We start from the raw sequence: 115,343 nt of genomic DNA on the forward strand, positions 1-115,343 counted from the left end.
GCTGCAACAATCGAACCACTATCGACAATATTAATAAAAGCCTGTAATTCTTCGAGTGTAGATTTCATTGCTGCTAGCGCTCTGTTTATTGTTGATTTTTAGTCAACAACATTTTGCATATTCCTGTATTTTTCCGCAACAATTAAAGTAGCAAAATACACTCAATCTCAGAAAATAAAGTGAAATCCAGTATGACAAACATCGTTCCTCAATTTGGTGTAGGTACTTTCCGTTTAACAGGGCAAACTGTGATTGATTCGGTGAAAACAGCATTAGACGTTGGTTATCGTGCTGTAGATACTGCTCAAATCTATGGCAACGAAGCAGAAGTCGGTCAGGCCATTGCAGAAAGCCATATCCATCGTGATGATTTGTTTATCACAACAAAGATATGGACAGATCATTATCAAGCCGACAAACTTATTCCAAGCCTTAAAGAGAGCTTACAGAAGCTGGGTACTGATGCTGTCAACTTAACCTTAATTCACTGGCCTGCACCAAATCTAGGAATTTCTGTTACAGAAATGATGCACAACCTGTTAGAAGCGAAAAAGCTGGGCTTAACTGAACATATTGGAATTTCAAACTTCAATATCGACTTATCGCAACAAGCCATTACTGCTGTAGGACTTGAAAATATTGCCACCAACCAAATTGAACTTAGCCCTTATTTACAAAATGATAATTTGGTGAGCTTTTTACAATCACAAAATATTGATGTGACCTCTTATATGACTTTGGCGTATGGCAAAGTTTTAAATGACCCAACGTTAACTGAAATTGCCAAACAACATCAGGCTTCTAGCGCTCAAATTGCATTGGCATGGGCGTTGCAGAAAGGGTTTGCTGTCATTCCGTCGTCAACTAAACGTGAAAACTTAATTTCCAACTTAAAAGCGCAAGAGATTCAATTATCTGCTGAAGAAATGCAATTAATCGCGCAATTGGAACGTAATGGCCGTGAGGTTGATCCTGAAAACTTAGCACCTCAGTGGGATGTTTAATTCGCCAATGGAGTAAAAGTGATTTAAAGCAGAACAAATCTTGGCTCAGGCTTTGATTAGCAAAGTTTGATTGCTAGGCTTCGAAATACACTTTACCCCTTTTGCTCATGGCTTAGCTTGCTTCGCAAGATTGTTTCTTGCGAAGCTTTATTTTGTCACTTCATCAAAATAGCGGCTGAAAAGTAAAGATCGTCATTAACTTGATTGCTTGAACGCTGTTACACGCCATCATTTTCAATATGTTGTATATTTGAGATTTCTCATGAAATTAAATTTTCCCTTACTCGCCTTGGCCATTGGCGCTTTTGCAATAGGAACAACAGAATTTTCCCCTATGGGCTTTCTTCCCCAAATTGCAGAAAATTTGAATATTTCAATCCCAACCGCAGGTATGCTGATTACCGCTTATGCACTCGGTGTCATGATTGGTGCACCGTTTATGACCTTATGGTTTGGACGGTTTCCACGACGTAAAGCGCTTATTTTAGCCATGATTATTTTTACCATTGGCAATATTCTCGCTGCAATTGCTCCCAATTATTGGGGCTTAATGGCCGCTCGAATTCTGACCAGCCTCAATCATGGGGTGTTTTTCGGGATTGGTTCTATTGTTGCAACAAGCGTCGTACCTAAAGACAAACAAGCCAGTGCAGTTGCCACCATGTTTATGGGCCTCACCATTGCCAACATTGGTGGTGTGCCTTTAGCCACATGGGTTGGGCAGAATATTGGCTGGCGTATGTCATTTGCAGCAATCGCTTTACTCGGCGTGATTACCATGTTGTCGCTATGGAAAGCCTTGCCTGAAGATAAAGCAAGCCAACGTCCAGATGTCAAAGCGGAATTAAAAGTGCTGACTCGGTTGCCTGTAGTTCTTGCATTGCTCACCACGGTGATGAGTGCAGGTGCAATGTTTACCCTATATACCTATATTGCGCCTAGCCTACAAAACATCACCCATGCAAGTCCGATGTTTATTACCTTGATGCTGGTACTGATTGGGATTGGCTTTTCAATTGGTAATCACTTAGGTGGAAAATTTGCAGACTTGTCACTGACCAAAACATTGACCAGTTTCTTACTGTTACTAATGGTGAGCATGTTGCTGTTTCCAATCCTGGCTCAAACTCAAGTTGGTGCAGCATTGGCACTGATTGTCTGGGGAGCTGCAGCCTTTGCAGTGGTCCCACCTTTACAAATGCGTGTCATGTCTGTTGCTCATGAAGCACCTGGATTGGCATCCTCTGTGAATATTGGTGCATTTAATTTAGGTAATGCTTTAGGTGCAACAGCTGGTGGAGCAGTATTGAGTATGGGGATGAGTTATGCTGCAGTGTCTATTGCAGGTGCGGTACTCACAGCTTTAGGGTTAGTGCTAGTTTTTATTCAAATGAAAATGAATAAAGCATCTGTACGGCAGTATAGTCATTCAGCGTAGTGATTAACAATCGTCACAAAGACTACAAGTAACCTTTCTTTCTATATCAACACATTGAGAAAGGTTACTTTCAATATTTAAATGAGCGGAAAGATCTGCCAAGCATTATTTTTTCAAATATAGCGTTGTTTCGTCAGTAAGGTCTGCTTCTGGATTATTGATCTAATAACGCCTATTTTAAAATATCAGGCAAAGCTGTAAAGGGTTTATTCTTTGCCAATTCTGTTTTCATTTTCTGCAACATCTGATAAGGCTGCTGTTCAACCAAAATATTGGTTAAGCTTGCAGGAATAGAGCCTTCTGGATTGGCGTGTCCAGAGGTAATGACTTTGACTTTATTGGCACCCAGTTTTTGAAAGGTCCAATCACCTGAATAATCTTTTAAACGCACATAGTCAGGATTTACTGCTTTGCCTTGCTGAATCGCAGAGTTTTTAATAAAAATACTGCCATTTGCATCTTTAGACATGGTTCCTTTAACCACCATATCTCGATCTTTTAACGGAAAGGGGAAATCTAAAACCATATAAATGCTGAATTCGCCTTTTTTATCATCGCGAGATAACACTTCAGCTTTGGCAACATTGGGGACCCATTTCGGTGAGTTTTTGACGTCCAATACCAAAGCAACAGCACGATCAATCGGCACGTCTAATATTGTTTCAGCTTTATAAGACAACACAGAATTACTGGCATCCTTGTATGTCCATACCTGAACGTTATTCTTATTCAAACTTAATTTAGCATTGCTTGGTAAAGCAGCTTGTGTAGTCAGGCCAAAAGCACTGATTACACAAGCAAATAACATCACTGTTTTTTTCATTTTTGAATGTTCAAAATTTGACTAATTGTTTTAATTCTATCGCATCAGATTTTAAGCTTAAATATCATTTAAGCCTAAAACGTCTTTCATATCGTATTTTTTTGCATCTTTGCCGACAACCCAAGCAGCTGCACGTACAGCACCTGCAGCAAAATTCATACGATTCGTGGCTTTGTGTGTCACTTCCACACGCTCACCTTCGCCAATAAACATCACTGTATGTTCGCCTACAATATCACCACCACGAATCGTTTCAAAACCAATGGTTTCACGTTCACGTGGACCTGTATGCCCCTCACGACCATAGACAGCAACTTTCTTTAAATCACGCCCCAGTGTGTCAGCAACAGCTTCACCCATCATCAGTGCAGTACCTGATGGTGCATCTACTTTATGACGATGATGTGCTTCAATAATTTCAATATCCACAGTATCGCCAAATACTTTAGCTGCCAGCTCAAGTAATTTAATCGAAACATTCACACCCACTGAGTAATTTGCAGCATAGACAATCGGTGTCTGAGTCGCAGATTGATTTAACAGCTCTTTTTGTTGATCCGAAAAACCAGTTGTGCCAATCACCATCGCAACACCAGCAGCACTGCATAATTTTAAATTATGTTCAGTTGCAACAGGTGCAGTAAAATCAATTACCACATCCACATCGTTGAGGATCTCTTCTAAGTTGCCAACCACTTTAATCCCCACAGCACCAATTCCTGCAAGCTCTCCTGCATCTGCGCCAATTAATGTGCTTTCTGGACGCTCTACTGCAGCAGCAAGTTGAAAACCAGCTTGTTGTACAGCTTGAATCAATGTACGGCCCATACGGCCACCTGCACCTACAATACCAATGCGTGGAGCTGCTGACATACGTTATTCCTAAATCTGAATTTGAAAATTTGGCTCTACTATAACAAAACTCGGTTCTAAGACGACGTTTCAATATAAAAAAATACTGCAATCTTTTTGCTTGCTTTGGGATCTTGTGCGCTCATTGATCCAAAATAGCCTGAACGAATAAATAGATTAATTTTATAAAACATATTGATAAAACCTTGAAAAATTTAAAACTTTTCAAATCTATTTCATCAAAATGCAAGAATCCCACAGCAGACTACATGCCACGAATGAAAATAATATGGCTTATAAGGAGATCAATATGCATTCGAATAAAATGGCTTTCGCTCTGGTACTCGGCATGATCATGACAAATGTTTGGGCTGAATCAGCGCCTGCAACAACATCAGCAACAACTGAAGAAAAAACGCTTGCTCAACCCAATAGCAACACAGCATCTGAACCTCAAACAGAAGTCCGTGTTGAAGATATTGATGCACCAATCATCGAGTAATAAGCACCTATTTTTCAGTGGTTGAGGGTATGTCCAATATCTTCGACCTGTCTTTTTAAATAGCTCAATTCAATTGTAATCATCATCATAAAAATCAGACGCTACAGCTAAACATCAACACTTATTTTGTTTGTAAATCATCTAAAAAATTCTTGAAATGTGTATTAAATTACAGCTAAAAATAACTAAAAAGCAAAATTTAAATTTTCAGATCTATTAAACTAAAGACGCTTGGATGCAATCATAAAAAGCAAATATCAGAGGAAATATCATGCAACTCAAAAAAATCATTTTAGGATTGATGATGACTACAACTGTTTCACTCGTTTGGGCCGAAGACACCCCCCCGCCTACCGCTCCATCGTCAGAATCATCGATATCAGCAACAAATCCCGCGGTAATCCTCCCCCAAGATGATAATTCAATAGATGCTGCCCCGGATGACAACGAATTTGATTTATCACCATCGGATCAAGCATCAAAATAAAAAAACGGAGCAACAAGATCTGTTGCTCCGTTTTTACCTATTCAATGTTTAGCTTGCTAAATGAAAAGGTCTAAACTCAATTAGTCAAATAAACGATCGAAGAAAGATTTTTTCTTCGGTGACGATTTATTATCATCACTTTCCATCGTGGCTTGAAGTTCTTTCAATAGCTCACGTTGGCGGCTGGTCAAGTGTACAGGTGTTTCTACCACAATACGGCAAAGTAAGTCACCTTGCATACTGCTACGTACAGGTTTTACCCCTTTACCACGTAGTCGGAACATTTTACCTGTTTGTGTACCTTCAGGTACCTTCAAACTTACACGACCATCCAACGTTGGAATTTCAAGTTCTTTACCTAAAGCAGCATCTGCGATACTGACTGGCACATCCATATATAAGTCTGCACCATCACGTTGGAAAATATCGTGCTCACGCACTACGACTTCAACGTATAAATCACCAGATTGACCATCACGGATTGCTTCACCTTTACCGGTTAAGCGAACGCGATCACCATTATCAACACCTGCAGGAATAGTAACTTCAAGTGTCTGCTGACGATCTGATACACCTGAACCATGGCATTTGCTGCATGGATTTTTAATAATTTTACCTTGTCCACGACATGTACTACATGTCTGCTGAACAGAGAAGAAGCCCTGTTGCATACGCACTTGACCTGCACCATGGCAAGTCTTACAGGTTTCTACATCATTTGGATTTTTTGAACCTTTACCATCACACACATCACAAGGTGCTGGTGCAGTAAAGGTAATGGTTTTCTTAACGCCTCTCACCGCTTCTTCAAGCGTTAATTCCATAACATAGCGCAGGTCGGAACCACGACGCGCACGTTGCTGACCACGGCCACCACCGCCAAAAGCGCCACCAAAGATGTCACCAAACTGACTGAAAATGTCTTCGGCGCTGAAACCACCACCAAAGCCACCGCCGCCCATACCACCTTCAAAGGCGTTATGACCCATACGGTCGTACATGCTACGTTTTTCACCGTCAGAAAGAATTTCATATGCTTCCGCACATTCTTTAAACTTTTCTTCAGCTTCTGAATTGTCAGGATTACGATCTGGATGATACTTCATCGCCAACTTACGGTAGGCTTTTTTAATTTCATCATCACTAGCGGTTTTAGCAACACCTAAAACCTCATAATAATCACGTTTAGCCATGATTGGCGATGCTCCACAAAATTTGATAATACTTCTATGCAGAGTAAATTGGGGGCGATGTTATTTTTTACAAGCGTGAAATGTGGTTTTTTTTAAAAAACAGCTTTTTTCTGCAAATATTTAGTAAAACCTTTGAGCCATGTATTGAGTAAATATAACCACGCAATGGCGCTAAATACCACACCTGCCACAGTGCACGCTTTTACCCAAATGAAACTGTCCCAATAGAAAAAGATTAACGGAATAAACCATAGCGCAGCAAAGGCTGCCAAAATCAAAAAAATAAGAGCATTGCGCATAATCCACAACGCTTGCGCATGTATCCATACCTCTGCATTATCTGCCACTGCTACTTTACGTGCTAACCAATACGCCAACACGGCTGTAATCACCGTAAACAATGCGAGAAACATAAACAAATAAGAGCTCGTAATAAATTTACGATGCTGTTCTGGATTTGTTTGCCCCATGGGTGTTTTTGACCTCAAATTTATTGCATACCGATTTACTTATTATGCAATAAAATTTCCTATGTTATTTTCTGTTAAAGATTAAGTGCTACTATATTGAAGTTTTCAATTTTTCGCACCTAATATTCTCAACAATTTATGTATTTTCTGTAGTTTTTTTAATCTTAAACCAAGTCGCATACAGCGCTGGTAAGAAAAATAACGTTAAAAGTGTCGCAATAATTAAGCCGCCCATAATCGCCACTGCCATTGGTCCAAAGAAAATACTTCGAGAAAGCGGAATCATGGCCAATACAGCTGCCAAGGCGGTGAGAATAATTGGACGGAATCGACGAACTGTTGCATCCAAAATCGCATCCCATTGATTCTGCCCAGCTCGAATATCTTGTTCGATCTGATCAATCAAAATCAGTGAGTTACGCATAATCATTCCAGATAATGCAATAGTACCTAGCATTGCCACAAAACCAAAAGGCTTATTGAATAAGAGCAGGAATAAAACCACCCCAATTAAACCTAAGGGCGCTGTCAAAAATACAATGAATGAGCGAGAGATACTCTTTAACTGAAGCATCAGCAAAGTAAAAACCACCGCAAGGAATAATGGCATACCTGCATTCACAGAGGTTTGCCCTTTTGCGGACTCCTCTACCGCGCCACCAACTTCTAGCAAATAACCACTTGGTAATGTTGTACGAAGCTGATCCATTTTTTCAGCCAGTTCATTGACTACGGTTGCAGGCTGTAACTTTGTTCGAATATCTGCACGTACGGTAATGGTCGGTAAACGATTGCGGTGCCAAATCAAACCATCTTCAAATTTATATTGAAGTGTAGCGATTTGCGCCAAAGGTACGGTGGCGCCTTTACTTGTTGGAACAGCAAGACTGGATAATGCTTCAACATTGACACGTTCGGCTTGATCTCCTCGGATACGAACATCAATCAGCTCACGTTTTTCACGATATTGATTGATAATTGCACCCGATATTGAACTGTTTAAAAAATTCGCCAAATCTTCTGAGGTCACACCCATTTGACGGGCACGGTCTTGATCAATCACTAACGAAATAATTTTACTTTGCTCACCCCAGTCCAAATGAACATTTGCGGTATTTGGATTTTCACTAACCAGTTGAGCAACTTTTTGTGCTTCCTCACGAACAACTGCAATATCTTCACCCGATACACGAAATTGCAATGGATAGCCGACTGGAGGACCATTTTCTAATAAAGAGACACGGATACGCACCTGTGGCAATAATTGGCGGATTTGCGTATCTAAGGATTTACGAATTTCATCACGATCATCCAGTGAAGATGCTAAAACCACAAATTGTGCAAAACTGGCTTGCGGCATTTGTTGATCTAAAGGCAGATAGAAGCGTGGTGTACCTGTCCCAACATACGCAACATAATTATCAATGCCCTTTTGCTTGGATAAAAATGCCTCAACTTTCTTCACTGCATCTTCAGTTGCAGTCAGTGATGCACCTTCTTCTAGTTTTAAATCGACCAAAACTTCGGCACGGTTTGAAGACGGGAAAAATTGTTGTGGTACAAACTTAAACATCACCACAGACAGGACAAATACCCCAACCGTAATTGAAATGACGGTTTTTCTATAAGTCACACACCAGTTCACCAACTTTCGAAAGCTTTGATAAAATTTAGATTGATACGGGTCAAAATGTTCACCGTTATGATGAATCACAGGCTGAGGTTCTGGTTGCTTGCGTAATCTTGCCAAAAGACGCTGATACCACGGAGCTTTTTGCGGTGTTTTGTTAAAATCTGGAAGTAATTTATCTCCTAGATATGGAACGAAAACCACAGCAGCAATCCATGAGACAACTAAGGCAATCGTGACCACTTGGAAAATAGACCGGGTATATTCACCTGTACTTGAGGCGGCTGTAGCAATAGGTAAAAAACCAGCTGCAGTAATTAATGTTCCTGTCAGCATTGGAAATGCGGTACTGGTCCATGCAAAACCAGCGGCCTTCATCCGGCTATAGCCTTGCTCCATTTTGATGGTCATCATTTCGACGGCAATGATGGCATCATCGACCAACAACCCTAAGGCCAGAATCAAAGCTCCTAGAGAAATCTTATGTAAGCCAACATCAAATAAATTCATTCCCGCAAAAGTCATCGCAAGCACCAGTGGAATCGAAAATGCCACCACCAAACCTGTACGAAAACCAAGCGAAAAAAAGCTCACCAATAAAACGATAATGACCGCTTCTGCAAGAACTTTGACGAATTCATGAATACTACGTTGTACAGCCACCGGCTGATCTGAAACTTTTTTCAGCTCCATACCTAAAGGCAGTGATTTTTGTAAGGTTTTAAATTCAGTTTCTAAGTTTTTACCCAGTGCGATGATGTCACCACCTTTACGCATAGAAACTGCTAGACCAATCCCATTCTCGCCCATAAAACGCATGCGAGGTTGTGCAGGCTCACTAAATCCACGATAAATTTCAGCAACATCGCCCAGTTGAATAGTTCTGTTTCCCACCAACAATGGCATTTTTTTCAAATCATCTACACTTTTTAAAGCACCACTGACTCTTACTTGAATACGGTCAGTGCCTGTTTCAAAAAAGCCCGCACTGGTTACACTGTTTTGCTTTGCCAAGGCTTCTTGGATTGCAGTAACTGGTACACCCATTTGCACGGCTTTGGTGTTGGAAAGTTCAATCCAGATTTTTTGATCTTGTAGGCCCACCAGATTGACTTTACTAACATCTTTTACCCGTTGTAAGCGAAGCTGCAAACGGTCTGCATATTCTTTTAAAGTAGCATAATCAAAATCTTTACCAGTTAAGACATAGATATTACCGAAAGTGTCCCCAAACTCATCATTAAAGAAGGGCCCCTGAACACCGGAAGGTAACTGTGTTTTGATATCACCTACTTTTTTACGTACTTGGTACCAAACATCTGGAATTTGGTTAGATTTTAATGAGTCTTTTGCCATAAACATGACCATTGACTCACCAGGACGCGAGTAAGCCATAATCTTGTCATACAGCCCTGTACTCATCAGTTCTTTTTCTATTTTATCAGTAACTTGTAAAGAAACCTCTTGAGCTGTTGCACCTGGCCAATAAGTTTGGATGACCATGACTTTAAAGGTAAATGGAGGATCTTCACTCTGAGAGAGTTTTGAGTAGGAAAATAAACCCACAATACCCAGCAAAATCATAAAATAAAGTACTAATCCTTTATTTTTGAGTGCCCATTCTGACAAATTAAAGGAGTTAAATGGACTCATGATCATGCTCCTTTTTGAACAGTTACAGCACGATTTTCACGGTCTACTGGGTTTATTTTTTGCTTTTCACGAAGTAAATGTACCCCTCCTACAACCACCCATTGTCCAGGATTTAACCCTTTCACGACAGTAACATTGTCACGACCATAGCTGCCTAAAGTCACGGAAACCTTATGAATGGTTTGGTCTGGATTCAGTACCCAAATATAGGCTTGATTGTTATTTGCCGAGACGCTAGATAAAGGTACACTCAATACATTTTGAATATTTTGATTAAAGAATACCCGCGCACTTTGCCCAAGTTGAATCGCGGACTGCCCTTCTTTTAAAGCCACTTTGACCATAAATGTACGTGACTGATCGGCTGCTGGAGAAATCTCTCGAACATAGGCAGCAAATCGATCTTGAGGTTTAGACCATAAAGTTACCCATGCATTTTGACCGACTTTAATCTCTGCAATAGCTTGTTCAGGGACACCTATCACCACTTCACGATCCCCATCAATCGCCAGCTGGTATGCCGCTTGTCCTGCTGAAATCACTTGTCCAGTTTCAATATTACGTTGGGTAATCACCCCATTTTTATTGGCTATCAATTGGTTATAGCCGGTTTGATTGGCGCTCACATCATAATTGGATTGGGCTTGTTTTAAACTTGCCTGAGCAGAATCATATTGATTTTTGACTGAATCATATTGTGAGCGACTCACAGCATTGATCGGTAAGAGTTGCTGAAAGCGTTTAAATTCATCTGCTGCGGCCTTGGCCGCAGATTGCGCACTTTCAAGTTGTGCTTTGGCTGAGTTCAATTGTAGCTGGGCATCTTTCACATCAAGCTTTGCTAAGACTTGACCAACTTTGACACGAGCACCAACATCGACATAGCGTTCTGTAATTTGTCCCCCGACACGGAATGCCAATGCTGTTTGCTGTCGAGCTTGGACATCCCCCGCATAACTTTTTTGATCTTCATGTGATGTTGCAGGTTGGGTTACCATCACCAAGGGAATTTGTTCCGCTTCAGGTGCTGGTTTGCTACACCCCACTATTGTTACACTACACAATACCAATAGGCTCGTGATCATTAAATTTAAACTACGCATAGGCAAGGCTCTTAATCAAATGCATTTTTTCGGGCAAAATAGAATGAGTATATTTATTTGCTCATTTTTTAATTAATATACTGCATGGTACAGTAATTGTGAATTGTGTATAGAGTAATTAACCTATTTTTTTTTGGAAATTATTGTGCAAACAACCGCTGGACGTCCAAAGGACTTAGAAAAACGGAAACACATTTTGGAAGCCGCCAAAAAGCTATTTCTAAAATTGGGTTATCATGGTTCAAGCATGAACCAAATTGCCAAAGAAGCTGGCGTCACAAAGCTGACGGTATATAACCATTTTCAAGATAAAGAAACTTTATTTTGCTGTGCCATTGAAGCAACCTGTGAAGCATCTATTGATGCTCGACCATTACGACTTAATGTTCAAAGTGATTTTTATGCGCATTTTTTTCAGGCATGCGAATTGGCACTTACTGTTATTAGCTTACCTGAAGCCATTAAACTCGAGCATTTGTTGTTAGAACTTGCCGCAGAGAAAAATCCTTTGGCTTTACAGTTTTATAATTCTTCCCATCAAAGAATGTGTGCAGTCTGGCAAGATTTTTTCCAACAAGCAGGCACACTTAAATTTATTCAAGCAGATGACATTGAAAAACAAATTAATCTAATTCTGTCATTATTATTGGGTGTTCGACACCACGAGGTCTTATTGGGGATTCGCCAAATTCCTACGGAAGATGAAAAACAGCAAATCATCGCCGAAAGTATTGATTTATTTATGCTGAAATATAAACCCAACTAAAATTATTTAAAAACAAAATAATGTCCAATTCTTGTTTAAGGCATACTCAATGCATATCGCATAGGCTTGTTGATATAAAAAGGGCAAAAAATAAAGCTAAATATCCAAATTAAAATTAAGTCAAAGTCGACTTCTTGCACAGTCATTTACATACTTTTGTAGGGAGTCACTTGGATTGTGGTGGAATCACGTTATATTCGAGATAACAAGAACTGGAGAGTAACAAATGGTTCAACAAATTGATGCTCCGCTGCGTGAAGATGTACGCTTACTCGGAAACCTTTTAGGCGAAACGCTAAAAGAACATGCAGGACAAGATTTGTTTAATCAAATTGAACAAATTCGGGCTTTAGGTAAAGGCGCTCGAGATGGTCAAATTGAAGCAGAAAAACAACTTGAACAATTATTTTTAAATTTAAAAGATGATGAAATTCTGCCACTCACCCGCGCCTTTTCACACTTTCTAAATTTTGCCAATATTGCTGAACAATATCACGTTGTACGCAGTCGTCGTCAAAGTGAGTGCGATGAAAATTCACCATCACCCAATGTGCTGGATCATTTATTTAGCAAGTTTAAAGATCAGCAAATTTCAACAGAAACGCTCTATAAACAAATTTGTGAATTAAAAATTGAGTTGGTCCTCACGGCGCATCCAACTGAAGTTAGTCGTCGTACTTTAATCCAAAAATATGATGGCATTAATCATTGCCTGTCTACTTTTGATCAGCAAAAACTGACACCTAAGCAACGTGCAGATGTGTTGACTGATTTAAAACAATTGATCTGTTCCGCATGGCAAACTGACGAAATCCGTCAACACCGCCCGACTCCGATAGATGAAGCAAAATGGGGCTTTACCACGATTGAACAGACCTTATGGAATGCAGTTCCAAAATTCATACGTGAATTGGATGACCTCGTTCAGGACAATTGTGCACAGGCCTTGCCTTTAGATATTTCTCCAATTCGTTTTGCATCTTGGATGGGGGGTGACCGTGATGGTAACCCAAATGTTACGCATAACATTACTCAAGAAGTTTTGTGGTTGTCGCGCTGGAAAGCGGCTGACCTTTATGTGCGTGATATTGAAGATCTTCGTTGGGAACTCTCGATTGAAGCCTATTCCAATGAGCTACTTCAAGCTTTGGGTTATAGCCATCCTGAACCTTACCGCGAATATTTGCGTGCGACCCGTGAACGCCTCAAAGCAACTCGTCAATGGTTAGCAGATAAATTACGTGGTCAACATTCTGATGTAGATCGCAGTTTAATCATTCGCCATAAAGATGAATTATTACAACCATTACTGCTCTGCTATCGCTCACTGATGGCATGTAATTTACCTGAGATTGCCAATGGTAAATTGCTCGACTTTATTTATCGGGTAAATTGTTTTGGCATTGAATTACTTAAACTGGATATTCGTCAAGAGTCAGGTCGTCATCGCCAAGCCATCTCAGCAATTACTGAATATCTTGGTTTAGGCAATTTTGAGACATGGACAGAACAAGCTCGCCAAAATTTCTTATTACAAGAATTACAAAGCAAACGCCCGTTATTGCCTAAACATTTAAATGAACCATCAGGTAGTCTGATTGAAAATCTTGATGTTCAAGAAGTCTTTGCAACCATGCGTACTTTGGCTGAACAACCCAAAGAAAGCTTGGGCGCTTATATCATTTCAATGGCTGAATATCCGAGTGATGTTTTGGCGGTACTATTACTCCAAAAAGAAGCAGGAATTGAACACCCACTACGCGTTGTTCCTTTATTTGAAACCTTGAAAGACTTAGATGGTGCTGCAAGTACCATGAGTACCCTGTTCAATATGCACTGGTATAAACAACATATTCAAGGCAAACATGAAGTCATGATTGGTTATTCGGACTCTGCCAAAGATGCTGGCTTTATGTCAGCAAACTGGGCCCAGTATCGTGCGCAAGAAGAGTTGACCGCAATTGCCAAACAGCATGGCGTTCAATTGACCTTGTTCCACGGCCGTGGCGGTTCAATCAGTCGTGGTGGTGCACCAACTCAACAAGCATTATTTTCTCAACCACCGGGCTCAATTTCAGGTGCAATTCGTGTGACTGAACAAGGTGAAATGATTCGCTTTAAGTTTGGTCTAGAAGAAATTGCCTTACAAAATTTGGAAATTTATGCTGCTGCAACCTTAGAAGCAACATTATTACCACCACCTATTCCCAAACAAGCTTGGCGAGATTTAATGCACAGTATGACAGATTTATCTGTTCAGGTTTATCGTCAGACTGTGCGTGAAAACCCTCATTTTGTAAAATATTTACGTACTGTCACCCCTGAACTTGAGTTGCAAATGTTACCCCTCGGTTCACGCCCTGCAAAGCGTAAAGTCAGTGGTGGAATCGAATCTTTACGTGCTATTCCTTGGGTTTTTGCGTGGACACAAATCCGGTTAATGCTTCCTGCTTGGCTGGGTACTGGCGCAGCGATCAACCAAGTGATTGATCAAGGCCAAAAAGCAGTATTAGATGAAATGTTAACAGAATGGCCTTATTTCCAAACTTTAATTGATATGTTGGAAATGGTGCTATCTAAAGCCGACTCAAATATTGCACTGTATTATGAATCTCACCTTACCGATGATGAAGATTTAAAAGTACTTGGTGCAGAATTACGTAAACGCTTACATGATGCCGTACAAACGCTCTTGGCAATGAAAGGTGAGTCGGAACTTTTAAGTTCCAATGATGTGCTTGATCAAGCCATGAAAGTACGTAAGCCGTATTTACTGCCCTTACATTTATTACAAGCCGAATTAATGAAACGTCGACGTGCATATTTGGCTGACTGTCATGCAGAACATACCCCGGTAGATCATGCACTGATGGTCAGTATTGCTGGGATTGCGGCAGGTTTACGTAATACGGGTTAAGCCACCCTATAAAAATTATCTTAATTCTAAAGCGAGGAGAATGTGATCTGTCATTCTCCTCTCCTTTTAAAAAACGCGAAACTTTTCACATATTATAAAGCAGCAATAACTTTTTTTGACCAATCGCAAAATCGGATTTTTTTTAAATTTTTACACACAATTTTTTTTAATACTTTGATTTTACGCACTAACATTATTTAATTATTTGACCAAATGGTACAAAACACCAATTTTCCCTAATAAATGCAAATGCTTAGTTTGACTAAAATGATTAAAACTCTCGAAAAGAAAGCGTATGATGTGTCCAATTTGTTTTTTGAGTGCTCAATTTATGTCCAACTGGTTTCCCAAATGGCGTCCTTATTCTGGCAGCATTGATGCAAGACCTGTCGGTACCAATGAGTATTTACCGCCTGCGCAAAGTGTCGTTTTAGGGATTCAACATGCATTTGCTATGTTTGGTGCAACGGTACTCGCCCCCTTTTTAATGGGCTTTGACCCAAACCTTGCCATTTTAATGTCAGGAATTTGTACCATCTTATTCTTTATTGTTACGGGTGGTCGTGTTCCAAGTTACCTAGGTTCAAGCTTTGCCTTTATTGGAGTAGTAATTGCTGCAACTGGCTATGCTGCATCAGGTACAGGTACGCCAAACGCAAATTTAGCTATTGCAGCTGGTGGGATCATGGCATGTGGTGTGTTGTATGCAATGTTTGGCTTGCTCGTGATGGCAACGGGGACCAAATGGATTGAAAAACTCATGCCACCAGTAGTGACTGGTGCAGTGGTAATGATCATTGGTCTAAACCTCGCACCTGTTACGGTGAAAGGTGTCGCTGGTAATGACTTTAATATGTGGATGGCATTGGTCACTGTACTCTGTATGGGTTCAATTGCTGTATTCACAAAAGGTCTATTACAACGCTTATTGCTTTTGGTCGGGTTGTTATTGGCTTATTTGATCTATTTCATTGTTGCAAACGTAATGGGAAATGGAACGCCGATTAATTTCACGCCTATTCAACAAGCTGCATGGTTTGGTACGCCCACTTTCCATTCACCTGTTTTTGATATCAATGCAATGTTAATTATTGCTCCGATTGCTTTAATTCTGGTGGCAGAAAACTTGGGCCATATCAAAGCAGTCAGTGCAATGACTGGCGAAAACCTAGATCCACAAATTGGTAAAGCTTTTGTTGCAGATGGTATTGCAACCACGCTTTCTGGTGGTGTCGGTGCACCTGGTATGACCACCTATGGTGAGAATATTGGTGTAATGGCCGTTACTCGTGTTTATTCTACGATTGTTTTTGTCATTGCTGGTATTTTTGCAATTTTCTTAGGGTTTTCACCTAAATTTGGCGCAGTGATTCATACCATTCCAACAGCGATTTTAACAGGTGCTTCAATCGTGGTCTTTGGTTTAATTACCATTGCGGGTGCGAAGATTTGGATTGAAAATAAAGTCGATTTTTCTCAAAATAAAAACTTGATGGTTGCCGCAGTAACAATCATTTTAGGAACAGGTGACTTTGCCCTTCAATTTGGTGATTTCAACTTGGGTGGTATTGGTACTGCAACGTTTGCAGCATTGATACTCAACTGGTTCTTTAGTTTAAAAGATAAATCATAATTATAAATTTAACCTATTTTAAGCAGCCAAAAGGCTGCTTTTTTTATTTTTATATAATGTGAGCATCTATCCACAAATAAACGCTTTTTATTTCTTGGATAGAGGTCTCACTTGGTACATTTGGATGATCAAGTTCGTTTAACAAGTATTGAAACACTGCTTTTTGTTCAGGATATACATCTATCGTTTGTGCCACAGTATCATTTAAATGGCATGGCCATCCTTTTATATTGTCCAATGTCAAAGGAAGCAGTCGTATTATCCGTTTAATTAAAGATTTCTTAAGGCTGATTAATTCTTTTGCTGTTTTATCAGATGCCTCTAATATGCGTAAATAACCTTGTATATCTGTATCATAACCACTATTTATCGCCTTAATTACCTCGCGATTAATCTGAACATCGTTAAAAAGCGCAGATAAATCTTCTCCATAAATATGCTGACAAAAGAATTTGATCCATGCTCCCCAACTTTGTAGGGAATGCTTATTTAAAACCTCATCTAGAAAACCAATATCGATATCAACTTTAGGTAGAAATGGGTGTAAAACCTTAAGATTTACGCTTATTTCAGCAATCTTTTCATTTAAATTTTTTGGTTTATTTTTAAAAACAACACATAGGTCTAAATCTGACTGACCGATAATTGCAATGCCTTGAGCAACACTGCCATAAACATAGATGCTATGTAAATCTTCTACAAAGCTGCGACTAAAATGGTTAATCACATTTTCTAGCACAGGTTCAAATGCTTTTTGAATCCTCATTGATTGTAATATTCATCCACTTTTAAATTTTCTCAAACCAACATCATACTGCTTATATAGCATTTATTTTGTATTTCAATATTAAAAAAGCCCAACTGTAATCAATAGACAATTGGGTTTGGACGCTTTTTCCATCGGTTCTTAATGATTATTTTTATAGACTGATCAACAACATTTTCTGTTTATTCACGTTCTAAAAAAGTCTTTAAACAAGGAGAGAAAAACAGATTCCCTTGATACATTCCCTGCAAAGTTTTGCTCATCACCATCACCCACAACATCATCAAAATTGCAGCAAATGCTAAGCCTGTATCTACAATAAAACTGAGATGTAATTGTTGACCTAAACTCAATATTGCCAAAGTAAATACACCCAGTGGGAAAGTTAGCCCCCACCAACCGAGATTAAATGGTAGCTCAGTTGCCGCATGTTTGAGTGTGGTTAGAACTGCGATTGCGACCCACCACACACCAAAGCCCAGCAAAATAAAACTTGCCACGATCCCAACATTTTGAAAGAACACACCTAAATTTTCTAACTGAATCAATGCCAAAACCTCAGGAGCCTGAGCACCTAGAATCAAGAGTGCCAACGCACCTGTACCAATTGGCCCTAAAGCTAACCAGCTGGTAATTGCCAACTCTTTGCTCGGCAATTGATGTACAGCCAAACGTAACATTAGAATGGTGAGAATCCCAAAAGCAGGCAATACAGACATCCCCCACAGCATGTAACTGGTGAATAAAATACCCACCGCCTGTTGACTAACATGCGTATGCGCTAAAAGTAAACCGCCTGAAGTTGCTGCAACTTCACAGGCCACAATCGGCAATAACCACATTGCAGTCATTGTATGCAATTGATGATCTTGTTTGTGGAACATACAAAACGGTACCAGCACCCCGATACTCACCGCTAAAACCACATCGACATACCACAACAACTGCGCAATTTGGAACGCAACATCACCATAAATGGGTATGCCATATTTTAAAAAGCCATTTAATACCGTTGCCAACCCCATTGGAATTGCACCTAAAAAGAGTGCCATTGCGGGATGGGAAAAAATCTGCTTCGCTTCTTGAGGATAGATGAGCCAGCGTAGAACATACAGTATGATAAATACAGTAAACAGTAGCGTGTTAAACTGCCACAAAATAGTTGCCAGCTGCCATAAAAAATCAGATGCAAACGGAAATTCAGGCAAGATCAGTGCAACAACCCCTGTTCCCATGGTCATGGTGAACCAGTTTGGCGTAAACTGTCGAATCACATCACCTGTTTGTTCAAGTTGGTAAAATGGCTTTTTCATCGCTTCATCCTCATTTCAGCAGATAAATTGATTATAAAAGCATCTTTTAATAAATAAAATTGATTTAATTTCATAAAATGAATCAATTTTACTGATATCAAAGTATTCTCAGTCATTTTTTTCTGGATAAAAACACAACAACAAAGACGAAACTGTGAGATTATGGCAATATATAGTCCTTTCAAATTTTAAGCTTATTTTGAAACCATGCAGCTGTTACGTCTAAATGCCTTAGCACCAAATTTTCAATTGCCCCAAACCGCTGTGACGATTGGCAATTTTGATGGTGTCCATTTGGGACATCAGGCGATGGTTTCTCAACTCAAAGAAGTGGCTAAAGCCCAAAATTTAAAAACCTTGGTGATGATTTTTGAGCCGCAACCTTTAGAGTTTTTCAAAGGTTATGAAGCACCACCACGGATTTCATCACTCAGAGAAAAAGTAGAATATTTATCTGAATTGGGTGTCGATTATATTGCTATCGCTAAATTTGATAATCAATTCCGTAGCTTAAGTGCAGAAAACTTTGCAAGCCTGTTAAAAAGCAAACTCAATGCGCAAAGTTTGATCTTAGGTGATGATTTTCACTTCGGCAAAGACCGTCAAGGCAATAGTGAATTTTTAAAACAATATGGTTTTGATGTCACCAATCTCAATACCATTGAATTTAATGGCGAACGTGTCAGTTCAACCCGTATTCGCCAAGTTCTCCAAGCGGGTGACTTATCACTTGCAGCAAAATTATTGGGTCGTCCATACAGCATGATTGGTCGTGTGCAATATGGTGATCAAATTGGTCGTACTTTGAATTTTCCAACCATCAATGTTCGACTTGGCCGTCATAAACCTTGTTTAAGTGGTATTTATGCCGTCGATGTTATTTGCGAAAGCACCTCATTGACACAGAAAGTCAAAGCTGAGAACCCCGATAAAATCGGTATTGCTGGTTATCAAACAGATGCGTTATTTGGTGCGGGCCATGTGGGAACACGCCCTGCAATCAAACAAGAACATCCAGAATGGCGATTAGAAGTACATTTTCCAAATGTTTCTGCTAATCTGTATGGTCTGTTAATGCGGGTCACTTTCCTCGACTATTTACATGGTGAATTAAATTACCCATCACTTGAAGCGCTTCAGGCGGGAATTGATGATGATGTCGAGCGTTTGCTTGAGTTTCGCAAAAACACCCCCAAATTTCCTTTTTAACTTAAACTTTTATTGTAAAACGCGTCAGCAATGGTGCTGATAATATTGGATGACAACTTGCATGAGCGATAAGCAAACTTCTGAAAATGCAGTGGATTATAAAGCCACGCTAAACCTACCAGGTACTGAATTTGCAATGAAAGCAAATCTCGCAGTACGTGAAGCAAAATGGTTAGAAGAGTGGTATGCCGACAACATTTATCAGCAGATTCGTGCTTCGCGTATTGGCAAGAAAAAATATATTCTGCATGACGGTCCTCCATATGCAAATGGTTCATTGCATTTAGGTCATGTCGTCAATAAAGTTTTAAAAGACATTATTGTTAAAAGTCGCACTTTAGATGATTTTGACGCACCTTATGTTCCAGGTTGGGACTGTCATGGTCTACCAATCGAGCTCAAAGTCGAAGAAAAAATCGGTAAAGTTGGCGTAAAAGTTGACGCATCGACTTTCCGTAAAGCCTGCCGTGAATATGCATATACCCAAGTCGAATTACAGAAAAAAGACTTTGTTCGTATGGGCGTGTTTGGAGATTGGGATAATCCATATCTCACCATGAACTTCAAACAAGAAGCAGATATTGTTCGCGCGCTCGGTGAAATTGCCAAAGCAGGCCATATCGAACCTGGTCTAAAACCAGTGAACTGGTGTATGGATTGTGGATCATCACTTGCTGAAGCAGAAGTGGAATATGAAGATAAAAAATCTGATGCAATTGATGTGGGTTTCGGTGTTGTAGATCTTGCTGATTTGTCTGCAAAAGTGGGTGTCAGCGTTAGTAATCCAACAGATATCGTGATTTGGACAACGACACCGTGGACATTACCCGCGAACCAAGCAGTTGCCTTACATGCAGATATTGCCTATCAATTGGTGGAAGTTCAGTCTGAGCGTGGCACACAAAACTTAATCTTAGCCAAAGATTTAGTTGAATCTGCATGTGAACGTTACAAACTTGAACAACCAAAAGTATTGGCTGACTTTGTTGGTGCGACGCTCGAAAACTTACAATTACAACATCCATTGATTGTAGATCGTCAAGTACCTGTAATTTTAGGTGAACATGTCATCGCAACCAGTGGTACAGGTGCTGTGCATACTGCACCTGGACATGGTGTGGACGATTATAAAGTTGGCTTAATCTATAACTTAAAAGTAGAAAACCCTGTAAGTGGTAATGGTGTATATTTACCGACTGCGCCTCTTTTTGCAGGCGAGCACATTTATAAAGCCAATCCAAAAATTATTGAAGCATTAACAGATGCTGGCAAACTCTGGGCGCATCTGCCAATTAAGCACAGTTACCCACATTGCTGGCGTCATAAAACACCAATCATCTTCCGTGCAACCCCACAGTGGTTTATCAGCATGGATGCGAATGGGTTACGCCAAGATGCTTTAAATGCGATTGAAAATGACATCGACTTTGTCCCTGATTGGGGTAAAAACCGTATCAAGTCAATGATTGAAGGCCGCCCAGACTGGTGTATCTCTCGTCAACGGACTTGGGGTGTGCCGATTCCATTCTTTGTACATAAAGACACCAATGAATTGCATCCTCGTACCGCAGAGCTCATTGAAGATGTGGCGAAGCTCATCGAAAAAGAAGGCATTGATGGTTGGTATAACCGTGAAGCCAAAGCATTTATCGGTGATGATGCTGAACAGTACAATGCTGTTCGTGACACGCTCGATGTATGGTTTGACTCAGGTACAACGCACTATGCAGTATTGCGTGAACGTGCAGAACTGCAAGATCCTGCTGATTTATATCTTGAAGGTTCTGACCAACATCGTGGTTGGTTCCAGTCTTCATTGCTCACGTCGATTGCGATCCATAAACGCGCACCTTATAAAGCCCTGCTTACGCATGGTTTTACCGTGGATGAAAAAGGTCGTAAATTATCGAAATCATTGGGTAACTTTATCCCACTTGAAGACATCATTAAGCAGTTAGGTGCTGATGGTTTACGTTTATATGTTGCATCAAGCGATTATCGTTATGAAATTGCCGCAAGTAACGAAATTTTTAGCCGTGTAAGTGACAGCTATCGTCGTATTCGTAATACTTTACGTTTCTTATTGGCAAACTTGAATGGCTTTAAACCATCAACAGATGCGTTACCTGTAGATCAATTGATTGCATTGGATCAATACATCTTACAACGTGCAGCAGACGTACAGAAAACCATTCAACAAGCTTATGAAGATATGAACTTCCATGTCGTCACCAATGCTTTGACCAGTTTCTGTATCAATGATTTGGGTGGTTTCTACTTAGACATCATCAAAGACCGCCAATACACGACTAAAGCAGACTCCACAGCACGTCATTCTGCTCAAACTGCGTTGTATCATTTGGTTCAAGCCTTTGTTCGTTGGATGAGCCCTATCTTGAGCTTTACAGCACAAGAAGCGTGGCCATTGATTCCAGAACAAACTGAAAAATATGTATTTACAGCGCATTGGTATGATATTCCAGTGGCATCAAGCACCAACTTGATCTCTGAAGCGGATTGGCAAACCTTAATTGAAGTCAAATCTGCGGTTAATAAACAGATTGAGACAGCGCGTAATGCTAAATTGGTTGGTAGTAACCTGTCTGCTAAAGTTGAACTTTGGGCAAATACAGACCTACAAAACGTCTTGAAGCAATTGGGCGATGAGCTTCGTTTTGTCTTGATCACCTCTCAAGCGATTGTTTATGACTATGCTGAGCAAGGTGAAGCAACAGAACTTGAAGGCCTACGTGTTAAAGTTTCTGCTGCTGAAGGCGAAAAATGTGCACGTTGCTGGCATGTTCTTCCAGATGTGAATACACATCATGCACATCCAGGGCTTTGTTCTCGTTGTATTATTAACCTTCCTACAGGTCAAGGCGAAGAGAGAAAATATGCCTAATCCGCAAAATAAAAAGGGCTTATTACAGTTTTATCCACATAATTTGATGTGGCTTGGACTTTCTGTCCTTGCCATTATCATTGACCAATGGACAAAAAACATTGCAAGTGCAGAGCTGACTTATGCTCAGCCTATACCTGTATTGCCCTTCTTAAATTGGACATTACTGCATAATTACGGCGCAGCATTTAGCTTCTTGTCTGATGCGGGCGGTTGGCAGCATTATTTATTCACAGGTCTTGCAGGCGTTGTATCGATCATCTTTATTTTTTGGCTTATGCGTATGCCAAAAACCACGCTGATCTTACCTGCTGCAATCGCATTGATTCTTGGCGGTGCATTGGGGAATTTAATTGATCGGGTGACATTAGGTTATGTGGTCGATTTTATTCATTTGCATTACCAAGGCAGTAGTTTCCCTGCATTCAACATTGCCGATAGTGCGATCACTCTCGGTACGATTTTATTGTTAATTGATACCTTCTTTTTAGAAAAGCATCGTATTCAACGTGCGGAAGCGCAAAATGACTGAACAAATGATTAACCCCAATGACGAAACGCGTGTTGCGGATGGCTCAAAAGTAGAACTGCATTTTTCTGTTGCCATCGAAAGTGGTGTTGAAATTGATAACACACGTAGCCGTGAAGAGCCTGTAAGCTTAGTGATCGGGGATGGCAGTTTATTGCCAGGTTTTGAAAAAGCCTTATTTGGTCTTCGTGCAGGTGACCGTCGTACTGTTAGCCTTCCACCAGAAGATGCTTTCGGTCCGTGGAATTCTGAAAATGTGCAAAAATTCGATACAGTAAAATTCGAACAACGTCCTGTTGAAGGCCACATGATTGAGTTTGAAGACAAAGCCAAACAAAGTCTATTTGGCGTGGTTAAAACTGTCGGTGAAGATATCACTGAAGTGGATTTCAACCATCCACTCGCAGGTAAAAATATCACGTTTGAAGTAGAAATCTTCAAAGTTACCCCTGCGGGTCAACAAGGTGTGAAAATTATGTAAGCCTTTGCTTATATAGTATTTAAAGCTCCTTCGGGAGCTTTTTTATTGATACAAATACCCACTTCAAAAAGGTCAAGACAAAGCAAAATCCACAGCAGCTTGCACATGGATCGACGTTGTATCAAACAACGGAACAGAAAACTGAGTATCTCCAATGAGCATACAAATTTCTGTACATCCTAGAATAATACCTTCAGCACCCTCTAATATTAGCTGCTCAACAATATGGATGTATTTCTGACGAGATTCTTCCTTGATCACACCTAAACACAATTCATCATAAATAATATTGTGAACCATCTGTCGATGGTCTTGGTTAGGCGTTAGTACATTGATGCCTTGTTCTTCTAGCCGATGCTTATAGAAGTCTTGTTCCATGGTAAATTGAGTACCTAACAAACCGACTTTGCCAATGTTCTGATTTAAAACTTGTTTTGCTGTTGCATCAGCGATATGAATAAATGGAACTGAGATCGAACTTTCAATAGTAGAAGCAACTTTATGCATGGTATTGGTACACAGTAAGATCCCTTCTGCCCCTGCTTTCTCCAACTGAATTGCCTTCTCTGTTAAATACAGTGCTGCATCGTCCCATAAGCCTTGACGCTGTAATATTTCTATCTCAGCGAAATCAACACTGATTAAAACAATTTTTGCAGAGTGTAATTTTCCTAATTTTTGTTGAACGCTTTTATTCAGCTTTTGATAGTACAAGTCTGTAGATTCCCAACTCATTCCACCTAATAAACCAATCGTTTTCACTTTTTTTGCTCGCTTAGAATTTTCATCTTTTCTAGAATATTTTCATATTTCATAAATAGTTTGCGTTTTAGACTCAAATTGAGCAAGTTAGGCATATGATCAATATCGATTAAGTTACTTTTGTTTCAAGCCTATATATTTTCCAATACAAGCACTTTAAATATCCAGTGACTATCGTACGATATTATCGTGATCAAGCCTTCATTCATTATTTCAATTTAAATCTCGTCCTACTCATCTCTGAAACAATCTACACGATATCGCATATTTGTATGATTATTCAGCTATACTTTGATCTCATTTCAGCTCTTAATGATTCGCATGCGCCTAGACTTCTTCGATTTGCAACTATTTATCAATATCGTGGACACAGGGAGCCTCACCAAAGGCGCAGAACGCTCGTCGATTTCACTACAGGCAGCCAGTGAACGTATTAAAAAACTCGAACAACAATATGCCGCAAGTCTTTTTACCCGCCATGCCTCTGGGGTCAAACTCACAATTGCAGGTCAAACTTTTGCAGAACAGGCTTTACGTCTAATACAACAAAGTAAACAGCTTGAACAAGCGATGTCACCCTTCGCAAAAGGTCTAAGTACACAGATGACTTTGTGGTGTAATTCATCTGCACAAAGTGAATATCTGCCCTTATTACTTCCTCAGTATTTGGTTGAAAACCCACATATTCAGATTGATCTACAAGAAGCTGAAAGTAATGAAATTATTCAGACCATTGAAAAAGGCGATGCAAAACTCGGCTTAATTTCGAGTTTTTTTAATGCACATCAATTACAGACTTTAGCCTTTTCAGATGATCCGTTAGTGCTGATTTGTCCATCAAATCATGAATTAAGCGAGCGATCAGAACTCAGACTGGTCGATACACTGAACTATGCTTTTGTGGGTTTAATGCAATATCACTCTTTACAGCAATCGATTGAAAACCAAGCCAAATTGTTCAATTGTGCAATTCAGTATCGCTTAAGATTGCCAAATTTTGCTGCGATCGCTCAAGTGGTTGCAAGTGGTGTCGGCATTGCCATTATGCCCAAACGGGCAGCAATGCGACTCAATCAACTCTATGCATTTGATCAAATTGAGCTGGTCGGTGAATGGGCAAAACGCCAACTACAATTGGCTGCTCAAAACTTTGATGAGCTTCCAACAGCATATCAACACTTTGCCCAATTTTTAATTTCACAAAAATCGAAACTGATTTTAGTTTAAATAATCTGAATTCGATATAAAATTCTTGATGAAATATGATACTCGGAAACGTCATCCGTAACTGTCTGAGGCAGGATCTCATACAGAAAGTATTGTTTCTGCGATTCATTGAATACATTGCTGGTGGTTGACGAATTTTGCGGTGAGCAGCGATGTGGCTAAGCAAGATGGTACCCTTGTGGAGCTTAGCTCCACATGTCGAAAAAAAATTAGGGCGAGCCGCAGGCTGATCCTGAAATTGAATGACAGTTCAGTAAGACTTCATCAAGATCATTGTTTTTCAATATATTAAAGATATCTTTAAGTCAAACTCACGTTAAAGACTTAAGCACCACGCTGATATTCATTTTTAAAATTAACGGAATCATTATCATCTACTTTAATTTTTTCAGTGTACCCAATATGGTCATAGCTTCACCTTTGCAGACAGAGCCATTAAACGACCATTTAAGTCCACGAATTAGATCACGCCAAATTGATGCAATACTGAATATAAGCCAAAAATCACCAAGCCACAGAAGAAAACTTTACGAAATTTTTGCTCTGGAATACGGTAACGGATTTTTGTTCCCACCCACATTCCCATTAATGCGGGTACCAAGGCAATAAGAGATAACTGATAATCAATTGGCGTATCTTCAACAGGATTCTGATGTAAGAAAACAGCAAGGCACAGGGTTGAAACGGTAAAAGCTAGACCTAAAGACTGAACCAAATCATCACGCTTTAACTGCAAAGATTGTAAATAAGGGACCACAGGAATCACCACCACTCCCGTGGCAACAGTTAAAGCACCGCCTAAATATCCAATGATTGGGGAAAGCCATTTTTCATGTGGTGCAAGATTTGGCATACGTTTGGAAAATAAACCATAGAGTCCATACAATGCTAGCATTCCCCCCAGTAATGCTTCACTATGAAAACCGCTACTAGAGTGGCCTAAAGTTGGGAAAATACTCCAAATTGAACCGATAATAATCCCCAATAATAAGGGATAAAAACGGCGAACCAACCGCCATACATGGCCTTCAGCAAACAATTGCCAAAAATTGGTCACCATAGATGGAATGATCAATAAAGTTGCGGCTTGAAATGGACTAATTACAAGGCTTAAAAGCCCCATTGAAACGGCAGGTAAGCCGAGACCAATTGTGCCTTTAATCATGCCTGCAATTGCAAATACACCAATTACAAATCCCATCATGTCGTTTTACCTCAATATTCTGAGGCAATGCTACGCCAAAGCTTTGCTTTGAAATATCACTGTTTTTAGGATATAGCCTCAAGCAATGATTGAGGCTTGATGTTGAGTATTTTGGCTAAGCGTCTAAGAAAAGAATTTACGATCATTTTACGTTACTCGAGTAAGCAAGCTTTCTATAATTTTTTTACCCTATTTGGATCTATTCACAATGAATATGTCACTTGCCAATTCTACAAAAATATTCCCCACAGCACTGATCTTAGAAAATCAGGGCATGTATGATTTTGACAAAGAAATCCAACAATATTTAGAACATTATCCAGAGACCCAGTTTATTGATATCTGCTTGCATGACCTCAATGGTCATCTACGTGGTAAGCGTATTGAAGTAAATGCCCTCCATCAATTGCAGAAAGGCTGTTACTTTCCGTTGTCTATTTATGCGATGAGTTTGGATGGTCAAGTGGTTGAAGAAAGTGGGCTTGGGAAATATATTGGTGAACCCGATCGATTATGTATGCCCGTCTTGGGCAGTCTAAAGCCTTGCGCAGATCAACCCAATCAGCACGCCCAGCTGCTATTAACCATGAAATCCGATGATGGTTCAGATTGTGTGATCGAGCCTCGCAATATATTAAAAAGAATTTTATCGACACTGCATCAAATGCACTATTTTCCAATGATGGCAGGTGAAATCGAATTTTATTTGTCTGAAAATGTCCAAGATGCCCCATTTTCTCCCCAATCGGATCCGCTTTCTACCCAATGTTTCGATGTCGATACCCCGCATAATTTTCAAACTGTCATTCAACAAATTGAATTAGAAGCAAAACGACAAGATATTGATTTAACAGGTGTTGTAGCTGAAAGTGCTTCTGGACAATTTGAATTGAATATTCAGCACAGTGACAACATTTTAAAACTGTGTGATGACATCATGAGTATTAAAAGAATGATTCGTCAAATTGCGATGCAACATGGTTTAAAAGCCAGTTTTATGGCGAAACCAAATATGGCAAAAGCAGGCAGTGGCATGCACTTTCATATGAGCATGCGTAACCAATGGCAAGACAATCTTTTTAAAATAGACCAGTTGAAAAACCCAAACCCGTTCATGCACAAAGTGATCGCGGGTTTACTCGACTTAATGCCCGCATCCATGGCTATTTTAGCACCCAATATTAACGCATTCCGCAGATTCCAGCTTGGCAATCATGTTCCACTCGAAGCCAATTGGGGCTTCAATAATCGTAACGTTGCCATTCGCATCCCCTGTTCAGATCAGGACAATCAACGCTTGGAATATCGTGTTGCGGGTGCAGACGTCAACCCTTATTTGTGTGTTGCAACTATTCTGACGGGTGTACTGCATGGGTTACATGCAGCAATGGATTTACCTCAATCAATCCAACCAGTAAAAGTGATCAACTCACAGCATTTCTTACCTTCTCATCAGCTTGAAGCACTACAATTATTTGAAAAAAATAAGGTTTTTAAGCAATATTTTGGTTCAGATTTTATGCAATTATGGTGTGCATGTAAAAAATTTGAATATCAATCTGTCATCAATAAAATCACAAATACAGAATTGGAATGGGGCATATAAAAGACTAATTCAAAAATGATAATGCCCAAATCAAAATATAGTCAACTTGTCAAAAAACGCATACACAAGAATATAATTTCTCTCAATAAATATCTTTAATTAAATCAACCAAATGGAGAAATAAATTGTTTGATTATAAAAGATTGTTCATTGCCACATTTTGCTTGGAAAGTTTGTGTAGGTGATGCCTAACTTTTTGTAGTGGATACCAAACCTTGTACTACAAACAAAGCCGTGCTTTATTTTTACTCATGTTGGATGAGAGGTACGTCCTGTACCTCCATCCAATGGCGACATCTATGTCGCCCCACGATCGGGTAATCATTTATGATTCAAAAGTACAAAAAACAAATTGCTAACCAATAGTTTCTAAGAGTTGATACAAGAACATAAGCTCATTTATGATCAATGACTTGATGCAAATGATTTATATGAATAATTAGGTGGTTTGGCTATAGTATGATGACCATAAATTAACAATGATCAATAAAAAATCCCTTTTATATAAAAGGGATTTTAAGTAGCTTAGACTGAAGTGCGTTAAAGCTAATTGTACTTTAGATATTGAAATACATAAGAATTTAGAAGTTATTTACACACGGCTTTAAAAAATGCCAGATTAATTTCATCATCATCGATATCACTTGGATCTGAGACTTGCGGATCGCTATTTATCAATTGACCATTTTTTTTATAATCTTCAACCAGTGTAATATTTGTCGTACGATCAGCACATTGGTCTAAATTATGAGAAAGTGTATAGTCACCTTTTTTCATATCAAGTTCTTCACTGTCTGCATCAGCAACAAACTTAGCCCAATAATTTACCGTATTGTCTTTTTTTACAATGCGATCGGTATCTAAATAAAAGCTACCATCGGCATCTTTGACAATAAATTTCCAATTTTCTGCAAGTGCATACTGACTCAACATTGTTGTGATGCAGATTAGAATAATTTTTTTCATACTGTTCTCTAAAATAAATATTTTTATGGGCAAAATTGAAATCACATCACCGTTATGGACGAATTTCTTTTAATTCTCTTTGGATAAAATGCTGGATCATTTCCCGATAGAGCATTTCCACCAAATCAGGGTTAGTTCCAACATCTATGGCTTTCTGACGTACTTTATTAATCACTTGTTGTACACGCTCTGGAGACTGTACGTCATCTACATTACGTTTAAATCGGACAGCTTGATCAACATAAAATTGACGGGTTGCAATCAGTTCAATCAGCTCCTGATCCAACTGATCGATTCGATCACGTACTTGTTCTAATGATTCACATTTCTCTTTTTTAATCATCTGTTTTTTCTGCATCCTGTGCTTCTATATTATGTTGAGCGCGTTCAAACTCATTCTCGGCTTTATACTTCTGTTCTAACACATTACTAAAAATACTTTCAATCATCCAAACCCGATATAGGCTATTAAAAACGTAACGCTTTCCTTCAATACGCAATTCTAAAACAGGAAAATCAGGCTGATGTTTCTCTGCACATTGCTGATCATTGGCTGTTAATAAAGCTTCCACGTCAGTATCTGTTAGGTTTTCAATTCCTAAATCATGTTGCATTTGCTGTAAATGCGGCTTGAATGATAAATCACGACCTTTGGTCCAAACCGCTTGTAAAATGTCATACATCACATCTACACGTTGTTCTTCTGGTACGCTGTAATAAATCTTTGCCATATTTAAGGTGCTGTCTGCGGTCGGACGACAGAACGGGGTAAATTTTACTTCTGAACGCTTGGAAAGACGGGTCGCCAAACTCCAATCAAAAAAGTCCCGACCGTGATAACTCAGCGGAAATAAATTCAGTTGAATATTATAATAATTTGCGAGTTCTTCTTTGATATATGCCAATAATAACCAACTGATCGGATCTTCTAAGGCAATATATAAATCAAGTTCAGGATGCATGGCCTGAATTTCAGCAAGCTCTTCCGCATCACTCATCAAATGCTCACGCCATTCAATGTGATTGATGAGAAAAATAGGATTATCAATCAATAATTTTTGTTGTTTTAAACGACGAGTTAACCGTAATAAATCATCTACTGCATGATATTTACGCCCACCAAACTCAAAATAGCTTTCTAAAATTGGGCTTTGACCAAAAATACGTTCTGGAAAATTCTGAGGTTTTTGATGCTGACTCGCCATCACAAATAAAGTGCGTAATTTGCCATACTGCTGCTGCCACAGCATATGAAATACATCTTCGAGTAAATAAAGGAAATTTTGACCAGTCAACGGTGTATTTCTAAGAATTGTTTCCGCTTGTTGTAATGCTTCTTGAGTCGGTTGTTCTGGTTTTTCATCATCATAACTAAAGCGATGTTGATTGGCTAAGATTTTGGCATCTTCTAAACTATAATTGCGCCATTCTTCTATGGTCATGCCATTGGGGGGTTCTGCTGCGGTATTGGAAATAATGACTTTAAGTGGCTTCAAATCATCACTTAAAAGATCTTCCAATTGGGGGAGTTGCTGTACAGCAAGATAGCTATAAACATCATCTAAACGCAGATAAATACTCAGTCCCTGTTCCGTAGATAACACCTCTTGACGAATCGGCTTTTGGTAAAACCAACTCGATCGGATTGGATCAAACCAACGGCGTAACAGTGACATGCGTAGAGCCTCGAAATAAGCACTGAAAAATAAAAGAAAATCTGATTGAAACTCACTCAAGCATACCATTCATTCACAGGTGATGCTGATAAAATTAATTCTAACCAGTCATAACAAAACTTATAACAATTTGAATCTGAATGATCAATATCCCAAAACTCGATAAAATTTAAATTGTTAGATCAATTCAATAAAAAGCACCCAATCAATGAGTGCTTTTATTTTGTTTGGAATCTAATTTTAAAGCTTAGATTTCACGCACCGCACCTTTCGATGCACTAGTGGTGTGCATAGCATACGCTTTTAACGCTTTTGAGACCTTACGTGGACGTTCTTCAGCTGGATGCCAACCTTTTTCGTCTTGAGCTTTACGTCGTGCTGCCAAGGTTACTTCATCAACAGCAAGGTTAATCGTTCGATTTGGAATATCAATTTCGATCAAATCACCATCTTCAACCAATCCAATGACACCACCTTCAGCAGCTTCTGGGGATACGTGGCCAATTGAAAGACCTGAAGAACCGCCAGAGAAACGACCATCCGTAAGTAAAGCACATTCTTTACCTAAACCTTTCGATTTTAGATAGCTGGTCGGGTAAAGCATTTCTTGCATGCCCGGACCACCACGTGGACCTTCATAACGAATCACCACGACATCACCAGCTTTGATTTCATGACCAAGGATTGAATCTACAGCAGCATCTTGGCTTTCAAAGACACGAGCCGTACCATTAAATTTCAGGATCGAATCATCTACACCCGCAGTTTTTACAATACAACCATCCACAGCAATGTTTCCGTACAGTACAGCTAAGCCACCGTCTTTAGAGAATGCATGTTCAGCATTACGGATCACGCCTTTTTCACGGTTACCATCTAAAGTTTGATAATAACGGTTTTGTGAAAATGCTGTTTGAGTTGGAACACCACCTGGCGCTGAGCGGAAGAACTCGTAAACCTCAGGATCCTCTGTACGAATAATGTCCCATTTATCTAAGGCATCTTTCAAGGTATTTTCATGTACGGTATGCACCGTTGTATCCAATAAACCTGCTCGATCTAATTCACCTAGAATCGACATGATACCGCCAGCACGATGTACGTCTTCCATATGTACATCTTGTTTTGCCGGTGCAACTTTACACAACACAGGAACTTTACGAGATAAACGATCAATATCGTCCATGGTAAAATCAACACCTGCTTCATGTGCAGCAGCTAATAAATGCAAGACTGTATTAGTTGAACCACCCATTGCAATATCTAAAATCATTGCATTTTCATAAGATGCTTTGGTCGCAATTGAACGTGGTAAAATGGTGTAATCATCTTGTTCATAATGACGTTTTGCCAACTTAACAATCAATTGACCCGCTCTTTCGAATAATTTTTTTCGATTTGCATGGGTTGCTAAAGTTGAACCATTGCCCGGTAATGATAAACCAAGGGCTTCTGTCAAACAGTTCATTGAGTTGGCTGTAAACATGCCTGAACATGAACCACAAGTTGGACAAGCTGAACGCTCATATTCCTTTACTTCTTCATCGGTAAAGCTATCATCAGCGGCAACCACCATTGCGTCGACTAAATCAATTGCATGTTCTGTACCACGGATTTTAACTTTACCCGCTTCCATTGGCCCACCAGACACAAATACCACTGGAATGTTCAGACGCATTGCTGCCATCAGCATTCCTGGTGTAATTTTGTCACAGTTAGAAATACACACCATAGCATCTGCACAATGCGCATTGACCATGTATTCAACAGAATCCGCAATCAAATCACGTGAAGGCAATGAATACAGCATGCCATCATGCCCCATTGCAATACCATCATCGACCGCAATCGTATTGAATTCTTTTGCCACACCACCCGCTGCTTGAATCTGCTCAGCAACCAGTTGACCTAAGTCTTTTAGATGTACATGACCAGGTACAAATTGAGTAAATGAGTTGACTACCGCAATAATCGGTTTACCAAAATCTTCATCTTTCATTCCTGTTGCACGCCATAAGCCACGTGCACCAGCCATATTTCTTCCATGTGTCGATGTTTTTGAACGATAGTCAGGCATTTGTATTTCCAACATTGTTTGAGCTTGAAATGAATATCAATTCACTCTGGCTAAATAAAACTGATATAACAATAAATCAGTCGAAATATGAACACATCATACTATAACTTAGCATATAACCAATGATCTTGAGCATGATCTTTTTTTAAACAAGACGTGTCTATTGATATTCCAACAAGCTTTATAGATAAATAAAACATTAGAATTTAATATAACGCTATCGTGTTGGATAAGACACAAAACTTCTATGAATAATTTTTTATTTTTTAATAAAAAATATTTATCATTTAATAAAAATCACTAAATTTTATTTTATAAAAGGCCTCAAAAGAAGCCTCTTAATTCACTTTTCAACAGATTATTTCTGTTTAATCAAATATAAACCTGTACATTGTTTGCCTTCACGGTCTGTACACAGCTCAGCTGTTTTAGCAGATACCCATTTTAAACTTAATCTAATATCAGCATTGCTATAATCTACAGGCTCGCCACCACAACCGGCTTTTTTGTTGTCTAACTTAACTTTCAAGGCTAAAACATCCAAAGCCTGAGCATTTTCATTTCTTAATATTGCAAAATCACCTGTCATTCGCTTTTGCTTTGTGGTGTAGGTAAATTGGTCAGGCTGAGTAAATTGATAGCTTTCGGTACATTGGGCCTTCGCATTATACACTGTCCAAGTTCCCCAAAAATCCTTGGCCAAATTCACCTGAGTTTTATCAAAAGCTTGTGTTTGTATAGCAAATCCAAACCCAAGCAACGCCAATACTATCTTCTTCATCATTTTTATACTCAATACATTCAAATTAGGTTTTAGAGCTAAGTTAAGTGAATAGGTTAATTGTTTTTTAAAGCATCTCATCAAAAAAAATTGATTAAACACTTTATTTAAAAAGTGTGTTGTTGATGTTCCTTGATTAGTCAACTTGGTAATTGACCACATCGGGTTGTTTATGATTTATTTCAAAACAAATCACCATTGTATAAACCATAACTGTGAATAATTTAAAACGCCCAATGAAATTCATCGGGCGTTTGCATAAAATAAAAACTCAACCGATTTGAAGAATAAACAACTTCTTTCAAACTGAATTCATTTAATTATGCCTTCAGTTTTACCAAGTGATGTTTACTCGGCGATTAGGGGCTAAACATTCGACCAATTGAATTTTTTTGTTCATCCCATTGCATTTCTGATACACGTCAGTTTTATTTTCTGCTGAAAATTGAATTTGATCAGCAGGAATTCCCTGTTTTTTCAACAAATCTACAACGGTATTGGCTCTCGCAGCTGATAAACGTTGGTTATACGGAAATGAACCTAAACGGTCAGTATAACCTGCAACAAAAATCTTACTGTTCCCATCAGTTTGCTTAATTTGATCGGCAATTTTGCTAATCACTTCAGGATTTTTTACTCCGCTTTTATCTGAATGATCAAAATAGAATAAAACACTGGCTGATTGACCTGTAGAGGATAGAGCCGTTTGTTCTGTCGCGGATTGGTTATTGATGCCCCAAGCCATCAGACCTTGGCATTGTTCACCTTTCCAATATAGATTTTCTGAACGGTAGTGCTTATCAAAGTCTATGCGTAACTGGCAACGTTTATATTGATTTGAACTCGGCTCTCGGACATCCAATACATAGTTCCAAGTTTTAACAGCGAAAAGACCTTCAGAAAATTGCGGATTTCCCAAAACATGGCGAATCTGATCTTTGCTTAAACCTTTATCTAAACGTGCCACGTCATCATATTCATAACGATTCACTTGCTTTAGATAACTATCTTTCACTTCAGGAAAATGAATTTCTTGGGTATTTGATGTTTCAATTTCAGCAGCATGACTCAATGACATCACAAGACCACTGAATACACTGAACATAATTTTTTTGTTAAATGCTTTCATTTTTTCTCTCTTAAAAAGTTGTCAAGAAAAAGGAAGACCGTTCGATCTTCCTTGTCTCGTGATTTAATCAATTACACCACTGATACCGATACGAACACTTGGGTCACCTTGAGATGCTGCCGCAACACCACCTGTAATCGACCAACGTCCATTGTCTGCAGTTTTACGTAAGGTCACACCTACCGCATTCTCACCACCGTGATAAGCTGCTCCAGCTGCATAAGTATATTTACCCGCTATATAAGGTGCTGATTCAAGTGCCATTGCTGCTGCAATACCTGCATTGGCTTTTTTCTCAACATCATCAATCCGGTTATTGGTAATACGGAAAGCGTTATCCAACTTGTTGCTGACATTGTCAATTTTGCTATTCAATGCTTGATCCGCTTGGTTCAATGCATCGATTGCACCACCGACATTGTTATACTTAGAGTCACCTACATTGTAAGTTGGAGCAGTGAAGCTACCTGTAATATTGTCATAACCAGCACCACCGCCAAGATAATTCACAACTGCTTGGTTAGTCGTATTCAATTGGCTGCCGTTGACTGCATCTTTTGATGTTGCATTGACTGCGCCATCTTTAACACCTGTCACAACACGGTTGCCATCTGTACCCGCCACGCTCACACTTGTACCACCAGTATCTTTCGCGACTGTAACAGTTGCATCCTTACCTGCTTGTTGAACTAAACCGACAGTACCATTATTAATATCATTTTTGATGTTGCTGATATCCGTTGAGTTTTGATCAACTTGTTGCTGAACATTCCATAATTGACCACCATTTACAGCATCTTTAGAACCTTGAGTCACTGCACCATCTTTTACATTGCTAATGGTTGTGCCATTTGCACCACCACCGAGTGTGATCTTATCTTTTGATGCATCGTCATATTTAACAGCATTATTGGCAAGCTCATTGACATTGTTATTCACAGTGCCAATTGCGCTATCTAACTGCCCTTTATTGACTGCATCTGTAGCGTTAACAGCATTTGCCACATTGGTAATTGTTTTATTACCTGCGTTAATACCTGCCACCGTTACACTTGGCCCACCTGCAATGGTTAATCCTGTGTTGTTTATCACAACCGCATTACTACCAATTGAGATTCCAGCATTATTGAGAACCGTATCACCTGCTTTCACAGAATCAACTGTTAAATCTTTAGCTGTTGATACTTCATAATTGTCTGAACCATCAGCATTTTTGCTCTTATTCACAACAATATTCTGACCATTAGAAACAGTCGTTTTAGAAGTTGTTGCTGCAGAGCCAATGGCTTTATCCAATGCTGTTAAAGCATCTCCAACATTCGACTGATTACCTTGTGCAACATTATAGGTTGGTCCTGTAATGGTGCCGTCAGCATTGACTTTCGCATTACCGCCCAAACCATTTACAAGTGCATTTTGAGTGGTAACAACTTGGTTACCAACAGCTTTTAACTGCGCTACATTTACAGCATCAGCATCTGCGCTACCCGCTGCAACACCAGTAATTTGACGATAAATACCGCTTACCGCATCACCAACTGCTACTGCACCAGTTGTTGATGTTGTATTGCTAATTGCTGTTTTGTCTGCACTTGTTGCAGCTGACAGCGCATAACCCGCAACACCAGCACCAGTCGTCGCCGCTGAGCCATTGCCTAACACAACTGAACCAGCAACTGTTTTGGTCACATTGTTTCCAAGTACAAACGTATCATCTGTAAGCACTTGGTTATTATTACCTACAGAATAACTGTTTGCACCATCAACAATGGTCGGGTCACCAATCGCACCAGAATGGTTGCCTTTCACTTTATTGCCCGTACCAATACTGATTGATTGTGTACCTAATGCCTCAGCACCCTGACCAATTGCAATGGATTGTTTGCCCTCAGCTTTTGTATTGTGACCTAATGCAACAGCACTATCTGCACCTGTTGCCACAATTGCATTTACACCAATCGCTGTAGAGTTTAAACCACCCGCACTTGAGTCATTAGTTGTTCCTAAATCACCTTTCGACATATCGGCATTGGTATGGAAGAACTTAATACCATCGGTATTCATCTTCTGTACTGTTTGACCAATCGTCAAGCGATCTGTGGTTTCTTGACCTTGCTTATCATAAGTTAAGAACAGTGAATCTTGGTTCTTATTGTCAGGTTTTGTATTTACAACTTGGTCAATAATATTCACTTTGTTGCCATTACCATCTACAACTTCAGTGATGTTTTTCGTGACAGCTTGCTTCAATTGCTCTTCAGTCGCTACTCTACCTTTAGTCGCAAAATCACTCGCTGTAAGATCTTTATTACTTAATCCTTCAATTGTGTCACTTGCCTTATTAACAACAACATTACCTACAGTCACTTTATCGAAGTTTACGTCTTTCGCTGTTTCAACTTGATAGTTACTTGAACCATCTGCATTGGTACCAGCAGTCACAACAACGTTGTCTCCAGCGGTAACTGTGGTCTTCGCTTTGGTTGCTGAATCTTTAATGCTGTTGATTGCCCCATCAATTGTGTTTGAACCCGTGCCACCAATGTTACTTGTCGTAATGATACCAGTCGTTGCATCTCTAGTGGTCAAACCGCCAATTGCATTTTTCAGACTATTACCAACATCATACAATTGACTACCGTTGATCGCATCAGTTGATGTTGCGTTAATAGCGCCTGCTTTAACATTGGTGATTGTTGTTCCACCTGTACCTGCAAGGGTTACGCTATCGTAGTTTGCACTACCATCAGCATTCTTGTCGTACTTCACTGCAAACTTATCAGTTTCACCTTGCGATGCATTGAGACTATTGATCGCTTTGTTAATGCTGGTTTCTGTGTTGCCACTACCATCTTTAACGGTTAATGCTGTGTTATCTACACCTGCAATAGTATTGCCTGAACCATCTTTAACTGAGATGCCATCTTTACCGATCACTGTAGAACCATTTGTACCATCGGTTCCATCGTGCACTGTAATACCAGTTAAGTTGTTGAGGTTTTTATTTAACTCAATCGCAACTTGACCATTTGCAACCTTCGTAGTGATGTTGCTATCTGCACCCACTACTTCAACTGCTTCGCCTAACTTTTTGTTAATCGTATTGCCATCTGCTGCTTTTAAGCCAAAGCCAGTATTGGTAAGACCTGTACTTAAGCTATCCAACTGACCTTTGTTCACTGCATCTGTTGCTGTCGTTGCATCTGCTACGTTTTCAACTTTGTTGCCATTGGCATCTAAACCATTCGCAGTCACTTTGCCTGCAAATACTGGTGCATCTGCCAATTGGATATCTAGCGTATTGCCAGTGATCACTGTCTTGATGTTGCTGTTCGAACCCGCGCCTGTTAAGCCACCAGTAATATTCAGCGTTTCACCCAGTTTACGATCAACTGTACCGCTGTTACCCGTAAACGTTACCGGTTTGATCACTTCAGTATTGAGGTTAGTTAATGCATCACCCACATTGTTCGCTGTGGTGGTCGTACCATCTGTTTTTGTAGTCACATAGCTTGGCGCACTGATCGCACCTGTCGTGTTGTCATAAGTTGACCCACCGCCCAAGTTCGTCGCTGTGCTCGTACCCAAAGTATCTGTCTTTGTGCTTGACGCTGTCGTCGCTGCATCTAACTGACCTTTGTTCACTGCATCTGTTGCTGTCGTTGCATCTGCTACGTTTTCAACTTTATTGCCATTGGCATCTAAACCATTCGCAGTCACTTTGCCTGCAAATACTGGTGCATCTGCCAATTGGATATCTAGCGTATTGCCAGTGATCACTGTCTTGATGTTGCTGTTCGAACCCGCGCCTGTTAAGCCACCAGTAATATTCAGCGTTTCACCCAGTTTACGATCAACTGTACCGCTGTTACCCGTAAACGTTACCGGTTTGATCACTTCAGTGTTGAGGTTAGTTAATGCATCACCCACATTGTTCGCTGTGGTGGTCGTACCATCTGTTTTTGTAGTCACATAGCTTGGCGCACTGATCGCACCTGTCGTGTTGTCATAAGTTGACCCACCACCCAAGTTCGCCGCTGTACTCGTACCCAAAGTATCTGTCTTTGTGCTTGATGCTGTCGTCGCTGCATCTAACTGACCTTTGTTCACTGCATCTGTTGCTGTCGTTGCATCTGCTACGTTTTCAACTTTATTGCCATTGGCATCTAAACCATTCGCAGTCACTTTGCCTGCAAATACTGGTGCATCTGCCAATTGGATATCTAGCGTATTGCCAGTGATCACTGTCTTGATGTTGCTGTTCGAACCCGCGCCTGTTAAGCCACCAGTAATATTCAGCGTTTCACCCAGTTTACGATCAACTGTACCGCTGTTACCCGTAAACGTTACCGGTTTGATCACTTCAGTATTGAGGTTAGTTAATGCATCACCCACATTGTTCGCTGTGGTGGTCGTACCATCTGTTTTTGTAGTCACATAGCTTGGCGCACTGATCGCACCTGTCGTGTTGTCATAAGTTGACCCACCGCCCAAGTTCGTCGCTGTGCTCGTACCCAAAGTATCTGTCTTTGTGCTTGATGCTGTCGTCGCTGCATCTAACTGACCTTTGTTCACTGCATCTGTTGCTGTCGTTGCATCTGCTACGTTTTCAACTTTATTGCCATTGGCATCTAAACCATTCGCAGTCACTTTGCCTGCAAATACTGGTGCATCTGCCAATTGGATATCTAGCGTATTGCCAGTGATCACTGTCTTGATGTTGCTGTTCGAACCCGCGCCTGTTAAGCCACCAGTAATGTTCAGCGTTTCACCCAGTTTACGATCAACTGTACCGCTGTTACCCGTAAACGTTACCGGTTTGATCACTTCAGTATTGAGGTTAGTTAATGCATCACCCACATTGTTCGCTGTGGTGGTCGTACCATCTGTTTTTGTAGTCACATAGCTTGGCGCACTGATCGCACCTGTCGTGTTGTCATAAGTTGACCCACCACCCAAGTTCGTCGCTGTACTCGTACCCAAAGTATCTGTCTTTGTGCTTGATGCTGTCGTCGCTGCATCTAACTGACCTTTGTTCACTGCATCTGTTGCTGTCGTTGCATCTGCTACGTTTTCAACTTTATTGCCATTGGCATCTAAACCATTCGCAGTCACTTTGCCTGCAAATACTGGTGCATCTGCCAATTGGATATCTAGCGTATTGCCAGTGATCACTGTCTTGATGTTGCTGTTCGAACCCGCGCCTGTTAAGCCACCAGTAATATTCAGCGTTTCACCCAGTTTACGATCAACTGTACCGCTGTTACCCGTAAACGTTACCGGTTTGATCACTTCAGTATTGAGGTTAGTTAATGCATCACCCACATTGTTCGCTGTGGTGGTCGTACCATCTGTTTTTGTAGTCACATAGCTTGGCGCACTGATCGCACCTGTCGTGTTGTCATAAGTTGACCCACCGCCCAAGTTCGTCGCTGTGCTCGTACCCAAAGTATCTGTCTTTGTGCTTGATGCTGTCGTCGCTGCATCTAACTGACCTTTGTTCACTGCATCTGTTGCTGTCGTTGCATCTGCTACGTTTTCAACTTTATTGCCATTGGCATCTAAACCATTCGCAGTCACTTTGCCTGCAAATACTGGTGCATCTGCCAATTGGATATCTAGCGTATTGCCAGTGATCACTGTCTTGATGTTGCTGTTCGAACCCGCGCCTGTTAAGCCACCAGTAATGTTCAGCGTTTCACCCAGTTTACGATCAACTGTACCGCTGTTACCCGTAAACGTTACCGGTTTGATCACTTCAGTGTTGAGGTTAGTTAATGCATCACCCACATTGTTCGCTGTGGTGGTCGTACCATCTGTTTTTGTAGTCACATAGCTTGGCGCACTGATCGCACCTGTCGTGTTGTCATAAGTTGACCCACCGCCCAAGTTCGTCGCTGTGCTCGTACCCAAAGTATCTGTCTTTGTGCTTGATGCTGTCGTCGCTGCATCTAACTGACCTTTGTTCACTGCATCTGTTGCTGTCGTTGCATCTGCTACGTTTTCAACTTTATTGCCATTGGCATCTAAACCATTCGCAGTCACTTTGCCTGCAAATACTGGTGCATCTGCCAATTGGATATCTAGCGTATTGCCAGTGATCACTGTCTTGATGTTGCTGTTCGAACCCGCGCCTGTTAAGCCACCAGTAATATTCAGCGTTTCACCCAGTTTACGATCAACTGTACCGCTGTTACCCGTAAACGTTACCGGTTTGATCACTTCAGTATTGAGGTTAGTTAATGCATCACCCACATTGTTCGCTGTGGTGGTCGTACCATCTGTTTTTGTAGTCACATAGCTTGGCGCACTGATCGCACCTGTCGTGTTGTCATAAGTTGACCCACCACCCAAGTTCGTCGCTGTGCTCGTACCCAAAGTATCTGTCTTTGTGCTTGACGCTGTCGTCGCTGCATCTAACTGACCTTTGTTCACTGCATCTGTTGCTGTCGTTGCATCTGCTACGTTTTCAACTTTATTGCCATTGGCATCTAAACCATTCGCAGTCACTTTGCCTGCAAATACTGGTGCATCTGCCAATTGGATATCTAGCGTATTGCCAGTGATCACTGTCTTGATGTTGCTGTTCGAACCCGCGCCTGTTAAGCCACCAGTAATGTTCAGCGTTTCACCCAGTTTACGATCAACTGTACCGCTGTTACCCGTAAACGTTACCGGTTTGATCACTTCAGTATTGAGGTTAGTTAATGCATCACCCACATTGTTCGCTGTGGTGGTCGTACCATCTGTTTTTGTAGTCACATAGCTTGGCGCACTGATCGCACCTGTCGTGTTGTCATAAGTTGACCCACCACCCAAGTTCGTCGCTGTGCTCGTACCCAAAGTATCTGTCTTTGTGCTTGATGCTGTCGTCGCTGCATCTAACTGACCTTTGTTCACTGCATCTGTTGCTGTCGTTGCATCTGCTACGTTTTCAACTTTATTGCCATTGGCATCTAAACCATTCGCAGTCACTTTGCCTGCAAATACTGGTGCATCTGCCAATTGGATATCTAGCGTATTGCCAGTGATCACTGTCTTGATGTTGCTGTTCGAACCCGCGCCTGTTAAGCCACCAGTAATGTTCAGCGTTTCACCCAGTTTACGATCAACTGTACCGCTGTTACCCGTAAACGTTACCGGTTTGATCACTTCAGTGTTGAGGTTAGTTAATGCATCACCCACATTGTTCGCTGTGGTGGTCGTACCATCTGTTTTTGTAGTCACATAGCTTGGCGCACTGATCGCACCTGTCGTGTTGTCATAAGTTGACCCTCCACCCAAGTTCGTCGCTGTGCTCGTACCCAAAGTATCTGTCTTTGTGCTTGACGCTGTCGTCGCTGCATCTAACTGACCTTTGTTCACTGCTTGATCATCGGTAGTTGCATCAGCAACATTACTGATATTCGTGTTAGCTGCATTAATACCAGTGCTTGTAACGCTTGGACCACCTGTAATCGTCAATCCACTATTATCTAACTTTGTATTGCCTGTCGTGACACTACCAGCTGCACCTAAGTCTAGGTTTGGATTTAACTTAACCTGTACGCCATCTGTAGTCGCAACTGTACTAATATTGGTGTCGCCAGTGATAGAAACCGTATCACCTAATTTCTTCGTAGCGCTGGTCGCTGCAGTATCACCTTTAAAGGTTAAACCGGTATTATCAACCGCTGTCTTCGCATCTACACCTTTCTGAATATCTGTTTTGGTGCTTGCTGCAAGGTCAACTTTATAGTCAGTAACATTGTTCGCATCTTTAGTTCCAGCAGTTACCGTTACAGCTGATGAACCTGCTGATGCGGTGGTACCATTGGCATTAACAGTATAAACATCTTGACCATTTGCACCAGTAGTTTTTGCTACTCCCGCTATATTGGTTCCACCTGCAACTTCAGTTTTTGATGCCGCAGCTTTAGAATCAACATAGGTTTTATTGGTCGCATCTGTACCAGCTGTTGGTGCATTGTTGACTGTTACTTTATCTGCTGTGACTTGAGCTGCAGTAATTCCTGCATTGTTAATAACAGTTGCACCTGTAGTAACACTGCCTGTTGTACCTAAGTCCAATGCATTCGATAACGCAACTTCAACTTTACCTGCATTTACTTTAGTCGTGATATTGCTGTTTGAACCTACAACTTCAACCGCTTCACCTAACTTCTTGTTAACAGTAGTGCCGTCCTGCGCTTTTAAACCAAAGCCCAAGTTCGTCAATGTTGAACCAGCATCATCTACATACTTTTTATTGGCTGCATCTGTATTATTTGTTGGCGCAGCAACATTTGTAATCGCTAACCCACCTGCATTAATACCTGTTGTTTTATTGATAACAACGCCGCCAACCGTAACTTGGTCAGCTGTTACACCTGTATTATTAATAGTGGTATTACCCGTTTTAACGCTACCTGTTGTACCTAAGTCTAAGTTTGGATTTAACTTAACTTGTACGCCATTCGCTGTCGCGACTGTACTAATATTAGTGTCACCAGTGATGGAAACCGTATCACCTAATTTCTTTGTAGCACTTGTCGCTGCGGTATCACCTTTAAAGGTTAAGCCAGTATTATCAACGGCCGTTTTAGCATCTACACCTTTTTGAATATCGGTTTTGGTGCTTGCTGCAAGATCTACTTTATAGTCAGTAACATTATTTGCATCTTTAGTTCCCGCAGTTACTGTGACTGCCGATGAGCCTGCTGATGCGGTTGTACCATTAGCATTAACGGTATAAACATCTTGGCCATTTGCACCTGTAGTTTTTGCGACACCTGCTATATTGGTTCCACCAGCAACTTCAGTTTTTGATGCCGCAGCTTTAGAGTCAACATAGGTTTTATTGGTCGCATCTGTGCCAACTGTTGGTGCAGCAACATTGGTAATCGCTAACCCACCAGCATTAATACCTGTTGTTTTATTGATAACAACGCCACCAACCGTAACTTGGTCAGCTGTTACACCTGCATTGTTAATAGTGGTATTACCCGTTTTAACGCTACCAGCTGCGCCTAAATCTAAGTTTGGATTTAACTTAACTTGTACGCCATTCGCTGTCGCTACTGTACTAATATTAGTGTCACCAGTGATGGAAACCGTATCACCTAATTTCTTTGTAGTACTTGTCGCTGCGGTATCACCTTTAAAGGTTAAGCCAGTATTATCAACGGCCGTTTTAGCATCTACACCTTTTTGAATATCGGTTTTGGTGCTTGCTGCAAGGTCAACTTTATAGTCAGTAACATTATTTGCATCTTTAGTTCCCGCAGTTACTGTGACTGCCGATGAGCCTGCTGATGCGGTTGTACCATTAGCATTAACGGTATAAACATCTTGGCCATTTGCACCTGTAGTTTTTGCGACACCTGCTATATTGGTTCCACCAGCAACTTCAGTTTTTGATGCCGCAGCTTTAGAGTCAACATAGGTTTTATTGGTCGCATCTGTGCCAACTGTTGGTGCATTGTTAACTGTAACACTTGTAAACGTAGGTGTTGCACTTGTAGCAACTGAATAAGTTATTGAACCATCCGCTGCTGTTGTAGGAGTAACGACTATATTGCTACCACTTATCACTGTTCTTTTTGATGCTTTAATCGCATCATCAATAGTCGTTTTACCCGTTCCACCAATATTAGTAGGTGCTGTGTAAGTATTCGTTACAGGATCATAAGCAGCATTTCCACCTAGAACATTTTTCAGATTTGTATGTGTATCATCATATGCTTTATCTAATTGTGCGACTGTAACTGCATCAGATGCAGCAGAACCATCAGCCACATTCTGAATACGACGGTTGCCTGTTACAGTTCCATTACCAACAGATACCGCTCCAACAGTAGGAGCAGCTTGTGATGTTAAAAATCCTGTTCCAGTAATAGCTGTCGTTGTAGAGCCATTACCCAAAGCAACACTATTATCAATACTAGCTATAGCAGAAGTACCGAGTGCAGTCGAGTTAGCTCCTGTGGCTTGAGCACCATTCCCCAATGCTGTACTATTTGTGTTATTTGCAGTTGCAGCATTACCAAGTGCGGTCGAATTAGCTCCTGTGGCTTGAGCACCTGGACCCACACCTACAGCAAAAGAACCTGCTTGGGTATTTCTTCCCATAGCCACACCACCAACTGCAACACCACTATTTGCAGTTACTGTTGCTCCTCCACCGATCGCAATTGCATAATTATTACCACCCGCATTAGAATTATCACCAATTGCGATTTGTGCGAATGTAGTTGTTTTTGCACCATTACCTAAAGCAATCTGCCCTCCAGTTCCTGCTGGATTGCTACTAGCAATATTACTATTACTCGCATTTGTACCAATCGCAATATTATTCAGAGATTCAGTACCAACAGCGCCTGTAAAAGCATTTTTACCAATCGCAATTGTCCCAGTATTAGTTGCCCTAGATTGGCCACCAATCGCAATACTATCCGTACCGGTCGACTGTGCGCCTCTAATCGTATTACCACCAATAGCAACCGAACCACTGCCAGAAGCCGTAACTGCATTTGCAATTGGTAAAACATTTCCAGAAGCAGACCCAGTAGCTGTTCCACCTAATGCTACAGCATTTTGTCCTGTTGACTGACTGCCTTCACCAAGTGCAGTACTACCAACACCAGTCGCTCGACTCTCAACCCCTAAAGCCGTACCAAAAGCATTGGCTTGACTATTATGACCCACAGCTGTACCAGCAACACCCGTAACTTCTGAAAATGCTCCATATGCAGTTGCTGCAAGATTATTATTTCCTTTAGCATTACATCCTGAAATCAAAGAAAAGGTACCTGAACCATCCGTTGCCTGTGAATTAGTCGCTCCTGGATTTATATTTCCAACAACTCCAGTAGCTCCAGTGGTACAAGTACTTGAATCTGTGTTAATAACATTTGCAGTTACATTAGAGGAAAAGGTTATCATCAAACTAACTGTTGCTGCACCAATAATCCCAGTTACTTTTGAAGACTTGGTTTTCCCTTTTGCCAATTCAGAAACTGCAACCCACGCAGACAATGTCGCATTCCAAATCACTTTGTAGATCTTATTCATATTACTTTTCCTTTTGGGGATGCATTACAGCAGCTGGTCCCGCCCCGACAATGCATATAAAATGTACAATTTTTTTTATTTAACAATTTACATACATTTAAATCAATAGAAAAAATGAGATATATTTCACTTTTTTTATTTTTTTAAACAACCGGTCTAAACTTTTACAAAAAAACAAAAAAATCTATACATTTATTTATTTTTAACTATACAAATCAATAGTTTATTTTATTACAAAAAAACATTAAGATTTATTAAATACATATTGTTCTTAAATTGACCATGTGACAAAATTTGTCACATTTATCAAAACAATGCGAGACTTAGTTTACATTTGACATATTGTTAAATTCTGATTAACTGCCTATTCTAATCCAGTTAACAATTTTTACTGCGAAATATGTCACAATAATTCTCGTTTCAATCTCTAAATACTCTCTTTATTTAGATTAAGTTAAAAATAAGACCTTTTTCTATCAATTTAAGGTGAAAATTTTTATATAAAAAAGTGATATTTATTTTAAAAACGGTTGGTGGCTATTTTGAAATTAGATAAGTGATCAGAACAAAATATACAATTGATCGTATTTTATTTTTTACATAGAAAAACCCGTATTTTCATTTGAAAACGCCACCGCATAATCAGGTTTGCTATAATTCAATTTAAAATTTAATCTGAGCATAACTTTTGAAGATCATTTTTGCAGGTACACCCGAATTTGCAGCTTCTGCTTTAGCAGCACTCATTGAAACTGATCACGAAATCGTCGCTGTGTATACTCAACCCGACCGCAAATCAGGTCGTGGACAAAAAATGACAGCTTCAGCCGTGAAACAACTTGCGCTGGCAAACAACCTACCCGTCTATCAGCCACTTCATTTCAAAGCATCGACAGACGAAGGCTTAGCCGCTCAACAAGAATTAGCAGCTTTGGGTGCAGATGTAATGGTAGTTGCGGCTTATGGTTTAATTTTGCCCCAAACCGTATTAGATACACCGCGCTATGGTTGTTTAAATATTCATGGTTCTTTGCTACCACGTTGGCGTGGTGCCGCTCCGATTCAGCGTGCCATTGCAACAGGTGATACTGAAACAGGGGTAACGATCATGAAAATGGCGGCTGGTTTAGATACAGGTGATATGATCTTTAAAACAGTTTGCCCAATCACAGCACAAGAAACCTCAGCGACTTTATATGACAAACTTGCGATTCAAGGTGCTGAAGCAATTTGTGTTGTATTAGAATCAGAACAAAAGCTACAACAATATTTAGATGCACGTGAAGTTCAAGATGAACAATTTACGGTATATGCACATAAACTCACAAAAGCTGAAGCGCAAATTGACTGGACTAAATCAGCAGTTGAACTTGATCGCAATATTCGGGCATTCAATCCTTGGCCAGTCGCATTTACACCAATAGATGAAACCAATAATTTACGTGTATGGAATTCTCAAATTTCAGATCTTACAGCCAATGGCGAAGTACCCGGAACCATTATCGAAATGAACAAACAAGGTGTACATGTACTGTGTGGAGATGGTGTGATTTGTCTGACTAGCCTACAATGGCCAGGTGGTAAAGCCATTAACCCTGTACAAATTATACAAAGCCATAAACTTTCAGTAGGAAATATATTCGCATGAGCCAAATTCAATCATCTGCAAAAAATTTGAATTTGCGCGCACAAGTGGTTAAAACACTTTTAGCTGTTCAAAATGGACAGTCTTTGGCTTCCGTTTTAAACCAACATATCAATATTGTTTCTGAACGTGATCGTGGTTTATACCATGAGCTTACTTTGGGCTGTCTACGTCAGTGGTATTCTTTAAAAGCAATTACCTTACCCTTGCTCACAAAACCATTAGAAAATGAAGCACTAGAAAGTTGCTTATATTTGGGTTTATACCAGATTTTATGCACCCGTATTCCTGCACATGCGGCGATTTCAGAAACGGTAAATGCTGCTAAGCAATTAGGTTTTGAACCGATGAGTGGTTTGGTCAATGCCATCCTTCGTCGTGTTTCACGTGAAACAACAGAGTTTCAAACGGCTTTGAATAATACCCATGGTTTACCAAGCTGGCTATTCAAACGACTAAAAAAAGATTGGGCCGATCAGCTTCCTGAAATCTGTCAAAATTTAAAACAAGTTGCTCCACTAACGCTTCGTGTCAATGAACGTCAAATTAGTCGTGATGAATATCTTGATATTTTAGATGAAGAACAGATTGATGCTCGCCCTTGTACACTTTCAGATGTTGGTATAGTTCTGGAGCAAACCGGCAACATTACTCATTTACCTGGCTTTGAAGAAGGCGGATTTTCTGTTCAAGATGAACATGCTCAATTGTGTGCAACACTGTTACCCAACTTAGATGACAAAGTCATTATCGATGCTTGTGCAGCACCGGGTGGTAAAGCAGCTCATATCTTAGAACGTTTCAATCCTAAAAAATTAATCGCGCTTGATCATGATGCTAAACGATTATTGCGTGTTTCAGAAAACTTGGAACGCCTTGAATTAAATGTTGATGCAACAGTTGAAATCATCACAGCAGATGCTACAACATGGGTGCCTAAAGAGTTGGTCGATTGCATCGTATTGGATGCACCTTGTTCTGCTATTGGTGTTATGCGTCGTCATCCTGATATCCGGTTATTGCGTCAATCTACAGATATTCAGCAAGTGGTCGATCTGCAAAAGCAAATTTTAAAGCATATGTGGCAGCAGCTTAAAGTTGGTGGAACACTACTTTATATTACATGCTCAATTCTGAAAGTTGAAAATGAACAGCAGATGGTCGAGTTTTTTGCTGAACATGCAGATGCTGAGGAAATCAAGATTGATACAAACTGGGGAGTAGAACAAATTCACGGTCGTCAATTGTTACCTGAAGCGCATCATGGTGATGGTTTCTATTATTGCAGAATTCAGAAAACCGCTTAAAAAAACGCATTAAAAAAGCAGGCTAATTAGCCTGCTTTTTTTGACTCAAGTTTAAAGCGTATGATGGTCTTTGACTTCTTCCAGAACTTCATCCAATTCTTCAGGATTTTTCATCAAATGTAGGATCGATAAAATCAACCCACCCCATAAAAACACCATTGAAATAATCATCATCACGATTGCAGAAGTATTCATTTTGACGCTCCTATCGATCTTTCATTTTGCTAAGGATTAAAGCAATAACAGCACAGAAAATCACACTGCCCCAACCAAAGAACATCAACATACTTGAACTATAGGTATCGTATCCATTTTTAATCAAGCTAAAAACGGTCATACATAAAGTAACCAGCAAAATTAAAGAAGTGATTACGGTTAAAGTGAAATCCCAACCTTTACCCAGTTGAACAGTTGAAATACGATTCACGTGATCACGTAGTTCCATCAATGCTGAACGTTTAAACCATGCTATTGAAATAATTGACAATAATGCACCGCCAATAATCCCAATATTATTGATAAAGTGATCGACGATATCCACCAGTTTAATCGAATTCACACTAGAGAATAAGAAAATTGAAACCAGTGCACTGCCCCCACCAATAATGCTTACGGCTTTTTTTCGTCCCCATTTTAACTTGTCTTGCATCGCTGCAATCGGTACTTCAAGGATACTCACCATTGAAGAAATACCAGCAACAAATAATGAAGAGAAGAATAGTAAACCGAATAAATCCGCACCCGCACCTAAACTAGAAATGATTTTAGGGAAAGCAATGAAGGCCAAACCAATACCACCGCTGACCACTTGATCTACAGGTTTCCCTGCTGAAAAAGCCATAAACCCCAATGCAGCGAAGATACCAATACCCGCAAGAATTTCAGTAGAAGCATTAGCAAAACCAACGATGAGACCTGAGCCTGTTAAATTGGTTTTTGGTTTAAGATACGAGGCATAAGTCACCATAATCCCAAAACCAACAGAGAGTGAAAAGAAAGTATGGCCATATGCTGCAAGCCATACTTTATAATCCCACATTGCAGCCCAGTTCGGTGTAAAGAAAGCATTTAAACCTTGGACCGCTCCAGGTAAACGCAAAGCTTGAATAACAAGAATAGTGAATAGAATAAACAATAAAGGCATGAAAATTTTATTGGATAATTCAACCCCTTTTTTCACACCACCAAATAAGATGATCAGCGTTAATGCCCAAATTCCCACAATTGGCCAAAATAAATGACCAACAAACTGAAAATCAAAACTTGTTGATTTTGAGGTTTGTAAATAGGTATTGAAGAAGAAGTTTTCAGGATCACTGCCCCACAATTGACCTACAGAAAAGTAAACATAACTGCCTGCCCAAGTCAGTACACTGGCATAGTACAAACCAATAATGATACAGACACAGACTTGCCACCATCCTAAAGTTTCCCCACCTTTAAATAAAGCACGATATGCTTTAGGAGGTGAGGTATTACTTTTATGCCCTGTCGCATAGTCTAAAAATAATAGCGGCAAACCTGCTGTGATAAGTGCAATTAAATATGGAATTAAAAAAGCGCCGCCACCATTTTCATAGGCAATGTAAGGAAAGCGCCAAATATTACCTAAACCGACAGCCGATCCAACAGCTGCGATAATAAAACCTGATCGTGATGTCCAGTTTTCACGAGATTCTGTCATAAAACACCTAATTCTGTAGATGTCCTCAAATGCTGCTTTTTTTCATTGTGATCTGCGAGCAAAAGAAGTACCAATTTTAAATTTTGTTGTTTGAATAAAACAGCACCTTTTGGGTCCTTTGTTATTATTTCAAACCAGTAACTTTGCAAACTTCTCGGTTAAAGTACATCAACAAAAATTACTGTTTAATGTGGTAACAATACTCGTTTTGCAGCGCTTTTTCTGTAATTTGTGTCCATTTTCCCATGTTTTTTTTACTTTTCATCACACATGGTTAATTTTTAGCTATTTTGATTGATCATTGCTTAAAATTACCTATTTCTAATTAACATTCTTGGGTAAACGATAATGCCCAATAATTTTATATGCATGCAAAATATCATTTTCACGTGTTCCATAACCGATATTATGAATGACCAAAGGTGTTTTTGACAGCATTGTGGTTTTATTGGAAATGATACCAATATGGGTTAAACCTTTACCTAAATCCCATGCCACAATATCGCCTGCTTGATATTTTTGATCACTCACTTGATAACCTTGACGCTGAAAATAGGTCATGATATTTGGAACCCGACGATGATCAATATTTCGATCAGTTGCTTTTAAGCCCCATTTTTGTGGATATTTTCTAAAATTGGCTTTCATATCTTCATGAATACGCTGTTGTAGATCTATTTCTTGATGACGTAATGCACGAATGACCACGTCTGTACAGACGCCTTTGACCAATGGAACATCCCCCATTGGATAAGACAATTGAGTATAAGCAGGATCATAATAAAGTGTTTTCCAAATCTGAGAACGTGCATCATTTACCAGTTTTTCAGATTGAAATGCCCAAATTTGTACACTCAGTAAGGAAAGTAAAACCATTAAAAATAATGAATTGAAAAATTTTATTGTCATTTTAACTATATATAAAATTCAAAGGAAATAAGGAGCCGTAGCCCCTTAGAATATCAACTTATTGTTTGATTACAAGTAAGCGTTCTTCTTGCATATCACGAATTGCAGACTGAATCCCTTCACGACCTAAACCCGAATCTTTCACGCCACCATAAGGCATATTATCAACTCTGAAAGTTGGTATATCATTGATAATTACTCCGCCCACATGTAGATGATCCCATGCATAGAGCATTTTATTGAGATTTTGAGTATATACACCAGCTTGTAAACCAAAGCGACCTTGGTTAATTACTTCGATCCCTTTCTCAAAGGTTTTGTATTTCTCTAAAATTGCCACAGGGCCAAATGCTTCATTTTGATAAATTTCCAGAGATTCATCGACATTCTCAAGTAAAGTTGGCTCGAATAAAACGCCTTTTAACGTGCCACCAATTAAGATTTTCGCACCCTTTTTCTCTGCTTTATCTACCCATTTTTTTAAACGAATCGCTTCTGCTTCTTTGATCATTGGACCCACTATCGTGGTTTCTACATCTGGATCTGCCGCAGATACTTTTTTCAACTTAGCTAAGATTTTTTTTCTAAATTCTATATAAATATCAGCATGTACTAAAATTCGTTGCACACTAATACACACCTGCCCCGCATGTCCATATGCACCACCAATCACTCGATCAATCAACGCATCACTTATTTCTGTATCAGGTTCAATTAAAACCGCTGCATTACCACCCAATTCGAGGGTTACTTTTTTTCGACCAGCACGTGCTTTCATATCCCAACCCACTTGATCAGAACCGGTAAAGCTGAGTAGCTTAAAACGATCATCCGTCACTAACACATCAGCATGTTCTCGTGGACAAGGCAAAATTGAAAATGCGCCTTTTGGTAAATCTGTTTCAGCCAAAATTTCTGCGATTTTTAATGCGGAAATTGGTGTCAAACTTGCTGGTTTCAATACAAATGGACAACCCGCTGCAATTGCTGGTGCAATTTTATGCGCTGTTAAATTCAAAGGAAAATTAAACGGACTGATCAGAGATACTGCACCAATCGGAACATATTGTACCATTCCCCGATATGCAGAGGCCGCAGCGGTAACAGCCAAAGGCATTAGATGACCATTATTGAGTGTGGAGACAGCATCTGCCGCTAGTTGGAAAGTATTAATCAACCTTTCAGCCTCAGCTGCTGCTGCAAGTTTAGGCTTTCCACCTTCGATAATTAAAATTTGTATTAATTCTTCACGTATTTCTTTAAAGCGTTTAACACAATGTAAGAGTATTTTTTGCTTCTGAAATGGCTTTAAAGCGGCCATTTCTTTTTCAGCTTTCACGGCTGCACTGATGGCTTTTTCTAAAGTTTTTGCATCTGCTAAAGCGACTTTTGCATAAATTTCCCCCGAAAATTTATCATGAACTTCAAGCCATTGCCCTGATTTGATCGCTTTATTGGCGACATAAAGGGGGAATTCAATCATTGCTTGATCAATAGAATCACTCATCCTACACCCTCGATTTAATCTTTTTAATAATGCAAAATTTGATAAACCCCTATATCATGCCTTCTGTTGATACAGTATTGAAATGTATTTAAGTAACAAAAAATAGGATGAAAAAACATTTCATCAAGAAGGACATATGAAATCTATTCAATTACCCTTATTTATCGCTGTATTAGGTCTAAGTTCATTTGCTCAAGCTGATTTTATTGGTTTAAAAGGTGATATCAGTTATTGGAGTCTTGGTGGAACTTCTCAAATCAATCATAAATCTGGTTTATCTAATAACACTGGTTCAGATGATTTATTATCAGATCCTTATGCTGGGCTAAACGCAGAACATGATTTAGATACTAAAGGTACGATTCAAGCCTCTGTTGCTTTTGAGCACCCTATTCCAATCCTTCCCAATGTAAAATTAAAATATACCAAGTTAGATACGGAAACTGAGTCTAATAATGAGTTTGCTAAAACTAAAATTGATTTAGACCATACAGATCTTATTCTTTACTATGAAATCTTAGACAACATTGTAAAAGCTGATGTCGGTGTAGGGGCAACTAAGCTCAATGGTACTGTAAAACAGTTTTCACAAAATGTTGATGTTGATGAATATGCTCCAATCCTTTATGCAGAGGCCGGCGCAAAACTACCGTTTACAGGTTTAAGTGCAAAAGCTGAAGCGACTTATACCAATGTCAATGATGTAAAAATCACAGACGCTCAGGCTGAAATTCAATATGACTTTGTAAAGTCTATAGTTTTAGATCTTGGTGCAAAAGTGGGTTACCGTATTTTAAATATTGAACTCAGTGATTTAGATAACCGCGATATGAAGTTTGATTTTAAAGGACCTTATATTGGTTTAAATGCACATTTTTAATAGAAACTATCCTTTTATGATCATGTACGCTTTTTCTTACATGGTCTGCCGAATTATGCGTATAGGCAGAACAACTAAATTTTAATATTATAAACACATCAGGAAACAGGAAGTTTCCACTAAAAACAAGAATAAGATAGGATGATAATGCAGGATAGCGAAAGGTACTACAGGAGTTATATCTTAGAACCAATACAAAAAACCTCAGGCATGGATGTCTGAGGTTTTTTATTTTGGATAGACTAAAAGCAATTAAAGTAAAACACTTACCACTTCATAAAAACCATCCCTTCAATAGCATCAATTTGAATCAGTTCAGTTTGTTTTTGAACCAGTTTAATCGCTTCATGCAAACCTATTGTTTTTGTATAAGAACCTTTTTGAGTAGGAACAGGAATGTCTGCATCTAATGAATAATCATCATTGACCATAAACTGTAAAGTACGATCATTTTTATCAACAATTCCTAAAAAGTTTTCTGGCCTGATTAAGACAGATTGCATTATTTCTATGATTTCATCGATAGATGCGTACTGATCTTGAGCGGGTAAAACTTCATCACCATCATAATCTGTAAAGAAAAACTGGAAAATCAACATATTATTAACTGTTTTTATCGTAATACTTTAATTTTTAGCATAAAGGAACCACTGATTCAATAGCTAGACTCTTTCTATATCTCCACTTCAATAATGAACATAATGAGGTATACAGAACATGAGTTCAGTTTCATCAATACATAAGCTTAATCAGTGATCAATTTACTTAATATGACTAGATCTCTTTTATTCCGATAATAAGCACTGCGCATAAAAAAACACCCCGTTCTCGTTAGAGACCGGGGTGTTTTAGATTTAAAAGCTGGCGATGACTTACTCTCACATGGGTAACCCCACACTACCATCAGCGCTAAGAGGTTTCACTTCTGAGTTCGGGAAGGGATCAGGTGGTTCACTCTTGCTATTGTCGCCAGCAAACTGTTATGGACTTGTTCGGGTCTTATTTAAATGCCTTACTTCGTACCAAATGAGTTTAACAGAACATTTGAGTTGAATATTTTAACTAGCTTTACAACTAAATCAAGTATGTTTGATCTTTTATGAATCAAATGATGCTTACTTCTTTCGAAGTTCGTATACAACTGCTTGGGTGTTGTATAGTCAAGCCTCACGAGCAATTAGTATTGGTCAGCTTCATGCGTCACCGCACTTCCACATCCAACCTATCAACGTCGTAGTCTTCAACGGCTCTTTAGAGGACATAAAGTCCTAGGGAAATCTTATCTTGAGGTAGGCTTCCCGCTTAGATGCTTTCAGCGGTTATCCCTTCCGAACATAGCTACCCGGCGATGCGACTGGCGTCACAACCGGTACACCAGAGGTTCGTCCACTCTGGTCCTCTCGTACTAGGAGCAGATCCTCTCAAATTTCCAACGCCCACGGTAGATAGGGACCGAACTGTCTCACGACGTTCTAAACCCAGCTCGCGTACCTCTTTAAATGGCGAACAGCCATACCCTTGGGACCTGCTTCAGCCCCAGGATGAGATGAGCCGACATCGAGGTGCCAAACACCGCCGTCGATATGAACTCTTGGGCGGTATCAGCCTGTTATCCCCAGAGTACCTTTTATCCGTTGAGCGATGGCCCTTCCATACAGAACCACCGGATCACTAAGACCTACTTTCGTACCTGCTCGACTTGTGGGTCTCGCAGTTAAGCGCGCTTTTGCCTTTATACTCTACGCGTGATTTCCGACCACGCTGAGCGCACCTTCGTACTCCTCCGTTACTCTTTAGGAGGAGACCGCCCCAGTCAAACTACCCACCAGACATGGTCCTCGTCCCGGATAACGGGACAGAGTTAGAACCTCAATATTACCAGGGTGGTATTTCAAGGATGGCTCCATAGCAACTGGCGTCACTACTTCAAAGCCTCCCACCTATCCTACACAAGTAAGATCAAAGTTCAATGTCAAGCTGCAGTAAAGGTTCACGGGGTCTTTCCGTCTAGCCGCGGGTACACCGCATCTTCACGGCGAATTCGATTTCACTGAGTCTCTGCTGGAGACAGCGCCCCCATCATTATGCCATTCGTGCAGGTCGGAACTTACCCGACAAGGAATTTCGCTACCTTAGGACCGTTATAGTTACGGCCGCCGTTTACTGGGGCTTCGATCAAGAGCTTCGCTTACGCTAACCCCATCAATTAACCTTCCAGCACCGGGCAGGCATCACACCCTATACGTCCACTTTCGTGTTTGCAGAGTGCTATGTTTTTAATAAACAGTTGCAGGGGCCTGGTTTCTGTGGCTGCCAATAGCTCAAGGAGCAAGTCCTATCACCGTCAGCAGCGTACCTTCTCCCGAAGTTACGGTACCATTTTGCCTAGTTCCTTCAGCAGAGTTCTCTCAAGCGCTTTGGTCTACTCGACCTGACCACCTGTGTCGGTTTCGGGTACGATTCCTGTGTAACTGAAGCTTAGAGACTTTTCCTGGAAGCATAGTATCAGCCACTTCGCTAGTAAACTAGCTTGCTATCAGCTCTCAGCATAGAGCACCCCGGATTTGCCTAAGATGCATGCCTACTGCCTTTCACCTGGACAACCAACGCCAGGCTGACTTAACTTTCTCCGTCCTCTCATCGCATTACACAGAAGTATTGGAATATTAACCAATTTCCCATCGACTACGCCTCTCGGCCTCGCCTTAGGGGTCGACTCACCCAGCCCCGATTAACGTTGGACTGGAACCCTTGGTCTTTCAGCGTGCGAGTTTTTCACTCGCATTGTCGTTACTCACGTCAGCATTCGCACTTCTGATACCTCCAGCATACTTCTCAATACACCTTCATCGGCTTACAGAACGCTCCCCTACCACGTATACTAAGTATACATCCGCAGCTTCGGCATATAGTTTTAGCCCCGTTACATCTTCCGCGCAGGCCGACTCGACTAGTGAGCTATTACGCTTTCTTTAAAGGGTGGCTGCTTCTAAGCCAACCTCCTAGCTGTCTATGCCTTCCCACATCGTTTCCCACTTAACTATAATTTTGGGGCCTTAGCTGGCGGTCTGGATTGTTTTCCTCTTGACTACGGACGTTAGCACCCGCAGTCTGTCTCCCGGATAGTACTCATAGGTATTCGGAGTTTGCATCGGTTTGGTAAGTCGGGATGACCCCCTAGCCGAAACAGTGCTCTACCCCCTATGGTATTCGTCCGAGGCGCTACCTAAATAGCTTTCGGGGAGAACCAGCTATCACCGAGTTTGATTAGCCTTTCACCCCTATCCACAAGTCATCCCCTGGCTTTTCAACGACAGTGGGTTCGGTCCTCCAGTTAGTGTTACCCAACCTTCAACCTGCTCATGGATAGATCACCCGGTTTCGGGTCTATACCCAGCAACTAAACGCCCTATTAAGACTCGATTTCTCTACGGCTCCCCTATACGGTTAACCTTGCTACTGAATATAAGTCGCTGACCCATTATACAAAAGGTACGCAGTCACCGAACAAGTCGGCTCCCACTGCTTGTATGCATGCGGTTTCAGGATCTATTTCACTCCCCTCACAGGGGTTCTTTTCGCCTTTCCCTCACGGTACTGGTTCACTATCGGTCAGTCAGGAGTATTTAGCCTTGGAGGATGGTCCCCCCATATTCAGACAAGGTTTCACGTGCCTCGCCCTACTCGTCATCATTATATGTGCCCTTTCGTGTACGGGACTATCACCCTCTACGGTAGCACTTCCCAGAGCTTTCCGCTAAAACACATATAACTTAATGGGCTGATCCCCGTTCGCTCGCCGCTACTGAGGGAATCTCAATTGATTTCTTTTCCTAAGGGTACTGAGATGTTTCACTTCCCCTCGTTCGCCTCGCATGACTATGTATTCATCATGCGATACCTACCTTATGGTAAGTGGGTTTCCCCATTCAGAAATCTCCGGATCACAGGATATTTGCCGCCTCCCCGAAGCTTATCGCAGGCTATTACGTCTTTCATCGCCTCTGACTGCCAAGGCATCCACCACATGCACTTAATTACTTGACTATACAACCCCAAACAGTCGCTAATCCCTACAAGGAGGATCAACAATATGGATTCAACCACTTCTATTTGTTGCCTGTGAATTTAATCACTATACAGCTTCAATTTAATTCATATACCAAAACGCTTGATTCAGTTTTATCGCTAGTTCTCATTTCATTCAATATTAACAATTGCTTGCTAACATCAACTAAAACGAGTTAAACAATTATTTCAACTCAAATATATTCTGTTAATGATTCACTACCGCCTCGTCAGCGAGTAGTTAACTGTGATAAATCACAGAACTTAATAAGCTATCGGCTTACTAAGTTCTGTAATCACTTAGTCTGTAATTAGTGGTGGAGACTAACGGAGTCGAACCGTTGACCTCCTGCGTGCAAAGCAGGCGCTCTACCAACTAAGCTAAGTCCCCAGCTTAAGATCTTAATATATCTGCTCTTCTGTGTTCAGTAGACTTGGTGGGTCTGACAAGACTTGAACTTGTGACCCCACGCTTATCAAGCGTGTGCTCTAACCAACTGAGCTACAGACCCTCAGATACATCAATGAAGAACAACTTGTTGTGGATTCTTACCAATCGTCAATCTTTCGTTAAGGAGGTGATCCAGCCGCAGGTTCCCCTACGGCTACCTTGTTACGACTTCACCCCAGTCATCGGCCACACCGTGGTAAGCGTCCTCCTTACGGTTAGACTACCTACTTCTGGTGCAACAAACTCCCATGGTGTGACGGGCGGTGTGTACAAGGCCCGGGAACGTATTCACCGCGGCATTCTGATCCGCGATTACTAGCGATTCCGACTTCATGGAGTCGAGTTGCAGACTCCAATCCGGACTACGATCGGCTTTTTGAGATTAGCATCCTATCGCTAGGTAGCAACCCTTTGTACCGACCATTGTAGCACGTGTGTAGCCCTGGTCGTAAGGGCCATGATGACTTGACGTCGTCCCCGCCTTCCTCCAGTTTGTCACTGGCAGTATCCTTAAAGTTCCCACCCGAAGTGCTGGCAAATAAGGAAAAGGGTTGCGCTCGTTGCGGGACTTAACCCAACATCTCACGACACGAGCTGACGACAGCCATGCAGCACCTGTATGTAAGTTCCCGAAGGCACCAATCCATCTCTGGAAAGTTCTTACTATGTCAAGACCAGGTAAGGTTCTTCGCGTTGCATCGAATTAAACCACATGCTCCACCGCTTGTGCGGGCCCCCGTCAATTCATTTGAGTTTTAGTCTTGCGACCGTACTCCCCAGGCGGTCTACTTATCGCGTTAGCTGCGCCACTAAAGCCTCAAAGGCCCCAACGGCTAGTAGACATCGTTTACGGCATGGACTACCAGGGTATCTAATCCTGTTTGCTCCCCATGCTTTCGTACCTCAGCGTCAGTATTAGGCCAGATGGCTGCCTTCGCCATCGGTATTCCTCCAGATCTCTACGCATTTCACCGCTACACCTGGAATTCTACCATCCTCTCCCATACTCTAGCTTCCCAGTATCGAATGCAATTCCCAAGTTAAGCTCGGGGATTTCACATCCGACTTAAAAAGCCGCCTACGCACGCTTTACGCCCAGTAAATCCGATTAACGCTCGCACCCTCTGTATTACCGCGGCTGCTGGCACAGAGTTAGCCGGTGCTTATTCTGCGAGTAACGTCCACTCATCCTAGGTATTAACTAGAAGAGCCTCCTCCTCGCTTAAAGTGCTTTACAACCATAAGGCCTTCTTCACACACGCGGCATGGCTGGATCAGGGTTCCCCCCATTGTCCAATATTCCCCACTGCTGCCTCCCGTAGGAGTCTGGGCCGTGTCTCAGTCCCAGTGTGGCGGATCATCCTCTCAGACCCGCTACAGATCGTCGCCTTGGTAGGCCTTTACCCCACCAACTAGCTAATCCGACTTAGGCTCATCTATTAACGCAAGGTCACAAGTGATCCCCTGCTTTCCCCCGTAGGGCGTATGCGGTATTAGCATCCCTTTCGAGATGTTGTCCCCCATTAATAGGCAGATTCCTAAGTATTACTCACCCGTCCGCCGCTAGGTCAATTACCGAAGCAATCTCCCCCGCTCGACTTGCATGTGTTAAGCCTGCCGCCAGCGTTCAATCTGAGCCATGATCAAACTCTTCAGTTAAAAATCATTAGTGACTTAAGGTCACAATTCTGGCTCATCAATGTACTGACAAATTCTCTCAAATAAACTTCGAGTAATTTAAACCAATCAATCAATGATAATATTTCGATCAATCAATCAGTAAAAATCCACACAAGTTGTTCTTCATATTCTCTTAATGATTAATTTATCACTTCGTCAGTGATAAATAAGACGCAATAAACATTTAACAACTTAACCCTCTAAGCTAAGTTCGTTTGCTGTATCGCGTCGGGATGAGCTCATTATAGGGCAATTTCTTACACACGCAAGTGCTTTTAACTGATTGTTTTATTGAGTGTTGTATTTTTATGCACTATTTTGGATCATTTTTAAACTTTTTATCGTGTAAGCTTTTAATATTAAAGCAGAAATATGAACAAAATATTTCTGCTTTATTTTTTAACTATTTTTTCACATTTGTTTTTATTGTTTGAATACTGATGATTTTTACAGCTTGTTTAGGCACATCTTGGTGCATACCAACTGTTTGTGTTGGTGTCTGTACGATTTTATCGACGATATCCAGTCCTTGAGTCACCTTACCAAATACTGCGTAACCAGGGTTTCCAGCAGACTTATTTAAAAAGTCATTATTTGCAACATTAATAAAGAATTGACTGGTTGCAGAGTTTGGCGCATTGGTTCGAGCCATTGCCAAAGTCCCACGAACGTTCTTTAAGCCATTGCTAGATTCATTCTGAATCGCTGGTTGCGTACTCTTCTCTTTCATGTTGCTATCAAAGCCACCACCTTGAATCATAAAACCAGGGATAACACGATGGAAAATGGTGCCGTTGTAAAATTGACTATTTACATAGCTCTTAAAATTTTTTACTGATATCGGGGCTTGATCATCATAAAGCTCTATATTGATGTTGCCTAAATTGGTTTTAATTTGCATATCTGTATTGGCGAACGCTTGATTCACCAAAACCACTAAAGCAAGACCGATACCTATCTTTTTGATCATTTTCTTTTCCTTAAACATTTTAAATTAATAAGCCTCTCATAGTAGTCTGCCTTTATTCTTTTGAAAAATGACATTTAAACACGTTTACCAATACTCAACAGTATTCACGACTATATTTATATAGCTGTCATAAGCCTTGCTGGTTGTTGAATATGTTTTATAAACAAAAAAAAGTATAGCTAAGCGATTGTTATTAGATTTTATAGAACAATTATTTTTTCTGATTACTTTTTAGCCAATCACTTTTGTTCCACGTGAAACAAAAGTGATTTGTAAAAGATGATATTTTGTTATTGTTTATCCCAGAATTTACGAAACTCTTTACTCATCTCTATAACGTATTTTTTAGCTTTACGTGAAACAGGGGTTAAGTTAATAAATCCGTGCGTTTGATCTTCATAATCCTGATAATGAACCTTTACGCCATTTTGACGTAACTTATAAGCATAAATTTTACCTTCATCATGCAAAAGATCATGTCCAGCCGTTACTACAAATGCAGGGGCAAGTTTCTTTAGCTGACCATTGGTTGGTGAAATGATTGGATCATCCAATGCCATATTAAAACGCGTCGCATAATAGTCAGTCACATAATCAATATCTGAGCCTGTCAAAACTAGGCCATCTTTATAAGCAAAGAAAGATGGATGTCGACTCTTAAAATCAACAGCAGGATAAATCAAGAACTGGGCTTGAGGCGCAAACACTGTATTGACTGTGCGTTGTGCAACAACAGCGCTAATATTTCCGCCCGCACTATCACCTGCAACCGCAATACGGTTTTTGAGAATTTTAAATTGACGGCGATTTTGATACACCCAAGCCAAAGCATCTTCACAAGATTGAATTAAGTCACGTGGGCTAACTTCAGGTGCGAGTGGATATTCAATACTTAAAACCTGAACTTTTGCATGGGCAGCAATTAGGCGACACACTTCATCATGGGTGTCCACACTACCCACCACAAAACCACCGCCATGATAAAATACAATCATTGGCAATTTTTTATTTGGTGCAGGATGGTAATGGCGTGCATAGACGCTGCCACTTTGCAGCGGAAGACGAATATCTTCAACAAATTGGATATGGGTCGATTTATTTATAATAGATTGCATTTGTGATTCAAATTGCTTTCTAGAGCGCTCTACATCTGCGCCAATAAAACCCACTTTGCCCTGTTTAAGTTGAGCTGCCATCAAACATTTGGTGAAGCTATCCAATTGAGGAAACTGGTACGGGTAACCCAATAACTTGGTTAATGACTCTTGAGCGAATGTAGGCAAACGATCTAAAGCCCTACCTGCTGAACCCTGCCCTTTTTCGACTAAATCATGAATACTACGTTGAAAAGCAACCATTATGATTCTTCCTTAAATGTTCAAATTCTTCATATTGTCTACATGATCAGGCATCGACTGACTATAATCTTATACAAGTCTCATCATCGATATACAAATATAATTTTTAAATACGCTAATCTGAGTTAAATGACTTGTCATTGACTATTTTGCTATAGATGAATTTTTTTTTGCTATTTTGCTTGTTAAATGGAGACAACTTATGGCTATAAAAGCATTAATTGTTTCATTCATAACGTCTATTATTGCTGTTGGTTGTGTTGCATTTCCTGAAGATGGTTATGACTCTCGCGGCTATGGGCAACCAGTGTATCGAGATTATGGCTATGGACAACGCTATGATCCAAGATATGACCGAAACAATGATCGCCAACGTTGGGAACGCGAGCGAGCCTATCGTTTACAACAAATGCGCATTGAACAAGAACGGCGCCAAAAGAACTGGGATAAACAACGTTGGCAATATGAACAAGCCAAACGTGATCAAATGAAAAGGCAGCAATGGGAACAACATAGAAAAGATTGGAACAATAAATCAAATCGTGATCACCGCTGGGACAACCGACCTGATCAAAAACAGTGGCAACAGCGTGATCGTCAAAATCAACAACAGCAACGTGATAAAAGACGTGATGAGCGTAAAAACAGAGATCAAAACAAAGATTAATCTTCAAGAATCTGGGGCTAACCCAGATTCTTTTGTCTTTTTAGCAAACAATTTAATCATTTATAAAAGCAAAAGTAATGATTTTCCTCAGTAATTAATAGCTTCTGGCGTTTCTTCTTTGCTGAGGAAATTTTGTCATTTGGGTCATTGCGAACTGACTCATTTCAAGTAATGATTTCAATAACATCAATTCATCATTGAACTTGAACAATTGATTTGGAAAATCGATTGTTCAGAATAGATCATGTTTGGTTTAGCAATAAACGATTTTCTAAACTAGATACATTTTTGATGTCACAAAGTTCTATTGATCGAAGCTCTTCGATTTGATTGAACATGAATAATATTGATCATGGAAAGGAAAAAAATAATGAAATGGTCTAATGCTCTCATTGCTGCTGCGGGTCTTTTGCTTGCAACATCTGCCACCCAAGCAAAACAAGTTATGTGTGTGTTTGATTTAGTGGGTAAAAATGGTGATGTTTTTACCTTAATGAAAGATTATCAACTTGCAGCGAAAAACTGGGGTGCGGATCTGGAATTAAAAGTGAATTCAAATGAATCTGTTATTGCTGAAGATTTTAAAGCGGGTAAATGTGATGCTGTCAGTATCACAGGTATGCGTGGCCGACAATTTAATAGTTTCACCGGCTCTTTAGATGCAATTGGTGCGATTCCAGATCTCAATCTCGCGGTAAAAGTAATGCAAGGATTAGCAAATCCAAACTTTGCAAAATACATGACCAGTGGAAAATATGAAGTTGTTGGTGTTATTCCAGTAGGTGATGCTTTCCTGATGGTCAATGATCGCAATATCAATACAGTTGCAAAAGCAGCAGGTAAAAAAATTGCGGTACTCGACTATGACCAAGCACAAAAAATTATGGTTCAACAAATCGGTGCTCAAGCAGTTGCCGCGGATGTTACAAATTTTGGCAGTAAATTCAATAATGGTCAGGTTGATATTATTGGTGCACCTGCAGCTGTATTTAAACCTTTAGAGCTGCATAAGGGTTTAGGCACCAAAGGCGCTATTGTGAATTACCCACTGCTACAAGTCACAGGTAATATTATCATTCGTCCAGATAAATTCCCTGCTGGCTATGGTCAAAAATCTCGTGATTGGATTAAAACGCAATTGCCTCGTGCAAACACCATCATTGGAAAAATGAAAGCAGATATTCCGGCGAAATACTGGATGCAAGTTCCAGATGGTGATAAGCCTGGTTATCAAAAACTCATGCGTGAATCTCGTATCAGTTTGACCAAACAAGGCGTTTATAACAAACAAATGATGAAAATCCTTTGGCAATTCCGTTGTAAAAACGATCCGAAAAACTTTGAATGTGCGCTACAAGATGAGAACTACAAATAATTCTAGATTAAATCCGATAAATTTAGTCTGAATTTACTTTAAAGTTCACTCACTGACCATATATTGAGTATGTTATACTGAATATATGGTCTTTTCATTTAAGCCATTTGAAATCTGAGGAACAATATCATGACCGCCCAAGCACTTGAGCTGACTGACAATGCTGCAAATAAAGTTCGCCAACTTCGTGATAGCGAAGGTAATCAAGATCTGATGTTACGTGTCTATGTAACGGGTGGCGGCTGTTCAGGATTTTCTTATGGTTTTAACTTTGCCGAAAGTATGAATGAAGATGATGCTGAATTTATAAATGGTGATGTAAAAATGTTGGTTGACTCGTTGAGTTATCAATATCTCGTCGGTTCTAAAGTTGACTATATTGAAGGCTTAGAAGGCTCACGTTTTATTGTAGAAAACCCGAATGCAACAACAACTTGTGGTTGTGGTTCATCATTCTCAATTTAATTCAAAGCATATTTTTGAAGCAAATCATGCCCTCTTCTTGTGAGGGCATTTTTATGCTTGAGACATCAATCTTAAATCGTTTCTAAAATATGTTGGCTTAATTGTTTAGCATTCTGTACTGGTATCCAATGCGTCGCATCCATCACAATTTCTTTATAAGCTGCTTTTACATAATGATGATTTAACGCCACGCTTTTAGAACCGATCGCTGAGTCATGTTTGCCCCAAATAAATAAAGTCGGCACATAAACTGGTTGGGTTAAATTTTTATTTGAACTAAATGGAAGTCCTCGATACCAATTTAATGCATAACTTAGACGCTTTTCCTCCACGATGTCTTGTTGGAAATCTTCAAGTTGTTTTGCGGTCATACCTGAATCTTTTAATAAACCCAGACCCAACTTGGGTAGTTTCTCAAATAATAATTCTGGAATTTTAGGTAACTGGAATAAACCGATATAGTAAGATTTTAACAATTGATTACTACTTAACATCGAACGCATAAATGCCGCTTTATGCGGTACAGAAATCGTAATCAAATGTTTTATTTTTTCAGGATAACGTTGAGCAACATCCCAAGCAACCACTGCCCCCCAATCATGTCCAACCAAATAAACCTGTTGTTGGATCATATCGATTAAAGCATTTACATCTTCAACTAAAGCAGAACTTCTATAATCACGGCGGTTTTGCGGTTGTGCACCTAAACTATAACCACGTTGATTAACAGCAAAAGTACGATAACCGTTTTGATTCAAGATCTCTGCAGTTTCTTGCCAGCTTTTATTGGTTTCAGGAAAACCATGTAACAAGACAAAAGGCTGCCCATCCCAAGGACCCGAATCTATCACATCAAAGCTAAAACCCTCTCTTTGAAATGATTCTATGCGCTGTTTCTGTATCGCTAAGTTCATTGTGATCTCAGTTTTAATTTTTATTGATATTGGAAGCTTATGCGCTATTTTTTAACAGCAGTAAAGGACAATCTCAGCGCTAAACAGGTCGATCATTGTTCTACAAAATATCTCACACTGCCAAGCAAAAATGAAACCACAGTTTGAATTAAAATAATCAGTAGCAATTATAAATCAGCAAAACTGGTTTCATTTTGGTTGCTTTCATTTGTTTTACAGCGCATTTATTCTTATGTAAATATTGATTGCTAAGGTGTATAACTCACTTTAACAAGCATATTAGTTTTAAACTGCTGTAATCGTGCCTAAGATACGATAGCCTTTTGCCCCTGTAACAGCAGGTAGGTTGCCACTTAACTGTTGGTCAAAGCGCATGGCGAGCCACGCAAATGCGGTTGCTTCTACCCATGTCGGTGCTAAACCTAATGCAGAAGTCGATTGTACAGACCAGTTGTGCTTACGTAGACGCCAACGGAGTTGTTCAAGTAGATGTGAGTTATAAGCACCTCCACCACAAACATAGACCTCACCCGTATCTAGGGGCGAACGATAAATGGCTTTCTTGATGGCACGTGTCGTGAGTTTCATCAATGTTGCCTGAATATTTTCAGGGGTATCTTCTAATTCATCGTATTCTAAATCATTGCGCCAATCTAAAATCTGCTCATCTAACCATTCCAAATTAAAGTCCTCACGCCCTGTACTTTTTGGAGGTTCTTTAGAGAAGTATTCATTTGCTTGCAGGCGGTCTAATAATGAACGTATCGGTTGACCATAAGCGGCCCAATTGCCATTTTCGTCATAAGGTTGTCCGGTATAACGATGACACCACGCATCCATAAGAATATTGGCAGGACCTGTATCAAAACCATAAACATTCTGCTCATCACCAGCAGGCAGCATGCTGACATTGGCAATCCCCCCTAAATTGAGAATCACTCGATGAATGGTTGAATGCTGGAATAAAGCTTGATGAAACGCTGGAACTAGAGGAGCACCCTGCCCACCTGCCGCCATATCACGACGACGAAAATCTGAAATCACAGGAATTTGAGTAATTTCCGTAATAATATTTGGATCACCAATTTGTAAAGTAAACCCATGTTCTGGGCGATGCCGAATGGTTTGTCCATGACAACCAATCGCTTTAATTTGGCTTTTATCTAAATTATTTTCTTGTATGAGTTGGTTAATACCATTGCCAATCATGGTTGCAAGAGCAACATCAGCCTTACCCATTCGATCGATTTCATTATCATCAGGTAAGGTCAATGCCATTAATTCATCACGTAAATGAGGATCAAAAGCGACTGTAAGCGTGGCATGGAGATGTAAAGGATCAAATGAAGCAGCAACAAAATCGACGCCATCCATGCTGGTTCCAGTCATTACGCCAATATAGATTGTTGTCATGAGATATTCTTCGCCTGCATTATGCTGAAAAAATGTTAGTATATCGCACAAATAGTCTAACTGAAGTATTTGGGTTTTTGTAATGTCAAATTTCCTGCCGGCTGAAGAACAACTTGCCCTCATTCGCCGAGGCACTCACGAAATTATTTCTGAAGAAGATCTTCTGAAGAAACTAAAAGAAAATCGTCCTTTAAAAATTAAAGCAGGATTTGATCCAACTGCACCAGATTTACATTTGGGTCATACTGTTTTAATTAACAAATTAAAAGCGTTTCAAGATCTAGGTCATGATGTCACCTTTTTGATTGGTGATTATACTGCCATGATTGGTGACCCAACAGGTAAGAGTGCGACTCGTCCACCGCTATCGCGTGAACAAGTTTTAGAAAATGCCAAAACATATCAAGAACAAGTGTTTAAAATTCTTGATCCAAATAAAACCAAAGTTCGTTTTAACTCGGAATGGTTTGCAACAAAAACCGCTGCTGATTTGATTCAATTGGCTTCGCAACAAACTGTTGCGCGTATGCTCGAACGTGATGACTTCACTAAACGCTATAATAGCCATCAACCGATTGCTATTCATGAGTTTTTATATCCTTTGGTTCAAGGTTACGACTCTATCGCGCTTGAAGCTGATGTTGAGCTTGGTGGTACAGACCAAACCTTTAACTTACTCATGGGGCGTACTCTTCAAGGTCGTTATGACCAAGAAGCTCAAGTATGCATTACCGTACCAATCCTAGAAGGTTTGGATGGTGTCAATAAAATGTCGAAGTCTTTAGGCAACTATATTGGTGTATTTGATGCCCCAGGCGCAATGTACCAAAAAGTATTGTCTATGCCTGACAGCTTGATTGAACGCTATTTTGAATTACTCAGCTTTAAGTCTATGGACGAAATTGACGTTCTTCTCAAAGAAATGGCTGAAGGTCGTAATCCGCAAGACATTAAGAAAATTCTTGCACTTGAGTTGGTTGAACGCTTCCATGGCGCAGAAGCTGCTGAACATGCACATAAAGGTGCGGGTAACTTAATCACTGAAGGCGAGCTACCTGAAGGTACGCCTGAAGTGACTATTTCTCGTGGTGAATACAACGGAGAAATCTCGATTGTTTCTATTTTACGTGCCGCAGGCTTAACCAAGAATTCAGCACAATCTAAAGATGCTGTTTCACGTGGAGCCGTAAAAGTAGATTGGGAAGTTGTGGATGCAAACTTCACTGTAAAAGAAAATGTTACTTTGGTTATTCAGGCAAGTAAAAAAGCCATTGCAAAAGTGACCTTTACCGATTAATCCCGTGTAAGCCAATAAAACCAGAAAAGCCATCAACATTGATGGCTTTTTTTATTGAATAAATTTATTCACCTGGAAGTGAACATTCAAAGTTGGTGCAATCTACCGTACAGCGTGCTTTTTTCAGTACCGACATCATCACAGGATCGTACACCCCTCTTTTTGTTAACTCAATTCGCCCTTCTCGCAATAATTTCTGATAACGGAGTGCATCATCCTTAGATACATTTAATTTATATTTTGCTGGAATTTCAGCTTCCATTTTTTATATTTTCTTAAATGAACTTGGTAACTGCTTCACAGCCCACTCACGTGACTTAATACCAAAACCTTCTGGAAACTGCTCAGGTTTAATAATTAAATCGGCAGTCACATTCACTACGGGATAAGTAAACATTGCACCATTGCTAGCTAAACCTTTATAAATTTCCAATGGTTTATAGGCATAGGCTGGCGAAGCAATCGCATCCACCTCACCATCATTAAATTTTTTCACAAAATTAAAAATATCAGAAGGAACCCCGATTGCACCTACACGTTCAACGGCAACCTTTTGTGCAAGATCGTAATGCAGATATGCAAACTTTTTACCTTTACCCTTTTCCAAAGTATTCATTGCGCGATCTTTAACAAAGATATAAGCAATACCAATCGGGGTAATCATTGCCAATTCATATTTGACCCCATTTTTTTCAGAAACCAATCTTTTTGCATTGCGTTTATCCAAGGCATAGTTGATCGCTCTTCTGGCAATTTCATTGTTGGGAATTCCTCCCAAAGCATCAATAGATCCACCAAATTTATTGTATTCACGTGAGCGCATGGTGGTCATTGCAGCGGCATCACATTTATTGGTTTTAAATTTTTTATCCACGGCTTCTTCTGACTGATACACGGTTAAATTAATATCAGCGCCCCATGCTTTGGCTGCTAAAGCCCATTCTTCCAAGAGTTTATAAGATTCACCCGCTTTACCCAGTAAATCAAACACACACACATTTTGTTTTGCCTGTAGCAGAGGTGAAAAAAACTGAAAAAATAATCGGTAAATATCCTATTTTATTCATCATCTCACATCCATATTTTTATAAATAGATTTATCCTTGTAGATGTAAAAGCAATCCGAGTCTTTTACTTTAACTGCATATTTTTAGGTGATACTGTGATTAATTCTACATAAATTGGATATTTTGTATTAATTTTTTAACCAACTTTTAGATGAGATAAAAAATTCAGGGCAAAATTCTGATAAAAATAAGTAGCTGAGCTGATTTCATTGAGCGGTTTTTTATTGAGTGGTTTTAAAATTAAAATATTCTAATGATTATTGCTGGTTTGCGAGATATACGCTTTTTTTATTTAAGCATGCACCATAAAGCATTGTTTATTTTTTTGAATTGATCCTATTTACCCAATTTATTGTGCTTTTCACTCAAGAAAAGACATTTTGTCACTTCTTTTATCAAATACATTTTTTGAACTCTACCATTTATCCTTTACTATACCGCATCCGATATTCAATAGTCAGTTTCCTATGATTCAGTTAGACCAACTTTCAATTCGCCGTGGTGGACGCATTTTATTCCAAAAAGCGTCTATGCAACTTCATCCTGGTTGGAAAATTGGTTTAACAGGTGTAAATGGTGCGGGTAAATCCACATTGTTCTCAGCACTTTTGGGTGGAATGGAGTCAGACAGTGGTAGCTTAACCCGTCCAAATATATGGACCGTTGCCCATATGGCTCAGGAAATCAAAGCCTTAGATATGAAAGCTATTGATTTTGTATTATCTGGCGATGAAGAATATTGGCTAATACAAGACAAACTAAACCATTCTGAAGATTTGAGTAATGATGAGTTAGCGCATTTATATAGCCGTTTTGAAGAAATTCATGGCTATACAGCTGCATCTAAAGCATCTCAACTGATGGCCGGTTTAGGTTTTTTTGAGCATCAATCAGAACTTTTGGTTTCAAGTTTCTCTGGTGGGTGGCGGATGCGTTTAAATCTTGCTCGTACCCTGATGAGTCGTTCAGACTTACTATTACTCGATGAACCGACCAACCATTTAGATTTAGATGCAATTTTATGGTTAGAAGATTGGCTCAAGGCATATGAAGGGACACTCATTTTAATTTCACATGACCGCGATTTCTTAGATGCAATCACAGATCATATTTTGCATATCGAAAATCAAGTACTGACTTTATATACCGGCAACTACTCAACTTTTGAAACTACACGTGCTGAGCGATTAGCACAACAACAACAAGCTTTTGAAAAGCAACAAGAAGCTAAAGCACACTTACAAAAATTTATTGACCGGTTTAAAGCCAAAGCGACTAAAGCACGACAAGCGCAAAGCCGCATTAAACAACTTGAACGTATGCAAGAGCTTGCCCCTGCACATGTGGATAATCCATTTACCTTTAGTTTCCGTGAACCAAGCAAAATGAGTTCACCACTGCTCACACTTGAACATGCAGATATTGGCTATGGCGATAAATTGATTGTCACCAATGTAAATTTGCAGATTACACCAAGTAGTCGTATCGGTTTACTGGGAATGAATGGTGCAGGTAAATCGACCCTAATCAAATCTTTAGTGGGTGATTTGCCACTGATTCAAGGTTTACGTAAAGATTCAGAATTACTCAATATTGGTTATTTTGCCCAGCATCAAATGGATGCTTTAGATGGCAATGCCAGCCCGATGTTACAACTTTCTCGCATTGCTGACCCGAAGATCAGTGAAGCAGCCTTACGCTCCTTTTTAGGAAGTTTTGGCTTTAGTGGCGAACGTATGGACACCCCAAGTGAAAGCTTCTCTGGCGGTGAACGTGCGCGTTTGGCTTTGGCTTTAATCGTTTGGTTACGTCCAAATGTTTTAATCCTCGACGAACCTACTAACCATTTAGATTTAGATATGCGCCATGCACTTACGATGGCTTTACAGGATTTTGAAGGGGCTGTGGTTTTAGTTTCCCATGAGCGTCAGCTGATCGCTTCAGTCTGTGATGAACTTATTTTGGTCCATGCAGGTCAAAGTAAGGAATTTGACGGGGATTTACAAGATTATGCAACGTGGTTACGTCAAGCACGTATCGATATGATCAAGAATGGACAACAGCCTAGTGCCCCTGTTCAATCTCAGGTGGTTGAAAAACCAAGTATTTCAAAACTCGATAAAGAAGCACAACGTAAAGAAGCAGCTCGTCAACGTGAACTGAGCCGTCCTATTCGTAAAAATATCGAGAAAATTGAAAGTCAAATTGGAAAAATTCAACCTAGACTTGTAGAAATTGAAGCATTACTTGCAGACTCAACCCTTTATGAGGCAAACCGTAAAGAAGATTTACTCAAACTCATGAATGAACAGACAGAGTTAAAAGTAAAATTAGAACAAGCTGAAGAAAAAATGCTTGAATTGATGATGGAACTAGAAACATTAGAAAGTTCTTTCGATTAAAAGGCACTTTTAATTAAAAAGTACTATTTAATACAATAAGCTCCTCAAATCAGCTAGAAATAGGCAGATGCTTTTTCTAGCTTTATTTTTAATAAAATAACATTAATAATCAACAACCTAACTAATTAAAACATTTTATTATTTAAATTTTTAACCGCAACTTAATCATTTCAACAAAATTTAAAGCGCTTTATCACTTCTCATAAATCTTCAGTAATTCAATACATAGCCACGCTATGCAAACACATTCTCGTATTGATTCTCATTATTCGAGACCCACAGATCAAAAGAAGGCTTTTTAACACAATAATCCAATAAAAATCATAAGCTTATTTTATTTAACATCCAGTCACTTCCAAGCCTAAAAGCATCTTCAAATCCACAAAATACAATCATAACTTTTATTTATAATAGATAATTCACACCGTGGAACATATTAGCATATCTAAATAATAGTAAAAAAGGCTTTAAAAAGGACAATTCATTTGAATTTAAAAATATTTTTATCAATTGTTTGTGGATAAGTTAAAATTTTAAAATAGTTCTTCTGACTCATTTTTTAAGAGGAATTTTTAACGATTTTGAAATTTAATATGCAAATAAATCAGTCTGTATTCATTGAATTTAGGCCTAATTGCCAAGTTACCCACATACTTATCAACATTATTTTGGTTATTAATAGAACAAAATTCAAGTGCAAAATTTAACCGTTCGTCGCTTTTTATAATGAACATTCATCTATTTTTTTTAATTTCAGCAAAATTATTTAAAATTACATAGATCATGAATTTCGAACAATTTGTAATGAAAAAACATAACTCAGCTTAAAAAACTGATTTATTTATAAAAAGCTTGCCTCTGAAATGAGAGTTAACTCGCTAATTCACAATAATTGTCAAAAAAAAAATAATAAATGGAGTAAATGCTCTATTTTTTTCAAACAAAGCTGATTAATATTGCGCTTATGGAAAAGTTCCTAAAGATGGATAAATAGATAAGGAAGAAAATATGAAAAAAATTGTATTCGCTATTGCTGCAACTTCAATCGTTGGATTTAGTTCAGCATCTCAAGCTGCGACAGATGTCTGCGTATTTGATTTATTAGGTAAGTCAGGTGAGTCATTTCAAATGGCGCAAGAATGGGCATTATCAGCAAAAAGTTGGGGCGCTGATATCAATCTCATCCCAAAACAAGACGAAGCTGTTGCAGATAACGACTTTAAAGCAGGCAAATGCGATGGCGTATTTATGACTGCAATGCGTGCACGTCAATACAATAAATTTGTGGGTTCAATCGACTCTATTGGCGGTGTGCCAAGTAATGCGATTGCACAAAAAGCCATTACTTTTGCCTTAGATGCGCGTAATGCTGCAAAAATGACCACAACATTGGGTGGTAAAAAATACGAAGTTGCTGGTATTGCACCACTTGGTTCAGCATTTATTTTTGTACGTGATAAAAATATCAACTCAATTGAAAAAGCCGCTGGTAAAAAGTTTGCTGTTTTAAGCTATGATAGCGCTCAAAAAATTCTAGTACAACGTGTTGGTGCACAAGCTGTTCCTTCAGATATCACAAACTTTGTTGCAAAATTTAACAATGGTCAAGTTGATATGGTCGGAGCACCTGCTTATGCCTACAAACCTCTTGAAATTCAAAAAGGTTTAGGTGCAAATGGGGCAATGTTTAACTTCCCAGTATTACAAGTAACTGCTGACTTTGTCATCCGTCCGGAAAAATTCCCTGCAGGCTTTGGTCAAAAATCTCGTGATTATTTTGTGAAAAACTTGCCAAAAAGCTTTGCTATGATTAATCGTCTAGAAGCAACTATTCCAGCAAAATACAAAATGAATTTAACCGCTGAAGATAAACTGAAATACCAAAAGTTAATGCGTGATGGCCGTTTAGAACTGACTAAACAAGGTATTTATGACGCAGGTATGATGTCTGTGTTGAAAAAAGCACGTTGTTCAGTAGATAAAGCCAACTTTGAATGTACGCTTGGTGGTGAATAATACTTTAGATGAAATAAGCTAAAGCCTACAAAAAACCAGCTTTGATAAGCTGGTTTTTTTGCTTTAAATTTTTAAATAGAAGCAAAAGTACTATCAAAATTAAAATAACGATATAAAAAAGGGAATAAACCGAGGTCTATTCCCTTATTTACTGGTTAGAATGAGTTTAATTAAGCATCAATATCTGCATTTAATGCATTTTCCTCAATGAACGCACGACGTGGTTCTACATCATCGCCCATTAAACATGCAAACATACGATCGGCTTCAATCGCATCATCAATGGTCACTTGCAGCATATTACGGTTTTCAGGATCCATCGTAGTTTCCCAAAGCTGTTCAGCATTCATCTCACCCAAACCTTTATAGCGTTGGATCATCATGCCGCGACGTGAATCTGTCAAAATGTGTTGCCAAACCTGATGGAAAGTCGAAACGTTGATTTTACGTTCGCCTTTTTGCAGATAAGCACCGTCTTCTAACAAAGTGAACCAGCTCTTCGAGTTCTGCAATAAACGCTTATATTCGCCCGATGCCAATAACCCCGCATCTAATAAATAGCTATGCGGTAAATTGTGCACATAAATCGTTATACGCGGGAAATAAATCGTCGTTTTAAGCCCATCAGCAGTTTCTTTATCAAATGATTCCAAGCTCAACACTGGACGTAAACTTGGTTGCGTTGTTTCGATCGCAGCACGAAGTTTTTCACCCCATTGTTGTACATAATCTTGGTCATGATTTTGATCAAGTTTAAAATGCTCAAGACTTAACAAACCATCAAGCAGAGTCGCAGGATAGCGCACGGTTAAACGCTGCAAACTTTTTTGAGAGGTTTGATAATCGGCAATCACTTTCTCTAGTGCTACACCACGAATTGCAGGCGCTTCAGCATTGACACGTAATTCAAGTTCATCAATCGCATTTGAAATCAAATACGTTTCTAAAGCATCATTGTCTTTAATGTATTGCTCTTGCTTACCCTTTTTCAGTTTATACAGTGGTGGTTGTGCAATATAAATATAGCCACGTTCCACAAGTTCTGGCATTTGACGGAAGAAGAAAGTCAAAAGTAGGGTACGAATGTGAGAACCATCCACGTCAGCATCGGTCATGATAATGATTTTATGATAACGCAACTTGTCTGGGTTATATTCTTCACGACCGATACCGCATCCTAATGCAGTAATCAGCGTACCCACTTCCTGAGATGAAATCATCTTATCGAAACGTGCACGTTCCACATTAAGAATTTTACCTTTGAGCGGAAGAATGGCTTGCATTTTACGGTTACGGCCTTGTTTTGCAGAACCGCCCGCAGAGTCACCCTCGACTAAGTATAATTCTGAAAGTGCTGGATCTTTTTCCTGACAGTCTGCCAATTTACCTGGAAGACCGGCGATATCAAGTGCACTCTTACGACGTGTCATTTCTCGTGCTTTACGCGCAGCATCACGCGCACGTGCAGCATCAATGATTTTGCCTGCAATAGATTTTGCAGCCTGAGGATTTTCTAATAAATATTCAGAAAAGGCTTTATTCATTGCCTGCTCGACAGCAGGTTTAACTTCACTCGACACCAATTTTTCTTTAGTTTGTGATGAGAATTTAGGATCAGGTACTTTGACTGAAACAATTGCTGTTAAGCCTTCACGCGCATCATCACCACTAACCGCAACTTTCTCTTTTTTGAGTAAGTTTTCATTTTCCATGTAGTTGTTTAAGCCACGCGTCAACGCTGCACGGAAACCAGCTAAATGCGTCCCACCATCTTTTTGTGGAATATTATTGGTAAAACAACGAACATTTTCTTGATAGGTATCGTTCCATTGTAAAGCAACTTCAACACCTATGCCATTTTCAGCTTGTGTGGTGAAATGGAAGATTTCATTGAGATGGGTTTTACCTTGATTGATATATTTTACAAACTCAGATAAACCACCTTCATAATCGAAGACATGTTCTAAGGCAACACGTTGATCACGTAGGACAATACGTACACCGGCATTCAAGAATGAAAGCTCACGTAAGCGACGTGCCAAAATATCGACATTAAAAATCGTTTGGCTAAACGTTTCAGTACTCGGCCAGAAACGAACAATAGTCCCTGTCGTTTCAACATCACCCACAATTTTTAACGGGTAAACTGGATCACCATGTTTATATTCTTGTTGATGAATGTGGCCAGCACGATGAATCGTAAGTTCTAGTTTGCTTGAAAGTGCATTGACTACAGATACACCTACGCCGTGCAAACCACCTGAAACCTTATAGCTATTATCATCAAACTTACCACCTGCATGCAGAATAGTAAGAATTACTTCTGCAGCAGAGACACCTTCTTCTGGGTGAATATCGGTTGGAATACCACGTCCATTATCTGCAACGCTGACTGACTCATCCTCATGAATAGTCACTAAAATTTCATCACAATGACCAGCTAAAGCTTCATCAATCGCGTTATCGACCACCTCAAATACCATATGGTGTAAGCCTGAACCATCATCAGTATCACCAATATACATACCTGGGCGTTTACGAACTGCATCTAGACCACGTAATACTTTGATACTAGAGGAATCATAAGCCTTTTCAATGGTGGGTTCTGTTTGAGAAGCTATTTGATCTTCTGAACTCATGGTTTCTCCCTAGTGAAAAATAGGTCTTTCCAAAATTGGCTAAAATCTAAAATCATGTTGCAACAACACTTACCTGACCTTGGTCAACATTGAATAACTGGTAGGAAATAGACAAATCATGTAAATGTTTTTTTACTGATTCATGGTCTAGTGTGGTAATAAAAACTTGACTACCAAGTTGGCTCAATCGCTCAATTAAACGTTGTTGTGCGCTTAAATCTAATTCTGCTGTTACATCATCTAATAATACCACAGTTTCTTTATTACAGGCATGTAACATGGCAATTTGTGATAGTTTTAAAGCCATTATCAATAACTTTTTCTGCCCTCTAGACAGTACCACATCCGCTTCACCTAATGGAGTTTTTAATCGAATATCTGCACGATGAGGCCCATATTCGGTATAACGTCGATCAACATCTTTTTGGTGATATAGAATCAAATCATGGGCTAAACCATGTTCCACATGGAACCCTGCACTGTATTCCATCTCAATCTTTAAATCGGGCAATAACTGCCCCAAATCTTCTTGTAAATATAACTTCCATTGCTCAATAATTTCGACCCGTTGAGAATGCAACATTTCACCATAATCACTAAGCATTTTGTTCCACGGCTCTAAATCGAGCAACGTCAGATTACGTTTCGTTTTAAGTAAGCTATTTCTTTGTTTTAAAGCGCGTGAATAATATTGCCATGCATGATAGAAATCTGGTTCCACGTGAAACATGAGCCAATCCAATAATTGGCGACGTGGTTTTGCACCATGATCGATAATATCAGTACTTAACGGATCAATCAGTTGCAATGGCAAGATTTTGGCAAGTTGCCCTTGGGTTGCAACAGTATCACCATTTACCTTAATTAACTGCTCACCACTTTGTAGCTTTTGCATACCAATCTTTTCGGTCAGTGATTGAGCAAAAACAATGGCGTCTGATTGATTACTTTGAATGTAATTTTTAGGGATATGTGTTCGAAAAGATCGACCTGTTGCCAATAAATGGATGGCTTCCAAAATGGAAGTTTTTCCTGAACCATTTTGTCCGTAAAAAACATTAAACGGTTGCAACTCATGGAGGGCAACCGTCTTGAGGTTTCGAACACGTTGTATATTTAAACGCGTAATATGCATGGCTATGATTTAAAAATAAATCAATTAAACACGCATCGGCATTACAACGTAAGTTTGATTAGATTGTGTTGGATCTTGTACCAATACAGATTGATTCGCTTCAGACATGGTCATTGCAACATCATCACCATCTAAAACACTTAATACCTCTAAAATATATTGAGCATTAAATGACATTTCCATAGGAGCATTGGCATATTGAATAGCTAAATCTTCAATCGCTTCATCTTGCTCAGGGTTATTGGCACGTAATTGCAAAGAATCAGCATTAAAATTTAAGAATACCCCACGTAATTTTTCATTACTTAAAATCGCAACACGTTGTAATGATTGCTTAAATACATCATGTGGAATATTTACAACTTTGTCACCACCACGTGGAATCACACGTCGATAATCAGGAAATTTCCCATCAATCAATTTTGTGGTGAAACGTACGGTAATATCGCCTTGTTCTTTATCACGGCTAGAGGTTTGAATGGTAACATTCAGCAATTCACGACCAATTAACAAAGTAAGCTGCTCATCTTCGATACTTAAAAGACGCTGTAACTCACCTACTGCTTTACGAGGAACAATGGCTTGAACCAATTGAGCAGCAGTTGAAGACGCCAATGTTTCGCACAATGCTAAACGATGTCCATCTGTGGTGACTGCGCGTAATTGATTTTCATCAATTTCCAATAATGTACCAGTTAGATAAAAACGTACATCTTGAACAGCCATTGCAAACGAAGTTTTTTCAAATAAACGCTTTAATTCACGTTCAGTCACTTTAACTTGAGTGCCCTGGCTATTTTCATTGGTTAATAGTGGATAGTCTTCAGCAGGCAACGTCCCTAAAACAAAGCGACTGTTTCCAGATTTTAAAATACAGCGCTGATCTTCAGTAATCTGTAAATCAATCAAAGCTGCTGCTGGTAAAGATTTACAAATATCAACTAACTTACGTGCAGGAACAGTGGTTTCCCCTGCTTGTAAACATGCGCCTTCAGCTAGAGTTGTACTTGCAACAAGCTCCACTTCTAAATCTGATCCAGTAATCGTAAGCGATTGATTTGTAGCTTGAATTTTCACGTTTGAAAGAATGTTTAAAGTATGGCGACGTTCAACTGCTCCTACCACATGGGACAAAACATTAAGTAAGCTCTCTTTCGCGATTTTCAAACGCACGGTGGAATTCCTCTAACTAAATATGACAGAAAATGTGGGTAATAAATTTTTTTTAATGACGTACTATGCGGCAGTTTATGCCGCATTGCAAGCGCGTAATTTGTACAAATTTTAACTTTGTAACAGGCGCATGAGGTTTTTATAATCCTCATTAAAAATTGGATCTTCGTCGCGTAAACTTTGCACTTTTTCACATGCATGCATGACCGTACTGTGATCACGACCGCCAAATGCCATCCCAATTTCAGGGAAACTGTCTCCAGTCAGCTCACGTGCTAGCCCCATCGCCAACTGACGTGGTCGAGCGTAAATACGTGTGCGTTTTGGCCCCACCAATTCTTTCAATGGAATTCGGAAGTATTCACTCACCACTCGCTGAATATTTTCAGTACTGATGGTTCGAGCACGAATCGCCAAGACATCTTTCAAAGACTCACGAACCACTTCTAGATCGATTGCAGAACCCTTAAAGCGCGAGATCGCCACAACTTTGTTTAAAGCGCCTTCAAGCTCACGCACATTGGCAACAACTTGTTGTGCAATAAATAAAGCGCAATTGCGAGGAAGATCTATCCCACTACTTTCAGCTTTTTTCAGCAAAATTTCGATACGTGTTTCAATATCTGGTGGTTCAACTCCAACCGATAATCCCCATGAAAAACGCGATACTAAGCGCGGATCCAATTCGGTTAACTCTTTTGGATAACGGTCAGAGGTTAAAATAATCTGTTTAGACTCATCCAATAAAGCATTGAATGTATAGAAAAATTCGACAAGACTGGCTTCTTTACCTGCCAATAAATGAATATCATCAACCAATAATAAATCTAAAGAACGGCAATTCTTTTTAAATTCTTCAACCTTACCTTTTTGCAGAGAGCTGACAAAATCTTGTACAAAACTTTCCGCAGTCATATACATTACACGCGCATTTGGTTTTGCTTGTAATAATGCATTCCCAACTGCTTGCATTAAATGCGTTTTACCAAGCCCTGTAGGACCATATAAAAATAGTGGATTATGTTGAGATTCTCCCAGTTGTGTTAAAACTTTACGACACGTTTCAGCCGCCATTTGGTTAGAACGGCCTTCAACAAATAGAGCAAAATTAAACAATGGATTTAGTTGGCGTTTCTTCACATTTTTTGCAGAAACAACTTCATATTCTTTATCTTTTTTAGCTTTTGTATGATGGGTGGGTGTAGGCGAACTTTCAAGTGCTGCTGTTGTTGTCGCAGGTTGTTCAGAGGCAGAAAGTATAGCTCCCGGACGCGAGTCGACTATAATTTCGACTTTGCGAATTCGCCCTTCAGATAATTGTTCCGCCAAAATAGAAATCAGTTCTAAATGATGTTCTTGAATGTAGCGAGTCCAATATGGATTGGGTGCATACAGTTTTAAAGTATCTTCGACTTCTTCTGCAACCAAAGGACGAATCCACATGGCAAAGACATTATCAGAGAGCTCTTGTCGCAAGCGAGTTAAGCAGTCCGTCCAAAGCATGTGAAACCCCTTCATTCAATTTTAAATTCAAAAAAGACTATTTACCCCTACCCTAGTAGGTGAAGGGGTCGCCATTCTAACCAAGTTATCCACATCTGTCATGGTTAATTCAATCTAATTCGCTCAAAAAAGCAACCTTCTGTAAATAAATTTAAATTTAAAGCAACTGTGGATAAGGTTTTCCACAAGCTGTGGATAAATTATCACAGAAAGTTATCCACAATCCATCAAATTAATAGAAACATGGATACTCACAGGGTAAGTTATTATTATTTATCTTAAAAAAGCTGTTTTCCACAGAAAAAACGCTCCCTAATAATAATAAATATAAATTTTAAATTTGAATTTATTTATAAGGATCAGGATTTCTGTGGATAAAGCTTAAGTTATGAATTTAAATTCAAAACAACACGATTTTTAAATTTAAAATTAAGAAATTAAATTTAAATTGTGAATCAGCCTATGGATAACTTTGAGGATATATCTGTGTGTAACTCTTATTTATATTATAAAATAATAAGTTATGCTGTGAATATATATTTTTAATAATTTATTCAATTTAATCTATATAAAGTTGTTGGCTGGGTAAAAATAAAGCGTCTATATAAAAGAAATGTGTATATTTATTGACAGAATAAAGAATGCACAATACAATCGCGAACCTTTAGAAAAGATCAATTTTGGAGTTTCGATATGAAACGTACATTCCAACCATCTGAATTAAAGCGCAAGCGTGTTCATGGTTTCCGTGCTCGTATGGCTACTAAGGCTGGTCGTCAAGTATTAGCTCGCCGTCGTGCAAAAGGCCGTCATAGTTTAACTGTTTAATCTTTTAAACAGTTGATAGACGACTTGGGTGTTATGTCTCTTTATAGTTTCAGTCCAGAGGTGAGAATCCACTGCGCTGCTGATTACAAAGATGTATTTGATGGTGCGCTTTTTAAAGTGCATCAACCCCATTTTATATTCTTAGCAAAAGTCACCGAACAGCCTAAAAGCCGTTTGGGTATTGTTGTTGCAAAGAAGAAAGTGCGCCGTGCGCATGAAAGAAATCGAATAAAACGTTTAACGCGTGAAAGTTTTCGCTTAAACCAGCAAAATATAGATTTGTTGGATATTGTGGTGATGCCTAAAGTTGGTATAGAAGCAGTTCCAAATGCTGAGCTTTTTCAGCAATTACAATTTGCTTGGTTAAAATTGCAGCGCATTGTTAAAAAGCACCATAAAATAGCTCAATCTTCCCCTCAAAAATAGAGGATACCAATGATTCGTTTATTGCATTGGTTGATTCGTTTCTATCAAATTGCGATTAGTCCTCTCATTGGACCTCGTTGTCGTTATATTCCGACTTGTTCTCAATATTCGTTAGAAGCAATCCATACGCACGGCGCATTAAAAGGTAGCTGGTTAGCAACCAAACGCGTGTGTCGTTGTCATCCTTGGGGTGGGTATGGTTATGATCCTGTGCCAAAAAAAACAATTCGTTTTATTTCATTTCAGCAAATAGATTCTCAAACGCTTCATGTTCCTGTACCCTTGCGTGAACGTTTATTGAACCAAAATCACTCTAACCACTTGGGGTAATAGATATGCAACAATGGGCCAGGTTTGCAATCCTTGGGGCCATGTTAGTCACCGCATATTTGCTCATTTTGGCTTGGCAAAAAGACTATGGTCATGACAATACATCGAAGGCTGCGACACCGCAGGCTGTTGTAGCGCATGATGTGTCTGCCGATCTGCCAAAAGGTCAAGCAACTGCGGCCACTAGCGATGTTCCACAAGCAAATATAGCTGCTGCACAACAGAATACAGCTGCACCAGCCACAGCAAATCAACAATTGATTTCAGTACAAACTGACCTTTATCATCTTTGGATTAGTCCTAAAGGTGGTGATATTGTTCGTATTGAATTACTGAATCATGACAAGAGCAAAGACAGTGATCAGCCTTTTGTTATGCTTGAAAGTGATGCAAAACGTACCTATGTTGCGCAATCTGGGTTAATTGGATTGAATGGTCCGGACAGTAAGCCAGATCGTCCAAACTATGCGTTTGAAAAAACTGCTTATACTATTGCAGATGCCAAAGCAGCCAAGGACAAAGATGGCAAAACATCTCAAGTTTTAGCTGTACCAATGGTATTTAAAACAGCAGATGGCGTTGAAATCATCAAAACATTTACCTTTAAACAAGGTCAATATCCAATCGATGTGAGCTATCAGGTTGTCAACCGTAGTGCGCAAAATTGGCAAGGACAAATGTTTGGTCAAATTAAGCGTGATAACTCAGATGATCCAGGAAAAACCTCGCAAGGGATTTTTACACTTGGAACATATTTGGGTGGCGCTTGGGGTACTCCTGATGAGCATTATAACAAGTTAAAATTTGCAAATTTTACCGATGAAAAACTCAACACTGAAGCAAAAGGCGGATGGGTTGCGATTGTTCAGCATTATTTTGTAAGTGCTTGGATGCCAGGTCATTTTGGCGGTCAAGAATACACAGCAAAATTGGAATCTCGTAAATCTGCAGATGGTATGAATATCATCGGGTTTACTTCTCCAACCATCAATGTTCCAGCTGGAAAAGCAATGAGCATTGATGCAACGTTCTACTCAGGTCCAAAAATTCAATCTGAATTAAAAGACTTGGCTGTTGGTTTAAACCAAACTGTAGACTATGGTTGGTTATGGCCAATTGCAAAATTATTATTTGCTGGCTTACAGTTCTTCCATAATCTTGTGGGTAACTGGGGCTGGTCAATTATCTTATTGACTGTATTGGTTAAGCTTATTCTTTGGCCTTTGTCGTCTAAGAGCTATCGCTCTATGGCGAAAATGCGTGTGATTGCACCTGAAATGCAACGCATGAAAGAAGAGTTTGGTGAAGACCGCATGCGTTTCTCACAAGAAATGATGGCGCTTTACAAACGTGAGCAAGTTAATCCACTTGCAGGTTGTCTACCATTGTTGTTGCAAATGCCAATCTTCTTAGCGTTGTATTGGGTATTGATGGAATCTGTAGAGCTTCGTCATGCGCCATGGATGCTTTGGATTCAAGATTTATCTGCAATGGATCCTTGGTTTATTTTGCCGTTGATCATGGGTGTAACGATGTTTGTTCAACAAATGTTGAACCCACAACCTACTGATCCAATGCAAGCTAAAGTCTTCAAAATCATGCCGATCATGTTTACAGTATTTATGCTGTTCTTCCCTTCAGGCTTGGTTTTATACTGGATTGTGAACAACTCGATCACGATTCTGCAACAATGGTTTATCAACAAAAATGTTGCTAAAGCCAAAGTCGCAAGCGAAGTGGTTTAATCTTCATAGATTAAGCAATAGCTGAAAAAATCCGCTTAAGATGGTAATCTTAGGCGGATTTTTTTATTGTCAAAGTTTGAGTAATTTAGATGAGCAACCCTGTAAGCCAAACCACAATTGCAGCAATTGGGACTCCACCTGGACGTGGTGGTGTAGGTGTGATTCGTCTATCTGGTCCTAAGGCTTATGCGATTGCACAAGCTTTAACTCAAAAAGTGCTTCCTCAAGCGCGCTTTGCTGGTTTTCGTCAGTTTTTTGATGAAAAAGGTGAAGTGATGGATGAGGGCCTAGCAATTTGCTTTCCAAATCCAAACTCCTTTACGGGTGAAGATGTGGTGGAATTGCAGGGACATGGTGGCCCTGTAATTCAAAATGCACTTCTTGCACGATTGTTTGAACTGGGTGCTATTGCCGCCAAAGCAGGCGAGTTTTCCATGCGAGCCTTTGAAAATGGCAAAATGGACTTGGTTCAAGCTGAAGCGATTGCAGATTTAATTGATGCGACCTCACAAGCCGCAGCACGTTCAGCAGTACGTTCTTTGCAAGGTGCATTTTCCAATAAAGTGAATACTGTATTGGAAAAACTGATTCATTTACGTTTGCATGTTGAAGCGGCGATTGATTTCCCAGAAGAGGAAATCGACTTTTTGGCAGATGGAAAAATTCTTCATCTGCTTGAAGATGTGCAATCTTCTGTTTCTGCTGTACAACACTCTGCGCGCCAGGGACAGTTATTACGTGAAGGTCTGCAAGTGGTGATTGCAGGTAAGCCCAATGCGGGTAAATCTTCGTTATTGAATGCCTTGGCGGGAAATGACCGTGCCATTGTTACGGATATCGCAGGAACAACACGTGATGTACTGCATGAGAAAATTACTTTAAATGGCTTGCCTATCACACTGACCGATACTGCGGGCTTACGTGAAACAGGTGATGTGGTCGAAAAAGAAGGCATTCGCCGAGCAATCAAAGAAATTGAACAAGCGGATTTATTACTTTTGGTCTATGACCTCAGCCAAGGTGAAAATCCTTTAGCACTTGCTCAGCGCTATTTTGAAGATCATTTAGAAACTAAACGCTTGATGTTGATTGGGAATAAGTGTGATTTAACTACACAATCACCTGAATTAAGTGATTTTCAAGGTTTTCGCCATATTAGCGTGTCGGCCAAGCAGGAAATGGGCGTACAAGCGCTTATAGATGCGATTACAGCGCATGCTGGCTTCCATCCTGAAGAAGATACCTTTATTGCACGGACTCGCCATTTAGACGCAATGAAGCGCACTCAGCACTATCTTGCAGAAGCACATGAGCAACTTGAGGTCTATCATGCGGGTGAACTGGTCGCTGAATCGTTACGTTTAGCACAGAATGCCTTAGCTGAGATCACAGGCGATTTTAGTGCTGATGATCTGTTAGGGGTAATTTTTGGCTCGTTCTGTATTGGAAAGTAATCTTTTACTGTAAAAGATTAAAAGTGGACATGAGTCCGCTTTTTTTGATGAAAAGTTGTGCTTTTGTAAGCTGAATTTACATCAATCTTATAATTGTTTACTGTAAGATCAATTACATATTCAACAAAGGCTTCTTTTCATGAAAAAAACTCCTTTATTGCTTGCGATTGCTGTTTTAGTGATGACGTCAAATGTTTGGGCAGGTAAAGATGATCATGTGATTATTCAAGAAGCTGCCAAAAACAAGATCACCATTGGACAAGCAATACGTGCCAATGATGAAACAGCTGTTACCTTGACGGGGACAATTGTTCGTCAAATAAAACATGAACATTATGAGCTAAAAGACAGTACAGGAACCATCGGGATCGAAGTGGATGATGATCTTATCGATTTAAAAAAGTTAAAACCGGGTACCAAAGTTAAAGTTATAGGGGAAGTGGATACTCACCGCTATAAACCCACTGATATAGAAGTGGTTAAAATTGAGATTATTCAATAATCGATTTTAACCAACATCTAGGCGCACAGCGCCTAGATGTTTGATCTAGCTTTAGTTTTTAAATGACTGATCAATAAATAAATACATAAGATACCAATTCCTGCACAAAAGCCTAAAACACCAACCATTAAACCGAAATGATCAGATAAAAAGCCTGCGCTAATGATCGGCACAATGGTACCAAAATAGGCAATAAACAAATAAGTGGAAACCACAGCTGCCCGATTTTCAACATTGGTCATGTGGTGAATCAATGCAAAAGCACTCAGTAACGTTAAACCATGCCCCATTCCGACCAAAACCACACTCAAAAAGAATAAGAAACTCCACTGCATGGTCATACAGATCGATAAGATAATATAGCTGGAAATCAATAAGACTAAGCCAGTATTCAATGCTTTATGCATATCAAAAGACTTTGCGATAAATTGGACGATTGCAGAAACCATTAAGATACTGGCAATGGTTGCACCACTGACCAATGGCCCATGCCAAGGAATCACATCTCGAATAAAGGAGGGTGCTAATGAGGCAAATAAACTAAATGAGCCAAAAGCACAGAATGCGGTAAAACTGGCGATATAAAACAGTTTTTTAAATTGAGCTTCTGGCAGTTGTAAGTGGGGCGCAATAGAAAATGGCTGCCTTTCAAACCTCATGGTTTTAATCGTAAATAAACTCAGCAAACTGATGATTGCTGCAACAATTACGGGTAAATAAGGTGTGACAAGTGGGCGATCAGAAAATTGTGCGATTGCACCACCAATAAACGGGCCAAGTCCAAAGCCAATCACGGTAATAATTGAACTTAACTGTGCTGCATTCTGCTTATGTGAGTCAGGAATGGTATAAATCAAACCTAACATTGCGGAGGTACTGATCAACCCAGAGGCAATACCAATAATAAAGCGCCCAAATCCAAGCAAATATGTGGTTGATGCAAACACTGAAAGTGTTAAGCCAATCACAGCAAACAATAGCCCGATTTGTAAGGTACGAATAAAACCAAAACTATTACTGCTACGTCCTAAAAATAATAATGTGGTTAAGCAACCAAACATATAGGCCACGAAAATATAGGTGATCTGGCTTGGAAGTAATTGCCAAAGTTGTTGATAAATTGGATATAAGGGGCTAGCAAGCGCTGTACCAATCGTACCAATACATAAGGCTAGGCTGATCATTAAAAATGAACGCCATGGTTGTTGATTCATAAATATAGGACTTCAAATGCAAATGTTTTGCAGATAAAAATGCCAAACCTGTTCAATACAAAGTTCGGCATGGAAGGAATTGAGTATGGGAAGATTAAAACTTAATCAGTAAAGGGTCAATGGAAACTTAAACATTCAAGCACAGATGACTGTGAATTGAGTTATGAATAGCGTTTTAGCAACTTTAAAAATTCTTGTAATTCAGCTTCATCTACGGCTTGAGTGTCTTTAATCACATGCTCGGTTAAATGCTGCTCAATCAATTCATTCATTAAGCCATTCACGGCACCTTTAATTGCCGCAACTTGCTGTAAAACGCTGATACATGAGCTGCTTTGATCATTCAAAGCTTCTTCAATCGCATGAATTTGTCCTTTTAGTCGTTTCACACGATTGAGGACTTTTTTATCTTGATGTAAATGACTCATAAACTAATCCGCTATTTTATATACTCCCTTATAGTATATTTTAAATTGAAATTATATACTTGAGGGGAGTATATAGGATCATGTCTCATGCAATTCAAAACCATTCAGCGAAAGCATAGCCATCAATTTGATCAAGGTAATCCTTTAGCACAAAAGAAAATCTTATGGGCGACCATTTTGACTGGATTGATGATGTTTTTTGAGATTGCGGGAGGCTGGATTTTTAATTCCATGGCATTACTCGCAGATGGTTGGCATATGAGTTCGCATATGCTGGCATTAGGCTTGGCTTATGCTGCTTATCGAGCCGCTCATTATTATGCGCAGGATTCGCGTTTTAGTTTTGGCACATGGAAGATTGAAATTCTTGCTGGCTATAGCAGTGCAATTCTATTGATGGTGGTGGCCTTATTTATGGCCTTCCAGTCGCTAGTGCGTTTATTTCATCCTGTACAGATTCATTATAATGAAGCGATTTTGATTGCTATTTTAGGCTTATTGGTCAATTTGGTTTGTGCATGGTTATTACACGATCATGCTGACCATCACCATCACCATCACCATCATTCACATATGCATAATGACCATCATGGACATGATTTAAATCAAAAAGCTGCGTTTTTACATGTGGTTGCAGATGCACTGACCTCTGTCTTGGCGATTATTGCACTCTTTGCTGCAAAGTATTTGGGTTGGGATTTTTTGGATGCTGTATTGGGGATTGTTGGGGCAATTTTAGTCGGACGTTGGTCATTGGGTTTAATCAAAGAAACGGCCCAAACATTATTGGATGCGGAAATGGATGATCCTATCGTCGAGGAAGTACGTAAAGTGATTGAGCGTCTAAATTTTGAAGCCAAAATAACCGATATTCATGTGTGGAAAGTTGCTAAAGGCAAATTTTCAGTGATTTTAGCGCTTGAATCCAATGATAAAAATTTAAATGCAGATCAGGTACGTCATGCTTTATCTATTCATAAACAATTGGTGCATATTTCTGTTGAAATCAATAAAACCGCGATGTTTAGTTGGGTTTCACGTGAAACCTGAGCAAGAATAAAGTACAGCTTTTTTAACAGTTCAAGGTACTGTGATTGGCAGAGAACCATTGCAATCAGAGATAAGGATCAATCACAGTTTTTAAACAAGTCAGTTGATGAATTATGCTTTAATGCATCTCAATATTTATTTTGATTTTATCGATTTATGTTAAAGCAATTTATCGCATTGAGCTTAAGCCTAGCTTTTTGTACAGCTGGTTTTGCCAGTGTTGAAACTGTGAAAGCAAAATTAGCCCAGCAGTATCCCAATGTAAAAATTAATAATCTGCAAATCACAGAAATGCAGGGTTTATATAGTGGAACCTTGGATAATCAAATTGTTTATGTCAATGAGGATGCTCAGCATTTATTTATTGGTTCAATGATTCGTTTGAAAGATCAGCATAATTTAACTAAAGATTTAGCAGTTAAAGAAAATACTATAGATTTTAAAGCCTTACCTTTGAATGATGCGGTAAAAACAGTCAGGGGGAATGGTAAGCGTCAGCTTGCAATCTTTTCTGACCCAAATTGCCCATATTGCAAGACTCTTGAAGGGAATTTAGCCAAGCTCAATGATGTGACAATTTATACATTTATCTATTCGATCAAAGCACAATCGATTTTGCCATCTAAGCAAGTATGGTGTTCTGTAAATAAAGAATATGCATGGAAAAATTTAATTCAAAATGGGATTAAGCCGACAGCGCCAGCAAATTGTGCAACCCCTATCGAGCGTAATTTGGAATTGGGTAAAAAATTAGGTTTGCATGGAACACCAGCGATTATTTTCTCAAATGGTTATAAAGTCATGGGCGCCTACCCTGCTGAAGAAATTGAGAAAATATGGAAAAATTTTGGATTATAAACAATACTTAGAAAGCTAACGGCGTAAAAAAGCACCCATTCAAGGTGCTTTTTTTATGGAGAAGAAAATTTAAGTACGTTTGGCAATTATGTTATAGATAAAGAGTACAACTATTGCGCCAATGACTGAGGCAATAAATCCAGCTGAGGCACCTTTTGGATATAAGCCGAGTAATTGACCACCATAGGTTGCAACTAATGAACCTACAATACCAAGTGCTGTTGTTACAATGAAACCAGCTTTGTCATCGCCTGGATGAATCGCACGTGCAATCAAACCTGCAATAAAACCAATCACAATTGCACTAATCAGTGACATCATAATCTTTCTCCTTTTTCTTTATTTTGTCGTGAGTTACTGTGTCGAATGAGTTTAATAATCAAATATTCTGTTGTGAAGTAAAAGCGCTTATTTGCTACAAGTTGTTGCATTTTTGTTCACTATAACAGCTAAAAAATAAAAAAAAGCGACCGAAGTCGCTTAACTCATTTTAGTTAAAATGATGTGATGAAGTCTCAATTAAAGACCAATTTCTCCAATAAACGGAATATGACGATATTTTTGATCATAGTCTAAGCCATAGCCCACAATGAATTTATCTTCAACTTCAAAGCCAAGAAATTTCACGTCTAAATCGATTTCACGGCGAGACGGTTTGCTGACTAAAGTACAAAGCTCGATCGAATTGGGATGCCGTGTACTTAAAATTTCCAATACTTTGCTTAAGGTATTGCCAGAGTCAATAATATCTTCTACGACTAAGATATCCTTACCGCGAATTTCGCCATCTAAATCTTTGAGAATTCTGACATCACGAGAAGATGTTGTACTGCCACCATAGCTTGAAACGGTCATAAAATCGAGTTCATGAGTTTTGCTGATTGCACGACATAAATCAGCCATAAAGATCACTGAACCACGCAATAAACCAATTAAGACAAGTTCTTTATCGCTATTGGCATAATGTGCATCAATTTTTTTACCAAGTTCCTGAACTTTTGCATGAATTTCTTCAGCAGAAATCATCACTTTCATTTCAATAGTCATGGGAAATACCTAAAAACGTAAACATCAAATTCTAAAATTAAAAAAGGTGTTGACTAGCAACACCCTAAAAGATGACATAATTTTAAAACATATCAGATTAAGATGCATCTTTTTTGACATTTGAAAATGTAAATGTCCTAATTTAAACCAAAATGATTAATGTGCATCACGTTTTAAAATGAATGCACAGATCACAAAAACTGTACCAATCAAAATTAGTTTTTTCTTCGATTTACGCGTTTTTTGTTTCGCTTTGCTCATAGGTTTTTTGTCCATAAATATAGGTGGCTTGAATATTACGATCATCCCCCATGGTAAATAAGGCAAATAATGCATCGTCTATGTTTTTAGCACGTTCCTGACGCAGTTGTTGTAGCGCCGTTGCTTTTAAATCTAGCACAACAAAATCGGCTTCTTTACCGATATTGAAATTGCCCAATTGCTCATCCAAATGTAACGCTTTCGCTCCACCAAGTGTTGCATGGTAAAGCGCTTCCATTGCCGAAAGTTTATCACCTTGGAGTTGTTGCACTTTGTAGGCTTCATTGAGGGTTTGTAATTGGCAAAAGGCTGTTCCTGCACCAATATCTGTCCCTAAGCCGACTTTCACCTGTTTTTCCCAGGATTTTTTTAATGGGAATAAACCACTTCCCAAAAATAAATTGGATGTCGGGCAAAATGCAATCGCTGAATCAGTTGCATGCATACAATCCCACTCATGCTCTTCTAAATGAACACAATGTGCAAAAACAGAACGCTCTCCTGTTAAACCATAGTGGTGATAGACATCCAGATAACCTTTCTGCTCTGGGAATAAGTCTTTGACCCATGCAATTTCATTTTTATTTTCACTAAGATGGGTATGCACATATACCGTTGGATACTCTGCTTTTAACTGGCCTGCTTTTGCCAATTGCTCAGGTGTAGAGGTTGGAGCAAAACGCGGGGTAATGGCATATAGGTTACGACCTTTACCATGCCATTTTTCAATCAGTGCTTTAGAGTCAATATATGCACTTTCAGCAGTATCTGTGAGTGCTTCAGGTGCATGACGATCCATCATGACTTTACCTGCGATTAAACGCATCTGATGCTGTTCTGCGGCTTCAAACAAGGCATCGACTGATTGCGGATGTACTGTACAAAAAACCAGTGCTGTCGTGGTGCCATTTTTAAGTAATTCTTGGACAAAAAACTGTGCGATTTTGTCGGCATAGGTTTTATCTGCAAACTGAATTTCTGTTGGAAAAGTATAAGTATTTAACCATTCTAAAAGTTGTTCACCATATGCACCCACCATTTCTGTTTGAGGAAAATGGATATGGGTGTCTATAAAACCAGGCACAATCAGTTGTTCTGGGTAGTGATCAATTTGAATATCATCTGTCAGGTGAGACTGTGCATTTTCCCAAGGGCCAAACCATGTGATTTTGCCTTGCTCTGTGATGAGTAAACCATCTTCGATATAACGAACTTCATCAAATATTTGAGCTGCTTGAGAAACGGTATTTTTAATATCAAGAAAACGCCCACGAACCGCTGTTTTCTGTACAACACAAGACATGTAAAACCTGCAATTTATCCTTTTTTCGATTGATTGTACCTGAAATTTGTATCAGGTGTTGTATGCAGTTTTACGCGAAAGCATTCTAAAAAATTGAATAATGTTATTTTTTATTGTTTTAGCAGCGAGAATTTTTTATCGAAATATAACTAAAATTAGTGGTTAAAGGCATATTCTATATTGTGAGTTTATCTTTATAACAATAATCGGTAGAGTCTAGTAAAATGGTGAAATAAGACAATAATGGACAATACTAGGCAGTTAAAACAGATCATCTATTCATGTCCTGAATTGATGCTCCGATTACAGTATTTGCGAGATATTCATGCACATGCATATTTGAGTGCAGGTGTAATTCGTAACTTGGTATGGTCTATTTTACATCATCAGGGTTATGGATTTGATCAGATTGAAATCGATGTCATTTTCTATGATTTAAATGATCAACAAGGCCTTAAAGAGCAACGTTTGACTGAATTGTTAAAGCAAAAATTTCCCAATAATGAATGGGATGTGGTTAATCAAGCCTATGTGCATTTGTGGTATAAAACAGATGATGGATGTTCTATCTCTCAATACCAATCCTTATTCGATGCTTTATCCGTATGGGTTGAAACGGCAACTGCAATTGCAGTACGTTTACTTGATAATGATGATATCGAAATTATTGCGCCGTTTGGACTAAATGATTTGTTTGAATTAAAATTAAGATGGAATAAACGTTTAGTCAGTTATCCAGTTTTTTTAGCACGGATTCAGGCTAAACAGTTTTTGATCAGATGGGAAAAGCTGCTTGTTGTGGATGATTAGGCGATCAGGATTTAAATCAATCCAAGCATAGTGAAGAGCATACTCCAAGACAACAGATAGCTATTACAACAGATGATTATGCTGATGGATAAAGATTTCATTTCCATACTGTCTATACAATTTAAATCGTTGAGTATTATTGTTGATCATAAAAAAGCCTTCCAATTGGAAGGCTTGATCTAGTGTTTATAAGGTTGTTTCATGGTGCTTTTTGCTATGGCAAATAGAGAGCCAAGCTGTAATTGCCAAGACAATCACAATGAAACCTAACGAAATCCAAATCGGCATATGGAAGACATCCAGCATTAACATTTTAAAGCCAATGAAGACTAAGATGATGCCTAGGCCATAAGGCAAGTAATGCATTTTAGACGCGGCACCCGACAATAAGAAGAACATTGCACGTAGACCTAAGATCGCCATTAAATTCGCAGTTAATACAATAAAGGGGTCACTGGTCACCGCAAAAATCGCAGGAATAGAATCGACCGCAAAGATCACATCGGAAGCTTCAACTAAAATTAAGACAAGGAATAACGGGGTTGCCCACAACACGCCATTTTGACGAACAAAGAATTGAGCACCTTCTAATTTTGGGGTGATTCGCATGTGTTTACGCAACCATTTTAGAATAGCCATATCTTCGATATTGGTTTCTTCTTCATCCTGTCCTTTAAGGAATTTATAGCCTGTATAAACCAAGAAAGCACCAAAGAGATAAAGCACCCAAGAGAATTCTTGAACGAACCATGCGCCAATAAAAATAAAGATGGTACGTAAAATAATCGCACCTAATACACCATAGAGCAGAATTTTACGTTGTAAGCCTTGTGGAATTGCAAATGCAGCAAAAATCATCAACCAGACAAAGACATTGTCGATCGCTAACGATTTTTCAAGTAGATAACCTGCAAAGTATTCCATGACTTTGCTATTGGCAATAGAAACACCCGCGGTCTGTTGTAAATACAGCCATAAACCACCACCAAATAATGCTGCAACACTGACCCATGCAATGCTCCAATAGGCAGCAGTTTTAATTTTGACTTCTTGCCCTTCTTTTTGTTTAAAGCCTAAAAAGTCGATCAGTAGCATGACAATAACAATAGCGAAGAACGCTAGATACAGCCATGGATTGCCAATAGTTTCCATAAAACTCTCCGAATCTGGCAATCAGGCATAAAAAAACCTTGACCTGTTGCCAGATGATTAAACATCTGTGTCAACATGATCAAGGTCTTGCCTACATTTGAGTTATGTACATCAATCTCAAATGCTCAGATACCGGCTTTTTTCAAAGCGTAATGACGATATTCTGATTAAAGGAGGCTACTCCCCTTGTTCAATATACTGTGTAAGAAATCTTTCATTTCTTAATCTCTAGTGAGAATCGCATATTTATTAAAAATGTGCAAATTTTGAATGTATTTTTATGTAGTTTATTTTATGTACAAAATTCAGCGCTGGTTTTTAGCGCAACAAAAGCTGGATTAAGTGTTGAATTATGATGCTGAATAATACGGTCAGCATTGAGAACCTTTGAATCGATTGTGCTATGCGCATCTGAAATTAATATCACTTTATAATTTAAGTCTTTTGCCGCACGACTTGTGCTATCGATACAAAATTCAGTTTTTAAACCACAGATGATCACTTCTTCAACATTTAACGACTCTAATTGTTGTGCTAAATCTGTTTGGAAAAAGCAATTTGGCCGTGTTTTTTCTAAGATGTAATCTGTATTAGGATCAATATTTAATTCAGCGATCAGTTGAGTCATTGGACTATTTGGGGCGAGTCCTGTGTCTGCTAGACCAACATGACGAATCGCAAAAATCGGAATGTGTTTAACACGCGCATATTCAATGAGCTGATTGATGTTTTTCAACAATTGATCAGCTTGAAATGGAGGATGCTGTGCATGAAATAGGCCATTTTGTAGATCAATAACGAGTAAGGCTTGTTTATTGTGATACTCAGACATGAGTTTCTCCGTAAATATTGACCAAATCACGGAGCAAAAAATAACCCCGCTCATTGGCAGGGTTGGTTTCTACATTTTATTTTAAATGTATACGACCACACTGCCGATGCAGCGTGGTGGTTAATAATTTAAATAAAATGATGGGTTGCATTGATGATCATTGTTTTATCAAAGTACTTTAATGTAAGTTAAAGTTTTTAACTCAGCATGTCACTTTAAATCTTGTAAAAAGATATTTAGGGTCTGTTGGCATTTCATAAATGGCTTGCGTTGTAGGTTAAAATTGAGCAGGCAAGGCATTAAACGAAGAGAATAGTGGGTCTATTTTCGAGTTTCATAACGAAGGCTGAGATAATTTTAACCACAACCCTTCGGGACTAGTGTGTTTTTTGCCGCTACGTTGTTACGAACTACTTATTTAGAATGACTAAATTTCGTATTTCGCGCCTAGTATCGCCTAAAAAACACACGTAGTCGCAAACGTAGACGAATTGTCAACAGACCCTATTTTTTTGAATAAAATCTTTACGTTGTACAAGCACTAAAGCTAACAGGGTCCCAAGAACAGCAATCATACCGCCAACGATGCCAATATGATTGAGCCCATAATTGGTAGTCACTATGCCACCCAGCAAAGCACCTCCCCCAATGCCCACATTATAGAGCCCTGAATAAATCGCCATTGCGACATCAGTTGCATCAGAAGCTAAAGCCAAGGTTTTAGCTTGTTGAGCTAAGCTAAAGCAAATAATTGCCATACCCCAAAATAAACTCAGTAGACTAAAGTTGGTAAAATCAGTGCTCAGTGAAGTCAACAATAACATCGAAACAGCCAATACAGCACTACTTAATGGTATTGGAAATTTTGGATATTTTTTGGCAAATTTACCAAATAAATAAGAGCCAAAGAAACCCGCTGCGCCATAGATTAATAATAAGGTTGTAATCTGTGTCGAGCTAAAATGCGCAACATTCAGAGCAAAAGGTTCAATATAACTGTATGCGGTAAATTGCGCGGTAATCACAATAATGGTCAGAGCAAAAACAATCATTAGGCTTGGGCGTTTTAAAAATACCTTTAAACTACTCAGAGAACCTGAATTGACGCTTGGTAAGCGTGGCAATGTTTTGGCTAAGATGACGCAAACTATAGCTGCACCCATTGCAATCAAAGCGAAAGTATTACGCCAACCATAAGATTCACCAATCATTCGTCCAAATGGAATACCTAAAACCATCGCCAATGCTGTACCTGTGGCCAATAGCCCCAAAGCTTGAAATTCCTTACCTTTGGGGGCGACTCGTACTGCCAGTGATGCAGTGATTGACCAAAATAAAGCATGAGAAAATGCGATACCAATTCGACTGATCAGGAGTACATCGAAACTCCATGCAAAATAAGATAATGCATGACTGGCCACAAAGACCATAAACAAGATGATCAGTAAAAACCGTCGTTCAATATTTTTGGTCAATAACATGATCGGCAATGAAATGGGTGCAACGACCCATGCATATAGAGTAATCATGATACCAACATCAGTTGCAGGCATCGCAAAGCTTTTTCCAATGTCACTCAGTAAAGCAACAGGAACGAATTCTGTGGTATTGAAAATAAATGCTGCAAAAGCAAGGCTAATCACACTGATCCATTGCTGGGATTCACTGGGGGCAGATTGTGGTGTTGAAGTTTGGGGAGATAAGGCAGACATGGTCAATATTAAAAGAGGTTAGCGCTAAATTTTAGGCTGAATTGTGGATAAAGTTAAGCTAAGTTTGTTGTATAAAAAATAGAACTGTCAGACAAAATTTAACAATAATTCAAATATAGTTATGGCATTTTGAATAGGCCTATAAATTTAAACGTATATAAGAGTAAATAAAATGTTAGAAATCAGACATAAAGATGATGGTAAAAAAGGTGAATTTTATATTGGTGAAGAAGGTCACCATTTGGCTGAAATGGCGTACACATGGGCGGGTGAAAATATGTTGATTATTGATCATACAGTTGTAGAAGATGAATTGCGTGGTCAAAGTGTAGGTCGAAAATTATTAGATCAAGTTGTAGAAATGGCACGCTCAAAGAATGTAAAAATTATTCCACTCTGCCCTTTTTCAAAATCAGTGTTTGATAAAGATCAATCGATTCAGGATGTTTTGAAATCTTAAGTTTGCTTTGCTACAGTGGAATAGTGTTTAGAACATCCATGAGAAAAATATATGCAATTCCAACATGTAGATAATCAACAAAAAGGTGAATTTTACTTCGATAATGAACAAGGTAAGCGAATTGCTGAGATCAGTTATTTATGGCATGGTGAGCATCAGATCATTGCGAACCATACCTGGGTAGATGACTCCTTGCGTGGTCAAGGAATTGCGCGTCAGTTGTTGGATACTTTGGTTGAATTTGCACGTGAAAAGAAGCTTAAAATTGTACCAACTTGTTCCTATGTCGAAGTCATGTTTAAACGTGATAAAAGTTTTGTTGATGTGAAAGCTTAGCTGTATTGTGTGCCCAATGCTCATTGGGCCGTTCAGATTCATATTCGGTTAGAAGATTAAACATGTTTAAAAAAATGATAATCACTGTATTGTTATTGAGCAGTTCATCGTTCAGTTTAGCAATGAGTTGTTTTGAATTAAATTTGCAAACCTATAAAAAAGAGCAAGAAATACAGCCCCGTTGGGAGTTGTTAGGCAAATCTAAACATCGTATTTATTTTTATTCAGCGCCCAAAAACATCTGTAAGATGAATGATACTTTTGTGCTTCAAAATGATAATGTTACGGCTTATTCAATCTATAAAGACAGAAAAAAACAAGACTGGGTTTATGTGGTATTTAATGATCCAGATCAAAATATAGAAGATGATCTAGTTGAAGGGTGGGTCAAGCTTAAGGATTTTAAATTTATTGAAAGGACACCTTCAGTAAATCAATAAGAAAACCCACAAAATTTTGTGGGTTTTCTAAACTTTATTTCGACTTATTTTGCTTTTAAAGCTGCAATCAATTTTTGATGTAATCCACCAAAACCACCATTGGACATAATCACCACAGCATCGCCCTCACCTGCTTGTGTAATAACAGTACTAATAATGTCATCCAGTGTACGAGCCACAATGGCATTATTGGTTGCAGCGTCAATGACAGGCTTTAAATCCCAGTCCAGACCTTCAGGTTGATACCACATCACTTCATCTGCAAGACGTGCAGAATGTGCCAAGCCATCTTTATGACTGCCCATACGCATGGTATTTGAACGAGGTTCAATAATCGCCCAAAGCTTACGCTCACCTAAACGTTTACGTGCACCTTCAAGTGTTGTATCAATCGCAGTTGGGTGATGGGCAAAGTCATCATATACTTCAATACCATTTACCGTATCAAGTAATTCCATTCGACGTTTAACCCCACCAAAATTCGATAAGGCTTCACATGCTGTTTCAATTGAAACACCGACATGTTCAGCTGCTGCAATGGTTGCTAAAGCATTGGCAACACTGTGTTGTCCTGTCATATTCCACTTCACTTCACCTTTAATTACGCCGTGTTGAAGTACTTTAAAATGTGAACCATCCGCAGAAAGTTGTTCAGCATAAACTTCAGCGCTGTTATTGGCGTCAAGTGACGTACGTACTACAGGTGTCCAACAACCCATTTGCAATACTTCATCAATATTGGTTTCAGTGATCGGGGCAATAATACGACCTTCACTTGGAATGGTACGGACCAAATGATGGAACTGTTTTTGAATCGCTGCTAGATCATCAAAAATATCGGCATGGTCAAATTCAAGGTTATTTAAAATTGCAGTTTTTGGATGGTAATGTACGAACTTAGAGCGTTTATCAAAAAAAGCAGAGTCATATTCATCTGCTTCTACACAGAAGTATTTTCCACCACCTAAACGTGCGCTTTCACTAAAGCCTAAAGGTACACCACCAATTAAAAAGCCAGGATTTAAACCTGCTTGATCGAGTACCCAAGCTAGCATTGTTGTTGTGGTGGTTTTACCATGGGTACCTGCAACACCAAGTACATGTTTGCCTTGTAAGACATGGTCAGCAAGGAATTGTGGACCTGAAATATATGCTAAGCCTTCATTGAGCATATATTCCACTGCATCTATACCACGCTTCATTGCATTGCCTACAATGACAAGATCTGGATGTGGTTGTAAATGACTACGGTCATAGCCTTGCATTAAGGTAATGCCAGCATTTTCGAGTTGGGTCGACATCGGTGGATAAACGTTCGCATCTGAACCGGTGACTTTATGCCCTAAATCACGCGCTAATAGCGCCAAGGAACCCATAAAGGTGCCGCAAATACCCAAAATATGCAGATGCATTCGTGTTAACTCCAGTGCTTTTATAGACACATCACTTTGTTGTTGTGGTGTAGCCGTTTCATTTGATTTGAAAGCAACGATAGCAAGGGTTAAGGCGAAAAGATAGTTTTTCTTGTTACGATTTTAAAGGTGGGTTTTTATTGAAAATAATGAACTCTCACTTGGTATTTTTATTCTTCTAGCAATGCTAATATCGATTGAACACTCTGAATTATCTATTAAAAATGGATATACATGATTTTATCTTTCTGCTGATTAAAAATATCGCTTATTTTATTTTTTTGATTATTGTTTTTGCTTTGATAGCAGGCATTGCAAAAATAATATCCATACCTTTAATGGTCGCAGCTGTAATTTTAATCTTCTTCCAATATTTTGCGTTCATTTGGATTGGATACCTCAATACAAAAGACTCAAAAGATCACAAATTAAAAAATGGATTAATTTTTCATCTCATTTGGGTGGCTTTAATTGGTATATTGAGCTCATTTTATGATGATCAATCGCTATTGAAACAAGTATTCGATACTGTATTGTTGCTTGGTACTTTGGAAATAGGCTCGCTCATTTATTATTTCAAAAAACGTAAAAAAATTGCCTTAGCGCTTTAATGTTCAGACATTGAATGTTCAAAAATATATCTTGATAATTTAATTGGTATCAATATGGCTTTATCTCTCCCCCTTTTATTACTAATTATCTCCAACTGCTTTATGACCTTGGCTTGGTATGGGCATTTAAAATTCTTACATGACGCACCTCTGTGGCAAGCGATCTTGTTTGGTTGGATCATTGCCTTACTTGAATACAGCTTTATGATTCCTGCAACACGTCTATTGGCGCAACATGGTTGGTCGTTGGGGCAAATGAAAATCACCCAAGAAGTGGTGACACTGTTGGTGTTTGTTCCGTTTATGATTTTCTTGTTTAAACAACCATTTAAATTAGATTATTTATGGGCGGGTTTATGTTTGATGGGCTGTGTATTTTTTGTGTTTAGAAGCCAATAGATCAGCTATGATGTTATGAATTAAAAAGGATTACACTCAGACAGCATATTCATATTATGTCTAAATCTTTAGCAATTTTTCTGCTGTTTATATCTTCGAGATCATATTAATTCTCAAATCAAACGGCTTTTAGGTTGTTCCCTTAAAAAAAATTGACTTCCTACGTCTGTTAAATTTTCGTGAGATGAAAAATCAGTCTATAATAGTGCGCTTCTTGATATTCATTTAAACACTGATCACCAGTATTTAAACTTCCTTACATTCGTTTATGGAATATATGCAATGAATGCGGCCGCTGTACAAGACGCTCCTCTCGTTGGAATTATTATGGGTTCTCAATCAGACTGGGCAACTCTCGAAAACACTGCCAATATGCTGAAACAGCTTGGTGTTCCTTTTGAAGCCGAAGTAGTTTCTGCGCATCGTACGCCAGACCGCTTATTTGAATATGCTGAAACAGCACGTGAACGTGGTATTCAGGTGATTATTGCTGGTGCAGGTGGTGCAGCGCATTTGCCAGGAATGTGTGCAGCAAAAACAGATTTGCCTGTGCTGGGTGTTCCTGTGAAATCTTCAATTTTAAATGGCGTTGATTCATTGTTGTCTATCGTACAAATGCCTGCAGGTATTGCAGTTGGCACATTAGCAATTGGCCCTGCGGGTGCAACCAATGCCGCAATCATGGCCGCTCAAATTTTAGGTTTAACTCGCCCTGAAATCGCAAAAAATGTTGCAGATTTCCGTGCCGCTCAAACCGATAAAGTGGCAAGTAAAAATATTCCGGGTCAAGCTTAAAAACGGGACACAGGTTATGAATAAAACCATCGGTATCTTTGGTGGTGGTCAACTCGGCCGTATGATGGCGCAAGCTGCGCTCCCATTAAATATCCAATGCACATTTTTTGAAGCTGATGCGGATTGTCCATCTGCAATATTGGGACACGTTTTTAGCACTAAAGCTGAAAATGGGTTACAAGATTTTATTGCCAGTGCAGATGTTTTTAGTTTGGAATTTGAAAATACGCCATTGATTGATGTTGATGTATTAACCAAGCAAAAAGATCTGTATCCGCCACGCCAAGCTTTAGCAATCGCACAACATCGTCTTTCTGAAAAAGCTTTATTTGATGAGCTGGAAATTCCTGTTGCGCCGTACAAAGCAGTCGATTCATTGGAGACGCTTAAGCTTGCAGTGAGTGAATTAGGCTTACCAATCGTACTTAAAACTGCGACAGGTGGTTATGATGGTAAAGGTCAATTTGTACTGCGTTCAGTCGATCAAATTGATCAGGCATGGGCTGAGTTGGGGCCAGCAGGATCATTAATCGCTGAAAGTTTTGTGATTTTTTCTCGTGAAGTTTCAATTATTGCGGTGCGTGGTATTGATGGTGATGTAAAAACTTGGCCTTTGGCTGAAAATCATCATCACAATGGTATTCTCTCGCATTCAATAGTTCCTGCTCCAAACAGTGCTGATTTACAGCCCGTTGCGCAGGAATACATCACCCGTTTGTTAAACCATTTGAACTATGTCGGTGTGTTAACACTTGAATTGTTTGTGACTGAAAAAGGCTTATATGCCAATGAGATGGCTCCACGTGTGCATAACTCTGGGCATTGGTCAATTGAAGGCGCAGTATGTTCGCAATTTGAAAATCACATTCGCGCAGTGGCAGGTTTACCACTCGGTTCAACCGAAGTGGTTCGACCAACAGTGATGGTAAATATCATTGGGCAACATCCGAAATCCGAAGATGTTTTAGCGTTAAAAGGTGCACATTTACACCTTTACAATAAAACAGAACGTGAAGGTCGTAAAATTGGTCATATCACCCTGATGCCAAATGATGCTGCTGAATTAACGACTTTATGTCGTCAATTGGCGAAGATTTTACCTAATCCATTGTCATTAAGCGAAGATATGAACATTTAAGCTTGATTTTGTATGTAAAAAAAGCGGTCAAACTCTTGCCCGCTTTTTTCTATTCTACTGTTCTGTATCATGACGCTCCCCCTATTTTATCGCTAAGCAATGACCCAAAAATGGATCATTTTCTGGGGCTATAAAAACAAGAATGATGAAAAAACAGCTTCAATAAACAGAAAAACAAGCATCTATATTTAAATTCAAAGTTCAAATTTAAAGGGTTTAAAACATTTGAATTCAAAAGTATTAACAGCAAAACCCAAAAAGTTATCCACTTTGCATTTAAATTAATTTGAGCGTGGTTTTTGAATTTAAAACTTTAAATTTAAACTTTTGCTTGTTCGAAGTGAAAATAACGACTGTGGATAAGTTTTAATTCATCAATCTAAAATCCAAATTGTGTATAAAAATAAACACTTAAGCGAGTTTTGAAGGGATTTAGTGGAATTTTAAATTTAAATCTAAGGTTGCTAAAATAATGATATTTTTTGAATTCAAAAATTGTGTGAAAGTTTTGAATTTAAAAAATGATCAGTTTGCTGGGGTGTGGGTAACTATATTTAAATTCAAAACAGTGAACTGTGTATTATGAATTTAAAATCAAAAAATGAATTCAAAATTTACGTTTTTACATCTGTCATTTTATTCACAGACTGCTATGGTATTCACATAATTTAAATTTAAAACTATTTTGTGGATATTATGCGTCATTTAACTTTGATTTGTGGATCTGTTTTGTTGGCAGCATCGCATGCCAATGCTGAATTAATCATTAACGGTCAGGCTGTATCTAGCTCACCAATTACAACAACACCGAATACAAGCTATACACCCAATTCTAATTTTCAAAGCTGTATTGCAACTTTACGTTCGCAAGCAATCAGTTCAGGTGTTAGTGGGACAACCTTTGATCGTTATACGCAAAATCTAACACCTGATTATTCGGTCATTAGCAAACTGGATTATCAACCTGAGTTCTCAACACCGATTTGGGATTATCTTTCAGGTTTGGTCGATGAAGAGCGGGTAGAAAAAGGCCGTCAAATGCTGGCTCAGCATCGTGAAGTTTTAAACCGTGTCTCAGCAGCGTACGGCGTTCCATCAGAAACGGTTGTTGCTGTTTGGGGCGTGGAAAGTAATTTTGGTGACATTTCAGGAAAATATCCTTTATTACAAGCGTTGGGAACTTTAAGTTGTGAAGGGCGTCGACAAGGTTATTTCCGAGGTGAATTCTTTGCCACAATGCGTATTTTACAACGAGGTGATTTACGCGAAGAACAGTTAAAAGGTTCATGGGCAGGGGCATTTGGTCATACTCAATTTATGCCTTCAACGTATGAAGAATTGGCCGTGGATTTTGATGGTGATGGTCGACGCGACTTGGTTTCAAGTACTTCGGATGCTTTGGCATCAACAGCAAACTTTTTGAAAAAACGTGGCTGGCAAACCGGAATGCCGTGGGGCTTTGAAGTAAAAATTCCAGCTGGCGCTTCTGTAAGTGGCGAAAGTCGTCGTAATAAAAAATCGTTGAGCACTTGGGTAAATCGTGGTTTTACTCGTGTTGACGGTACTCCAATCATTCAAGGCAATTTATCCGAAGGCGCTCAGGCCGGTTTAATGATGCCTGCGGGTGCAAATGGTCCAGCATTCTTGGTGTTTAAAAACTTTGATGCAATTTATTCGTACAATGCTGCGGAAAGTTATGCACTGGCAATTGCGCATCTGTCTGATCGTTTACAAGGCAAGGGCAGTTTTCAAACCGCATGGCCAACTGACGATGCAGGAACATCGCGTACAGAACGCCGAGAAATTCAAAATTACTTATTGAAAAAAGGCTATGCGATTGGCGATGCAGATGGCTTGATTGGCGATAAAACGCGTCAGGCTATTCAGCAAGAGCAAGTGAAGTTAGGATTGAGTCCAACAGGTCGAGCAGGGCAACAGATTTTAAAAGCTTTTAGAAATGAAGCTGCAAAGAATATGATGAAATAAACGTTTGATCTCACTTAAAAGGTCTGCATAAGCAGACCTTTTTTATGTGGATTATTCAATTGCGAAAGGGTCAATTTTGACCGCTTCTAGGACATCTAAAATGACGGCAGTAACATCCTGCGTATGATCACGATCATTAAAGATTTCATAGGCTGTAATGGTTACATCGGTATCGCTAGGTAACTGTTTTTGTTCTTCTTCAATTAAATGCTGAATCGGCAATAAGGTCTGTTTAATTTCAAGGTGTAAAACATCTTTAAACTCGACATTGTCGTCTTCAAGTTCAATGATTTGTTCGTTGAAATAAGGCAGCAGAATGGAATGGAGATAAGGTTGAAGTTCAGTAATATCAAAAATTTCAATATCACGAGTTTGCTCAATCGTGCTGATATGATCATTTACTTCTAAAATAATATGATAATAGCTCACAGTCATCTCCTCAATTTATTGCTTCAGGGGTTCACAATAACATGATTTTGCATAAAACTGATTTAAATACATAAATAAATTATGGATTTAAAATTGATAATCATCGCTAAATTTTGCTTATCGTTGTCTTGAGTTTAGCATGGCTAAATCCGCTGTGGTTAATCTAAAATTTTTCAAATCTTGTTCTTTCATCATTGGGTACATGAGTGCTTTAGGATCATTATTGTGCGCTAAGCCCAAAGCATGCCCAAGCTCATGTGCAATCGTGACACGTAAATCTTCGTCTGATGCAAATTCATAGATATTAATGGTTTTACCATCGAATACGCCTTTATCAAATTGGCGCGGTTGGAAACGACTATTAAAGTGATCCACAGATTGATTGTATTGTTGATTGACTGTGTTGAGTTGTTCAACTTGGTGATTTAATTCATAGACTTTTTGATTATAAATATCTAACTGTTGTTTGAGTTGGTTCTGCTCGATGATCAGTTGATTTTTCTGCTGATCTAGCTGAAATCTTGCTGAGGCATCTAAATTTTGATGGGATTGATTAAGAGTATTGACCAGCTGATTATACTGGTCAACTTTACGTTGATAATTGGTTTTTTGGAGGTCCAATTTATCATTGGTACGATCCAACTCAGCATGAAGTTGCTGAATTTTTTGCTTTTGGCCTTGGGTATATTGTTGGGTATTCTGCAAAATACGCAACTCTTGGTTTCTGGCACTAGATTCCGCTTGGCGTTCGTCATAAATTAAGTTAATCGTCAGTTTGGCCTGATCATCATAAACAAAGAGACTTTTCATGGTTCCTAAATGCCAAATATCTGTGGCTTGTTGTGCCAAATTTTGTACTTGCTGTTTACTGACATGAAAACGCGGATCTACTTCGCCAATACGATAACGTAAACGGGTATCTAAAGGATGCGTGATACGATCAATGGCAGAATTATGATTCAATTGCGGATACATCATGCGTTGTATCGCAAAATAAGCAGTAAAGGCAATTACACAGAGTAGAATCCAAAAACGCATGATTGATTTAAAAATAATTGTTGTTGTGGATAATTTATCTGAAAATATAACAATCGCAAATGCTTAAGCAAGTAAAGCTTGCGTGATCATTATAAATATTGATTTCAATTAATGATGTTTTTAACAAGCTGCTTTAGGTGGAAAACAACAATATGAATGGAACGCTGATTTTAGGCTGGATTTCTCTAATCCTTGGTATCGCTTGTTTGATAAGGGCTTTCTACAGCCTATTTCTTATGTTTCGATCACGTTTAGTGCTGGACTTAGTCTTAAATCAAAAAATTAAAAATTTTAAAATCAGCAAAAAGGGCGGCTATGCAATTTGGCAAGAGGGTCCATTATTTAAACTTGCACCTATGCTATTGATTCATCCACAAATCACCAATACAGATCTTCAGCAGATTGTGAAGCTATCACCAAGTACTGCAAGAGCAAGTAAAAATGGTTTTTCTCGTGCTTCAATGCTGATGTTTTATTGTGAGTTGGATGTTGGACACTATTTTTTAGAGGTACTCGATGGTTCGTAATTAAACCCAATCGAAGATAAGATTTCTCAGACCATCACCGATCATTTATCCATGCAAAAACAAGCTGACAGTCTATACAATTTACAGATACGTGAAAGCCTGAGCAAAAAGCAAAGAATCATCATGATCATTTGCATATTTGCAGGATTACTTTTGTTGATGAAAGGATTATTTACCATCATCGCACTGAGTTTGGGCATCGCGATGGAAGGTTCATTCACATAATCTGTTTATTTAAGCGTTAAACAGGACTTGGATATCAATAAATAAGAGAATAAAAGCAAAAACGCTGAGTAATCGATTCATCCAAACAGATCTTTTTAAATAGCCAGGGCTGATATATAAAGCTTTGAATTGTAAAGGATGCAGCATGATATAGCTGATTTTCTGTTTAAATACTGGAGAGACGGATTGTTGTTGTTGCTTTAAAACCACTTGGTGCAGAATAAAAGCATTTAGCCACCAGAGTATAAATAGAATGAGTAAAATAATGCTGATACTTAATGTCAAACGAATCCAAGCATTCTGTTCAAAATAGGCAATTTCAGTATAAAAATGGCTCATCAATACAATGCTGACCAGTAACATGGTGCGATAAAAAGTTTGCCGTGTAAATTCAAGGTGCAAAGGATGATTAAGCTTTTGTTTATCCGCTTTACTCACTATTTTCCCTGCAAAAAATGCAAAACCATGACATAGAATCTCTAAAAAGAGATATAAGCCAATGCTGATAGCAAGCGTTTTATACATGATTAATCGTGTTCAAAAATAGGTTGATAGAGTGATGGAGTCACTAAAATCATCAATAAAATTCCAGAACAAACAAAGGCCAGATCGTTAAAAATCGCTGCATAACTGGTCATATAAATCCAATGCATAAAGGGCATAAAATAAATCAGAAATATTGGGAAAAATGTATAGAGATAAGCCTTTCTTGCCCATTCTTTTTTTAAACATAAACCAAATGTGATGATGAGGATGATTAAGCCTGCAACTGACATAACCCCCAATTCCCAAGCTTGCGGGTCTTGGTAAAGCGTTTTATCCAGAAGTTCTAACTCGGGTTCAGTACTGTATATATCGATGACTGCTGCAATGATAGGCAATATAAATTGCGCTATGATCAAGCTGTAATACACAGTATTGGATACAGCAGGAGAGTTTTTCATCGTTTGACTCATTATTATTGTGATAATTAAGATAAAAGATTTAGTGAAGATTGGCAATTGATCAATAAGAAAAACCACTCGATGACTAGAGTGATTTTTCGAGCTTTTTTATAGCACAATATCACTGACGAAATGTTGCACCACTTCGGTTAAATCTTTGGAAAGATAGTGTTGTGTATAGGGCTGTTTAAAATGGGCGTGGTAAGACTGTTCCGAGTCGAAGCGCTCCCAAAGTAGTAAACGGGTTGGTTCTTCTTGACATTGATGCAGTTGAAATAAGGTGCATTCAGGTTCTTGTTGAAGAGTGAGCTCACATAATGCTTGTAAGGCTTCACGGGTTTCTAATATTCTGTTTTTATCTTTAATTTTTAATTCTGCGGTGATGTAAAAACCTGAACTTAACATTGTCTACTCCTAACTCAAATCGTGAGTCAAAAATATTAACTGCTCGAGTTCACTCTAGCTCAAGCATTTTTTGTGCATATATTTCAATTTTATAGTCGACTATACTTTGTTCTTGCTTGAGTCTTTTAATTTCTTGTTTTAATTGAGCAGAATGCGCAATAAGAAGCGCTTGTCTTTGTTTTAAGGTTTGCTCTCCTTGTAGTCGAAATTGGGCAAAATCTTGCATTTTTTCTAAAGGCATGCCTGTTGATTTTAAGCGTTTTACCCATTCAAGCCATTCCAGATCAAGTTTGGTATATACACGTCGCCCAGATTGATTACGATGGATATTTTTCAGTAAGCCTATTTGTTCATAATAACGAAGGGTATGGATAGAGAGTCCAGTTTTTTTAGAGATATCAGAGATAAACAAAAGTGACTCCATAGCTTTACGGATAAAAATAGATCATATAAAAAAACCGCTCAATCTCTTGAGCGGTTTTCTAAGATTAAAGTGACAAATTATTTTTTGTCATCTTTAACTTCAGTGAATTCAGCATCTACAACGCCATCATCAGCTTTTTGCTGTTGTTGGCCTGCATCACCACCGAATTGGTTAGGATCGAAGCCTTCAGCGCCGCCTTGACCTTGAGCTGCTTCATAAGCACGTTGAGTGATTGGCATAATGATGTTTTGTAAAGCTTCAGTTTTTGCTTTAATCGCATCAACATCATTTTCTTTTGCAGTCACTTCTAACTCAGAAACTGCTGCTTCAATTGCCGTTTTTTCATCAGCAGTGACTTGTTCGCCAAGATCTTTCACAGCTTTGTTTGCAGAAGCAACTAAAGCATCAGCTTCGTTACGTGCTTTTGCAAGCTCTTCAAACTTACGATCTTCTTCAGCATTTGCTTCAGCATCTTTGATCATTGCTTCGATTTCAGCATCAGACAAACCAGAGTTTGCTTTGATCTGGATCGATTGTTCTTTACCAGTACTCTTGTCTTTTGCTGATACTTTTAAGATACCATCAGCATTGATGTCGAACGATACTTCAATTTGTGGCACACCACGTGGTGCAGGTGGAATGTCGCCTAATTGGAAGTTACCCAACAATTTGTTTTGTTGAGCCATTTTACGTTCACCTTGGTAAACTGAAATATCTACCGCTGGTTGGTTATCTGCTGCTGTAGAGAATACTTGAGATTTCTTCGCAGGAATCGTAGTGTTTTTCTCAATAATTGCAGTTAATACGCCACCCATGGTTTCGATACCAAGTGTTAATGGTGTTACGTCAAGTAAAAGTACGTCAGTTTTGTCACCAGACAATACCGCACCTTGAATTGCAGCACCAATTGCAACAGCTTCATCTGGATTCACATCTTTACGAGGTTCTTTACCGAAAAACTCTTGTACTTTCTGTTGAACCATTGGCATACGTGATTGACCACCAACCAAAATCACGTCAGAGATGTCAGAAGTCGAAAGACCTGCATCTTTAAGTGCGATACGGCAAGGCTCAATTGTACGCGCAACTAAATCAGCAACTAAACCTTCTAGTTTGGCACGTGTTACATTCATCACTAAGTGTTTAGGACCAGTTGCATCCGCAGTGATGTATGGTAAGTTAATTTCAGTCGAATTAGATGAAGAAAGCTCAATTTTAGCTTTTTCAGCTGCTTCTTTTAAACGTTGTAATGCAAGTGGATCTTGTTTCAAGTTGAAGTTTTGCTCTTTCTTGAACTCTTCAACTAAATAGTCGATCAATGCATTATCAAAGTCTTCACCACCAAGGAATGTATCACCATTGGTTGACAATACTTCGATTTGTTGGTCGCCATCTAAGTCAGCGATTTCAATGATTGATACGTCAAATGTACCACCACCTAAGTCATATACTGCAACTTTACGGTCGCCTTCTTTTTTGTCCATACCGAACGCAAGTGCAGCAGCAGTTGGTTCGTTAATGATACGTTTAACTTCTAGACCAGCAATACGACCAGCATCTTTTGTTGCTTGACGTTGCGCATCATTGAAGTAAGCAGGAACAGTAATAACAGCTTCTGTTACTGTTTCACCTAAATAATCTTCCGCAGTTTTTTTCATTTTTTTCAAAATTTCTGCAGAGATCTGTTGCGGTGCAAGTTTTTTGTCGTTTACTTCAACCCAAGCATCACCATTATCAGCTTTGATGATTTTGAATGGTGCAATACCGATATCTTTTTGTACTGCTTGGTCTTGATACTTACGACCAATTAACCGCTTGATTGCGAATAATGTATTCTTAGGGTTAGTCACTGCTTGACGTTTAGCAGATTGACCCACAAGAATTTCGCCATCTTTATATGCAACGATAGAAGGTGTTGTTCGTGCACCTTCAGCATTTTCAATTACTTTAACTTTATCGCCTTCAAGTACAGCAACACATGAATTCGTTGTACCTAAGTCAATACCAATAATTTTAGCCATAAATCAAATTCCTCTAAATTCTTTTGAATCCCTTGTGTCCTCTTTTTACAAAGGGGAGTTAAAAGGGATTTTCTTGTTATCCGATATGAGAGCCATTCAAAAATTTTCAAGTCATGATTTGTGAAAATTCATGAAAATATTTTTAAAAAGCTCCTATTTATTACCTTTATTGACCAACCATCACCATTGCAGGGCGAAGTAGTCGACCATTTAAGGTGTAGCCTTTTTGCAAAACTGTGCCAATTTGGTTGGCTTGTGCATTTGGGTCGATCCCGACAGCTTGATGTAAGTCCGCGTTGAAACCATTGGTTGTGTCTGCTTCAACAACACCGAATTTTTCTAAAGTGGTGAGAAGTGATTTCAAGGTCAGTTTTACGCCTTCTAGTACAGGTGTTTCTTCATCGCCACCTGCGAGGATGGCACGCTCAAGGTTGTCGACAGAGTTTAATAATTCTTTCGCAAACTTTTCTAACACGATGTCTTTATGCTTTTCAGCATCACGTTGAATACGTTCTACACTTTTCTGTGCTTCATAAACCGCGTTTGCAGTACGTGCTTTTTCGAGTTTTAAGCTCTCTTCAAGATGACTAATTTGAGCCTGTAAAGCTTCAACGGTAACTTCAACCTGTTCATTTTCAGCCTGAGTTTGCTGTTCGGCTTGCTCGTTTTGAATATCTTGGGCTTCTTGATTCTGCTCAGTTGCCATTGATTTACTCCGTTTAAATGGGTTCTTAAACATGTACAGTCCTTATCGGCAGCAGTTTTGCACTGTGTTCATTTTTGAACTGCCATGATCGTTTAATTCATTAATGAATAAGAAATGTGGGCGAGCCGCTAAAATTCAAGCAGTTTTAGAGATTATTTAATGAAATTCAGTGAAAAAAGCTGATCTAAGGGAGAAATCTCAAACTTTAAAGATATTTTTGTTGGAATAATCATCAAATCAGTGATTATTTTTTTAGATTAAAAATTTAACTTTATTGATGATAGATGCAGCTATTGCTCAAAAATGATGAGTAAATTCAAAAATTAAAATTGAATGAACAGATTAAAATGCTTAATTTACATGTAAAACCGATTAAACTTATTGAAAATAAGGTTTTGCGAAAAAGCAATAATTTAATTATCATGCTCCATAGATTCTATGGCTGTAGTTTCTTTTTTTAGTTTGAACAATGTTTTCATCGCTTATCCAATCTTCTTGGATAAGCTTTTTTTTGTCTTGTAAAAAGCCATTAACAATGTAAGTAATCCGAAACTTTTATGGTAAAAGTATATCTTTTATCAGGTAGACTTTTGCCTAACCGCATTTAATCCCATCAAAAAATCTAGTGAAATGAAACAAGTATAATGAAAAATAAAATCGGTCAATATAAATCATTGATTTAATAAACTTTGCATAACTTATACGGCAACACCTTAAAAGTCTAACCAAGCTTCAACGAAGTTTGCAGAAAAAATAGCAATCATAGTCAGCACGACAACGCAGTCCTGTGTTGCCGTTTTTTGATAGAGTGATAAAGGAATTTATGATGAAAAAATCAGGTCTTATTTTTATGCTATTGGCTGGTGTTGCGGTTATGAGTACGGCGTGTACATCAAGTGAAACAACACAAGCACCTGAAACAACCCAATCAGCACCAATGGGTCCTGCAGATCAACAGCAATCGGCACAAACTGCGACTGTAGATCCGACTCAACAAGGTACTGCTGTTGAGGGAGATGCAACGATTCAGCAATCACAACCTGCTCAAGCAACCAATGACCCAAGTTTAGTTGAACAACCTTCAGCTCAGTAAATTTTAAAATAAAAAATCAGGCAATTTATGGATGCCTCCATTGCCTGATTTTTATCAACAACTTTTGATGAGAGGTTACTCACCCGCCAAAGAACATTCAAAGTTGGTTCGATCTACAGTACATCGCGCCCGTTTAAGCACTGACATCATGGTCGGATCGTAAATACCTTGTCGGGTTAAATCCATACGTCCATCTCGTAAAAGCTTTTGATATTTTTCAGTATCTGCTTTACTTAAATTCAAACGATATTTAGCTGGAATGCCTTCTTCTAAACGTTTGACCATACTGAATTGACGAGGAAGTTGCTTGATAAACCACGTTCTAGAATCATTGCCAAAAGTAGCAGGGAATTTTTGAGATCTAAACACCAAATCTGCAGTGACATTTAGCACTGGAAAATTGATCAATGCACCTTTAGAGCCAAGCCCTTTTTCCATTTCTAAAGGTTTAAAGGCGTAAGCTGGCGCACCCACCATTGGTACTTCACCTGTATTAAACTTCTTAATAAAATTGGAAATATCCGAAGGAACAGGAATTGCTCCGACACGTTCAACCATTGCAATCTGTGCTTTGTCATACGCCAATACCGCAAATTTCTTACCTTTACCTTTTTCAATAGTATTAATGGTTCGATCGTTCACAAAGATATATGCAGGGCCAATTTGACCGATTCCACCAATTTCTATTTCTTCATTGTCTATCTTGGTTTTTAAGCGTTTTACATTACGCTTATCCAAAACAAAGGTAATCGCCTTGAGTGCAATGGCATTGGTTGGAACCCCCCCCAGCGCGTCAATAGACCCTGCGAATTTATTGTATTGGCGTGCACGCATTGTGGTGATATAGGCAGCATCACATTTACCATTTTTAAAATCTTTATCAGCAAGCTCTTCATTTTGGTAAGCAATCAGCTGGACATCGGTATTCCATGTTTTTGCAGCGAGTGCCCACTCTTCCATCATTTTATAGGATTCGCCAGCTTTCCCTAATAAATCAAAAACACAGATTTCTTGTTTTGCTTGAGAGGTGCTTGATATTCCTAATAATACGATTGTAGTAAGGGCAAGAAATTCCTTTTTCATGTTATATCCTTATACTTAAAACGCGTTTTATTTATACTGAATATAGTAATATTATTTGAATAAAAATAGAGTTTTTACTCTATTTCCGATGAGTAAACCATTGAATGGCTTGCTTAATGTGATTTATTTATCCTAATAAAATATTATTGTGATATTGTTTTGTTTGTTGGTGTGGGTTTAGTGGCCTAATTAAAATCTTGTTAATTTTGATCGATCTAGAAAAATAAAATAGATTTCAAGTTTTGTTAATCAATAAAACATATAAGTAAATCTAAAAAACGTATTTTTAATAATATACAAAAAAACCGTACCATGAGGCTGATTCCCATCTCTTTTTATTTATTCTAGTCCACACATTGATCATGAAATTTCAGCAACTGATTTTGCTTTGCTCAGCCATAAGTTTATATAGCTATAGTGGTTTGGCAAATGCTCGCCCTATCGTCATTGGTTATCAAACCAACATAGAACCTGCCAAAGTTGCACAGGCTGATGGTGTGTATGACAAAGTAATTGGGGAAAAACTGGATTGGCGCTTATTTAATAGTGGCGCAGAAGTTTTAACTGCATTGGCTTCAGGTTCTGTAGATATCGCACTGATTGGTTCAAGTCCTTTGGGGGCAGCTGTTGCCAATAATTTGCCCATAGAGGTGTTTTTAATTTCTACCGATCTGAAAAGTGCGGAAGCCTTAGTAGTAAGAAATGGCTCAGGAATTAATAGTCCTCAGGACTTAATTGGGAAAAAGGTGGCCACCCCATTTGCTTCGACTTCCCATTACAGTTTATTGGGGGCTTTGCAGCATTGGAATATTAAAACCAATCAAATACGGTTGTTGAACCTAAAACCAGCTGAAATTAATGCAGCATGGCGCAGAGGCGATATAGATGCAGCTTTTGTCTGGTCACCTGCACTTGCCAATATTAAGAAAACCGGTAAGGTCATCACAGATGCAGGGCAGGTTGGGCAATGGGGATCTCCTACATTTGAAGTTTGGGTGGCACGTAAAGATTTTGCACAGAAGCATCCTGAAGTCTTAGCAAAGTTTTCAACAGTGACACTGAACTATTATCAATCCTATAACCAGAATAAAAGTCGTTGGACTGCCAACTCGGCTGAAGTGCAAAAAATTGCCAAAATTACTGGTGTAGATGCTCAAGATGTGCCAGCGCTTCTTGCTGGTGCCGCCTATCCAGAACGTCAGGCGCAATTAAGCACTCAATACCTTGGTGGGCGGACCACACAGAATATTGTCAATTCAGTGAACTTTTTAAAAGCACAGGGTCTGGTGAGAAAAGTTTCTCCAAATTATCAACAGTTTATTAACACACGTTTTATTCAAACATCGAAATAGAGATCGGAAGTATTCATCATGGCTGTATTGACTGTAGAACACGTACAAGCACAGTATCCGGGTGCTGAACAACCGGTACTGAAAGATGTTTCATTTCAACTGGGCTCTGAGCAACTGATGGTTGCATTAGGTGCTTCAGGCAGTGGTAAAACAACCTTATTAAATCTGATTGCTGGATTTACTCAGCCACAAGCAGGCACATTAAAACTGGATGGCGAAGTAATCATTGCACCCAGCCGAGACCGTGGTGTGGTGTTCCAAGATGATGTTTTATTGCCTTGGCAAAATGTAGAAGACAATATTGCTTTTGGTTTAGAGCTTGCAGGATTTGATAAAAAAACACGTCAAAACCGTGCACAAGCATTACTCAAATTGGTGAATTTAGAAGGCTTTGGTCAACGCCATATCTGGGAACTTTCAGGCGGGCAACGTCAACGGGTTGGTTTAGCACGTGCTTTGGCTTCTGACCCTAAAATATTATTGATGGATGAGCCTTTTGGTGCTTTGGATGCCTTTATTCGTGAACAAATGCAGTGCTTATTATTAGATATTTGGAAGAGCACGTCCAAACCCACATTCTTAATTACCCATGACATCGAAGAAGCTGTTTTTCTAGCAACAGATCTAATTATTCTTGCACCGAATCCTGGGCGAATTGTGGAAAAGCTAGAGTTGGATTTTGCTAAACGCTATGCCCATGGTGAGCCAGCACGAAGTATTAAATCAGATCCTAAGTTTATTGAAATGCGAGAGCATGTGTTGAGTTGTGTGTTTATTCAAAATAATCAGGATCAATACCATGTTGCTCAGAGTGACCAAACTCAAGTGGAAAAGGTGGAGTAATGACAGCACAATTAGACCCTAAATTGATCCCTCGTACAGTTGAATCTC

The 115,343-nt window shown here is 39.2% G+C and carries 94 protein-coding genes, 2 tRNA genes, 3 rRNA genes and 1 pseudogene (2 of these 100 running past the window's edge); 45 read left to right on the plus strand and 55 right to left on the minus strand.

Annotated elements, in window-relative coordinates; genetic code table 11:
* Nucleotides 1-68, minus strand: partial view of a LysR family transcriptional regulator gene (locus tag AC2G3J_RS19615; protein WP_483770471.1) — the 5' end (the start) only. It extends 823 nt beyond the left edge of the window; only the first 68 of its 891 coding nucleotides appear in the window; the start codon lies at nt 66-68; the stop codon falls past the left edge of the window.
* Nucleotides 69-191: 123 nt separating this feature from the next.
* On the opposite strand from AC2G3J_RS19615, the gene dkgB reads away from it, so the two are divergent.
* Entirely contained in the window at nt 192-1,004 is an 813-nt protein-coding gene (dkgB, locus tag AC2G3J_RS19620) for a 2,5-didehydrogluconate reductase DkgB (protein ID WP_419360560.1), read from the plus strand.
* Between the two features lie 262 nt (nt 1,005-1,266).
* Nucleotides 1,267-2,442, plus strand: coding sequence for an MFS transporter (locus tag AC2G3J_RS19625; RefSeq protein ID WP_483770472.1), 1,176 nt, complete (start codon nt 1,267-1,269; stop codon nt 2,440-2,442).
* Nucleotides 2,443-2,614: 172 nt separating this feature from the next.
* Here the strand turns inward: AC2G3J_RS19625 and AC2G3J_RS19630 are convergent, their stop codons facing one another.
* Nucleotides 2,615-3,265 carry an START domain-containing protein gene (locus AC2G3J_RS19630; protein ID WP_336952558.1) on the minus strand — a complete coding sequence of 217 codons (651 nt, stop codon included), beginning with the start codon at nt 3,263-3,265 and terminating at the stop codon, nt 2,615-2,617.
* A gap of 57 nt (nt 3,266-3,322) precedes the next feature.
* Nucleotides 3,323-4,138 carry a 4-hydroxy-tetrahydrodipicolinate reductase gene (gene dapB / locus AC2G3J_RS19635; RefSeq protein WP_336952559.1) on the minus strand — a complete coding sequence of 272 codons (816 nt, stop codon included), beginning with the start codon at nt 4,136-4,138 and terminating at the stop codon, nt 3,323-3,325.
* Between the two features lie 289 nt (nt 4,139-4,427).
* Between dapB and AC2G3J_RS19640 the strand changes: the two genes are divergently transcribed.
* Both AC2G3J_RS19640 and AC2G3J_RS19645 read left to right on the plus strand, forming a co-directional pair.
* A complete protein-coding gene (locus AC2G3J_RS19640; RefSeq protein WP_336952560.1) occupies nt 4,428-4,619 on the plus strand; it encodes a hypothetical protein in 192 nt (63 codons plus the stop codon).
* Nucleotides 4,620-4,890: 271 nt separating this feature from the next.
* Entirely contained in the window at nt 4,891-5,106 is a 216-nt protein-coding gene (locus AC2G3J_RS19645) for a hypothetical protein (RefSeq protein ID WP_336952561.1), read from the plus strand.
* An 80-nt stretch (nt 5,107-5,186) separates the two neighbouring features.
* On the opposite strand, the gene dnaJ is transcribed toward AC2G3J_RS19645, so the two are convergent.
* The 4 genes from dnaJ to AC2G3J_RS19665 all read right to left on the minus strand — a co-directional run bounded on the left by dnaJ (nt 5,187) and on the right by AC2G3J_RS19665 (nt 11,155).
* Nucleotides 5,187-6,299: a molecular chaperone DnaJ gene (dnaJ, locus tag AC2G3J_RS19650; RefSeq protein ID WP_004718844.1), complete on the minus strand. Its 1,113-nt coding sequence runs from the start codon at nt 6,297-6,299 to the stop codon at nt 5,187-5,189.
* 92 nt (nt 6,300-6,391) lie between these two features.
* Nucleotides 6,392-6,769: a hypothetical protein gene (locus AC2G3J_RS19655; protein ID WP_004718846.1), complete on the minus strand. Its 378-nt coding sequence runs from the start codon at nt 6,767-6,769 to the stop codon at nt 6,392-6,394.
* 136 nt (nt 6,770-6,905) lie between these two features.
* Nucleotides 6,906-10,052 (minus strand): efflux RND transporter permease subunit, encoded by a 3,147-nt coding sequence (locus AC2G3J_RS19660; protein ID WP_483770473.1) that lies wholly within the window; start codon nt 10,050-10,052, stop codon nt 6,906-6,908.
* Between the two features lie 2 nt (nt 10,053-10,054).
* Nucleotides 10,055-11,155 (minus strand): efflux RND transporter periplasmic adaptor subunit, encoded by a 1,101-nt coding sequence (locus AC2G3J_RS19665; RefSeq protein ID WP_419326908.1) that lies wholly within the window; start codon nt 11,153-11,155, stop codon nt 10,055-10,057.
* Between the two features lie 145 nt (nt 11,156-11,300).
* Between AC2G3J_RS19665 and AC2G3J_RS19670 the strand changes: the two genes are divergently transcribed.
* The 3 genes from AC2G3J_RS19670 (at nt 11,301) to AC2G3J_RS19680 (ending at nt 16,471) form a co-directional block, all read left to right on the plus strand.
* Nucleotides 11,301-11,921: a TetR/AcrR family transcriptional regulator gene (locus AC2G3J_RS19670; RefSeq protein ID WP_336952564.1), complete on the plus strand. Its 621-nt coding sequence runs from the start codon at nt 11,301-11,303 to the stop codon at nt 11,919-11,921.
* 226 nt (nt 11,922-12,147) lie between these two features.
* Nucleotides 12,148-14,838: a phosphoenolpyruvate carboxylase gene (gene ppc / locus AC2G3J_RS19675; RefSeq protein WP_419360556.1), complete on the plus strand. Its 2,691-nt coding sequence runs from the start codon at nt 12,148-12,150 to the stop codon at nt 14,836-14,838.
* A 331-nt stretch (nt 14,839-15,169) separates the two neighbouring features.
* Nucleotides 15,170-16,471, plus strand: a complete 1,302-nt coding sequence (locus AC2G3J_RS19680; protein ID WP_336952566.1) for a solute carrier family 23 protein — start codon at nt 15,170-15,172, stop codon at nt 16,469-16,471.
* A gap of 49 nt (nt 16,472-16,520) precedes the next feature.
* On the opposite strand, the gene AC2G3J_RS19685 is transcribed toward AC2G3J_RS19680, so the two are convergent.
* Entirely contained in the window at nt 16,521-17,237 is a 717-nt protein-coding gene (locus tag AC2G3J_RS19685) for a nucleotidyltransferase domain-containing protein (RefSeq protein ID WP_419326907.1), read from the minus strand.
* A 182-nt stretch (nt 17,238-17,419) separates the two neighbouring features.
* Complete coding sequence (locus AC2G3J_RS19690; RefSeq protein ID WP_419326906.1) at nt 17,420-18,550, minus strand: TDT family transporter; 1,131 nt, start codon at nt 18,548-18,550, stop codon at nt 17,420-17,422.
* Between the two features lie 207 nt (nt 18,551-18,757).
* On the opposite strand from AC2G3J_RS19690, the gene ribF reads away from it, so the two are divergent.
* The 4 genes from ribF to AC2G3J_RS19710 all read left to right on the plus strand — a co-directional run bounded on the left by ribF (nt 18,758) and on the right by AC2G3J_RS19710 (nt 23,671).
* Entirely contained in the window at nt 18,758-19,759 is a 1,002-nt protein-coding gene (ribF, locus tag AC2G3J_RS19695; RefSeq protein WP_419360553.1) for a riboflavin biosynthesis protein RibF, read from the plus strand.
* 61 nt (nt 19,760-19,820) lie between these two features.
* On the plus strand, nt 19,821-22,661 hold the full coding sequence (ileS, locus tag AC2G3J_RS19700; protein ID WP_004718871.1) for an isoleucine--tRNA ligase: 2,841 nt from the start codon (nt 19,821-19,823) through the stop codon (nt 22,659-22,661).
* On the plus strand, nt 22,654-23,193 hold the full coding sequence (gene lspA, locus AC2G3J_RS19705; protein WP_419360552.1) for a signal peptidase II: 540 nt from the start codon (nt 22,654-22,656) through the stop codon (nt 23,191-23,193). Before ileS ends, lspA begins: the two co-directional genes overlap by 8 nt.
* Nucleotides 23,186-23,671: an FKBP-type peptidyl-prolyl cis-trans isomerase gene (locus AC2G3J_RS19710; protein WP_004818226.1), complete on the plus strand. Its 486-nt coding sequence runs from the start codon at nt 23,186-23,188 to the stop codon at nt 23,669-23,671. Before lspA ends, AC2G3J_RS19710 begins: the two co-directional genes overlap by 8 nt.
* 72 nt (nt 23,672-23,743) lie before the next feature.
* Here AC2G3J_RS19710 and AC2G3J_RS19715 read toward each other — a convergent pair whose 3' ends face one another.
* Entirely contained in the window at nt 23,744-24,433 is a 690-nt protein-coding gene (locus AC2G3J_RS19715) for an aspartate/glutamate racemase family protein (protein WP_483770474.1), read from the minus strand.
* A gap of 321 nt (nt 24,434-24,754) precedes the next feature.
* Here AC2G3J_RS19715 and AC2G3J_RS19720 point away from each other — a divergent pair, with 321 nt between their 5' ends.
* Entirely contained in the window at nt 24,755-25,660 is a 906-nt protein-coding gene (locus tag AC2G3J_RS19720; protein ID WP_419326902.1) for a LysR family transcriptional regulator, read from the plus strand.
* A 460-nt stretch (nt 25,661-26,120) separates the two neighbouring features.
* Here the strand turns inward: AC2G3J_RS19720 and AC2G3J_RS19725 are convergent, their stop codons facing one another.
* On the minus strand, nt 26,121-26,864 hold the full coding sequence (locus AC2G3J_RS19725) for a sulfite exporter TauE/SafE family protein (protein ID WP_336952571.1): 744 nt from the start codon (nt 26,862-26,864) through the stop codon (nt 26,121-26,123).
* A 208-nt stretch (nt 26,865-27,072) separates the two neighbouring features.
* Between AC2G3J_RS19725 and AC2G3J_RS19730 the strand changes: the two genes are divergently transcribed.
* Complete coding sequence (locus tag AC2G3J_RS19730) at nt 27,073-28,470, plus strand: glutamine synthetase family protein (RefSeq protein WP_483770475.1); 1,398 nt, start codon at nt 27,073-27,075, stop codon at nt 28,468-28,470.
* A gap of 588 nt (nt 28,471-29,058) precedes the next feature.
* Here the strand turns inward: AC2G3J_RS19730 and AC2G3J_RS19735 are convergent.
* The 7 genes from AC2G3J_RS19735 to AC2G3J_RS19765 all read right to left on the minus strand — a co-directional run bounded on the left by AC2G3J_RS19735 (nt 29,059) and on the right by AC2G3J_RS19765 (nt 46,151).
* Entirely contained in the window at nt 29,059-29,436 is a 378-nt protein-coding gene (locus tag AC2G3J_RS19735; RefSeq protein WP_336952573.1) for a surface-adhesin E family protein, read from the minus strand.
* 52 nt (nt 29,437-29,488) lie between these two features.
* Entirely contained in the window at nt 29,489-29,779 is a 291-nt protein-coding gene (locus AC2G3J_RS19740) for a chorismate mutase (protein WP_016539541.1), read from the minus strand.
* On the minus strand, nt 29,772-31,112 hold the full coding sequence (locus AC2G3J_RS19745) for a hypothetical protein (protein ID WP_419326900.1): 1,341 nt from the start codon (nt 31,110-31,112) through the stop codon (nt 29,772-29,774). Before AC2G3J_RS19745 ends, AC2G3J_RS19740 begins: the two co-directional genes overlap by 8 nt.
* A gap of 247 nt (nt 31,113-31,359) precedes the next feature.
* Nucleotides 31,360-33,189: a dihydroxy-acid dehydratase gene (gene ilvD, locus AC2G3J_RS19750; protein ID WP_419326899.1), complete on the minus strand. Its 1,830-nt coding sequence runs from the start codon at nt 33,187-33,189 to the stop codon at nt 31,360-31,362.
* Nucleotides 33,190-33,547: 358 nt separating this feature from the next.
* On the minus strand, nt 33,548-33,973 hold the full coding sequence (locus AC2G3J_RS19755; RefSeq protein WP_336952576.1) for a hypothetical protein: 426 nt from the start codon (nt 33,971-33,973) through the stop codon (nt 33,548-33,550).
* Between the two features lie 331 nt (nt 33,974-34,304).
* Nucleotides 34,305-35,099, minus strand: coding sequence for a trimeric autotransporter adhesin/peptidogylcan-associated protein TpgA (tpgA, locus tag AC2G3J_RS19760; protein WP_483770476.1), 795 nt, complete (start codon nt 35,097-35,099; stop codon nt 34,305-34,307).
* Between the two features lie 63 nt (nt 35,100-35,162).
* Nucleotides 35,163-46,151 carry an ESPR-type extended signal peptide-containing protein gene (locus AC2G3J_RS19765; RefSeq protein ID WP_483770477.1) on the minus strand — a complete coding sequence of 3,663 codons (10,989 nt, stop codon included), beginning with the start codon at nt 46,149-46,151 and terminating at the stop codon, nt 35,163-35,165.
* A 688-nt stretch (nt 46,152-46,839) separates the two neighbouring features.
* Between AC2G3J_RS19765 and fmt the strand changes: the two genes are divergently transcribed.
* Nucleotides 46,840-47,799 carry a methionyl-tRNA formyltransferase gene (gene fmt / locus AC2G3J_RS19770; RefSeq protein ID WP_336954815.1) on the plus strand — a complete coding sequence of 320 codons (960 nt, stop codon included), beginning with the start codon at nt 46,840-46,842 and terminating at the stop codon, nt 47,797-47,799.
* Nucleotides 47,796-49,103, plus strand: coding sequence for a 16S rRNA (cytosine(967)-C(5))-methyltransferase RsmB (gene rsmB / locus AC2G3J_RS19775; protein ID WP_483770478.1), 1,308 nt, complete (start codon nt 47,796-47,798; stop codon nt 49,101-49,103). Before fmt ends, rsmB begins: the two co-directional genes overlap by 4 nt.
* Nucleotides 49,104-49,154: 51 nt before the next feature.
* Here rsmB and AC2G3J_RS19780 read toward each other — a convergent pair whose 3' ends face one another.
* From AC2G3J_RS19780 to AC2G3J_RS19795, 4 genes are all read right to left on the minus strand, one after another.
* Nucleotides 49,155-49,298 (minus strand): methionine/alanine import family NSS transporter small subunit, encoded by a 144-nt coding sequence (locus AC2G3J_RS19780; protein ID WP_004718897.1) that lies wholly within the window; start codon nt 49,296-49,298, stop codon nt 49,155-49,157.
* A 10-nt stretch (nt 49,299-49,308) separates the two neighbouring features.
* Nucleotides 49,309-50,787 carry a sodium-dependent transporter gene (locus AC2G3J_RS19785; protein WP_336954813.1) on the minus strand — a complete coding sequence of 493 codons (1,479 nt, stop codon included), beginning with the start codon at nt 50,785-50,787 and terminating at the stop codon, nt 49,309-49,311.
* 321 nt (nt 50,788-51,108) lie between these two features.
* A complete protein-coding gene (locus AC2G3J_RS19790) occupies nt 51,109-51,696 on the minus strand; it encodes a DUF1287 domain-containing protein (RefSeq protein WP_419329254.1) in 588 nt (195 codons plus the stop codon).
* Between the two features lie 58 nt (nt 51,697-51,754).
* Entirely contained in the window at nt 51,755-53,203 is a 1,449-nt protein-coding gene (locus AC2G3J_RS19795; RefSeq protein WP_483770479.1) for an aldehyde dehydrogenase family protein, read from the minus strand.
* A gap of 136 nt (nt 53,204-53,339) precedes the next feature.
* On the opposite strand from AC2G3J_RS19795, the gene AC2G3J_RS19800 reads away from it, so the two are divergent.
* Nucleotides 53,340-54,083: a TIGR04219 family outer membrane beta-barrel protein gene (locus tag AC2G3J_RS19800; RefSeq protein ID WP_419329252.1), complete on the plus strand. Its 744-nt coding sequence runs from the start codon at nt 53,340-53,342 to the stop codon at nt 54,081-54,083.
* Between the two features lie 266 nt (nt 54,084-54,349).
* Here AC2G3J_RS19800 and AC2G3J_RS19805 read toward each other — a convergent pair whose 3' ends face one another.
* From AC2G3J_RS19805 to AC2G3J_RS19840, 8 genes are all read right to left on the minus strand, one after another.
* Complete coding sequence (locus AC2G3J_RS19805; RefSeq protein WP_336954809.1) at nt 54,350-54,682, minus strand: hypothetical protein; 333 nt, start codon at nt 54,680-54,682, stop codon at nt 54,350-54,352.
* Nucleotides 54,683-54,942: 260 nt separating this feature from the next.
* Nucleotides 54,943-55,057 (minus strand): 5S ribosomal RNA (rrf, locus tag AC2G3J_RS19810).
* Nucleotides 55,058-55,239: 182 nt separating this feature from the next.
* Nucleotides 55,240-58,130 (minus strand): 23S ribosomal RNA (locus AC2G3J_RS19815).
* Between the two features lie 336 nt (nt 58,131-58,466).
* Nucleotides 58,467-58,542 (minus strand) — tRNA-Ala (locus AC2G3J_RS19820).
* Between the two features lie 44 nt (nt 58,543-58,586).
* A tRNA-Ile gene (locus AC2G3J_RS19825) sits at nt 58,587-58,663 on the minus strand.
* A 59-nt stretch (nt 58,664-58,722) separates the two neighbouring features.
* Nucleotides 58,723-60,261: ribosomal RNA gene (locus AC2G3J_RS19830) — 16S ribosomal RNA — on the minus strand.
* Together the 16S, 23S and 5S rRNA genes with 2 tRNA genes alongside form the textbook arrangement of a ribosomal RNA operon.
* Nucleotides 60,262-60,685: 424 nt before the next feature.
* Entirely contained in the window at nt 60,686-61,252 is a 567-nt protein-coding gene (locus AC2G3J_RS19835; protein ID WP_336954643.1) for a peptidylprolyl isomerase, read from the minus strand.
* A 290-nt stretch (nt 61,253-61,542) separates the two neighbouring features.
* A complete protein-coding gene (locus AC2G3J_RS19840) occupies nt 61,543-62,610 on the minus strand; it encodes an alpha/beta hydrolase (RefSeq protein ID WP_336954641.1) in 1,068 nt (355 codons plus the stop codon).
* A 202-nt stretch (nt 62,611-62,812) separates the two neighbouring features.
* Here AC2G3J_RS19840 and AC2G3J_RS19845 point away from each other — a divergent pair, with 202 nt between their 5' ends.
* The 3 genes from AC2G3J_RS19845 (at nt 62,813) to erpA (ending at nt 65,117) form a co-directional block, all read left to right on the plus strand.
* Nucleotides 62,813-63,277 carry a hypothetical protein gene (locus AC2G3J_RS19845; RefSeq protein ID WP_336954640.1) on the plus strand — a complete coding sequence of 155 codons (465 nt, stop codon included), beginning with the start codon at nt 62,813-62,815 and terminating at the stop codon, nt 63,275-63,277.
* Nucleotides 63,278-63,647: 370 nt separating this feature from the next.
* Nucleotides 63,648-64,652 (plus strand): putative solute-binding protein, encoded by a 1,005-nt coding sequence (locus tag AC2G3J_RS19850; protein WP_004818193.1) that lies wholly within the window; start codon nt 63,648-63,650, stop codon nt 64,650-64,652.
* 129 nt (nt 64,653-64,781) lie between these two features.
* Nucleotides 64,782-65,117, plus strand: a complete 336-nt coding sequence (erpA, locus tag AC2G3J_RS19855; RefSeq protein WP_004718915.1) for an iron-sulfur cluster insertion protein ErpA — start codon at nt 64,782-64,784, stop codon at nt 65,115-65,117.
* A gap of 71 nt (nt 65,118-65,188) precedes the next feature.
* Here the strand turns inward: erpA and AC2G3J_RS19860 are convergent, their stop codons facing one another.
* Together AC2G3J_RS19860 and AC2G3J_RS19865 are read right to left on the minus strand one after the other, a co-directional pair.
* Nucleotides 65,189-66,031: an alpha/beta fold hydrolase gene (locus tag AC2G3J_RS19860; protein ID WP_336954638.1), complete on the minus strand. Its 843-nt coding sequence runs from the start codon at nt 66,029-66,031 to the stop codon at nt 65,189-65,191.
* Between the two features lie 285 nt (nt 66,032-66,316).
* Nucleotides 66,317-67,444 carry an anhydro-N-acetylmuramic acid kinase gene (locus tag AC2G3J_RS19865; protein WP_419328816.1) on the minus strand — a complete coding sequence of 376 codons (1,128 nt, stop codon included), beginning with the start codon at nt 67,442-67,444 and terminating at the stop codon, nt 66,317-66,319.
* 82 nt (nt 67,445-67,526) lie between these two features.
* Between AC2G3J_RS19865 and tyrS the strand changes: the two genes are divergently transcribed.
* Nucleotides 67,527-68,741, plus strand: a complete 1,215-nt coding sequence (gene tyrS, locus AC2G3J_RS19870) for a tyrosine--tRNA ligase (RefSeq protein WP_004718921.1) — start codon at nt 67,527-67,529, stop codon at nt 68,739-68,741.
* Between the two features lie 64 nt (nt 68,742-68,805).
* Here the strand turns inward: tyrS and AC2G3J_RS19875 are convergent.
* Nucleotides 68,806-69,792, minus strand: a pseudogene (locus AC2G3J_RS19875) (putative solute-binding protein).
* Nucleotides 69,793-70,275: 483 nt separating this feature from the next.
* On the opposite strand from AC2G3J_RS19875, the gene AC2G3J_RS19880 reads away from it, so the two are divergent.
* Both AC2G3J_RS19880 and AC2G3J_RS19885 read left to right on the plus strand, forming a co-directional pair.
* A complete protein-coding gene (locus AC2G3J_RS19880) occupies nt 70,276-72,210 on the plus strand; it encodes an ATP-binding cassette domain-containing protein (protein ID WP_336954633.1) in 1,935 nt (644 codons plus the stop codon).
* 1,008 nt (nt 72,211-73,218) lie between these two features.
* Entirely contained in the window at nt 73,219-74,226 is a 1,008-nt protein-coding gene (locus AC2G3J_RS19885) for a putative solute-binding protein (RefSeq protein WP_336954631.1), read from the plus strand.
* Nucleotides 74,227-74,396: 170 nt separating this feature from the next.
* Here the strand turns inward: AC2G3J_RS19885 and gyrB are convergent, their stop codons facing one another.
* From gyrB to dnaA, 4 genes are all read right to left on the minus strand, one after another.
* On the minus strand, nt 74,397-76,865 hold the full coding sequence (gene gyrB / locus AC2G3J_RS19890; protein WP_336954629.1) for a DNA topoisomerase (ATP-hydrolyzing) subunit B: 2,469 nt from the start codon (nt 76,863-76,865) through the stop codon (nt 74,397-74,399).
* 52 nt (nt 76,866-76,917) lie between these two features.
* The gene (gene recF / locus AC2G3J_RS19895; RefSeq protein ID WP_336954627.1) at nt 76,918-78,000 is read right to left on the minus strand and encodes a DNA replication/repair protein RecF; all 1,083 of its coding nucleotides are present in this window, start codon (nt 77,998-78,000) and stop codon (nt 76,918-76,920) included.
* A gap of 24 nt (nt 78,001-78,024) precedes the next feature.
* Nucleotides 78,025-79,173, minus strand: a complete 1,149-nt coding sequence (gene dnaN / locus AC2G3J_RS19900) for a DNA polymerase III subunit beta (RefSeq protein ID WP_483770480.1) — start codon at nt 79,171-79,173, stop codon at nt 78,025-78,027.
* A gap of 111 nt (nt 79,174-79,284) precedes the next feature.
* On the minus strand, nt 79,285-80,676 hold the full coding sequence (gene dnaA, locus AC2G3J_RS19905) for a chromosomal replication initiator protein DnaA (protein ID WP_336954624.1): 1,392 nt from the start codon (nt 80,674-80,676) through the stop codon (nt 79,285-79,287).
* 693 nt (nt 80,677-81,369) lie between these two features.
* Between dnaA and rpmH the strand changes: the two genes are divergently transcribed.
* The 6 genes from rpmH (at nt 81,370) to AC2G3J_RS19935 (ending at nt 85,961) form a co-directional block, all read left to right on the plus strand.
* A complete protein-coding gene (gene rpmH, locus AC2G3J_RS19910; protein ID WP_000831329.1) occupies nt 81,370-81,504 on the plus strand; it encodes a 50S ribosomal protein L34 in 135 nt (44 codons plus the stop codon).
* Nucleotides 81,505-81,537: 33 nt separating this feature from the next.
* Nucleotides 81,538-81,930, plus strand: a complete 393-nt coding sequence (gene rnpA, locus AC2G3J_RS19915; RefSeq protein ID WP_004718937.1) for a ribonuclease P protein component — start codon at nt 81,538-81,540, stop codon at nt 81,928-81,930.
* A 9-nt stretch (nt 81,931-81,939) separates the two neighbouring features.
* Nucleotides 81,940-82,260, plus strand: a complete 321-nt coding sequence (yidD, locus tag AC2G3J_RS19920) for a membrane protein insertion efficiency factor YidD (protein WP_004718939.1) — start codon at nt 81,940-81,942, stop codon at nt 82,258-82,260.
* A gap of 5 nt (nt 82,261-82,265) precedes the next feature.
* The gene (yidC, locus tag AC2G3J_RS19925) at nt 82,266-84,005 is read left to right on the plus strand and encodes a membrane protein insertase YidC (RefSeq protein WP_004718941.1); all 1,740 of its coding nucleotides are present in this window, start codon (nt 82,266-82,268) and stop codon (nt 84,003-84,005) included.
* An 89-nt stretch (nt 84,006-84,094) separates the two neighbouring features.
* Entirely contained in the window at nt 84,095-85,459 is a 1,365-nt protein-coding gene (mnmE, locus tag AC2G3J_RS19930) for a tRNA uridine-5-carboxymethylaminomethyl(34) synthesis GTPase MnmE (protein WP_483770481.1), read from the plus strand.
* A gap of 139 nt (nt 85,460-85,598) precedes the next feature.
* Nucleotides 85,599-85,961 (plus strand): NirD/YgiW/YdeI family stress tolerance protein, encoded by a 363-nt coding sequence (locus AC2G3J_RS19935; RefSeq protein WP_419328821.1) that lies wholly within the window; start codon nt 85,599-85,601, stop codon nt 85,959-85,961.
* Nucleotides 85,962-85,993: 32 nt separating this feature from the next.
* On the opposite strand, the gene AC2G3J_RS19940 is transcribed toward AC2G3J_RS19935, so the two are convergent.
* Both AC2G3J_RS19940 and AC2G3J_RS19945 read right to left on the minus strand, forming a co-directional pair.
* The gene (locus AC2G3J_RS19940) at nt 85,994-87,175 is read right to left on the minus strand and encodes an MFS transporter (protein ID WP_483770482.1); all 1,182 of its coding nucleotides are present in this window, start codon (nt 87,173-87,175) and stop codon (nt 85,994-85,996) included.
* Between the two features lie 161 nt (nt 87,176-87,336).
* Nucleotides 87,337-87,603, minus strand: coding sequence for a metal/formaldehyde-sensitive transcriptional repressor (locus AC2G3J_RS19945; RefSeq protein ID WP_004818177.1), 267 nt, complete (start codon nt 87,601-87,603; stop codon nt 87,337-87,339).
* 87 nt (nt 87,604-87,690) lie between these two features.
* On the opposite strand from AC2G3J_RS19945, the gene dmeF reads away from it, so the two are divergent.
* Nucleotides 87,691-88,653, plus strand: a complete 963-nt coding sequence (dmeF, locus tag AC2G3J_RS19950; protein WP_483770483.1) for a CDF family Co(II)/Ni(II) efflux transporter DmeF — start codon at nt 87,691-87,693, stop codon at nt 88,651-88,653.
* A 156-nt stretch (nt 88,654-88,809) separates the two neighbouring features.
* The gene (locus AC2G3J_RS19955) at nt 88,810-89,511 is read left to right on the plus strand and encodes a DsbC family protein (protein WP_336954618.1); all 702 of its coding nucleotides are present in this window, start codon (nt 88,810-88,812) and stop codon (nt 89,509-89,511) included.
* Between the two features lie 69 nt (nt 89,512-89,580).
* Here the strand turns inward: AC2G3J_RS19955 and AC2G3J_RS19960 are convergent, their stop codons facing one another.
* The 3 genes from AC2G3J_RS19960 to guaD all read right to left on the minus strand — a co-directional run bounded on the left by AC2G3J_RS19960 (nt 89,581) and on the right by guaD (nt 92,122).
* Nucleotides 89,581-89,832 (minus strand): GlsB/YeaQ/YmgE family stress response membrane protein, encoded by a 252-nt coding sequence (locus AC2G3J_RS19960; RefSeq protein WP_336954617.1) that lies wholly within the window; start codon nt 89,830-89,832, stop codon nt 89,581-89,583.
* Nucleotides 89,833-90,030: 198 nt separating this feature from the next.
* Nucleotides 90,031-90,558, minus strand: coding sequence for a hypoxanthine phosphoribosyltransferase (gene hpt / locus AC2G3J_RS19965; protein ID WP_004718958.1), 528 nt, complete (start codon nt 90,556-90,558; stop codon nt 90,031-90,033).
* A 232-nt stretch (nt 90,559-90,790) separates the two neighbouring features.
* Complete coding sequence (gene guaD / locus AC2G3J_RS19970; RefSeq protein WP_419360962.1) at nt 90,791-92,122, minus strand: guanine deaminase; 1,332 nt, start codon at nt 92,120-92,122, stop codon at nt 90,791-90,793.
* 243 nt (nt 92,123-92,365) lie between these two features.
* On the opposite strand from guaD, the gene AC2G3J_RS19975 reads away from it, so the two are divergent.
* Nucleotides 92,366-92,932 (plus strand): nucleotidyltransferase family protein, encoded by a 567-nt coding sequence (locus AC2G3J_RS19975; protein ID WP_483770484.1) that lies wholly within the window; start codon nt 92,366-92,368, stop codon nt 92,930-92,932.
* A gap of 186 nt (nt 92,933-93,118) precedes the next feature.
* On the opposite strand, the gene AC2G3J_RS19980 is transcribed toward AC2G3J_RS19975, so the two are convergent.
* The 3 genes from AC2G3J_RS19980 to AC2G3J_RS19990 form a co-directional block, all read right to left on the minus strand.
* Nucleotides 93,119-94,084 (minus strand): TerC family protein, encoded by a 966-nt coding sequence (locus tag AC2G3J_RS19980; RefSeq protein WP_483770485.1) that lies wholly within the window; start codon nt 94,082-94,084, stop codon nt 93,119-93,121.
* 292 nt (nt 94,085-94,376) lie between these two features.
* Entirely contained in the window at nt 94,377-94,916 is a 540-nt protein-coding gene (locus AC2G3J_RS19985; protein WP_336954612.1) for a cysteine hydrolase family protein, read from the minus strand.
* Between the two features lie 494 nt (nt 94,917-95,410).
* Nucleotides 95,411-96,628, minus strand: a complete 1,218-nt coding sequence (locus AC2G3J_RS19990) for a sugar transporter (protein ID WP_483770486.1) — start codon at nt 96,626-96,628, stop codon at nt 95,411-95,413.
* A gap of 172 nt (nt 96,629-96,800) precedes the next feature.
* On the opposite strand from AC2G3J_RS19990, the gene AC2G3J_RS19995 reads away from it, so the two are divergent.
* From AC2G3J_RS19995 to AC2G3J_RS20005, 3 genes are all read left to right on the plus strand, one after another.
* Complete coding sequence (locus AC2G3J_RS19995) at nt 96,801-97,088, plus strand: GNAT family N-acetyltransferase (RefSeq protein WP_336954609.1); 288 nt, start codon at nt 96,801-96,803, stop codon at nt 97,086-97,088.
* A gap of 51 nt (nt 97,089-97,139) precedes the next feature.
* A complete protein-coding gene (locus AC2G3J_RS20000; protein ID WP_336954607.1) occupies nt 97,140-97,424 on the plus strand; it encodes a GNAT family N-acetyltransferase in 285 nt (94 codons plus the stop codon).
* Between the two features lie 62 nt (nt 97,425-97,486).
* Complete coding sequence (locus AC2G3J_RS20005; RefSeq protein ID WP_419328826.1) at nt 97,487-97,864, plus strand: hypothetical protein; 378 nt, start codon at nt 97,487-97,489, stop codon at nt 97,862-97,864.
* 44 nt (nt 97,865-97,908) lie between these two features.
* Here the strand turns inward: AC2G3J_RS20005 and mpl are convergent, their stop codons facing one another.
* Nucleotides 97,909-99,276 (minus strand): UDP-N-acetylmuramate:L-alanyl-gamma-D-glutamyl-meso-diaminopimelate ligase, encoded by a 1,368-nt coding sequence (mpl, locus tag AC2G3J_RS20010; RefSeq protein ID WP_336954604.1) that lies wholly within the window; start codon nt 99,274-99,276, stop codon nt 97,909-97,911.
* A gap of 224 nt (nt 99,277-99,500) precedes the next feature.
* Between mpl and AC2G3J_RS20015 the strand changes: the two genes are divergently transcribed.
* The 5 genes from AC2G3J_RS20015 (at nt 99,501) to AC2G3J_RS20035 (ending at nt 104,205) form a co-directional block, all read left to right on the plus strand.
* Nucleotides 99,501-99,887, plus strand: coding sequence for a hypothetical protein (locus AC2G3J_RS20015; RefSeq protein WP_483770487.1), 387 nt, complete (start codon nt 99,501-99,503; stop codon nt 99,885-99,887).
* 54 nt (nt 99,888-99,941) lie between these two features.
* Nucleotides 99,942-100,286 carry a DMT family protein gene (locus AC2G3J_RS20020; RefSeq protein ID WP_034613299.1) on the plus strand — a complete coding sequence of 115 codons (345 nt, stop codon included), beginning with the start codon at nt 99,942-99,944 and terminating at the stop codon, nt 100,284-100,286.
* 282 nt (nt 100,287-100,568) lie between these two features.
* Nucleotides 100,569-101,081, plus strand: a complete 513-nt coding sequence (purE, locus tag AC2G3J_RS20025; protein WP_004718991.1) for a 5-(carboxyamino)imidazole ribonucleotide mutase — start codon at nt 100,569-100,571, stop codon at nt 101,079-101,081.
* 16 nt (nt 101,082-101,097) lie between these two features.
* Entirely contained in the window at nt 101,098-102,219 is a 1,122-nt protein-coding gene (locus tag AC2G3J_RS20030; RefSeq protein ID WP_004718994.1) for a 5-(carboxyamino)imidazole ribonucleotide synthase, read from the plus strand.
* 696 nt (nt 102,220-102,915) lie between these two features.
* Nucleotides 102,916-104,205 (plus strand): lytic murein transglycosylase, encoded by a 1,290-nt coding sequence (locus AC2G3J_RS20035; protein ID WP_483770488.1) that lies wholly within the window; start codon nt 102,916-102,918, stop codon nt 104,203-104,205.
* Nucleotides 104,206-104,256: 51 nt separating this feature from the next.
* Here AC2G3J_RS20035 and AC2G3J_RS20040 read toward each other — a convergent pair whose 3' ends face one another.
* Together AC2G3J_RS20040 and AC2G3J_RS20045 are read right to left on the minus strand one after the other, a co-directional pair.
* Nucleotides 104,257-104,640 (minus strand): hypothetical protein, encoded by a 384-nt coding sequence (locus AC2G3J_RS20040; RefSeq protein WP_154130490.1) that lies wholly within the window; start codon nt 104,638-104,640, stop codon nt 104,257-104,259.
* A gap of 111 nt (nt 104,641-104,751) precedes the next feature.
* Nucleotides 104,752-105,672, minus strand: coding sequence for a matrixin family metalloprotease (locus AC2G3J_RS20045; RefSeq protein WP_336954601.1), 921 nt, complete (start codon nt 105,670-105,672; stop codon nt 104,752-104,754).
* Nucleotides 105,673-105,908: 236 nt separating this feature from the next.
* On the opposite strand from AC2G3J_RS20045, the gene AC2G3J_RS20050 reads away from it, so the two are divergent.
* Entirely contained in the window at nt 105,909-106,199 is a 291-nt protein-coding gene (locus AC2G3J_RS20050; RefSeq protein ID WP_483770489.1) for a hypothetical protein, read from the plus strand.
* A gap of 51 nt (nt 106,200-106,250) precedes the next feature.
* On the plus strand, nt 106,251-106,424 hold the full coding sequence (locus AC2G3J_RS20055) for a hypothetical protein (RefSeq protein ID WP_483770490.1): 174 nt from the start codon (nt 106,251-106,253) through the stop codon (nt 106,422-106,424).
* 9 nt (nt 106,425-106,433) lie between these two features.
* On the opposite strand, the gene AC2G3J_RS20060 is transcribed toward AC2G3J_RS20055, so the two are convergent.
* From AC2G3J_RS20060 to grpE, 6 genes are all read right to left on the minus strand, one after another.
* Complete coding sequence (locus AC2G3J_RS20060) at nt 106,434-106,949, minus strand: hypothetical protein (protein ID WP_336954599.1); 516 nt, start codon at nt 106,947-106,949, stop codon at nt 106,434-106,436.
* A 2-nt stretch (nt 106,950-106,951) separates the two neighbouring features.
* Complete coding sequence (locus tag AC2G3J_RS20065; RefSeq protein WP_336954598.1) at nt 106,952-107,368, minus strand: hypothetical protein; 417 nt, start codon at nt 107,366-107,368, stop codon at nt 106,952-106,954.
* 108 nt (nt 107,369-107,476) lie between these two features.
* Nucleotides 107,477-107,773 carry a putative quinol monooxygenase gene (locus AC2G3J_RS20070; RefSeq protein WP_336954597.1) on the minus strand — a complete coding sequence of 99 codons (297 nt, stop codon included), beginning with the start codon at nt 107,771-107,773 and terminating at the stop codon, nt 107,477-107,479.
* A gap of 49 nt (nt 107,774-107,822) precedes the next feature.
* A complete protein-coding gene (locus tag AC2G3J_RS20075) occupies nt 107,823-108,185 on the minus strand; it encodes a MerR family transcriptional regulator (protein WP_419328829.1) in 363 nt (120 codons plus the stop codon).
* 89 nt (nt 108,186-108,274) lie between these two features.
* The gene (dnaK, locus tag AC2G3J_RS20080; protein ID WP_336954595.1) at nt 108,275-110,218 is read right to left on the minus strand and encodes a molecular chaperone DnaK; all 1,944 of its coding nucleotides are present in this window, start codon (nt 110,216-110,218) and stop codon (nt 108,275-108,277) included.
* Nucleotides 110,219-110,384: 166 nt separating this feature from the next.
* Complete coding sequence (grpE, locus tag AC2G3J_RS20085) at nt 110,385-110,924, minus strand: nucleotide exchange factor GrpE (protein ID WP_004719014.1); 540 nt, start codon at nt 110,922-110,924, stop codon at nt 110,385-110,387.
* A gap of 826 nt (nt 110,925-111,750) precedes the next feature.
* Here grpE and AC2G3J_RS20090 point away from each other — a divergent pair.
* Nucleotides 111,751-112,017 (plus strand): hypothetical protein, encoded by a 267-nt coding sequence (locus AC2G3J_RS20090; RefSeq protein ID WP_483770491.1) that lies wholly within the window; start codon nt 111,751-111,753, stop codon nt 112,015-112,017.
* A gap of 75 nt (nt 112,018-112,092) precedes the next feature.
* Here AC2G3J_RS20090 and AC2G3J_RS20095 read toward each other — a convergent pair whose 3' ends face one another.
* The gene (locus AC2G3J_RS20095; protein ID WP_336954594.1) at nt 112,093-113,100 is read right to left on the minus strand and encodes a putative solute-binding protein; all 1,008 of its coding nucleotides are present in this window, start codon (nt 113,098-113,100) and stop codon (nt 112,093-112,095) included.
* Between the two features lie 362 nt (nt 113,101-113,462).
* Here AC2G3J_RS20095 and tauA point away from each other — a divergent pair, with 362 nt between their 5' ends.
* The 3 genes in view from tauA to tauC are tightly spaced (at most 18 nt apart) and all read left to right on the plus strand, a layout consistent with a single transcriptional unit that may run on beyond the window.
* Entirely contained in the window at nt 113,463-114,452 is a 990-nt protein-coding gene (tauA, locus tag AC2G3J_RS20100) for a taurine ABC transporter substrate-binding protein (protein WP_336954593.1), read from the plus strand.
* Between the two features lie 18 nt (nt 114,453-114,470).
* Complete coding sequence (gene tauB / locus AC2G3J_RS20105) at nt 114,471-115,295, plus strand: taurine ABC transporter ATP-binding subunit (protein WP_419360979.1); 825 nt, start codon at nt 114,471-114,473, stop codon at nt 115,293-115,295.
* Nucleotides 115,295-115,343 carry the start of a taurine ABC transporter permease TauC gene (tauC, locus tag AC2G3J_RS20110; RefSeq protein ID WP_336954590.1) on the plus strand. 794 nt of this gene lie beyond the right edge of the window, so only the first 49 of its 843 coding nucleotides appear in the window; it begins with the start codon at nt 115,295-115,297; its stop codon lies beyond the right edge, outside the window. Before tauB ends, tauC begins: the two co-directional genes overlap by 1 nt.

The sequence above is a fragment of the Acinetobacter legionensis genome, assembly GCF_057165765.1.

Excerpts from the sequence above, each read along its gene's own strand:
- dkgB (WP_419360560.1), top strand. The coding sequence starts at position 192 with ATGACAAACATCGTTCCTCAATTTGGTGTAGGTACTTTCCGTTTAACA.
- AC2G3J_RS19625 (WP_483770472.1), top strand. The coding sequence starts at position 1,267 with ATGAAATTAAATTTTCCCTTACTCGCCTTGGCCATTGGCGCTTTTGCA.
- AC2G3J_RS19630 (WP_336952558.1), bottom strand. The coding sequence starts at position 3,265 with ATGAAAAAAACAGTGATGTTATTTGCTTGTGTAATCAGTGCTTTTGGC.
- dapB (WP_336952559.1), bottom strand. The coding sequence starts at position 4,138 with ATGTCAGCAGCTCCACGCATTGGTATTGTAGGTGCAGGTGGCCGTATG.
- AC2G3J_RS19640 (WP_336952560.1), top strand. The coding sequence starts at position 4,428 with ATGCATTCGAATAAAATGGCTTTCGCTCTGGTACTCGGCATGATCATG.
- AC2G3J_RS19645 (WP_336952561.1), top strand. The coding sequence starts at position 4,891 with ATGCAACTCAAAAAAATCATTTTAGGATTGATGATGACTACAACTGTT.
- dnaJ (WP_004718844.1), bottom strand. The coding sequence starts at position 6,299 with ATGGCTAAACGTGATTATTATGAGGTTTTAGGTGTTGCTAAAACCGCT.
- AC2G3J_RS19655 (WP_004718846.1), bottom strand. The coding sequence starts at position 6,769 with ATGGGGCAAACAAATCCAGAACAGCATCGTAAATTTATTACGAGCTCT.
- AC2G3J_RS19660 (WP_483770473.1), bottom strand. The coding sequence starts at position 10,052 with ATGAGTCCATTTAACTCCTTTAATTTGTCAGAATGGGCACTCAAAAAT.
- AC2G3J_RS19665 (WP_419326908.1), bottom strand. The coding sequence starts at position 11,155 with ATGCGTAGTTTAAATTTAATGATCACGAGCCTATTGGTATTGTGTAGT.
- ppc (WP_419360556.1), top strand. The coding sequence starts at position 12,148 with ATGGTTCAACAAATTGATGCTCCGCTGCGTGAAGATGTACGCTTACTC.
- AC2G3J_RS19680 (WP_336952566.1), top strand. The coding sequence starts at position 15,170 with ATGTCCAACTGGTTTCCCAAATGGCGTCCTTATTCTGGCAGCATTGAT.
- AC2G3J_RS19685 (WP_419326907.1), bottom strand. The coding sequence starts at position 17,237 with ATGAGGATTCAAAAAGCATTTGAACCTGTGCTAGAAAATGTGATTAAC.
- AC2G3J_RS19690 (WP_419326906.1), bottom strand. The coding sequence starts at position 18,550 with ATGAAAAAGCCATTTTACCAACTTGAACAAACAGGTGATGTGATTCGA.
- ribF (WP_419360553.1), top strand. The coding sequence starts at position 18,758 with ATGCAGCTGTTACGTCTAAATGCCTTAGCACCAAATTTTCAATTGCCC.
- ileS (WP_004718871.1), top strand. The coding sequence starts at position 19,821 with ATGAGCGATAAGCAAACTTCTGAAAATGCAGTGGATTATAAAGCCACG.
- lspA (WP_419360552.1), top strand. The coding sequence starts at position 22,654 with ATGCCTAATCCGCAAAATAAAAAGGGCTTATTACAGTTTTATCCACAT.
- AC2G3J_RS19710 (WP_004818226.1), top strand. The coding sequence starts at position 23,186 with ATGACTGAACAAATGATTAACCCCAATGACGAAACGCGTGTTGCGGAT.
- AC2G3J_RS19720 (WP_419326902.1), top strand. The coding sequence starts at position 24,755 with ATGCGCCTAGACTTCTTCGATTTGCAACTATTTATCAATATCGTGGAC.
- AC2G3J_RS19725 (WP_336952571.1), bottom strand. The coding sequence starts at position 26,864 with ATGATGGGATTTGTAATTGGTGTATTTGCAATTGCAGGCATGATTAAA.
- AC2G3J_RS19730 (WP_483770475.1), top strand. The coding sequence starts at position 27,073 with ATGAATATGTCACTTGCCAATTCTACAAAAATATTCCCCACAGCACTG.
- AC2G3J_RS19735 (WP_336952573.1), bottom strand. The coding sequence starts at position 29,436 with ATGAAAAAAATTATTCTAATCTGCATCACAACAATGTTGAGTCAGTAT.
- AC2G3J_RS19740 (WP_016539541.1), bottom strand. The coding sequence starts at position 29,779 with ATGATTAAAAAAGAGAAATGTGAATCATTAGAACAAGTACGTGATCGA.
- AC2G3J_RS19745 (WP_419326900.1), bottom strand. The coding sequence starts at position 31,112 with ATGTCACTGTTACGCCGTTGGTTTGATCCAATCCGATCGAGTTGGTTT.
- ilvD (WP_419326899.1), bottom strand. The coding sequence starts at position 33,189 with ATGCCTGACTATCGTTCAAAAACATCGACACATGGAAGAAATATGGCT.
- AC2G3J_RS19755 (WP_336952576.1), bottom strand. The coding sequence starts at position 33,973 with ATGATGAAGAAGATAGTATTGGCGTTGCTTGGGTTTGGATTTGCTATA.
- tpgA (WP_483770476.1), bottom strand. The coding sequence starts at position 35,099 with ATGAAAGCATTTAACAAAAAAATTATGTTCAGTGTATTCAGTGGTCTT.
- AC2G3J_RS19765 (WP_483770477.1), bottom strand. The coding sequence starts at position 46,151 with ATGAATAAGATCTACAAAGTGATTTGGAATGCGACATTGTCTGCGTGG.
- rsmB (WP_483770478.1), top strand. The coding sequence starts at position 47,796 with ATGAGCCAAATTCAATCATCTGCAAAAAATTTGAATTTGCGCGCACAA.
- AC2G3J_RS19780 (WP_004718897.1), bottom strand. The coding sequence starts at position 49,298 with ATGAATACTTCTGCAATCGTGATGATGATTATTTCAATGGTGTTTTTA.
- AC2G3J_RS19785 (WP_336954813.1), bottom strand. The coding sequence starts at position 50,787 with ATGACAGAATCTCGTGAAAACTGGACATCACGATCAGGTTTTATTATC.
- AC2G3J_RS19790 (WP_419329254.1), bottom strand. The coding sequence starts at position 51,696 with ATGACAATAAAATTTTTCAATTCATTATTTTTAATGGTTTTACTTTCC.
- AC2G3J_RS19795 (WP_483770479.1), bottom strand. The coding sequence starts at position 53,203 with ATGAGTGATTCTATTGATCAAGCAATGATTGAATTCCCCCTTTATGTC.
- AC2G3J_RS19800 (WP_419329252.1), top strand. The coding sequence starts at position 53,340 with ATGAAATCTATTCAATTACCCTTATTTATCGCTGTATTAGGTCTAAGT.
- AC2G3J_RS19805 (WP_336954809.1), bottom strand. The coding sequence starts at position 54,682 with ATGTTGATTTTCCAGTTTTTCTTTACAGATTATGATGGTGATGAAGTT.
- AC2G3J_RS19835 (WP_336954643.1), bottom strand. The coding sequence starts at position 61,252 with ATGATCAAAAAGATAGGTATCGGTCTTGCTTTAGTGGTTTTGGTGAAT.
- AC2G3J_RS19840 (WP_336954641.1), bottom strand. The coding sequence starts at position 62,610 with ATGGTTGCTTTTCAACGTAGTATTCATGATTTAGTCGAAAAAGGGCAG.
- AC2G3J_RS19845 (WP_336954640.1), top strand. The coding sequence starts at position 62,813 with ATGGCTATAAAAGCATTAATTGTTTCATTCATAACGTCTATTATTGCT.
- AC2G3J_RS19850 (WP_004818193.1), top strand. The coding sequence starts at position 63,648 with ATGAAATGGTCTAATGCTCTCATTGCTGCTGCGGGTCTTTTGCTTGCA.
- erpA (WP_004718915.1), top strand. The coding sequence starts at position 64,782 with ATGACCGCCCAAGCACTTGAGCTGACTGACAATGCTGCAAATAAAGTT.
- AC2G3J_RS19860 (WP_336954638.1), bottom strand. The coding sequence starts at position 66,031 with ATGAACTTAGCGATACAGAAACAGCGCATAGAATCATTTCAAAGAGAG.
- AC2G3J_RS19865 (WP_419328816.1), bottom strand. The coding sequence starts at position 67,444 with ATGACAACAATCTATATTGGCGTAATGACTGGAACCAGCATGGATGGC.
- tyrS (WP_004718921.1), top strand. The coding sequence starts at position 67,527 with ATGTCAAATTTCCTGCCGGCTGAAGAACAACTTGCCCTCATTCGCCGA.
- AC2G3J_RS19880 (WP_336954633.1), top strand. The coding sequence starts at position 70,276 with ATGATTCAGTTAGACCAACTTTCAATTCGCCGTGGTGGACGCATTTTA.
- AC2G3J_RS19885 (WP_336954631.1), top strand. The coding sequence starts at position 73,219 with ATGAAAAAAATTGTATTCGCTATTGCTGCAACTTCAATCGTTGGATTT.
- gyrB (WP_336954629.1), bottom strand. The coding sequence starts at position 76,865 with ATGAGTTCAGAAGATCAAATAGCTTCTCAAACAGAACCCACCATTGAA.
- recF (WP_336954627.1), bottom strand. The coding sequence starts at position 78,000 with ATGCATATTACGCGTTTAAATATACAACGTGTTCGAAACCTCAAGACG.
- dnaA (WP_336954624.1), bottom strand. The coding sequence starts at position 80,676 with ATGCTTTGGACGGACTGCTTAACTCGCTTGCGACAAGAGCTCTCTGAT.
- rpmH (WP_000831329.1), top strand. The coding sequence starts at position 81,370 with ATGAAACGTACATTCCAACCATCTGAATTAAAGCGCAAGCGTGTTCAT.
- rnpA (WP_004718937.1), top strand. The coding sequence starts at position 81,538 with ATGTCTCTTTATAGTTTCAGTCCAGAGGTGAGAATCCACTGCGCTGCT.
- yidD (WP_004718939.1), top strand. The coding sequence starts at position 81,940 with ATGATTCGTTTATTGCATTGGTTGATTCGTTTCTATCAAATTGCGATT.
- yidC (WP_004718941.1), top strand. The coding sequence starts at position 82,266 with ATGCAACAATGGGCCAGGTTTGCAATCCTTGGGGCCATGTTAGTCACC.
- mnmE (WP_483770481.1), top strand. The coding sequence starts at position 84,095 with ATGAGCAACCCTGTAAGCCAAACCACAATTGCAGCAATTGGGACTCCA.
- AC2G3J_RS19935 (WP_419328821.1), top strand. The coding sequence starts at position 85,599 with ATGAAAAAAACTCCTTTATTGCTTGCGATTGCTGTTTTAGTGATGACG.
- AC2G3J_RS19940 (WP_483770482.1), bottom strand. The coding sequence starts at position 87,175 with ATGAATCAACAACCATGGCGTTCATTTTTAATGATCAGCCTAGCCTTA.
- AC2G3J_RS19945 (WP_004818177.1), bottom strand. The coding sequence starts at position 87,603 with ATGAGTCATTTACATCAAGATAAAAAAGTCCTCAATCGTGTGAAACGA.
- dmeF (WP_483770483.1), top strand. The coding sequence starts at position 87,691 with ATGCAATTCAAAACCATTCAGCGAAAGCATAGCCATCAATTTGATCAA.
- AC2G3J_RS19955 (WP_336954618.1), top strand. The coding sequence starts at position 88,810 with ATGTTAAAGCAATTTATCGCATTGAGCTTAAGCCTAGCTTTTTGTACA.
- AC2G3J_RS19960 (WP_336954617.1), bottom strand. The coding sequence starts at position 89,832 with ATGATGTCACTGATTAGTGCAATTGTGATTGGTTTTATTGCAGGTTTG.
- hpt (WP_004718958.1), bottom strand. The coding sequence starts at position 90,558 with ATGACTATTGAAATGAAAGTGATGATTTCTGCTGAAGAAATTCATGCA.
- guaD (WP_419360962.1), bottom strand. The coding sequence starts at position 92,122 with ATGTCTTGTGTTGTACAGAAAACAGCGGTTCGTGGGCGTTTTCTTGAT.
- AC2G3J_RS19975 (WP_483770484.1), top strand. The coding sequence starts at position 92,366 with ATGGACAATACTAGGCAGTTAAAACAGATCATCTATTCATGTCCTGAA.
- AC2G3J_RS19980 (WP_483770485.1), bottom strand. The coding sequence starts at position 94,084 with ATGGAAACTATTGGCAATCCATGGCTGTATCTAGCGTTCTTCGCTATT.
- AC2G3J_RS19985 (WP_336954612.1), bottom strand. The coding sequence starts at position 94,916 with ATGTCTGAGTATCACAATAAACAAGCCTTACTCGTTATTGATCTACAA.
- AC2G3J_RS19990 (WP_483770486.1), bottom strand. The coding sequence starts at position 96,628 with ATGTCTGCCTTATCTCCCCAAACTTCAACACCACAATCTGCCCCCAGT.
- AC2G3J_RS19995 (WP_336954609.1), top strand. The coding sequence starts at position 96,801 with ATGTTAGAAATCAGACATAAAGATGATGGTAAAAAAGGTGAATTTTAT.
- AC2G3J_RS20000 (WP_336954607.1), top strand. The coding sequence starts at position 97,140 with ATGCAATTCCAACATGTAGATAATCAACAAAAAGGTGAATTTTACTTC.
- AC2G3J_RS20005 (WP_419328826.1), top strand. The coding sequence starts at position 97,487 with ATGTTTAAAAAAATGATAATCACTGTATTGTTATTGAGCAGTTCATCG.
- mpl (WP_336954604.1), bottom strand. The coding sequence starts at position 99,276 with ATGCATCTGCATATTTTGGGTATTTGCGGCACCTTTATGGGTTCCTTG.
- AC2G3J_RS20015 (WP_483770487.1), top strand. The coding sequence starts at position 99,501 with ATGGATATACATGATTTTATCTTTCTGCTGATTAAAAATATCGCTTAT.
- AC2G3J_RS20020 (WP_034613299.1), top strand. The coding sequence starts at position 99,942 with ATGGCTTTATCTCTCCCCCTTTTATTACTAATTATCTCCAACTGCTTT.
- purE (WP_004718991.1), top strand. The coding sequence starts at position 100,569 with ATGAATGCGGCCGCTGTACAAGACGCTCCTCTCGTTGGAATTATTATG.
- AC2G3J_RS20030 (WP_004718994.1), top strand. The coding sequence starts at position 101,098 with ATGAATAAAACCATCGGTATCTTTGGTGGTGGTCAACTCGGCCGTATG.
- AC2G3J_RS20035 (WP_483770488.1), top strand. The coding sequence starts at position 102,916 with ATGCGTCATTTAACTTTGATTTGTGGATCTGTTTTGTTGGCAGCATCG.
- AC2G3J_RS20040 (WP_154130490.1), bottom strand. The coding sequence starts at position 104,640 with ATGACTGTGAGCTATTATCATATTATTTTAGAAGTAAATGATCATATC.
- AC2G3J_RS20045 (WP_336954601.1), bottom strand. The coding sequence starts at position 105,672 with ATGCGTTTTTGGATTCTACTCTGTGTAATTGCCTTTACTGCTTATTTT.
- AC2G3J_RS20050 (WP_483770489.1), top strand. The coding sequence starts at position 105,909 with ATGTTTCGATCACGTTTAGTGCTGGACTTAGTCTTAAATCAAAAAATT.
- AC2G3J_RS20055 (WP_483770490.1), top strand. The coding sequence starts at position 106,251 with ATGCAAAAACAAGCTGACAGTCTATACAATTTACAGATACGTGAAAGC.
- AC2G3J_RS20060 (WP_336954599.1), bottom strand. The coding sequence starts at position 106,949 with ATGTATAAAACGCTTGCTATCAGCATTGGCTTATATCTCTTTTTAGAG.
- AC2G3J_RS20065 (WP_336954598.1), bottom strand. The coding sequence starts at position 107,368 with ATGAAAAACTCTCCTGCTGTATCCAATACTGTGTATTACAGCTTGATC.
- AC2G3J_RS20070 (WP_336954597.1), bottom strand. The coding sequence starts at position 107,773 with ATGTTAAGTTCAGGTTTTTACATCACCGCAGAATTAAAAATTAAAGAT.
- dnaK (WP_336954595.1), bottom strand. The coding sequence starts at position 110,218 with ATGGCTAAAATTATTGGTATTGACTTAGGTACAACGAATTCATGTGTT.
- grpE (WP_004719014.1), bottom strand. The coding sequence starts at position 110,924 with ATGGCAACTGAGCAGAATCAAGAAGCCCAAGATATTCAAAACGAGCAA.
- AC2G3J_RS20090 (WP_483770491.1), top strand. The coding sequence starts at position 111,751 with ATGAAAAAATCAGGTCTTATTTTTATGCTATTGGCTGGTGTTGCGGTT.
- AC2G3J_RS20095 (WP_336954594.1), bottom strand. The coding sequence starts at position 113,100 with ATGAAAAAGGAATTTCTTGCCCTTACTACAATCGTATTATTAGGAATA.
- tauA (WP_336954593.1), top strand. The coding sequence starts at position 113,463 with ATGAAATTTCAGCAACTGATTTTGCTTTGCTCAGCCATAAGTTTATAT.
- tauB (WP_419360979.1), top strand. The coding sequence starts at position 114,471 with ATGGCTGTATTGACTGTAGAACACGTACAAGCACAGTATCCGGGTGCT.